This window comes from Flavobacterium sp. 90 (genome assembly GCF_004339525.1).
Lineage (GTDB): Bacteria > Bacteroidota > Bacteroidia > Flavobacteriales > Flavobacteriaceae > Flavobacterium.
In genome coordinates, this window is the sequence record NZ_SMGE01000001.1 from 2,768,232 (window position 1) to 2,883,574 (window position 115,343).

General features: G+C 33.1%; 104 protein-coding genes and 1 tRNA gene (2 of these 105 cut by a window edge). 61 read left to right on the plus strand and 44 right to left on the minus strand.

The window, feature by feature from the left end; all coding sequences use genetic code 11:
* The 10 genes from C8C83_RS11175 to C8C83_RS11220 all read left to right on the plus strand — a co-directional run.
* A protein-coding gene (locus C8C83_RS11175) for a hypothetical protein (protein WP_121328653.1) crosses the window boundary here: on the plus strand, window positions 1-566 show its 3' portion. 457 nt of this gene lie to the left of the window's left edge; 566 of the gene's 1,023 nt are visible here — the last part of the coding sequence; the start codon falls outside the window, past its left edge; it ends in the stop codon at window positions 564-566.
* Window positions 567-611: 45 nt separating this feature from the next.
* Entirely contained in the window at window positions 612-1,343 is a 732-nt protein-coding gene (gene rsmI / locus C8C83_RS11180; RefSeq protein WP_121328654.1) for a 16S rRNA (cytidine(1402)-2'-O)-methyltransferase, read from the plus strand.
* Window positions 1,344-1,350: 7 nt separating this feature from the next.
* The gene (locus C8C83_RS11185; protein WP_132011751.1) at window positions 1,351-1,764 is read left to right on the plus strand and encodes a hypothetical protein; all 414 of its coding nucleotides are present in this window, start codon (window positions 1,351-1,353) and stop codon (window positions 1,762-1,764) included.
* An 8-nt stretch (window positions 1,765-1,772) separates the two neighbouring features.
* Window positions 1,773-2,117 (plus strand): HopJ type III effector protein, encoded by a 345-nt coding sequence (locus C8C83_RS11190; RefSeq protein ID WP_121328656.1) that lies wholly within the window; start codon window positions 1,773-1,775, stop codon window positions 2,115-2,117.
* Window positions 2,118-2,318: 201 nt separating this feature from the next.
* Window positions 2,319-4,019, plus strand: a complete 1,701-nt coding sequence (gene recJ, locus C8C83_RS11195) for a single-stranded-DNA-specific exonuclease RecJ (protein WP_121328658.1) — start codon at window positions 2,319-2,321, stop codon at window positions 4,017-4,019.
* Entirely contained in the window at window positions 4,009-5,289 is a 1,281-nt protein-coding gene (locus tag C8C83_RS11200; protein ID WP_121328659.1) for an MFS transporter, read from the plus strand. Before recJ ends, C8C83_RS11200 begins: the two co-directional genes overlap by 11 nt.
* Window positions 5,290-5,871, plus strand: coding sequence for a hypothetical protein (locus C8C83_RS11205; RefSeq protein ID WP_121328660.1), 582 nt, complete (start codon window positions 5,290-5,292; stop codon window positions 5,869-5,871).
* Between the two features lie 12 nt (window positions 5,872-5,883).
* Window positions 5,884-6,804 (plus strand): alpha/beta hydrolase, encoded by a 921-nt coding sequence (locus C8C83_RS11210; protein WP_121328661.1) that lies wholly within the window; start codon window positions 5,884-5,886, stop codon window positions 6,802-6,804.
* Between the two features lie 160 nt (window positions 6,805-6,964).
* The gene (locus tag C8C83_RS11215) at window positions 6,965-7,321 is read left to right on the plus strand and encodes a hypothetical protein (protein WP_121328662.1); all 357 of its coding nucleotides are present in this window, start codon (window positions 6,965-6,967) and stop codon (window positions 7,319-7,321) included.
* A gap of 83 nt (window positions 7,322-7,404) precedes the next feature.
* Window positions 7,405-8,616: a cytochrome c3 family protein gene (locus tag C8C83_RS11220; protein WP_121328663.1), complete on the plus strand. Its 1,212-nt coding sequence runs from the start codon at window positions 7,405-7,407 to the stop codon at window positions 8,614-8,616.
* Here the strand turns inward: C8C83_RS11220 and C8C83_RS11225 are convergent, their stop codons facing one another.
* The 4 genes from C8C83_RS11225 to C8C83_RS11235 all read right to left on the minus strand — a co-directional run bounded on the left by C8C83_RS11225 (window position 8,617) and on the right by C8C83_RS11235 (window position 10,947).
* A complete protein-coding gene (locus C8C83_RS11225; protein ID WP_121328664.1) occupies window positions 8,617-9,360 on the minus strand; it encodes a UDP-2,3-diacylglucosamine diphosphatase in 744 nt (247 codons plus the stop codon).
* A 64-nt stretch (window positions 9,361-9,424) separates the two neighbouring features.
* Window positions 9,425-9,877 (minus strand): 6-carboxytetrahydropterin synthase, encoded by a 453-nt coding sequence (locus C8C83_RS11230; RefSeq protein ID WP_121328665.1) that lies wholly within the window; start codon window positions 9,875-9,877, stop codon window positions 9,425-9,427.
* Window positions 9,878-9,908: 31 nt separating this feature from the next.
* The gene (locus tag C8C83_RS27225; protein ID WP_165877235.1) at window positions 9,909-10,085 is read right to left on the minus strand and encodes a hypothetical protein; all 177 of its coding nucleotides are present in this window, start codon (window positions 10,083-10,085) and stop codon (window positions 9,909-9,911) included.
* A 97-nt stretch (window positions 10,086-10,182) separates the two neighbouring features.
* Entirely contained in the window at window positions 10,183-10,947 is a 765-nt protein-coding gene (locus C8C83_RS11235; protein ID WP_121328666.1) for an enoyl-CoA hydratase/isomerase family protein, read from the minus strand.
* Between the two features lie 185 nt (window positions 10,948-11,132).
* On the opposite strand from C8C83_RS11235, the gene C8C83_RS11240 reads away from it, so the two are divergent.
* The 3 genes from C8C83_RS11240 (at window position 11,133) to C8C83_RS11250 (ending at window position 14,450) form a co-directional block, all read left to right on the plus strand.
* Window positions 11,133-11,206: transfer RNA gene (locus C8C83_RS11240), tRNA-Ala, on the plus strand.
* 463 nt (window positions 11,207-11,669) lie between these two features.
* Complete coding sequence (locus C8C83_RS11245; protein WP_121328667.1) at window positions 11,670-12,812, plus strand: helix-turn-helix domain-containing protein; 1,143 nt, start codon at window positions 11,670-11,672, stop codon at window positions 12,810-12,812.
* A 156-nt stretch (window positions 12,813-12,968) separates the two neighbouring features.
* On the plus strand, window positions 12,969-14,450 hold the full coding sequence (locus C8C83_RS11250; RefSeq protein WP_121328668.1) for a serine hydrolase domain-containing protein: 1,482 nt from the start codon (window positions 12,969-12,971) through the stop codon (window positions 14,448-14,450).
* Between the two features lie 72 nt (window positions 14,451-14,522).
* Here the strand turns inward: C8C83_RS11250 and C8C83_RS11255 are convergent, their stop codons facing one another.
* The 3 genes from C8C83_RS11255 to pyrH form a co-directional block, all read right to left on the minus strand.
* Window positions 14,523-17,018, minus strand: coding sequence for a DUF5686 family protein (locus tag C8C83_RS11255; protein WP_121328669.1), 2,496 nt, complete (start codon window positions 17,016-17,018; stop codon window positions 14,523-14,525).
* 119 nt (window positions 17,019-17,137) lie between these two features.
* Window positions 17,138-17,701 carry a ribosome recycling factor gene (frr, locus tag C8C83_RS11260; RefSeq protein WP_121328670.1) on the minus strand — a complete coding sequence of 188 codons (564 nt, stop codon included), beginning with the start codon at window positions 17,699-17,701 and terminating at the stop codon, window positions 17,138-17,140.
* Between the two features lie 142 nt (window positions 17,702-17,843).
* On the minus strand, window positions 17,844-18,551 hold the full coding sequence (gene pyrH / locus C8C83_RS11265; RefSeq protein WP_121328671.1) for a UMP kinase: 708 nt from the start codon (window positions 18,549-18,551) through the stop codon (window positions 17,844-17,846).
* A 191-nt stretch (window positions 18,552-18,742) separates the two neighbouring features.
* Here pyrH and C8C83_RS11270 point away from each other — a divergent pair, with 191 nt between their 5' ends.
* Window positions 18,743-19,360, plus strand: a complete 618-nt coding sequence (locus tag C8C83_RS11270) for a thioredoxin family protein (RefSeq protein ID WP_121328672.1) — start codon at window positions 18,743-18,745, stop codon at window positions 19,358-19,360.
* A gap of 376 nt (window positions 19,361-19,736) precedes the next feature.
* Here the strand turns inward: C8C83_RS11270 and truB are convergent, their stop codons facing one another.
* The 8 genes from truB to C8C83_RS11310 form a co-directional block, all read right to left on the minus strand.
* Window positions 19,737-20,432 (minus strand): tRNA pseudouridine(55) synthase TruB, encoded by a 696-nt coding sequence (truB, locus tag C8C83_RS11275; protein ID WP_121328673.1) that lies wholly within the window; start codon window positions 20,430-20,432, stop codon window positions 19,737-19,739.
* Complete coding sequence (locus C8C83_RS11280; protein WP_121328674.1) at window positions 20,432-21,238, minus strand: undecaprenyl-diphosphate phosphatase; 807 nt, start codon at window positions 21,236-21,238, stop codon at window positions 20,432-20,434. The genes truB and C8C83_RS11280 overlap by 1 nt, the downstream gene beginning before the upstream one ends.
* 109 nt (window positions 21,239-21,347) lie before the next feature.
* Window positions 21,348-21,602 carry a DUF3098 domain-containing protein gene (locus tag C8C83_RS11285; protein WP_121328675.1) on the minus strand — a complete coding sequence of 85 codons (255 nt, stop codon included), beginning with the start codon at window positions 21,600-21,602 and terminating at the stop codon, window positions 21,348-21,350.
* 88 nt (window positions 21,603-21,690) lie between these two features.
* Complete coding sequence (locus C8C83_RS11290; protein ID WP_099709724.1) at window positions 21,691-22,566, minus strand: permease-like cell division protein FtsX; 876 nt, start codon at window positions 22,564-22,566, stop codon at window positions 21,691-21,693.
* Between the two features lie 368 nt (window positions 22,567-22,934).
* Complete coding sequence (locus tag C8C83_RS11295) at window positions 22,935-23,534, minus strand: molybdopterin-dependent oxidoreductase (protein WP_233566055.1); 600 nt, start codon at window positions 23,532-23,534, stop codon at window positions 22,935-22,937.
* An 18-nt stretch (window positions 23,535-23,552) separates the two neighbouring features.
* The gene (locus C8C83_RS11300; RefSeq protein WP_121328676.1) at window positions 23,553-25,553 is read right to left on the minus strand and encodes a TonB-dependent receptor; all 2,001 of its coding nucleotides are present in this window, start codon (window positions 25,551-25,553) and stop codon (window positions 23,553-23,555) included.
* A gap of 95 nt (window positions 25,554-25,648) precedes the next feature.
* Window positions 25,649-28,210: a TonB-dependent receptor gene (locus C8C83_RS11305; RefSeq protein WP_121328677.1), complete on the minus strand. Its 2,562-nt coding sequence runs from the start codon at window positions 28,208-28,210 to the stop codon at window positions 25,649-25,651.
* Window positions 28,211-28,477: 267 nt separating this feature from the next.
* Window positions 28,478-28,825: a LysR family transcriptional regulator gene (locus C8C83_RS11310; protein ID WP_121328678.1), complete on the minus strand. Its 348-nt coding sequence runs from the start codon at window positions 28,823-28,825 to the stop codon at window positions 28,478-28,480.
* Window positions 28,826-29,101: 276 nt separating this feature from the next.
* Here C8C83_RS11310 and leuS point away from each other — a divergent pair, with 276 nt between their 5' ends.
* From leuS to C8C83_RS11335, 5 genes are all read left to right on the plus strand, one after another.
* On the plus strand, window positions 29,102-31,969 hold the full coding sequence (leuS, locus tag C8C83_RS11315) for a leucine--tRNA ligase (protein WP_121328679.1): 2,868 nt from the start codon (window positions 29,102-29,104) through the stop codon (window positions 31,967-31,969).
* 386 nt (window positions 31,970-32,355) lie between these two features.
* Window positions 32,356-33,204 carry an alpha/beta hydrolase gene (locus tag C8C83_RS11320; protein ID WP_121328680.1) on the plus strand — a complete coding sequence of 283 codons (849 nt, stop codon included), beginning with the start codon at window positions 32,356-32,358 and terminating at the stop codon, window positions 33,202-33,204.
* A 2-nt stretch (window positions 33,205-33,206) separates the two neighbouring features.
* On the plus strand, window positions 33,207-33,677 hold the full coding sequence (locus C8C83_RS11325; protein ID WP_121330024.1) for an RNA polymerase sigma factor: 471 nt from the start codon (window positions 33,207-33,209) through the stop codon (window positions 33,675-33,677).
* Window positions 33,667-34,254 carry a hypothetical protein gene (locus C8C83_RS11330; protein WP_121328681.1) on the plus strand — a complete coding sequence of 196 codons (588 nt, stop codon included), beginning with the start codon at window positions 33,667-33,669 and terminating at the stop codon, window positions 34,252-34,254. The genes C8C83_RS11325 and C8C83_RS11330 overlap by 11 nt, the downstream gene beginning before the upstream one ends.
* Before the next feature lie 231 nt (window positions 34,255-34,485).
* A complete protein-coding gene (locus tag C8C83_RS11335; protein ID WP_121328682.1) occupies window positions 34,486-35,178 on the plus strand; it encodes a zinc metallopeptidase in 693 nt (230 codons plus the stop codon).
* A 216-nt stretch (window positions 35,179-35,394) separates the two neighbouring features.
* Here the strand turns inward: C8C83_RS11335 and C8C83_RS11340 are convergent, their stop codons facing one another.
* The 3 genes from C8C83_RS11340 to C8C83_RS11350 all read right to left on the minus strand — a co-directional run bounded on the left by C8C83_RS11340 (window position 35,395) and on the right by C8C83_RS11350 (window position 37,593).
* Window positions 35,395-35,865, minus strand: coding sequence for an Lrp/AsnC ligand binding domain-containing protein (locus C8C83_RS11340; protein ID WP_007811264.1), 471 nt, complete (start codon window positions 35,863-35,865; stop codon window positions 35,395-35,397).
* A gap of 271 nt (window positions 35,866-36,136) precedes the next feature.
* Window positions 36,137-36,886 (minus strand): uroporphyrinogen-III synthase, encoded by a 750-nt coding sequence (locus C8C83_RS11345; RefSeq protein ID WP_121328683.1) that lies wholly within the window; start codon window positions 36,884-36,886, stop codon window positions 36,137-36,139.
* A gap of 14 nt (window positions 36,887-36,900) precedes the next feature.
* Window positions 36,901-37,593, minus strand: a complete 693-nt coding sequence (locus C8C83_RS11350; RefSeq protein WP_121328684.1) for a DUF4271 domain-containing protein — start codon at window positions 37,591-37,593, stop codon at window positions 36,901-36,903.
* A 107-nt stretch (window positions 37,594-37,700) separates the two neighbouring features.
* On the opposite strand from C8C83_RS11350, the gene C8C83_RS11355 reads away from it, so the two are divergent.
* From C8C83_RS11355 to C8C83_RS11365, 3 genes are read left to right on the plus strand one after another with little or no spacing between them, the layout of a single operon-like run.
* Window positions 37,701-38,426, plus strand: coding sequence for a polyprenol monophosphomannose synthase (locus tag C8C83_RS11355; RefSeq protein WP_121328685.1), 726 nt, complete (start codon window positions 37,701-37,703; stop codon window positions 38,424-38,426).
* A 10-nt stretch (window positions 38,427-38,436) separates the two neighbouring features.
* Window positions 38,437-39,777: a dihydroorotase gene (locus C8C83_RS11360; protein WP_121328686.1), complete on the plus strand. Its 1,341-nt coding sequence runs from the start codon at window positions 38,437-38,439 to the stop codon at window positions 39,775-39,777.
* A gap of 9 nt (window positions 39,778-39,786) precedes the next feature.
* A complete protein-coding gene (locus C8C83_RS11365) occupies window positions 39,787-40,275 on the plus strand; it encodes a DUF4296 domain-containing protein (protein WP_121328687.1) in 489 nt (162 codons plus the stop codon).
* Between the two features lies 1 nt (window position 40,276).
* Here C8C83_RS11365 and C8C83_RS11370 read toward each other — a convergent pair whose 3' ends face one another.
* Entirely contained in the window at window positions 40,277-41,281 is a 1,005-nt protein-coding gene (locus tag C8C83_RS11370) for an NAD-dependent epimerase/dehydratase family protein (protein WP_132011752.1), read from the minus strand.
* A 176-nt stretch (window positions 41,282-41,457) separates the two neighbouring features.
* On the opposite strand from C8C83_RS11370, the gene tyrS reads away from it, so the two are divergent.
* The 3 genes from tyrS to C8C83_RS11385 all read left to right on the plus strand — a co-directional run bounded on the left by tyrS (window position 41,458) and on the right by C8C83_RS11385 (window position 43,791).
* Window positions 41,458-42,753 (plus strand): tyrosine--tRNA ligase, encoded by a 1,296-nt coding sequence (tyrS, locus tag C8C83_RS11375; RefSeq protein ID WP_121328688.1) that lies wholly within the window; start codon window positions 41,458-41,460, stop codon window positions 42,751-42,753.
* 165 nt (window positions 42,754-42,918) lie between these two features.
* Window positions 42,919-43,263: a hypothetical protein gene (locus tag C8C83_RS11380; RefSeq protein WP_121328689.1), complete on the plus strand. Its 345-nt coding sequence runs from the start codon at window positions 42,919-42,921 to the stop codon at window positions 43,261-43,263.
* 183 nt (window positions 43,264-43,446) lie between these two features.
* Complete coding sequence (locus tag C8C83_RS11385; protein ID WP_121328690.1) at window positions 43,447-43,791, plus strand: hypothetical protein; 345 nt, start codon at window positions 43,447-43,449, stop codon at window positions 43,789-43,791.
* Between the two features lie 76 nt (window positions 43,792-43,867).
* On the opposite strand, the gene C8C83_RS11390 is transcribed toward C8C83_RS11385, so the two are convergent.
* From C8C83_RS11390 to C8C83_RS11410, 5 genes are all read right to left on the minus strand, one after another.
* Window positions 43,868-44,848 (minus strand): acyl transferase, encoded by a 981-nt coding sequence (locus C8C83_RS11390; RefSeq protein WP_132011753.1) that lies wholly within the window; start codon window positions 44,846-44,848, stop codon window positions 43,868-43,870.
* Window positions 44,849-44,998: 150 nt separating this feature from the next.
* Window positions 44,999-45,337 (minus strand): T9SS type A sorting domain-containing protein, encoded by a 339-nt coding sequence (locus C8C83_RS11395; RefSeq protein ID WP_121328691.1) that lies wholly within the window; start codon window positions 45,335-45,337, stop codon window positions 44,999-45,001.
* A 117-nt stretch (window positions 45,338-45,454) separates the two neighbouring features.
* Window positions 45,455-46,657, minus strand: coding sequence for a hypothetical protein (locus C8C83_RS11400; RefSeq protein WP_121328692.1), 1,203 nt, complete (start codon window positions 46,655-46,657; stop codon window positions 45,455-45,457).
* A 197-nt stretch (window positions 46,658-46,854) separates the two neighbouring features.
* A complete protein-coding gene (locus C8C83_RS11405; RefSeq protein WP_158598150.1) occupies window positions 46,855-48,354 on the minus strand; it encodes a T9SS type A sorting domain-containing protein in 1,500 nt (499 codons plus the stop codon).
* A 216-nt stretch (window positions 48,355-48,570) separates the two neighbouring features.
* Entirely contained in the window at window positions 48,571-51,384 is a 2,814-nt protein-coding gene (locus tag C8C83_RS11410; protein WP_121328694.1) for a TonB-dependent receptor, read from the minus strand.
* 233 nt (window positions 51,385-51,617) lie between these two features.
* Between C8C83_RS11410 and C8C83_RS11415 the strand changes: the two genes are divergently transcribed.
* The 3 genes from C8C83_RS11415 (at window position 51,618) to C8C83_RS11425 (ending at window position 55,138) form a co-directional block, all read left to right on the plus strand.
* Window positions 51,618-52,301, plus strand: a complete 684-nt coding sequence (locus C8C83_RS11415) for a response regulator transcription factor (RefSeq protein ID WP_041518469.1) — start codon at window positions 51,618-51,620, stop codon at window positions 52,299-52,301.
* Between the two features lie 292 nt (window positions 52,302-52,593).
* Entirely contained in the window at window positions 52,594-53,673 is a 1,080-nt protein-coding gene (locus C8C83_RS11420; protein ID WP_099709700.1) for an ATP-binding protein, read from the plus strand.
* A 169-nt stretch (window positions 53,674-53,842) separates the two neighbouring features.
* Window positions 53,843-55,138, plus strand: a complete 1,296-nt coding sequence (locus C8C83_RS11425; RefSeq protein ID WP_121328696.1) for a porin — start codon at window positions 53,843-53,845, stop codon at window positions 55,136-55,138.
* Here the strand turns inward: C8C83_RS11425 and C8C83_RS11430 are convergent.
* From C8C83_RS11430 to C8C83_RS11450, 5 genes are all read right to left on the minus strand, one after another.
* Complete coding sequence (locus C8C83_RS11430) at window positions 55,135-56,211, minus strand: glycosyltransferase (RefSeq protein ID WP_121328697.1); 1,077 nt, start codon at window positions 56,209-56,211, stop codon at window positions 55,135-55,137. The two genes, C8C83_RS11425 and C8C83_RS11430, sit on opposite strands and share 4 nt — an antisense overlap.
* A gap of 247 nt (window positions 56,212-56,458) precedes the next feature.
* Complete coding sequence (locus C8C83_RS11435) at window positions 56,459-57,055, minus strand: hypothetical protein (protein WP_121328698.1); 597 nt, start codon at window positions 57,053-57,055, stop codon at window positions 56,459-56,461.
* 63 nt (window positions 57,056-57,118) lie between these two features.
* Window positions 57,119-60,550 carry a hypothetical protein gene (locus tag C8C83_RS11440; RefSeq protein WP_121328699.1) on the minus strand — a complete coding sequence of 1,144 codons (3,432 nt, stop codon included), beginning with the start codon at window positions 60,548-60,550 and terminating at the stop codon, window positions 57,119-57,121.
* 240 nt (window positions 60,551-60,790) lie between these two features.
* Entirely contained in the window at window positions 60,791-62,050 is a 1,260-nt protein-coding gene (locus C8C83_RS11445; protein ID WP_121328700.1) for an aspartate kinase, read from the minus strand.
* Between the two features lie 205 nt (window positions 62,051-62,255).
* The gene (locus C8C83_RS11450) at window positions 62,256-62,741 is read right to left on the minus strand and encodes a GNAT family N-acetyltransferase (protein WP_121328701.1); all 486 of its coding nucleotides are present in this window, start codon (window positions 62,739-62,741) and stop codon (window positions 62,256-62,258) included.
* 262 nt (window positions 62,742-63,003) lie between these two features.
* Between C8C83_RS11450 and fbp the strand changes: the two genes are divergently transcribed.
* Complete coding sequence (gene fbp, locus C8C83_RS11455; RefSeq protein ID WP_121328702.1) at window positions 63,004-64,008, plus strand: class 1 fructose-bisphosphatase; 1,005 nt, start codon at window positions 63,004-63,006, stop codon at window positions 64,006-64,008.
* Between the two features lie 165 nt (window positions 64,009-64,173).
* Here fbp and C8C83_RS11460 read toward each other — a convergent pair whose 3' ends face one another.
* Window positions 64,174-64,605: a TerB family tellurite resistance protein gene (locus tag C8C83_RS11460; protein ID WP_099709691.1), complete on the minus strand. Its 432-nt coding sequence runs from the start codon at window positions 64,603-64,605 to the stop codon at window positions 64,174-64,176.
* A gap of 169 nt (window positions 64,606-64,774) precedes the next feature.
* On the opposite strand from C8C83_RS11460, the gene C8C83_RS11465 reads away from it, so the two are divergent.
* The 5 genes from C8C83_RS11465 (at window position 64,775) to C8C83_RS11485 (ending at window position 68,155) form a co-directional block, all read left to right on the plus strand.
* The gene (locus tag C8C83_RS11465; RefSeq protein ID WP_121328703.1) at window positions 64,775-65,368 is read left to right on the plus strand and encodes a HupE/UreJ family protein; all 594 of its coding nucleotides are present in this window, start codon (window positions 64,775-64,777) and stop codon (window positions 65,366-65,368) included.
* 5 nt (window positions 65,369-65,373) lie between these two features.
* Window positions 65,374-65,805 carry a dCMP deaminase family protein gene (locus C8C83_RS11470; protein WP_121328704.1) on the plus strand — a complete coding sequence of 144 codons (432 nt, stop codon included), beginning with the start codon at window positions 65,374-65,376 and terminating at the stop codon, window positions 65,803-65,805.
* Window positions 65,806-67,383 carry a S41 family peptidase gene (locus C8C83_RS11475; RefSeq protein WP_121328705.1) on the plus strand — a complete coding sequence of 526 codons (1,578 nt, stop codon included), beginning with the start codon at window positions 65,806-65,808 and terminating at the stop codon, window positions 67,381-67,383.
* A 17-nt stretch (window positions 67,384-67,400) separates the two neighbouring features.
* On the plus strand, window positions 67,401-67,766 hold the full coding sequence (locus tag C8C83_RS11480; RefSeq protein ID WP_121328706.1) for a nuclear transport factor 2 family protein: 366 nt from the start codon (window positions 67,401-67,403) through the stop codon (window positions 67,764-67,766).
* 77 nt (window positions 67,767-67,843) lie between these two features.
* Complete coding sequence (locus C8C83_RS11485) at window positions 67,844-68,155, plus strand: hypothetical protein (RefSeq protein ID WP_121328707.1); 312 nt, start codon at window positions 67,844-67,846, stop codon at window positions 68,153-68,155.
* A gap of 205 nt (window positions 68,156-68,360) precedes the next feature.
* Here the strand turns inward: C8C83_RS11485 and C8C83_RS11490 are convergent, their stop codons facing one another.
* The 3 genes from C8C83_RS11490 to C8C83_RS11500 form a co-directional block, all read right to left on the minus strand.
* On the minus strand, window positions 68,361-68,966 hold the full coding sequence (locus tag C8C83_RS11490; protein ID WP_121330025.1) for an FAD-dependent oxidoreductase: 606 nt from the start codon (window positions 68,964-68,966) through the stop codon (window positions 68,361-68,363).
* A gap of 1 nt (window position 68,967) precedes the next feature.
* The gene (locus C8C83_RS11495) at window positions 68,968-69,171 is read right to left on the minus strand and encodes a hypothetical protein (protein WP_099709685.1); all 204 of its coding nucleotides are present in this window, start codon (window positions 69,169-69,171) and stop codon (window positions 68,968-68,970) included.
* 108 nt (window positions 69,172-69,279) lie between these two features.
* A complete protein-coding gene (locus tag C8C83_RS11500) occupies window positions 69,280-69,858 on the minus strand; it encodes a MarC family protein (protein ID WP_121328708.1) in 579 nt (192 codons plus the stop codon).
* Between the two features lie 305 nt (window positions 69,859-70,163).
* Here C8C83_RS11500 and C8C83_RS11505 point away from each other — a divergent pair, with 305 nt between their 5' ends.
* The 19 genes from C8C83_RS11505 (at window position 70,164) to C8C83_RS11595 (ending at window position 94,714) form a co-directional block, all read left to right on the plus strand.
* On the plus strand, window positions 70,164-70,733 hold the full coding sequence (locus C8C83_RS11505; RefSeq protein WP_121328709.1) for a DUF3109 family protein: 570 nt from the start codon (window positions 70,164-70,166) through the stop codon (window positions 70,731-70,733).
* Window positions 70,734-71,069: 336 nt separating this feature from the next.
* Window positions 71,070-72,047 (plus strand): ribonucleotide-diphosphate reductase subunit beta, encoded by a 978-nt coding sequence (locus C8C83_RS11510; protein ID WP_083692655.1) that lies wholly within the window; start codon window positions 71,070-71,072, stop codon window positions 72,045-72,047.
* Between the two features lie 262 nt (window positions 72,048-72,309).
* Complete coding sequence (locus tag C8C83_RS11515) at window positions 72,310-74,709, plus strand: ribonucleoside-diphosphate reductase subunit alpha (RefSeq protein ID WP_121328710.1); 2,400 nt, start codon at window positions 72,310-72,312, stop codon at window positions 74,707-74,709.
* Window positions 74,710-74,940: 231 nt separating this feature from the next.
* Window positions 74,941-75,600 carry a hypothetical protein gene (locus C8C83_RS11520; RefSeq protein ID WP_121328711.1) on the plus strand — a complete coding sequence of 220 codons (660 nt, stop codon included), beginning with the start codon at window positions 74,941-74,943 and terminating at the stop codon, window positions 75,598-75,600.
* Between the two features lie 63 nt (window positions 75,601-75,663).
* Window positions 75,664-76,719 (plus strand): XRE family transcriptional regulator, encoded by a 1,056-nt coding sequence (locus tag C8C83_RS11525; RefSeq protein WP_121328712.1) that lies wholly within the window; start codon window positions 75,664-75,666, stop codon window positions 76,717-76,719.
* Between the two features lie 460 nt (window positions 76,720-77,179).
* Window positions 77,180-78,019 carry a prephenate dehydratase gene (locus C8C83_RS11530; protein ID WP_121328713.1) on the plus strand — a complete coding sequence of 280 codons (840 nt, stop codon included), beginning with the start codon at window positions 77,180-77,182 and terminating at the stop codon, window positions 78,017-78,019.
* A gap of 95 nt (window positions 78,020-78,114) precedes the next feature.
* Window positions 78,115-79,260: an aminotransferase class I/II-fold pyridoxal phosphate-dependent enzyme gene (locus tag C8C83_RS11535; protein WP_121328714.1), complete on the plus strand. Its 1,146-nt coding sequence runs from the start codon at window positions 78,115-78,117 to the stop codon at window positions 79,258-79,260.
* Window positions 79,261-79,353: 93 nt separating this feature from the next.
* The gene (locus C8C83_RS11540; RefSeq protein WP_121328715.1) at window positions 79,354-80,214 is read left to right on the plus strand and encodes a prephenate dehydrogenase; all 861 of its coding nucleotides are present in this window, start codon (window positions 79,354-79,356) and stop codon (window positions 80,212-80,214) included.
* A gap of 15 nt (window positions 80,215-80,229) precedes the next feature.
* Entirely contained in the window at window positions 80,230-81,312 is a 1,083-nt protein-coding gene (locus C8C83_RS11545) for a bifunctional 3-deoxy-7-phosphoheptulonate synthase/chorismate mutase type II (protein ID WP_068842266.1), read from the plus strand.
* 305 nt (window positions 81,313-81,617) lie between these two features.
* Window positions 81,618-82,595, plus strand: a complete 978-nt coding sequence (gene rsgA, locus C8C83_RS11550) for a ribosome small subunit-dependent GTPase A (RefSeq protein ID WP_132011754.1) — start codon at window positions 81,618-81,620, stop codon at window positions 82,593-82,595.
* Window positions 82,596-82,756: 161 nt separating this feature from the next.
* On the plus strand, window positions 82,757-83,209 hold the full coding sequence (gene dtd, locus C8C83_RS11555) for a D-aminoacyl-tRNA deacylase (RefSeq protein ID WP_121328716.1): 453 nt from the start codon (window positions 82,757-82,759) through the stop codon (window positions 83,207-83,209).
* 86 nt (window positions 83,210-83,295) lie between these two features.
* A complete protein-coding gene (locus C8C83_RS11560) occupies window positions 83,296-85,203 on the plus strand; it encodes a DUF3857 domain-containing protein (RefSeq protein ID WP_121328717.1) in 1,908 nt (635 codons plus the stop codon).
* A 15-nt stretch (window positions 85,204-85,218) separates the two neighbouring features.
* Window positions 85,219-87,234, plus strand: coding sequence for a DUF3857 domain-containing protein (locus tag C8C83_RS11565; protein ID WP_121328718.1), 2,016 nt, complete (start codon window positions 85,219-85,221; stop codon window positions 87,232-87,234).
* Window position 87,235: 1 nt separating this feature from the next.
* A complete protein-coding gene (locus tag C8C83_RS11570; RefSeq protein ID WP_121328719.1) occupies window positions 87,236-89,230 on the plus strand; it encodes a DUF3857 domain-containing protein in 1,995 nt (664 codons plus the stop codon).
* Window positions 89,231-89,232: 2 nt separating this feature from the next.
* Complete coding sequence (locus tag C8C83_RS11575; protein ID WP_012022600.1) at window positions 89,233-89,559, plus strand: nucleotide pyrophosphohydrolase; 327 nt, start codon at window positions 89,233-89,235, stop codon at window positions 89,557-89,559.
* A gap of 134 nt (window positions 89,560-89,693) precedes the next feature.
* Window positions 89,694-90,917 (plus strand): 3-phosphoshikimate 1-carboxyvinyltransferase, encoded by a 1,224-nt coding sequence (locus C8C83_RS11580; RefSeq protein ID WP_121328720.1) that lies wholly within the window; start codon window positions 89,694-89,696, stop codon window positions 90,915-90,917.
* Between the two features lie 363 nt (window positions 90,918-91,280).
* Window positions 91,281-92,330 carry a tRNA preQ1(34) S-adenosylmethionine ribosyltransferase-isomerase QueA gene (gene queA / locus C8C83_RS11585; RefSeq protein ID WP_099709666.1) on the plus strand — a complete coding sequence of 350 codons (1,050 nt, stop codon included), beginning with the start codon at window positions 91,281-91,283 and terminating at the stop codon, window positions 92,328-92,330.
* 269 nt (window positions 92,331-92,599) lie between these two features.
* Entirely contained in the window at window positions 92,600-93,877 is a 1,278-nt protein-coding gene (gene kynU, locus C8C83_RS11590; RefSeq protein ID WP_121328721.1) for a kynureninase, read from the plus strand.
* A gap of 390 nt (window positions 93,878-94,267) precedes the next feature.
* Complete coding sequence (locus tag C8C83_RS11595) at window positions 94,268-94,714, plus strand: YMGG-like glycine zipper-containing protein (RefSeq protein WP_121328722.1); 447 nt, start codon at window positions 94,268-94,270, stop codon at window positions 94,712-94,714.
* A 58-nt stretch (window positions 94,715-94,772) separates the two neighbouring features.
* Here the strand turns inward: C8C83_RS11595 and C8C83_RS11600 are convergent, their stop codons facing one another.
* Together C8C83_RS11600 and C8C83_RS11605 are read right to left on the minus strand one after the other, a co-directional pair.
* Complete coding sequence (locus C8C83_RS11600) at window positions 94,773-96,584, minus strand: hypothetical protein (protein ID WP_121328723.1); 1,812 nt, start codon at window positions 96,582-96,584, stop codon at window positions 94,773-94,775.
* Window positions 96,585-96,978: 394 nt separating this feature from the next.
* Window positions 96,979-98,541: a hypothetical protein gene (locus C8C83_RS11605; protein WP_121328724.1), complete on the minus strand. Its 1,563-nt coding sequence runs from the start codon at window positions 98,539-98,541 to the stop codon at window positions 96,979-96,981.
* A gap of 117 nt (window positions 98,542-98,658) precedes the next feature.
* Between C8C83_RS11605 and C8C83_RS11610 the strand changes: the two genes are divergently transcribed.
* Window positions 98,659-101,049, plus strand: coding sequence for a penicillin acylase family protein (locus tag C8C83_RS11610; RefSeq protein ID WP_121328725.1), 2,391 nt, complete (start codon window positions 98,659-98,661; stop codon window positions 101,047-101,049).
* Window positions 101,050-101,165: 116 nt separating this feature from the next.
* Here C8C83_RS11610 and C8C83_RS11615 read toward each other — a convergent pair whose 3' ends face one another.
* From C8C83_RS11615 to C8C83_RS11650, 8 genes are all read right to left on the minus strand, one after another.
* On the minus strand, window positions 101,166-101,594 hold the full coding sequence (locus C8C83_RS11615; RefSeq protein WP_121328726.1) for a hypothetical protein: 429 nt from the start codon (window positions 101,592-101,594) through the stop codon (window positions 101,166-101,168).
* Window positions 101,595-101,723: 129 nt separating this feature from the next.
* Window positions 101,724-102,173 (minus strand): hypothetical protein, encoded by a 450-nt coding sequence (locus C8C83_RS11620; RefSeq protein ID WP_121328727.1) that lies wholly within the window; start codon window positions 102,171-102,173, stop codon window positions 101,724-101,726.
* A 205-nt stretch (window positions 102,174-102,378) separates the two neighbouring features.
* On the minus strand, window positions 102,379-103,836 hold the full coding sequence (locus tag C8C83_RS11625) for a serine hydrolase (RefSeq protein ID WP_121328728.1): 1,458 nt from the start codon (window positions 103,834-103,836) through the stop codon (window positions 102,379-102,381).
* 236 nt (window positions 103,837-104,072) lie between these two features.
* Entirely contained in the window at window positions 104,073-104,540 is a 468-nt protein-coding gene (locus C8C83_RS11630) for a nuclear transport factor 2 family protein (RefSeq protein ID WP_233566057.1), read from the minus strand.
* Window positions 104,541-104,572: 32 nt separating this feature from the next.
* Window positions 104,573-106,102: a serine hydrolase gene (locus tag C8C83_RS11635; protein WP_121330026.1), complete on the minus strand. Its 1,530-nt coding sequence runs from the start codon at window positions 106,100-106,102 to the stop codon at window positions 104,573-104,575.
* Between the two features lie 79 nt (window positions 106,103-106,181).
* A complete protein-coding gene (locus tag C8C83_RS11640; protein WP_121328730.1) occupies window positions 106,182-106,988 on the minus strand; it encodes an AraC family transcriptional regulator in 807 nt (268 codons plus the stop codon).
* Window positions 106,989-107,022: 34 nt separating this feature from the next.
* The gene (locus C8C83_RS11645; protein ID WP_121328731.1) at window positions 107,023-107,466 is read right to left on the minus strand and encodes a hypothetical protein; all 444 of its coding nucleotides are present in this window, start codon (window positions 107,464-107,466) and stop codon (window positions 107,023-107,025) included.
* A gap of 60 nt (window positions 107,467-107,526) precedes the next feature.
* Complete coding sequence (locus C8C83_RS11650) at window positions 107,527-108,120, minus strand: GNAT family protein (RefSeq protein WP_121328732.1); 594 nt, start codon at window positions 108,118-108,120, stop codon at window positions 107,527-107,529.
* 444 nt (window positions 108,121-108,564) lie between these two features.
* On the opposite strand from C8C83_RS11650, the gene C8C83_RS11655 reads away from it, so the two are divergent.
* Window positions 108,565-109,908 (plus strand): NAD(P)/FAD-dependent oxidoreductase, encoded by a 1,344-nt coding sequence (locus tag C8C83_RS11655; protein ID WP_121328733.1) that lies wholly within the window; start codon window positions 108,565-108,567, stop codon window positions 109,906-109,908.
* 136 nt (window positions 109,909-110,044) lie between these two features.
* Here C8C83_RS11655 and C8C83_RS11660 read toward each other — a convergent pair whose 3' ends face one another.
* Window positions 110,045-111,562, minus strand: coding sequence for a helicase HerA-like domain-containing protein (locus C8C83_RS11660; RefSeq protein ID WP_121328734.1), 1,518 nt, complete (start codon window positions 111,560-111,562; stop codon window positions 110,045-110,047).
* Window positions 111,563-111,941: 379 nt separating this feature from the next.
* Between C8C83_RS11660 and C8C83_RS11665 the strand changes: the two genes are divergently transcribed.
* The 6 genes in view from C8C83_RS11665 to C8C83_RS11690 are tightly spaced (at most 56 nt apart) and all read left to right on the plus strand, a layout consistent with a single transcriptional unit that may run on beyond the window.
* Window positions 111,942-112,766, plus strand: coding sequence for a MotA/TolQ/ExbB proton channel family protein (locus C8C83_RS11665; RefSeq protein ID WP_121328735.1), 825 nt, complete (start codon window positions 111,942-111,944; stop codon window positions 112,764-112,766).
* A 56-nt stretch (window positions 112,767-112,822) separates the two neighbouring features.
* Window positions 112,823-113,449 carry a biopolymer transporter ExbD gene (locus tag C8C83_RS11670; RefSeq protein ID WP_099709649.1) on the plus strand — a complete coding sequence of 209 codons (627 nt, stop codon included), beginning with the start codon at window positions 112,823-112,825 and terminating at the stop codon, window positions 113,447-113,449.
* 19 nt (window positions 113,450-113,468) lie between these two features.
* Window positions 113,469-114,026: a biopolymer transporter ExbD gene (locus C8C83_RS11675; RefSeq protein WP_121328736.1), complete on the plus strand. Its 558-nt coding sequence runs from the start codon at window positions 113,469-113,471 to the stop codon at window positions 114,024-114,026.
* A gap of 37 nt (window positions 114,027-114,063) precedes the next feature.
* Window positions 114,064-114,861 carry an energy transducer TonB gene (locus tag C8C83_RS11680; protein WP_121328737.1) on the plus strand — a complete coding sequence of 266 codons (798 nt, stop codon included), beginning with the start codon at window positions 114,064-114,066 and terminating at the stop codon, window positions 114,859-114,861.
* Window positions 114,861-115,091 (plus strand): hypothetical protein, encoded by a 231-nt coding sequence (locus C8C83_RS27400; RefSeq protein ID WP_057122313.1) that lies wholly within the window; start codon window positions 114,861-114,863, stop codon window positions 115,089-115,091. Before C8C83_RS11680 ends, C8C83_RS27400 begins: the two co-directional genes overlap by 1 nt.
* Before the next feature lie 2 nt (window positions 115,092-115,093).
* Window positions 115,094-115,343 carry the start of a substrate-binding domain-containing protein gene (locus tag C8C83_RS11690; protein ID WP_121328738.1) on the plus strand. The gene runs 680 nt beyond the window's last position, so only the first 250 of its 930 coding nucleotides appear in the window; its start codon is at window positions 115,094-115,096; the stop codon falls past the right edge of the window.

Sequence of the window (115,343 nt, forward strand, 5' to 3'; positions counted from 1 at the left end):
AGAAAGCCTCATTTGAAGAAATTTCTTTTACAACAATTAGCGATCTAAAACCAATTCCGAATTTTATTCCAGCTTTTGAATTAGATAGAGAAGCAGAGAAAATAGAAGACAAAGTAGAGGAAAAGGTAGAAGTTACAACAAAACCAGAACCTGTTTCTATTTTATTTGAAGATTTCGGAATCAATTATGCTGATGCTGAATTTGTAAAAGTAGACAGCTTTGAAGCCGTTTCTCCAACTCCCGTAATCAGCGAATTTAAAGAGAAGAAAATTGTAGAAACTGTAGTTCTAGAAACTCCGGCAGAACCAAAAGTGGTTACGTTAAACGAAAAACTTGCAAAAGGTTTTCATATTGATTTAAATGACCGTATTGCTTTTACCAAGAATCTTTTCGGAAACAGTTCTGAAGATTATAGCCGCGTTTTAAACCAATTACTAACTTTTGATTCTTATACTGAAGCCGTAGATTTCATCGAAAATATGGTGAAACCGGATTATAATAATTGGGTTGGAAAAGACGATTACGCAGAACGTTTCTTAGGAATTGTAGAGAAAAAATTCTCATAAACACGAATTTCATATCTCACATTTTACATTTCACAATAATAAAATATGTCTAAATTATATATCGTTCCAACGCCAATTGGCAATCTTGAAGACATGACTTTTCGTGCCATTCGGATTTTGAAAGAAGTCGATTTGATCTTGGCGGAAGATACCAGAACGAGTGGAAAATTGTTGAAGCATTTTGAAATTGGTACGCACATGCACAGCCATCATATGCACAACGAACACAAAACAACCGAAAACTTAATTGCGCGTTTGAAAGCCGGCGAAACCATTGCCTTGATTTCAGATGCTGGAACTCCGGCGATTTCAGATCCCGGATTTTTATTAACGCGCGCTTGTGTCGAAAATAAAATAGAAGTCGAATGTTTGCCTGGCGCAACCGCTTTTGTTCCAGCTTTAGTAAACAGCGGATTGCCAAACGATAAATTTATTTTTGAAGGTTTTCTGCCTGATAAAAAAGGACGTCAAACTCGATTTTTGGCTTTAGCCGAAGAAACACGAACAATGATTTTATACGTTTCGCCACATAAACTCGTTAAGACTTTAGCTGAGTTTATTCAGTATTTTGGCGAAGACCGACAAGTTTGTGTTTCAAGAGAATTGTCAAAACTACATGAAGAAAACGTACGCGGAACTGCAAAAGAAGTTTTAGCGCATTTTGAAAAAACAGCACCACGTGGCGAAATTGTTGTAGTCGTTGCCGGAAAAACAATAACAAAAGAACCTAAGAAAAGTAAGTTTTCGAAGGATGAACCAGAAGAAGACGAAGATTAAATTATTTATGAAAAAAATAATATTTCTCTTTCTATTGATCAGTATAATTTCTTGTAAGAATAAAGAAATTGATCATTCTAAAGATGATGACACTGAAATTCAGAAAATAGGGCATCTTTATCAGCCAGAAAAAATAAATACAGGACCTGTTAAAAGCGATATTGATCTAAATAAGAAAAGTTATGAAATAAATCTTTTCAATAGTGATGTATTAGAAAAAGACATGAAATTTTTAAAAGGCCATTCTGCGAAAATTGCAATTTTGTATAGGAATTTTTTAATACAAAATGAATATAATTATAATGACATTATAGTTAGAATTCATCAGAAAAATAACAATAGTTATGATTTTAAATATTCTGAAAAGCAATTGTTAGAAATAGAAAATAAAAGACATTTAAATCCATCTGAAAAAAAATAAAGCATAACATGAGCATACAAGCCTTTTTAGAAAAATTAAAACAAACTCCAACCGAAATAACACTTCCTGAAACTATTGCTGTAATCGAAGAAAATTACAACTTCACGCCAACAGCTTTTCAAAACGGAACTCAACATAATGCCGCCGGAGAAAATTCTGGTTCATGCAAATTGTTTTCTTTCGCGAAGTTGCAAAATCTAAGCAAAGAAGAAACTTTAGCTTGTTTTGGAGCTTTCTATTTTGAAGAAGTTTTAGGCGATCCAAGCGGAACAAATCACCAAAACATTAGAAACTTTATCAACTTAGGTTGGGACGGAGTTAAGTTCGAAGGAAATGCTTTAGAAGCAAAATAATGCTGAAAACCTTTGTCAAAATTTAAAACTTTGACAAAGGTAAAACCGAATATTTTTTGCCACAGATTTCACAGATTAACACAGATAAAAAATCCTTTTTAAATCCTTTAATCTGTGGCATTAGAAAAAAAATACCTTTCTGATTAAACGATTTTCGATTTTTACAATCTAAAATCAACACTCTAAAATCTAAAATCAACCATGCGTTGGACATTAAAAACAAAACCTTCTCAAGATAAAATCAAACATTTGGCGCAAGCCTTGAATGTAGAAGATTTTGTAGCAACACTTTTGATTCAGCGTGGCATTGAAACTTTTGACGATGCTAAGAATTTCTTTCGTCCTTCATTAGAACATCTTCATGATCCTTTCCTGATGAAAGACATGAATAAAGCCGTTTCCCGAATCGAACAGGCGATTGAAAATCAGGAAAACATCTTGGTTTTTGGCGATTATGATGTCGACGGAACAACGGCAGTTTCTTTGGTTTCTTCTTATCTAAAATCTCATTATCCTAATATTGCCACATATATTCCAGATCGTTATCTTGAAGGTTACGGAATTTCTTTTAAAGGAATCGACTTTGCCGATGATAATGGATTTACGTTAATCATCGCTTTAGACTGTGGAATAAAATCCATTGATCATATTGCTTACGCGAAAGAAAAAAACATAGACTTTATTATTTGTGATCACCACAGACCAGGAGAATTTCTTCCCGATGCGGTTGCGATTTTAGATCCAAAAAGAGAAGATTGCACGTATCCATATGATGAATTATGTGGTTGTGGCGTTGGTTTTAAATTAATTCAGGCTTTAGGAACAAATAGAAACGAAACGATAGAAGATTTAATTCCGTATCTGGATTTGGTTGCAACAGCAATTGCAGCGGATATTGTACCGATAACGGGCGAAAACAGAGTTTTGGCTTACTACGGATTGCAAGTTATTAATTCAGATCCAAGACCGGGAATTAAAGCTTTGGTACATCAGGTAAAAAAGAAAACGCTTGATATTACCGATGTTGTTTTTATTATTTCTCCCCGAATAAATGCTGCCGGAAGAATCAAACACGGTAATCATGCTGTTGAATTATTAACAGAATTTAATTTTGAGCAAGCGCAACAATTTGCTTCAGAAATAGAACAATACAATTCAGACAGAAAAGATCTGGACAAACAAATTACGAAAGAAGCTTTTCAGCAAATCCTGGCCAATAACGAACAAGACCGATTTTCGACAGTTGTGTTTCAGGAAGACTGGCATAAAGGCGTTATTGGAATTGTAGCTTCACGACTTATCGAGACTTATTATCGACCAACTTTGGTTTTTACCAAAAGCGGTGATAAATATGCGGCTTCTGCCAGATCTGTAAAAGGATTTGATGTTTACAACGCTCTTGATGCTTGTTCTGAACATTTAGAACAATTTGGAGGACATATGTATGCAGCAGGAATGACGTTGAAAGCGGAGAACTACAAAATCTTCAAAGACGCTTTTGAAAAGCAAGTGCAGGAAACCATTTTGCCGGAAATGCGAACGCCGGAAATAGAAGTTGATGCTGAAATTAACTTTAGTGATATTACTCCAAAACTAATTCGGATTTTAAAACAATTCGAACCTTTTGGACCGCTGAATATGACGCCTGTTTTTATGACCAAAGAAGTAAAAGATACAGGTTATGCCAAAACTTTAGGCGCGGAAGAAGAACATTTGAGACTTTTTGTAAAGCAATATAATTCAGATGGAATAGCTGCAATAGGTTTTGGATTGGGAAAAAAATTAGACATTACAAAAAATCAAAATACTTTTCAGCTGGCGTATTCGTTGGCTGAAAACGAGTGGAACGGAACCGTTTCGACTCAACTTATGCTAAAAGATATTAGAACAAATGACGAATAAAATAGAAAAGCGAGATCCTTATCAGGCATTGCGCTACAGAGAATTTAATGTTTTTTTATTATTGCGTTTTGCCATGGTTTTTGCCTGGGCGATGCAGTTTATTGTGATCGAATGGGAAGTTTACAGTTTAACTAAAAATCCACTTTCGCTTGGGATTATTGGTTTAATGGAAGTTATTCCCGCCGTTGGTATGGCATTATTTGCCGGACATATTGTCGATCAAAAGGAAAAGAAAGGATTATTGGTAAAATGTATTCTGGGATTTTCTGTAATTAGTTTCGGATTGTTTTTACTGACGTGGCCAAAAGTGGTTGGTGATTTAGCGCCAACGATTGTTTTATATTCAATTTATGCTTTAGTTTTTTTAGGCGGATTAGTACGAGCCTTTCTTGGTCCAACTATTTTCTCTCTTCTATCGCTGATTATTCCTAAAAAAGCATATCCAAATGCTGCAACTTGGAGTAGTTCGGTTTGGCAAATTGGTGCTGTTATGGGACCGGCGCTGGCTGGATTCTCAATTAACTGGATTGGCGTTCACTGGTCAATGTGTATCGTTTTTGGATTCTCAATACTTTCCTTAATTGCTTTATCGCAAATCAGTAAAAAACCAATCGTAAATCCTAAGATTGGAGAATCTATAAAAGACAGTCTTACAGAGGGTTTAACTTTTGTATTTAGAAACCAAATCGTTTTAGGCGCCTTATCGCTTGACATGATTGCAGTACTTTTTGGAGGTGCAGTTGCGTTATTACCTGTTTTTGCTCAGGATATTTTAAAAGTTGGCGCAGAAGGTTTTGGTGTATTGAGAGCTGCTCCGGCGGTAGGTTCTTTCATTACGATGCTCGTTTCTGCTTATGTGCCTTTGTATGAAAATGCAGGAAAGAAACTTTTAGTAGCCATATTTGTTTTCGGATTATCGATCATTTTATTCGGTCTTTCTACGTCATTCTGGCTTTCTGTTTTTGCTTTATTTTTAAGCGGACTTGCTGACGGAATTTCTGTAGTAATTCGTCAAACGATTTTACAGCTTAAAACTCCCGATCATATGCGCGGAAGAGTTGGTGCAGTAAATTCAATTTTTGTTGGATCTTCTAATGAATTGGGTGCTTTTGAAAGTGGTGCAACCGCTAAATTAATGGGAACTGTAACTTCTGTTGTTTTTGGAGGAAGTGTTACTCTATTGACTGTTATTGTAACAGCATTAAAATCGCCGACATTCAGAAATTTAGATCTGAATAAAGAGATGGAGGAACATCATAATCAGGAGTAAATGAGCAAAATTAAAAAGATACTTTTAAGGACTCATCTTATAACATTAATTATACTTTTAATCAATTTTATAATTAATGTTGTTTTCGAAATTGGTTTAATTTCCAATTTGCGTTTAGTTCTTAAAATTCTATTTTATGCTTCAGCCTGTATTTTGTTCTTTTATAATGTGAAGCCTTTTAAGAAAAGAGCTCTATATTTTTCCGTTTACATTTTTTCGCCTTTTTTTATTTTTATAGGTTGGTTAATCGATGGAATTTTTGGTGCTATTTTAGGATCTGTTTTTCTTTTTTTCTTTGTTCCGAATGATACCAGATTTGAAAATGATCAAATTCAAATCAATACAAAATTTCAAGGGTTTTTAGGTTCGTGTTGTAAATATGAAGTCATTGAAAAGAAGTATTTTTTATTCGAAAGAAAGATTGGTGAATTTCAATCTGAAGAAGATCTTTATTTTAAAAAAGAGGGTGTTAAAATTCAGGAAAATATTTTGCAAATGCATCTTGTTTTGAAAGATTACGATCAAGAAAAAGATCGTTACTTCGCAAAAGATACTATCATTTATGCCGTTTTAAAACACTAATTTTTCAAATTGATGAAATCATTTCTTCTTGCTTTCGTTTTAACAATATCCTTTTTCGCAAACGGACAAAATCTCTACATTAAAACATACGGAAATAAAAAAGATAAAAGCATTATTTTTATTCACGGAGGTCCAAGTGGTAATTCGACTTTATTTGAAGGTACAACGGCTCAAAAATTGGCTAATCTTGGGTTTTATGTAATTGTTTACGACCGAAGAGGCGAGGGAAGATCTTCAGATCCTGATGCGAAATTTACTTATGCAGAAGCTTTTCAGGATTTAAATACCATTTATAAAAAGTATAATTTAAAGAAAGCGACTCTTCTTGCACATAGTTTTGGCGGATTGGTTGCAACCCTTTATACCGAAAAATATCCTAAGAATGTGAGTAAGCTTATTTTAGCAGGAGCTTTATTTTCGCAGCAAGAAACTTATGATCACATTTTAAATTCTTTGAAGAAAAAATATTTGAAAATTAAGGATTCTAAAAACCTCAATAAAATAGCTTACGTAGAAAAACTGGATAAAAACTCGGCAGGATATAGAAAACATTGTTTTGATTTGGCAAGTGATAATGATTATTTTAAAATGCCAAAGCCAACCAAAGCATCAAAAAAGTTATATGCTGATTACGAAGCAAGTGAGTTTTTTAAAACTAATATTCGAAATAAAAATGCTCCGCTACTTTTTTACCAAAACGAAAAGCAAAATAATATCGACACAAGATCGTCTTTAAAAAAGATAAACGCGGAAGGTATTTCTATCTACGCCATTTATGGAAAAGACGATGGTGTTTTTTCACCGGCACAAATAGCTTCAATTAAAGATTTGGTTGGTAAAAATCATTTTGCCTTTTTGGATAATTGCTCTCATTATTTGTTTGTAGATCAACAACAAGAGTTCTTATCTAAAATTAAGCAGTGGTATAAGTAATGTTTTTAACAAAACCAAAATGCTATAAGTAAATTTTAGGCAAACTGCTCTTAAAGCGAATTATAGGACTCAAACGCTTAAAATTTTATCTTTTTTATGATTTTTTTATTTAGAATTAATATAAATAATATTTATATTTGTTGGAATAAAACGATTTACGATGAGAGAAATAGAGCAAATATATCATAACAACTTCGGAATAGCTTTTTATTGGAAAAAGCAAAATGAAACCATATTAGACAAAGTTCAGTTAGTGTTTAAGGAAACTGGGTTTTATTTTACAGTTCAGGAATTGAATCATTTTTGTGATTTAATTGAAGATAGTATGATTGAAAATGCTTGTTGCGAAGCTTGCGAATTAAAATATTCATGCCATAAATTCTTATTGAAAACACCTTGTTCTGCTATTGATTTGGCAGTTTCAATGACAGAGCTTAAATCGATTAAAGATTTAGTTGAAGGTTCTTTATTTCGAATTGATTTGGATGAATATGTTTATGGAGTTGGGATGAATTAAGAAACATTCTAAATATTTTAACAACAATTTTTCATTATTGAAATATATTTTGATTTTATACAAAAAAAAGTATATTTACAGCAATGAAAAAAACACGCATTCTTTTTGCTATAGTTGTTTTAGCGGTTTTCTTGTCAAATTGCACAAACAAATCTGATGAATATATTGATCCTCGCGGTACTGATTACGCAGGTTCTGAAAGTTGTATTGATTGTCATAAAACGCAATATGATATGGCTTTGCAAAGTTCTCATTTTAAAGCAACTGCTCCTGCAATTTTAGGGAATGTTTTGGGTGATTTTGATTCAAAAAATCACGTTTTTATCTACGATAAGAATACCAAATTGGTAATGGAAAAGCGCAACGACAGTCTTTATCAGGTTTTGTATAAAAACGGAAAGGAAGTTGAGGCGCATCGTTTTGAGATTGTTTTTGGTGCTAAACATGCACAGACCTCAGTTTATTGGCGTGAGAATAATACCTATGAATTACCGGTTTCGTATTATAGTTCTATAAATAATTGGGCAACAAGTCCTGGATTTCCTGCTGATAAACCTTATTTTGATCGAATGGTGATGAAGGATTGTTATTCTTGCCATGCTTCAAATATTAGCAGTCGAAATGTTGGACAGAAATCGACAGAAAAAAACTTCATGTCTATGGATGTTGAAGATATTATTGATCGAAAAACCATCGTTTACGGAATTGATTGTGAGCGTTGCCATGGACCAGCGAAAGCGCATGTTCAATTTCATATTAAAAATCCAAACGTAAAAGTTGCTAATAGCATCACAAGTTATAAAACATTAAACAGACAACAAAAGCTTGATGCGTGCGCACTTTGTCACGCCGGAAATGACGGAATGAAAATAAAATCCCGTTTTGATTTTAAACCCGGAAGTGTTTTATCTGACTTTTACAGAGAGACTCGAAGTATTACTGATACAGCAAAATTTGATGTACATGGAAATCAATTTCGTTTGATGTCACAAAGCAAATGTTTTATCAAAAGTGAAAAAATGGATTGTATTACATGTCACAATCCGCATGAAAATGCTTCTAAGAATCTGGCTTCTTATTCTAAAATATGTATGAGTTGTCATCAGGATTTCAAGCATAATGAAACGACATTAAAAACGATGTCAGGAAGCTTATTGGCATCTAATTGCGTAGAATGTCATATGCCTAAACAATCATCAGGTGCAATTAAATTCCAACTTTCGAACACGAAACAAATGTCGAATTATGTTTTGAGAACGCACAAAATTGGAATTTATCCGACGAATAAAAAATAATTATTGTTCGAATTTTTGAAGTTCAAAAGTTTCACCGTCAAAAACTCCATAGGTAAAGTAGCCAATCCAGTCGCCCAGATTTACATATTTAGATTCTTCTCCAACAGGAAGAATCATAGGTAAATGGCGATGCCCAAAAATGAAGTAATTATAATGTTTGGTTTCGAGTTTGCGTTTTGCATACAAAACAAGCCATTCGTTTTCTTCGCCTAAGAATTTTACATCTTCATCTCCTGAAATCAGTTTGTTTTTAACCGATAAATATTGTGCTAAACTCACACCAATATCGGGATGTAACCAGCGGAAAAGCCATTTTGAAAACGGATTTGTAAATACCTTTTTCATTCTTTTATAACCTTTATCGCCGGGACCTTTTCCGTCACCATGACCAATCAGGAATGTTTTTCCGTTAAAAGTAAATTCTTTGTTATCGTGATAAACAGGAATATTCAATTCGGTTTGAAAATAATCATTCATCCATAAATCATGATTTCCCACGAAAAAATAAATCGGAATTCCGCTGTCACGAATTTCTGCTAATTTTCCTAATACACGAACGAATCCTTTAGGAACAACAGTTTTGTATTCGAACCAAAAATCAAATAAATCTCCTAGTAAAAAAATAGCTTCTGCATCTTGTTTTACAACATCTAACCAAGCTACAAATTTTTGTTCGCGCGGCAAACTCAATTCAGGAGTTGGAGCTCCAAAATGCTGATCAGAAGCGAAATATACTTTTTTCATGTATTGTGAGATGTGGTTTGTGAGATGTGAAACGTTTTACCTTTTACAATTTACTTTTTTCTATTTACAAATTATCAGAAGCATACCATTCTGCAAATGAAGATTCTGTTTCTTGAAGTTTTAGTGAGAAAAGAGAAATATCTTTTGGTAAACGTGCAATGATTCTTTCAGCAAAATCTACAACCATATTTTCACTTGTAGGCTGATAATCAACTAAAATAACGTGATGTCCACGATTTTTTAATTCATTTGCCAATTCGATATGCGGAGTTGTTTCGTTAAAAACCGTTGCATGATCAAACTGATCAACGATTTCTTCTTTTACAATTTTCTTTAGATCCGAAAAATCAATTACCATTCCGAATTTTACATTTGATCGATCCATAATTGGCGAACCAATAACGGTAACCGACAATTTATAACTGTGGCCGTGAACGTTTTTGCATTTTCCATCGTAACCATATAAGGCGTGACCGGTTTCGAAACTAAATTGTTTTGTAATTCTGATATTACTCATCGATTTGAATTTTAGGTTGCAAATTTACGAATTAATAACCGTTTTTGTCTCTTTTTTTAGCACGGTTATACATCCAGTAAGCAATTCCTACTAAAACTACAAAAGGAAGAAATGATCCAATCAGTACGCCAATTTGATAACTGCTGTCCGGAGCGGTCTTAAGTTTCTCTGCAACATCGACTTTTTGGAATAATGAAATGATATACATGTTTAGTAAAATTTGATTTTTTAATAGTATACTGAACTTTGTCAAAGTTTTAAACTTTGACAAAGTTATCGTAAACTGAAAACTGAGACTGAAAACTTTACTTTTTAAATTGTGTCAAAGCATTTCTGCTGAAATCAGATAATACTAATTTTCCAGTAATTGCAGCACGTTCAAGAAGTAATGATTGCCAATGCTCTGTTCCTTCCCAGATGATTTTTTTCATTTCGAATAAAGCTTCCGGATTGTATGAACTTAGTTTTTTGGCAAATTTTTCGACTTCAATATCCAATTCCTCTGCATTATGAATCGACGCATAAAGTCCGTTTTGAAGTGCCCAGTTTGCCGATTTCCATTCGTGCGCTGCAAGTGTCATTTCGGTCATTGCTGTTTTTCCAATTTTTCGGCTTACGGCTGGTTCAATTACAAACGGACCAATTCCAATGGCTAATTCGGATAATTTTATAGCACTTTCGGGCGTAGCCAAAACATAATCACAAGCCGAAATAATCCCAACTCCGCCACCAACGGCTTTTCCTTGAACGCGACCAATAATAACTTTAGAACAAGAGCGCATTGCGTTTAGCAAATGAGCAAATCCTGAGAAGAATTCTTTTCCCTGTTCTTCATTTTCTACCGCAAGAAGTTCATCAAAAGAAGCGCCTGAACAAAAAACTTTTGAACCTTCGCTTTGCAAAACAATAACCGAAACTGTTTCCTTTTGACTTAATAAATTAATCTCTGCCGTTAAGCGATTTAATAGTTCACGAGGAAAAGAATTACTGGCGGGATGACCAAATTGAACAGTTGCAATAGCATTATTTAAAGTGGTTTGCAAAGAACCATTTTGATTTTCTGAACTCATAAAAATAGATTTGATCGTAAAGTTACGGTTTTGGAAAATATTTTAGCCCGAAGCGATTTGAAATTTGTTTTTTGAGAATTAAATGACTTTATTTGCTAACGCTTTGGGGGATTAGCTCATTTGGTTAGAGTATCCCTATGTATTCGGGAGGGTAACAGTTCGAATACAGATTCCAAACAATAAAAGGGGGATTAGCTCATTTGGCTAGAGTACTTGCCTGGCAGGCAAGGGGTGACCGGTTCGAATCCGGTATTCTCCACAAACATTTGTAAGCCTATAAATTTTAATTTATAGGCTTTTTTTATGCCTAATATTTTTTAGATAAAATAATCAAATTTAGTATCAATATAAAAACCTGTGGAGCTATAAAAAAGTAAGGATGAATTTAACCGCAAAGGGAGCAAAGGTTTTTTGTTATAGATTACGCTTATTAAACGCAAAGTTCGCAAAGCTTTATCAATATAGCTTTGCGAACTTTGCGTTTATATAAAACCTTACGAATAAAAAACCTTTGCTCCCTTTGCGTTTAAAATGATTAACCTATAAAAATATTTTTATATTTCTACAGGTTTTTGTGTTGATCCCAAATTTATTTAAACCTTCAAATACAATTGCATAACCAACAAATATTTTGTTATTTTTGAATAGACTATCGCAACTTTGTTTTGCATTTAAAAACGTAATAGTTATTTGTAAACCCTAAATAATACCAAAAGAATATAATGAACGATAAGATTGATTTATTAGTTATTGTAACAGTAGTTTCCTTGTTTATTTCATTATTTCTTGCATTTTTTTTGTTTGCAGTCAAGACACAGCATAAGTTAAGTAATGCTCTTTTTGCTACTTTTTTAATATTATGCGCAATAGATACAAGTCAAACTCTATTTAACTTAATAATTGATAAACCTTCCAATTTTGGAATGTTAAGAGGTTTGTTTGCTTTCTTGCAAATTCCTGTTTTTTATTTATACGTATTATCTGTTTGCTATTCTGATTTTAAACTTAAGCCAAAACACTTATTACATCTGCTGCCATTTATAATTGCAAATGCAATTTTGATAGCTCGTTTTTATGCTGTAGATGATGCTTCTAAAATTAATTTTATTAAAAACTATCAAAGTATGATTGAAATACAGTTTAATCATATTCTTATACACGTTCAGTTGTTTGCATATATTGTTGCTGTTTTTATGGTTTTAAGAAAAGCAAGAAAACTCTATCTCGAAAATTGTGCTGGTACAAGTATTAGTTCTTATAATTGGTTGTTTCAGTTTACAGTTGTGTTGACTATTTTATATTCGGGTGCACTTTTAAAAAATATTTTCAAATTTTCTGATTATCCATATATTTCTGAATGGATAAAAATTGGACTCTTGGTCTTTCAATTATTTATTGTTTGTTGGTACTTGTTTAAAGCATTAAATAATCCGGGTTTATTTAGGAGTATTGATTCAAAATTAAAACTGGTTTCGGATATTGTTTTAGAAGAGAAAAAGAACGAGCAATTAGCTGTAAGTGAAAAAGAATACAATGAAGAGTTGTTGAAATTGCAGCAATATATGACCGAAGAAAAACCGTTTCTGGATCCTTCTTTAACAATTCAGGATGTTTCTAAGGATATTGCAATTCCTGTTCGGGATTTATCTCTTTTAATTAATCATAAATTGCAGCAGCATTTTTATGACTTTGTGAATACATATCGCATCGAAGAAGCTATGGAAATCTTAAAAGATGCTACAAAAAGTAAGATGACCGTTTTAGAAATTTTATACGAAGTAGGTTTTAATTCGAAATCTTCTTTTAATACCGCTTTTAAAAAACATACCGGTGATACTCCAACTGTTTATCGAAAAAGTGCTTAAATTCAATGCTTTGTAATTACTCGTACTCGTAGTTTTAATTATTCATACTTATTTTTTTAAGACAAATGCGTTCGACTGAGTTTATTCGGTCGCATAGGTTTCGTTTCTCCCACATCTTTGTATCGAAATGAATTACTAACCTAAAATTACGATACAATGAAAAACGCTATTTATTTATTACTTCTTATAGTAACCGTTGCAACTGCTCAGACGAACCAAAAAACAGTATCAAAAGAAAGAGATTATAGCTTTCTTACCGATAGTTTAAATATTGATAAACAATTAGAAAAATACAAACTTGCCGGATTTAGTCTTGTTGTTTTCGAAAACTACGAAATAGTCTATTCAAATCAATTTGGTGTAAAATCAATCGATTCAAAAGAGAAAATAGACAAGAATACGGCTTTTTCTACAGCTTCGATTTCAAAACCAATTACAGCACTTCTTTGTTTTATTCTTGAAGAGAAAGGATTGATTAATTTAGACACTCCAATTGATGGATATCTAAAACGCTGGCATTTGCCAAAAAGTAAGTTTACAGAAAATAACAGTCCAACCTGGAGACAATTTCTAAATCATACGGCCGGTACATCTCAAAGTGGATTTGCAGATTACTATCAAGGCGATACAATCCCGACAATAAAAGAAAGTCTTTTAGGAAAGATTCCGCGATATGATAAAGAAATTGAATTTTTGTTCACGCCAGGAACGGGATGGGCATACAGCGGAGGAGGTTATGTGATTGTTCAAATGGCATTAGAAGATACTTTTAAGAAGTCTATTGGAGAATTGGCAAAACAGTATATTTTTTCTCCTCTCGGTTTAAATAACACCACAATGATTCAGCCTGATGAAAAAGGTTTCCCAACAAATGTAGCGCTTGTTCACGATGAGAATGAAAAGGTTATTAGAACAGGTTTACCAATCACGCCGCAAGTTGGAGCATCAGGAATGTGGTCGACGCCAACTGATTTAGCTAAACTTGCTATCGAAATGCAGAATGCATTACGCAACAAAAACAATAAAGTGATTTCTCATGATGTTGCAAAAAAAGTAACAGAAGTATCTGCCTTAAAAGATGCTGTTGGCGGATGGAGTTACGGATGGCAAAAGTCTTTTGGCTATAATAACTATGAATGGTTTATATGTAATGGTTCAAATACTGGAGTTGGAGGAAGTGTTTTTGCTACAATGACAGATGGAAACGGCTTTGCATTTCTAGCCAATGGCGAAAAACCGAATCGTTTTCCTGTGATGGGGAACACGCAAAAAAAGCTTTTGACTTTGATGGACTGGAATAATAAAACGTCTAATGAAGAAACTCAGGAAATGCCTTCAAGTATAAAAGAGAAACTAATTGGGACTTATGATGATTTTCTTTATGGACAAGGAGTGGAAACCAAAATCGTGGAAAGGAATAATCGTCTTTATGTTGAATCGATGTTATTGGATCATTTTAAAGGGAAAAATGATAATGAGTTGGTATATCTTAAAAATGGATTATTTAAAATTGTAGATTATCCAAACTTGTTGAAATTTGATTTCAGTAACGGCAAACCAACTTCTGTGATTTTGATAAGAGGTAATATGGAGACTGAAGTTCAGCTTGATGTTAAAAAGGAGGTTACGAAAAGCTAAAGGTAATTTAGAGATTCTTTAGGCAATTCACCTTTGTCAAAGTTTAAAACTTTGACAAAGGTTATGTTTATATTACAATCCTAAATCAAGAACATAAGATATTTTGACAGCAATATTATCTTCAAATTTTAACAGCTGATTTGGGCCATAGCGATAAAATCCGCCGAGACCAAAACCTTTAAAGATCTTGTTTAATTCAATTCCGGATTCAAAGAAACCTTTGTCTAATGTTTTATAAGTTGGTCCAACATGTTGTTGCGGATTTTCCATATTTCCCCAAGCCATTCTCGTTACTAAAACTAAAGATGGACGTACTTTTTTGAATATTGTAATTCGGTCAAAACCGTGTTTGATTTGGAAAAATATATATTGGCTGGAGAAAAACTCATTAAAATACATAGTTTCAAAACTGTTTCTACCTGCAAAAGTGATACGCTGAATCACGGTTTCTTTAGTAAGGTTATTTGGCATTGTGTTGTACAAATGCGTAATTGGAACATCGCCCATTGCATAACCTCCTTGCAAAAGTAAACTGGTTTTTTGACCGTTTAGATATTTCTTTTCATACTCCGTTTTGAAATCTATTTTGCCAAAGTTAAAATCGTTTTCCAGAACATTTGGTAATGATTGTGTGTATTGAAAGGTAAATCTTGGAAATCTCTTTTCAGATTCATTTCTTCCTGTTGGCGTTTGCATGAAATCGCTAAATGGCGCCCAAACTATTGACAACATTGCTGTAGTCATAATATAGTTGGAATATAATTTTCCGTTTAGATTAAAAAGATAATCAAATTCCGGCTGAACAGAGGTTCGTGATAATTCTAAAATAGCTTCAGTTTTCGGAATAATTTTAGTCTGAACATTCGCTTTCCAGCTACTATATTGGTAGAAAGTACTAATGTTGATTGGTCGCGGATCGTAAATTTTAAAAACACGTTTATCAACTGCAAAAACAGTACTCGCAATCTCCCGAACGTCGTCTGTATACGATCCGTTTATCCAGGTATTCGTGCTTTTGTCCAGTAAAACTCCGGTTCCTAAACTGTATTTAACTTCGCCGTCTTTAGTTCCGTAAGCTGAATATCCTTCGATTCTGAAATTTTTAGAAAAACGATCATTTGTGATTCCGCCTAAACCAAGACGAAAACCTTCGTAATTATTGTAACTGATTATTTTCTTTAAATCCAAATCAACAGGTCCAATTGGGAAATAACCATTGATTATTTTTCGCCCAAGACCTAAACGTTTTTCAATTCTTTTCTTAACAGAAAGACTGTCCAGTAATAAGTATGTTTTTTGGCTTTTTAAGTCCAAACTTTCTTTTCTATAGGTATTCCAGAATTCTTCCGGTTTTTTGCTCGCATCGTCCTTTATTTCGATGTAAAGCGCCGGATTTTTTATAGGATTGGTTGTGTTGTAATGAATGTCGAAATTATTACTCTCAGAAAGTAGATAGGTAAAATCAGACGCTGATTTTTTTCTCGGTTCAAAATTATCTTCAACGTCACCGTCAAACTGAATAGTTCCACCTAGAATTTTAATATCATCATCATTCTTTCCTTTTACAATTTTGAAAGTTGTGTTGCTCTGAAACCATATTTTCTCACTTGGAACATATTCAAATTCATGGATTCCGCTAATGTCCAGAACGCCTTTTATTCGCATTACGGCTTTGGCAACAGCAAAATTTTCCTGATCGATATACAAAACGCCTTCTAAACCTGATGATCTTCTTTTTTGTTTGTTTTTAAAGTAAATCATATAAGTGTCACGCCCTTTTATGTTTACAGTATCCAGTAATTTATAATTGTAATTCGAAGTTGCGCTGTTAGAAATCGGGTTTTCATACTTGGTTTCAAACAATTCATATTTAGAATCATAAATAGAAATAGATTGTAAATTGAATGCTATAATTTCATAAATAGGCTGTTTAAAACCTGCAATTTTGGTTCCCAGAACAGTTTCTTTGAGTTTGTGTTCGCCAAATTGATATTGAGAAACCTTTTCAGTCTGAAATAAATGCTGTTTGCTTATGATTTCTTTAAACTTATAATCGGATGAATCGATGTTGATTTCTTTTTTATTGAAATCTTTATAAGCCGCAGATGAATCTATTCTGCCGTCGATTGAATCAGCATTGGCAGTTACAATAAGTTTATTATAGGTTTTGTATTCAAAACTGCTTAGGCGTTTTTGTGGATTGTTATTATTTTTATTGGCAATAACCTTTTTGATAATGGTCAAAGCAGGATTTTCATTAGAAACAACAACTTCTTTTAAATCATCTGTTTTTTGAGAAAGAGATACTGCATAATATTTTTTGTTTGCCGTAATTGCAATGATTTTAGTTTGAAAACCAATGTAGGAAACGGCAAAAGTGGTCGTTTTTTCGGCTATTTTAAAATCAAACTTTCCATCGACATCTGTAATGGTGTTGATGTTGTCTGAAGTTGTAATTGTAGCAAAAGGAAGAGGCTTATTGTTTGAATCTGTTACAATTCCATTTATTTGAAATTGCGCCTGAATAGTAAGCGTAAAGAACAAAGTCAAAAAACAAAATAGTTTCATAAAGGAGATTATAGATTCAAAAACGAAAACAATGCATTTTTGGTATGCAAAAATAAGAATAAAAAAATCCGCTTGGTAGTATTTTAACCAAACGGATTTTTAATTTGTTGTTACAAAAATTATACTTTCATGATTTCAGCTTCTTTTGCTGCCAACAATTCGTCAATTTTTTTGATGTAAGTATTTGTTAAGTTCTGAACTTCTTCTTCTGCAGATTTACAGATATCTTCTGAAGTTCCTTCTTTTTCTAACTTTTTAATGTCAGTATTAGCGTCTTTACGCACGTTACGAACACCAATTTTTGCATCTTCGGCCTCAGATTTTGCTTGTTTAGCAAGGTCTTTACGACGCTCTTCTGTCAAAGGCGGAACGCTGATGATAATTACATCACCATTATTCATTGGGTTAAAACCAATGTTTGCAATCATAATTGCTTTTTCAATAACTTGTAGCATGTTTTTTTCAAACGGCTGTAAAGTAATTGTTCTTGCATCAGGAACGCTAATTTTTGACACTTGCGAAAGTGGCGTTGCAGAACCGTAGTAATCTACAAAAACACTCCCCAACATTGCCGGAGAAGCTTTTCCTGCACGAATATTAAGGAATTCTTTCTCTAAATGCGCAATCGAACCATTCATTGATTCTTCTGTACTATCTAATATAAATTCTATTTCTTCAGTCATTTTTTTAGATTTTTAAGTCCCGAAGCTTCGGGATAGACGATTCTATTGTTAAAAAAGATTCCTCTAATTTACTAACTAATATGATTTTTTGTTTTTTTTTGAATGTAATTTGATTGTCAAAAAATAGAACAATCTAAGTAGTTTATACGTTAACTACTGTACCAATGTTTTCACCTTCACAGATTTTCAAAAGGTTACCAATTTTGTTCATATCAAAAACAACGATTGGCAATTTGTTTTCCTGGCTTAAAGTGAAAGCAGTGGTGTCCATTACGTTAAGCCCTTTTTTAAGAACATCATCAAACGAAATGAAATCAAATTTTACTGCCGAAGCATTTTTCTCAGGATCAGAATCGTAAACACCATCAACACGAGTTCCTTTTAGAATTACATCAGCATTGATTTCGATTCCTCTTAAAACTGCTGCAGTATCAGTTGTGAAATATGGATTTCCGGTTCCGGCTCCAAAAATTACGATTCTTCCTTTTTCAAGGTGGCGATCTGCTCTTCTTTTAATGTATGGTTCTGCAATAGATTCCATTTTCAAAGCAGTTTGTAAACGCGTTTTCATTCCTCTGTCTTCAAGTGCGCCTTGCAAAGCCATTCCGTTAATTACGGTTGCAAGCATTCCCATATAATCGCCTTGTACTCTATCCATACCTGCGCTTGCACCGGCAACGCCTCTAAAAATATTTCCTCCTCCAATAACAATAGCAATTTCTACTCCTTTACTGTGAATTTGCTTAATTTCTTCAGCATATTCGGCTAATCTTTTAGGGTCAATTCCGTATTGTAAATCACCCATTAAGGCTTCGCCGCTAAGTTTTAGAAGAATTCTTTTATATTTCATGTTTGTGTTGCGTTAATTTGTGCAAATATAGACATATTCTGATTTTTAAAAATAATGTTTACAAAAAATTAATTGCTCTTTTATTTTTAATGAAATAAAGCTTTTATAATTTATTTCAGTTGAATGTGATAAATGTCATTCTGGCGTTTACTTAAAATTTGTAATTTTATAATACTCAAAACGAAACACGTATGAAAAGTATTGTAGCCAAAGCATTATTCCACAGTTATTCTTATGCAGAATATCGAAAATTAGTTACCGATTTATTGTCAGAAGGAAAATCAACAGGAAACGAACAATCTGAAAGCTTAACACATTATACAAGTCTGAATGAAGTCAGAATGAATCGGTTGGAAAAAACGATCAAGATTTCTGAAGACGTAATTTCAAAACTGCAAAACTTAGACAACCATTACATTTGGCTGGTAATATCTGAAGGATGGTGTGGCGACGCTGCTCAAATACTTCCAATTATTGAGAAAATGGCGCATGAATCGAATAAAAAGATTGATCTTAGAATTGTACTTCGCGATCAGAATGACGATTTGATGAATCATTACCTGACTAATGGCGGAAGAGCAATACCAAAACTTATCGTAATTTGTAAAGAAGCCGGAATTGTTCGCGCTGATTGGGGACCAAGACCAAAAGGAGCAACTGAATTAATGGCAAACTATAAAAAGGAATTTGGTATTATTGACGAGAAAATCAAAACCGATTTGCAATTGTGGTATTTGGCTGATAAAGGCGTTTCTGTTCAGCAAGAATTGGTTGAAATAATGGAAAATATCAAATATAACCGATTATAGTTTTGAGACTAAAAAATCGTTGAAACGCTATGTTTTTCGGGCAATTGACTGAAAATTAGTATTTTGACAGTAAAAAATGTATTAAAATATTTTTCTGTAGGATAAATATTTTGTAACTTGCTCATATAATCCCACTTCTACTATTTACTATCTGACTTGCTCTTTTTATTGGTGTTTATTTAATATCTAACAATTAAAAATACACTATCATGAAAAAGTTATTCGACAGGTTTTACGATTTTATCTCAGGTTTATTATTTGGAGGAAAAAATATTCCTCACTATTAATTATTCCAAAAGGGTTGCGTATGAAATAACTGTACTTAGAAGTGAGCACATTATACTATTGCCTTATTTTGTAATGTGCTATTTGTCTTTTATTTCAAATTAAGACTTTCCTCAAATAAAGTAATGTCAATTGCATTTTTTACGTCATAATCGCCAATTTTAGTTCGGCGTAAAACCGTTAAGTGCGAACCTGAATTCATTGCTTTTCCAAAATCAAAAGCCAGAGAACGAATATAAGTTCCTTTGCTGCAAACTACTCTAAAGTCAATTTCGGGTAATGCAATTCGGGTAATCTCAAATTCGTGAATGGTTGTTTTTCTACTTGCGATTTCAACTGTTTCTCCAGCACGTGCGTGTTCGTATAATCGAACGCCGTCTTTTTTAATTGCAGAAAAAATAGGTGGTTTTTGATCGATTTCGCCTAGAAATTGTTTTACCGTTTCATGAATTAAAGCTTCATCAATATGAGAAGTTGGAAAAGTCTCGTCGATTTCAGTTTCTAAATCATAAGATGGAGTAGTGGCTCCAATATAAAAAGTTCCGGTATATTCTTTGGCTTGACCTTGAAGCTCAGAAATTCTTTTGGTAAATTTTCCGGTGCAAATCAATAATAATCCAGTTGCCAAAGGATCTAAAGTTCCGGCGTGACCAATTTTGAACTTTTTTGGAAGTCCAACTTTATTAATCAAAAGATATTTTAATTTATTGACAGCTTGAAACGAACTCCATTTTAAAGGTTTGTCAATCAGTAAAACTTGTCCTTCTAAATATTCTTCGGGTGTCATTAGTTTACTGATAAAGGGTGTATGAAAAAGTGAATTATCAGTAATGCAATACCAAGAATTATACGATAATATCCGAAAAATTTAAATCCGTTTTTAGTTAGAAATCCAATGAAAAATTTTATTGACGCATAAGCTACTATAAAAGCAACAATGTTTCCGATGGCTAATATTCCTAAATTATCTGTACTTAAAACTTCTGGGGAATCTTTGTAAACATCATAAATGCTTTTTACTGTCGCAGCCATCATCGTTGGAACTGCTAGGAAAAATGAAAATTCTGCTGCTGTTTTTCGGGTTAATCCTTGTTGCATTCCACCAATTATTGTTGCTGCGCTTCGGCTTAATCCTGGAAAAATAACAGCTAGTGTTTGATAGCAACCAATTAAAAAAGCTTTTTTATTGCTTATTTCTACGTCATCATTTATAGTCGGATTTGTAAACCATTTATCTACAAAAATCAAAATGATTCCGCCTAATAAAAGTATAACAGCAATAAAAATAGGCGTTTCTAACATTGCTTCAATATGTTTTTTGAAAAGCCCGCCAATAATTAAAGCTGGAATAACAGCAATAATTAATTTGATGTAAAATTGTATTCTGCTAAAGTCAAAGAATTTTTTCCAATAGATAACGACAACAGATAAAATTGCAGCCAATTGAATCACTATTTCGAAAAGTTTTGTAAAATCGTCTTTAGCAATTCCCATAAAGGAAGACGCAATAACCATGTGACCAGTTGAAGAAACAGGTAGAAATTCTGTAATTCCCTCAATAATGGCTAGAATGATAGCTTGTAATGTATTCATCGAAAATTTAGATTGTTAGATTATTAGACTTCTTAGATGTCAGACTTTTTTAAAGAGATTAATCTAATAATCTATAGATCTAAGTTGTCTAAGCAGTCTAAAGAAAAGTCTATTTAGACTTTTTGAAAATAGAATAAATAGTGATTCCAAAACCAATCAAAACAGTTGTTGGAGCTAAACGAATACGTCTAAAACTAAAAACATCTTCATTAAAAACATTTGGATTATCACTTCCTCCGCCAGACATTAGAATAAAACCTAAGGCAATAACTCCAATTCCAATTAAAAGAATTTTGTAGTTGATACCGTCAAAAAGAAATTCTTGTTTTTGCGGTTGTTCTGTAGTATTAGTATTGTTTTTCATTTTGTCATTGTGAGGAATGAAGCAATCTTATCCTCTATTTTATATGAGTTTATATTTTAATCTAAAATCTAATATCAACAATCTAAGATTAATATAGATCGTCAGTTCTTAAATTCAAGAAACGTTGTGTTGCGAAGTGTGTACTTACCCAAGTGATCAAAACACCTAAACCAAAAACGGCTAATAATACCAATCCAATTAAGGCTTTATCTTCTAGGATTCCTAATCCAGGGAAATTTGATTCAACATAAAGTAAAAGTGCAATTAAAGCAATAATAGCTAATCCTGCACCTAACATTCCTAATTTTACGCTGCGCATTACAAAAGGTTTACGGATAAACGATTTTGTTGCGCCAACCATTTGCATGGTTTTAATGATAAAACGGTTAGAATGAATTGATAAACGTAATGAACTGTTGATTAATAAAACCGCAATTATCGCAAGGAAACCGCTGATAATCAAAATCCACATACTTACTTTTTTGATGTTGTCGTTTACCAGATTTACTAATTGTTTGTCGTAAACAATATCTTCAATCATAGTGTTTTGTCTTAGAGTACTTTCGATTTTCGAAATGCTGTCTCTTTCAACATAATCAGCTTTTAAGTGAATGTCATATGAATTCAATAATGGATTTTCTCCCAAAAAGGTTAAGAAATCTTCTCCAATGATATCTGTATGTTCTTTTGCTGCTTTTTCTTTAGAAACATAAGCGTAAGATCTTGCAAAAGGCGCCCTTTTCAATTCCGTGTTGAATGCTTTTATCACACTATCGTTGGCTTCATTTTTAAAGAAAACCGTCATTGCGATTTTTTCTTTAAAATCATTCGCCAGTTTTTTAGAATTGATAATGAATAATCCCAGTACTCCCAAAAGGAATAAAACCAAGAAAACACTTAATACAACCGAAAAATAAGAGGAAATTAACCTGCGCTTTTGAAATTTATCAAAGTTAGAACTCATAGTTTGCTTAAATTATGTGGTAAAAATAATAAAGTATTTCTTTATTTAAAGTTAATAACGAACTTTTATCCCATAAATGTACAATTAAAGATCAAAAGAATCAAGATTAAAACCCTTTGTAGCTTTGAAGTTTTGCAAATTGAAATGTGATTTTACCGCAAAGCGTGCAAAGCTTGTTGTTGAATTTTGGAATCTGATTTAACCGCAAAGCGCACAAAGTTTTTTTATGCGTGGTTTTATACAAACGCAATCCCGATAGCTATCGGGAGCAAAGCGTTGTGTTGATATAGCTTTGCGAACTTTGTGTTTACTATCCGTAACAATTAGTTAAAAACCTTAGCGAACTTTGCGGTTAAATTCTCAAACCATTACTTGACCTTATAAACCTCGATGCTTTTAAGCCAATAAACATGACGTGGACCGGTTTTAATATCGTTTTTGCAAATCAAAATCATTTCACCGCTTTTTACTGGTTTTCCGTTTTCTTCAAAAAGAACATAAGTGTTTTCTCCAGTTGGATTATTAAAAATTTCGGCCCATGAAAATGTCGCTTTATAATCGTCTGAAGCTCTTGCTACGATATAGAAATTTCGGTCTTTATGTCCGCTTTGTTTGATTTTGGCTTTTTCTAGAATATCTTTCAAAAGAACACCTTTACAAATTTTATCGTCTTTTTTTACCTCGCCGCTTTGGCAAACGACTTTAAAATTATCGATCGTAACAACTTTCATTTTCTTTAGAGAATCTACGCTTAATTGCAACGGAAATTCGACATCGCCTTTAACCGAAATTTCATGATTTACTAATTTTAAACTATCGGCGGGTGATAATACAGGATGTTTGTCATTTTCAGGAGATGCTTTTTTTTCTGTGGAAACGGTCGTGTCTTTGTTCTCTTTTTTAGGAGAATTGCACATGCTTAATGAAAATGCAAGTAAAAGAACGAGAATGTAGTTTTGAGTTTTCATATAATATTGATTTGTGATTTAGTTATTGAAAAAGCGAAGAGTGATGAAAAAATTACGGCCTTCTTCAGGATAACCTTCCACAAGCATATAGTTTTTGTCGAAGATGTTATTGATTCCCGCGTCAATGCTAAAATTTTTAGCGATTTTACCTGAACCGTAAAAGTTTAAAAGTGTATAATCAGGAACTCTGGTTCCGTAACTTGTACTGAAACGAGAAGAATTAAACTCTGAATTGGCAATGAAACGCAGAATTTTGATAGGTTTATATTCTAATGTTCCCATAACTTTTGTGTTTGGAACATCGGTAAAATGAATGATTGGATTGGTGATATTTTTTCTTTCGATATAAGTATAATTAAAGTTAAACGAAAGGTTTTCTAAAACAGCATAATTGATTTGTGCTTCAATACCACGATATTCGGCTTTTCCAAAATTTTGCATTTGAGATTTTCCAGGCTGAACGTTGCTCACACTTAAAATCGCATCGGACAATGAACTATAAAATAATGCGGTTTGAAAAGTGATCTTGTCCAAAAATGAAGCCGTATAATTTACTTCGTAATTTGTCGCTTTCTCCGGTTTTAAATCCGGATTAGGAATCGCTGTTCCCATTCTGTACGAATAACGATCTTTGATAGTTGCAAATCTTGTTTTTTGAGAAACTGTTGCGCCCAATTTTTGGTCTTGATTCAATTTATAAAAGACTCCAATTTGTGCATTATAAGCATCACTTGCATCGGCTGTAGGATAATCTGAGATTACTTTTGTTGTGGCGTTATAATCTTCGGCTTCTATGTTTTTTCTAACATTATAACTTACACCCGGAATTACGGTAAGTTTCGAATTTACGGTATAAATATCTTCAAGTCCAATCAAAACGGTATTGTCTATAAAATGACGGACTGGTTCTCCAAGATTGTTTTCGCGGTGAACATCTTCCTTAAATTGAAAAGCAACTTTTAAATCATTTTTCGGAATAAACTTCGTGTTGTATTCCAGATTTCCACCATAAGTATAATCGTTGTAAATACTTTCAAAAGCATAAGCTTTGGTTTGTGTTGAATAAGTTGCATCGTCGTAACTGTCCAAAGTATTGTTGAAACGATCAAAATACAATCTTGTTTTAAAGCTGTTTTTGTCATCGAAAGCAGAATTCGAAATAAAATAAAAACTCTCTTTATCCCAATCCGGCCATTGCCAAAAACGAGGTTTTAGCAAAAGCGAATTCAATGGATCATTTCCCGCATAAATCGGATTTCCTTTTTCGCCTTGTTGATTTATATAACCAATGGCATATTCGTTTCTTTTGTTTGGCGTCCAGCCAACTTTAAAACTAATTTTCTGATCTGTTCTATACGAATTGTCTCGTTGTCCGCCATTTTCATTCGCTGTTGGAATAAAGGTTGAAGACATTCTAAAGGAGTTTCGATCGAGATAAGAAAATCCGCCCTGAACATAAAATTTCCCCAAATTAGAACCAATATTTATGTTTCCTTTATAACCGTTTTCGTTAATCATTCCCAAAGATCCATCGTATTCCAGTTTTTGAGAAGGTTTTCTGGAAACAAGATTAATTGCTCCGCCAAGTGAATTTGGTCCATAAAGGACAGACGAAAATCCTTTTGAAACATCGACCGTTGCCAGATCAAAAGTGGTAAATCGGGCTAAATCGACATAACCGTCATAAGGAACATAAACCGGAATTCCGTCCATATAAACCGGAACTTGTCTCAAATCAAAACCACGAACAGAAACCATAGATTCATTTCTGGGACCAGAAGCTGTCAAAGTAACTCCAGGAAGCATGTTTAAAGCTCTCGAAACTTCGACTTTATTTTGAGATTCCATTGTTTTTGAAGTAACTCTATTAAGAGTGTCTTTGTTTTGATGATTGGTTACAATTACTTCTCCCAACATAAAAATGTTCGAAGTTTTTACAGAATCTACAGGTTCTGAATTATTCTGCTGACTGAATCCAAGAAGCGGAAAAAGTAATAGTGGAATGATTTTTAGTTTCATAATTTATTTGGTTTTTTCAGTATGTTTTTAAATGAATACTGATGATTGAAAATTGGTTGGGTTGCTTATAATTATTTGGTCAATATTTGTAGATTTTAAATTTTTCGAGGTTCCCAAACTAGGGACAGATAATATAATCCGCCAATTGATGGTCCGCCAAGAATAGAAGTATAAGGTTTGTTCAAAAGATTAGTTGCGCCTAGTTTTGTTGAAATCCCAGGCTTTTTGAAATTATAATTTACCTGTGCATCCATAGACCAATAAGCAGGAACGGTTCCTGAAACCAAAAAAGACACATAATCAAAATTGTTTTGATAGCGAGCCGTAACGCTTGCGCCAAGATTTTGCCAGATATTATTAGCTATTAAAGTTCCGTTTACATTAAATTCCGGAGTATTAAAACCGTCTTCCAAGCCGTCTTTATCATCTGTTCGATCAAGTTTTGTATAGGTTAAATTCGTTAGCGCCGTAAAAGTTTCATCAATTCGATATTTCAAGCCTAAACTTCCTCCGTAATTGTAAATTTTACTTTTAGAATTGGTCCATAAACGGTATCTGTTTTGGGTGTTTTTTGAATATAAAGCTGTCGGAATCTTTGTTGGATCTGTCGTATTTGGAATACTGGCTTCGACTTGAGCGATAAAATTTTTATAAGAGTTATAATAGAAATCGGCATCGATAAAAAGATTTTTATTCAATGTAATTACTTTAAAACCCAATTCGAAAGATTTTACAAATTCTGGTTGCAAATATGTGTATGGATTTTTTTGAATTGTATTTTTATTCTTTTCGATCGCTTGCGCTTGCGTTAATCCAAGAGTGTTTACATCGCTATTTACCTGAGATTGAAATTTGTCGATTGAAGCTTTGGTGTATGAATTTTCGAAAATACCATCAGACATAATTCGCAATCCGCCAACACGTTTTACGCCACCCGAATTTACATTTGAAAAACCTTCGAAAATACTCGGAAAACGATAACCGTTTTGATAAGATGCTCTAAAACTTAGGGTTTCTTTTGGCGAATAAACAGCTGTAAACTGAGGCGTAAATTTAGTATCAAAATAATCGGCTTTGTCAATTCTTAAAGTAGCGCCTAAACGTAATTTATCTTGTAATAAATCTTTAGTAAGTTGTGTAAAGCCGCCAGTTTTTTGATACGTTAGATTTTCAGAAGCATGAACTGGATTGATAAAATAATTTCCGTCAGGAACAATAATATAGGTTCTGTAATCGAAACCGCTTAAAAGTTTAGCATCGATTTTTTCGAAAAAAGAAGTAAAAGCTTTATCCCAATTTAGTAAACCTTCGGCATGAACCAAAGTCGATTTTACGCGTAAAGCGGCACCAATATCCCAATTATTAATATCGATTAATTCGTTTTTCTTTTGTTCATAAGCTTCGGTTCCGGGTTGAAATCTTCCCTGATCAGAAGTTGTTCTTGCGATTTTGTGCGCATCAGCAATAGAGGCCCCGTTTGTAATTGCCGTTTTATAAGCAGTGGAATAATCTGCAAACCATTTATCGTCAGATTTATAGGCGCGATCCATATTTTCTGCAAGCGAACGCATATTGTATGAATCTCCTGTATTCTCAGTTGTTGCGTAGGCTTTTACCTGAAAAATAGGTGTGTGATAATCGGCAGAAAATTGATTCAAAGTATAATTGTCTAATCTAAAACGATTCGAACGTTGGTAAATCGTATTGATTAATGCAGTTTTATAGGTCACGACCAATTCATGATCTTTTTTGGGACGAAAATATAAACCAACATCTGCTTTGTAGTTTTTAATATCATAATCAGAGATATCAGTTTCGCGATAACCGGTTCTGGCAACAACATAATTTTTACCGTTTAAGTTCAGGGTTTTTCTATTTGCCGATTCATTTCCGTAACCGTTTACTTCGTCATAAGCAGGATTATCTGACCCGAATAAATTGGTCGAAGCATTTGCATTTGGAGCCAAATCAGTTCTGTCATCAGCAACCCAATCTGTTCCTCCAGTTGTTGAAGCATTTATTTTGAAAGCCAGTTTTTCACTGAATGCTTTTGCAATGCGCAAATTAAATTGCGAATATAATTTTGGCGAAAAGCGATCAATATTTCCAACATGATTTACACCCGTCAATTGCTGAACACTTATGCCTTGATATTCAAAAGGATTTTTGGTCTGAATATTTGCCAGACCATTAATGGCGTTCATTCCGTATAAAGCCGCTGCAGTTCCCGGAATAATTTCTATTTTATCAATATCGAGATCATTCGCGCCAAGCGCATTGGCAATTGGAGCACCCAAATGTGGCGCCTGATTATCAATTCCGTCTACTAATTGGGCAAATCTTACATTGGTAGAATTGGCAAAACCTCTCGTATTGATAACCTTAAAACCCAAACTTGGTGTGATAATCTGAACACCTTTTACGTTTTCAAGCGCTTCGTAAATACTTGGCGATCCCATTTTTTTGGCTTCCGCCGATTTTAATTGCTCAATACTTATAGGAGATCGCATGATTCTTTCGGATCTGCGGGAAGCTGTAATTACGACTTCATTTAATTCTTCTTTTTTGATGTTATCGGGATTTTTTATAGAATCTTTTGCTTGAGAAAAGCTTTTAAAACTGACAAGAAGTAGGAATATGTAAAGTTGTAATTTCATATTTAGAATAAAATTTTTCAGTATGTTTTAAAATGAATACTGACGGTTAAAAGGTTCGCTTTTGGTTAATTTATTTTTAGAAAGAAAATCAATATGTTTTCTTAGGAATACTGCTATTTGATGTTTTTGTTTCAGAAATAAAAAACTTTATCCATTTCTATTTCACAAAACAAATACAATTTTTAAATATAAAATATGATTAAAATCATACTTCAACAGATTGAGAATTAAAGGAAATCCAAGCGATTTTGGGAGAATCAAAGTCTCTTAAAATTTCAATTTCTGAGTTTCTTTCTCTGCAAATTCTTTAATACGTTTTTCAACTTCATAGAAAATACCGATTGCTTTTTCTCCGGCTTCCGTCAGTTTTGCGCCACCGCCGCCTTTTCCGCCAAGTAATTTTTCTACCAAAGGTTTTTCTGCGCGCTGATTCATTTCTTCAACTAATTGCCAGGCTTGTCTGTAAGCCATTTTCATTTCTTTTGCAGCGTTGGTAATAGATCCTGTTTTTTGAATATTTTCCAGAAGCCATATTTTTCCAATTCCTAAAAACGGACCTTCAGCTTCTTCAATCCAAAGACGGACTTCAATAGAGTATTTTTTAGTATTCTCCATGCTTAATTCTAAATAGTTATTGCTAAGATACTTAGTTGTTATTTGTAAAGCTATTCTTTCTTAGGTTTATTTGTAATTAAATAAGGTAAACATTTATCGCTAAGTATTTAAATACAAACATAAGTATTTTTACGTAATTAAAATTAAGTATTTTGTTATTTTATTTGTTTGTCAACGAAATAGCTTTGGTACAATGTGTAATAAATGTAAATTTGCAAACTTAATTCGGTGATAAACCTTTGAACCTTTGTCACTCTGAACCTTTGAACCTTAGAAATGAAATACAATCCAAACGAAATCGAAGAAAAATGGCAAAAATATTGGGCTGAAAACCAAACTTTTGCTGCAAGTAATAATTCTGAAAAACCGAAGCATTATGTGTTAGATATGTTTCCTTATCCGTCAGGTGCGGGACTTCACGTTGGGCATCCGCTGGGTTATATTGCTTCAGATGTATATTCTCGTTTCAAAAGACATCAGGGATTCAATGTTTTGCACCCAATGGGTTATGACAGTTTTGGATTGCCTGCTGAACAATATGCGATACAAACGGGGCAACGTCCTGAAGATACAACACGCGTAAATATTGACGGTGGAGTTGATAAAGAAGGAAAACAAATTGCAGGATATAGAAAACAATTGGATAAAATTGGTTTTTCATTTGATTGGAGCCGTGAAGTACGAACTTCAAATCCTGATTATTATAAACATACACAATGGATTTTTATCCAATTGTTTAATTCGTGGTATTGCAAAAAACAAGGAAAAGCTTTTGAGATTTCAGAGCTTGTAAAAGTTTTTGAAGGAGAAGGAAACGAGTTAGTTGAAGCAGTTTGCGACGATAATGTTGCAATTTTTACTGCGGAAGAATGGAATTCATATTCTGAAGATCAGAAAGAAAAAATCCTTTTGCAATACAGAATGACCTATTTGGCAGAAACAGAAGTGAACTGGTGTCCTGGTTTAGGAACTGTTTTGGCAAATGACGAAATCGTAAACGGAGTTTCTGAGCGTGGTGGATATCCTGTTATTCGTAAAAAAATGACACAATGGAGTATGCGAATTTCTGCTTATGCCGAACGTTTACTTCAAGGTTTAAATGATATTGACTGGAGCGAATCTATTAAAGAATCGCAAAGAAACTGGATTGGGAAATCTGTTGGAGCTTTGGTGAAATTTAATGTGAAAGATCACAATGAAGTTATCGAAGTTTTCACAACTCGTCCTGATACTATTTTTGGCGTAACTTTTATGACTTTGGCGCCGGAGCATCCTTTGGTTTCTAAAATAGTTACTGAAGCGCAAAGAGGAGAAATCGAAGCTTATATCGAAAAAACAGCAAAACGTTCAGAGCGTGAACGTATGGCTGATGTGAAAACAATTTCGGGAGTATTTACCGGAGCTTATGCAGAACATCCTTTTACAAAAGAAGCAATTCCGGTTTGGATTGGAGATTACGTTTTGGCGGGTTACGGAACTGGTGCTGTAATGGCGGTTCCTTGCGGAGACGAGAGAGATTATGCTTTTGCTAATTTCTTTAAAGGTCAAAAAGGAATGCAGGAAATCAAGAATATCTTCGCAAATGTTGATATTTCTGAAGCTGCTTATGGATCAAAAGACAATGTCGAAATCGCTAATTCTGATTTCTTAAACGGATTAAATTATAAAGAAGCAACTCAGGCTGCAATTACAGCTTTAGAGAAAATTGGACAAGGAACAGGAAAAACAAATTACCGTTTGCGTGATGCCGTTTTTTCTCGTCAGCGTTATTGGGGTGAGCCTTTCCCGGTTTATTATGTAAATGGTTTGCCAAAGATGATCGACGCACAACATTTGCCAATTATCTTGCCTGAAGTAGAGAAATATTTACCAACCGAAGATGGTTTGCCTCCGTTAGGAAATGCAACTGTTTGGGCTTGGGATACAAAAAACAATAAAGTTGTCAATACAGATTTAGTAGATCATGCAACGATTTTTCCTCTTGAATTGAACACAATGCCAGGTTGGGCGGGAAGTTCATGGTATTGGATGCGTTATATGGATGCACATAACGAAAATGAATTTGCAAGCAAGGAAGCTTTGGCTTATTGGGAAAGCGTAGATTTATATATTGGAGGAAGCGAGCACGCAACCGGACACTTATTGTATTCTCGTTTTTGGAATAAATTCTTAAAAGACAAAGGTTTTGCTCCAACCGAAGAACCGTTCAAAAAACTGATTAATCAGGGAATGATTTTAGGAACGACAGCTTATGTTTACAGATTGGAAGGAACGAACACTTTTGTTTCTAAAAATAAAATTGAAGGTCAAAATGTACAGCCAATTCGAGTTGATGTTCATTTTGTAAATTCATCAGATGAATTAAATATTGAAAAGTTCAAAGCCTGGAGAGAAGATTTTAATACAGCTGAATTTGTTTTAGATGAAAACGGAAAATACATTGTAGGTCGTGAAGTCGAAAAAATGTCGAAATCATACTATAATGTAGTAACTCCGGATGATATTTGTAATGAATACGGAGCTGATACATTACGTTTGTACGAAATGTTCTTAGGTCCGTTAGAGCAAGCTAAACCTTGGAATACTGCTGGAATTTCTGGAGTATTTGGTTTCTTGAAAAAATTATGGAGATTGTATTTTGACGAAAATAACGGTTTAATCGTAAACAACGACGAACCAACAAAAGACAACTTAAAATCATTACACAAAACAATCAAAAAAGTAGCAGAAGATATTGAGAGTTTTTCTTTCAATACCTCAGTTTCTCAATTTATGATTTGTGTGAATGAATTGTCAACTCAAAATTGTCATTCAAGAGCAATCTTAGAACCTTTAGCAATTTTGGTTTCGCCTTATGCGCCACATATTGCTGAGGAATTATGGTCACAATTAGGAAACACAACTTCAATTTCTGAAGTTCCTTTCCCAGTTTTTGAAGCGAAACATTTGGTTGAAACCAATAAAGAATATCCAGTTTCTTTCAACGGAAAAATGCGTTTCACAATCGAATTGCCTTTGGATTTAACCAAAGAACAAATCGAAGAAATCATCATGAAAGACGAAAGAACACAAAAACAATTAGATGGTAAAACACCAAATAAAGTGATTATTGTTCCTGGAAAAATCATCAATTTGGTTGGTTAACCAAAAATAAATACCAATATTTAAAATTCCAAATTCCAATTTTACGATTGGGATTTGGATTTTTTTTATAATTACCTCATTTTATGTCTTTGCGAGGAACGAAGCAATCTCACTTGCTGCATCAAGTTTTGTGTCTTATTGTAGTGTGGTTGCTTCGTTCCTCGCAATGACAAGATTGCGGAAAAAACTTTGCGACTTGGCACCTTTGCGAGCAAAAAAACTCGCGTCCTTTGCGTAAATCTTCGCGCACTTTGCGGTTAAAAAACCCTCATAAACATTGGGACTTTGAATTTTTCTATTAATTTTTTCATTTTAGTTGTAACATTTTAAATGCTCTCGTATCCAAAAGGCGAATTAAATCATTTAACAACTTAAAACTATCAAAAATGAAAAAGTATATCATCTTAGTTATCGCCTTATTATTTTCAGCATTATGTTTAAATGTATTTGCACAAACAAAACAATATCCGTTTGAGGTTGTTAAAACCGGAAAAGGGAAAAAAGCTATAGTATTCATTCCGGGATTTGCTTCTTCAGGAGATGTGTGGAAAGAAACAAAAGTTAACTTCGAGAAAGATTATGCTTGTTATACACTTACAATGGCAGGTTTTGCCGGAGTAAAACCGCAAGGAAATGCAACATTCAAAAATTGGGAGAACGAGATTGCCAATTATATAAAAGATAATAAAATTGAAAAACCAATCGTAATTGGTCACAGTATGGGCGGCGGATTAGCATTGGCGATTGCAGCAGATTATCCTGATTTGATAAGTGAAATTATTGTGGTAGATGCTTTGCCTTGTTTGGGCGCATTGATGGATCCTTCTTTTAAGTCAAAAGAAAATAATGATTGTTCGCCAATGGTAACTCAGATGACGGCAATGAATGATGCTCAGTTTTATGATATGCAGAAAAAGATGGCGCCAAGACTTTTGGCAGATACCACAAAACTTGAAATGCTTGTTGATTGGAGTGTAAAATCAGACAGAAAAACATTTGCCGAAATGTATTGCGATTTCTCTAATACGGATTTAAGAGATAAAATTGCAACTATAAAATGTCCGTCATTAATTTTATTAGAATCTTATTTTATAAATTTAAAACCTGCAATTGAAACGCAATATAAAAATCTAAAAACCGCAAAATTTGAGTATGCAAATAAAGGATTACACTTTATTATGTACGACGATACAGAATGGTATTTAGAGCAATTAAACAATTTTATAAAATCTTAAGAATGGTATTTGAAGAGATCTATAAAACATATTGGGATAGAATATTCAGGCTTTGTATGGGTTTTGTGAACGATTATGATGTTGCACAGGATTTGGCTCAGGAAACCTTTGTTATTGTTTGGCAAAAGCTGGACACTTTTAGAAATGAATCGAGTATTGGAACCTGGATTTTTAGAATTGCGTCTAATAATTGTTTGCGACAGATCGAAAAAGAAAAGCGTTTTCCTAAATCAGATTTGCCAATCAATCTGACCGAAGAAAAACAACAATCAATAGAACCGCAAATTCAGTTTTTGTATAAATGTATTGCTGAATTGCCGGAAACGGAACGTATTATTATTTCGCTTGAACTTGAGGATATCAAACAAGCTGAAATCGCAAAAATCGTGGGACTTTCGGAAGCGAATACCCGAGTGAAGATTCACAGAATAAAAGAAAAATTGACTCAAAAATTTAAAGAAAATGGACAATAATATAGATTTTAAAGATTTATGGAAAAAGCAAGCCATAAATCAGTCCGATATGCAAGACGTGCTTGGGCGTTTAAAGAAATTTAAAAATGCAAGTCTTCGAAGTTTCTGGATTTTGAATATTTTACTTTTTGTAACCAGCGCTTTTAATCTTTTTGTCTGGTATTACTATCAGCCGAAATTTGTTTCTTCTAAAATTGGAATTACCTTAATGGTACTCACAATGATGATTTATTTATTTGTGCATAATAAACTATTGAGTAATTATAAGAACATCGAAACCACACAAACCAATCAAGAATATTTGCAAAAACTCATTTTAATAAAAAAGAAGCAGCAGTTTTTACAAACTAAAATGATCAGTTTTTACTTTATCGCACTTACGACAGCAATTTGTTTGTATATGTATGAATATGCGGTTAGAATGTCGCTTTTGGGTATGAGCCTGACTTATGGTATAACTTTGTCGTGGATTGCATTTAATTGGTTTTATCTGCGTCCAAAAAAAATAAAAAAACAGCAATCCAAATTAGACAGTCTGATTGAAAAGTTTGAAGATATCAATAATCAACTCTTATAAATTCCAATATTTAAACTTATATAAAAATTCCAAATTCCAATTACTGTAGGGATTTGGAATTTTTTCATTTATAGTTTTAGTGAAATTCTTAATTAATATCTAAAATTGGATGTCATTTTGGCATTTTAGAGAAATGGTTCGTAAATTGCTATTTCTCTAAAAGATGTTAAAGGCTTGTTTTTAAACACCTTTTAGACTATTTAAGTAAATAACAATTAAAAATATAAAGATATGGGAATGGGATATTTAATTATTGCTGGAGCTATAATGTTGTTTAGTTGGCTGGTAAGTTCACAGCTAAAAAGCAAATTCGAATTGTATTCTAAATTGCAATTAAGAAACGGAATGAGCGGTGCAGAAATTGCCGAAAAAATGTTAGCGGACAATGGTATTACTGATGTTCGCGTTATCTCGACTCCGGGACAATTGACGGATCATTATAATCCAAGTGATAAAACGGTGAATTTGAGCGAAGCAGTTTATAATCATCGTAATGCGGCGGCAGCAGCTGTTGCGGCTCATGAATGTGGTCACGCTGTGCAGCATTCTGTAGGTTATGAATGGCTGACGATGCGTTCGAAATTGGTTCCAATTGTAAGTGTTGCATCAAATTTTATGCAATGGATCTTGTTAGCAGGAATTCTAATGATTCAGGTATTTCCTCAATTATTGTTAATAGGAATCGTGCTTTTTGCAGTAACAACTTTGTTTTCGATTGTAACTTTGCCTGTAGAATACGATGCAAGTAATCGTGCTTTGGCTTGGTTGGAAAATAAACACATGTTAACACAAGAAGAACAAGCGGGGGCAAAAGACGCTCTTAAATGGGCTGCAAGAACTTATCTTGTTGCGGCTATCGGATCAATTGCAACGTTGTTGTACTATATTTCGATTTACGCAGGAAGTAATAATAGAAGAGATTAATTCTTTTAATGTGTTAATTAGATAATTAGTCAATTAGATAATTTATAGCAAACCCGACAGGTTTTTAAAATCTGTCGGGTTTTTGCTATTTATAGTAATTAGACAATTGTTTATATATGGATTTTTGAAAGTTATGTAATGAGAGACATTCTTACATTTAACAATTTACATATTTCAAGCAAATTATCTAATTATCAAATTGGCACATTATCTAATTTATAATTGAATTTGTCTGTCAATCTGTTGATCTAACGAAATAAACGTCTCCGTTCTGGAAACACCTTCTATTGCTTGAATTTTAGTGTTTAAAAGCTGCATTAAATGTTCGTTGTCACGACAAATGATTTTTATCAAAACTGACCAGTTTCCTGTAGTATAATGACATTCCAGAACTTCGGGGATTTTCTTTAAATCTTTTACAGCTTCAGAGTTTCGGGAAGCTTTGTCAAGGTAAACGCCAATAAACGCCATTGTGTTATAACCAAGAACTTTTGGGTTTACTGTAAATTTTGATCCTGAAATTACGCCGGATTGTTCCAGTTTTTTTAAACGCTGATGAATTGCAGCTCCGGAAATGCCTATTTTGTTGGCGATTTGTAAAATAGGTTTTCGGGCATCGTCCATTAAGTAACGAAGAATTTCTTTGTCGATACCGTCGATTTCAATTAAAAGGGAGTTGATTTTCATAAGAGTTGTAATTTGAAACTAATTTTAGTGATTTGGTTTTAGTTAGAAACCAAATATACTCAAAATGCTGTGAAAAAGAAAATTACAATTCTTGAAATTCCAAATTCCAGCTGTTAAGCAAGAATTGGAGTTTTGTGATCTTTTATTTTGTAGCCCGCGGTTTCAACCGTGGGTATGTGTGTTGTGTAGGATTTCATTTAAAAAGAAAAATTCCAAATCCCAACCGATTAAAGTTGAAATTTGGAATTTCTAAATTGTTATTTCTTAAGGCTTATTTTCCTTTGTTTGCTTCGGCGATGTATTTTTCTAAAGCCATTGTCATAGAAGGCGTTTCAGGAGTTGGAGCAAGAATATCAATTCTTAAACCATAATCCAAAGCTTCTTTTTGAGTTGTGCTTCCAAAAACAGCAATTCTGGTTTCATTTTGTTTAAAATCAGGGAAGTTTTTAAACAATGATTTTATTCCAGTTGGGCTAAAAAATGCTAAAACATCATAATAAACATCTGCAAGATCAGATAAGTCGCTCATTACAGTTTTGTAAAATACGGCTTGTGTCCAATCTACCTTTAAGTTGTTTAAGGTAACAGGCGCATCTGCATTTAATTGATCAGATGCCGGAAGTAAGAATTTTTCGTCTTTGTACTTTTTTATCAATGGAGATAAATCAGCAAAGTCTTTTGCTCCCACATAAATTTTACGCTTTCTGTACACTACATACTTTTGCAAGTAAAATGCAACTGCTTCTGATTGGCAGAAATACTTCAATCCTTCAGGGACTTTATAACGCATTTCATCAGCTACTCTAAAAAAATGATCCACCGCATTACGGCTCGTCAAAATTATCGCAGTATAATGATTAAGATCGATTTTTTGCAACCTAATCTCTTTTGCATTAACCCCTTCCACATGAATAAATGGTCTGAAATCAATTTTTATTTTGTGTTTTTGTTGGAGCTCAAAGTAAGGAGAATTCTCCACTTTAGGTTCAGGCTGTGACACCAAAATTGTTTTCACTTTCATATTATAAACATTTTCTAAGCACTCCCTTTTGTAATCCAATAATAAAGAAAATAATAAGGGGCTATTTCAAGAGCGCAAAGATATAAAATAAAATAAAATAACTTACCGATTATTGCGTTTTGATACGTTTTTATTGAAATAAAATACGAGTAGAGACTAATACACAGCGAAATACCTATGATAACGAGGGGTATAGTTTTTGGAATATTGTCATAATAGAACAAAACAGCATTAATAGGAAGGATTAAAATGCCAATATATGTTCGATATGTTACTTTTTGTAAGTTAAAAAGCTCCATAAATTCGTCGATGTTGAATGAAGCTGCAACAATTTTCTCGATTAAATACTTTGCAAGAATGAAATAAAGTAAAAAAGTGGCGATCTGAACAAATAGAATCCAATCTGTTTTTAATACACCGTAAGTTCCGGTTTTGGCATCTTGTGAAAAGATATGCATTGTAAGCTGAATGAAAAATGCATACGAAATGATTTGTACAAAAAACAAACCAACTGTAAAACTGCTTTTCAAATGATTATTGTCACGATAAATTTTTGCGTATTTATCTGAGAAAATAAGCTTACTGAATTCGCTAAATCTAGTTTCATAAGCTGATTTAGTCATAGCAACAATGGCAAAAGTCAACACAAATAAAAATGTTGCCCAGTCTTTGTTCTCTAGTATTCGGGGGTGAAGGTGTTCAATCATAACGATCACAAAATTAGTAATTTTTTGTATCAATACTTTTATTATATATTTATTATGAATCAAATGCCATAAAAAGTTTACTTTTGCGGTGAAATTACCCAAGAAAAATGAATGATTGTATTGTCATAATTCCCACTTATAACGAAATTGAAAACATTGAAAGTATAGTTAGAGCTGTACTATCGCAACATAAGTCTTTTCATCTTTTGATAATCGATGATAATTCGCCTGATCACACTGCTAATAAGGTGATTGCATTACAGGAGGAATTTCCTGAAAGATTATTTTTAGAGCAAAGAGCCAAAAAAGCTGGTTTAGGAACCGCTTATGTTCATGGATTTAAATGGGCATTAGAACGCAAATATGAATTTATTTTCGAGATGGATGCTGATTTTTCACACAACCCCAATGATCTTGAAAAATTGTTTGACGCCTGTCATTTTGGAGGCGCAGATTTAGCTATTGGATCTCGTTATGTTACCGGTGTAAATGTTGTAAACTGGCCGTTAAGCCGAGTTTTAATGTCTTATTTTGCATCAGTTTATGTGAAATTTATAACCGGAATGAAAATTCATGATGCCACAGCCGGTTTTGTTTGTTATAAAAGAGAAGTATTAGAAAAGATTAATCTCAACAAAATTAAGTTTGTTGGATATGCCTTCCAAATCGAAATGAAGTACAGGACTTATTGCGGAGGTTTTGAAATTAAAGAGGTTCCAATTATCTTTACAGATAGAACAAAAGGAGTTTCAAAAATGAGCAATGCCATTATTAAGGAAGCAATTCTCGGTGTGATTTCACTTAGATTAAAAAAATTAGTCAATACATTATAATACCACGATAATGAACAGGATTTTAATAAAGAATGCCAAAATTGTAAACGAAGGATCTATTTTTGAAGGTGATGTTTTGATTGAAAACGACTTAATCGTTGAAATTTCAGATAGCATTAGCTTAAAAACATCCGATTGTATTGTTATTGATGCCGAAGGAAATTATTTAATGCCTGGCGCAATTGATGATCAGGTACATTTTAGAGAACCGGGATTAACGCACAAAGGCGATATTGAATCAGAATCTCGTGCAGCTGTTGCCGGAGGAATTACTTCTTTTATCGAGCAGCCAAACACGGTTCCAAATGCGGTTACTCAGGAAATTCTTGAAGATAAATATCAAATTGCAGCGGTAAAATCATTTGCGAATTATTCGTTTATGATGGGCGCAACAAATGATAATCTTGAAGAAGTTTTAAAAACTAATCCTAAGAATGTTGCCGGAATAAAAATCTTTCTAGGTTCTTCGACAGGAAATATGTTGGTTGATAATGAAGCAACTTTAGAAAGAATATTTTCAAGCACGCCAATGTTAATTGCAGTTCATTGTGAAGATGAAACTACGATTCAAAATAATCTTGCAATCTATAAAGAGCAATATGGAGATGATGTTCCGGTAACGGCACACCATTTAATTCGTAGTGCCGAAGCTTGTTATATTTCGTCTTCAAAAGCAGTAGCTTTAGCTAAAAAAACCGGAGCTCGTTTGCATATTTTTCATCTTTCTACAGCGAAAGAGATGGAATTGTTTACGAATAAAATTCCATTAGAAGATAAAAAAATTACTGCTGAGGTTTGTGTTCACCATCTTTGGTTTACCGATGAAGATTATAAAACAAAAGGAAATTTCATTAAATGGAATCCTGCTGTAAAAACGGCTGATGACAGAGCTGAACTTTGGAAAGCCTTAAATGATGGTCGAATTGATGTAATTGCTACAGATCATGCGCCACATACTAAGGAAGAAAAAATGCAGTCCTATTTGAATGCTCCGTCTGGAGGTCCGCTTGTGCAACATGCTGTTGTGGCAATGTTTGAAGCGCACCATCAAGGAAAAATTACGGTAGAGAAAATAGTGGAGAAAATGTGCCACAATCCTGCTAAAATCTTTAAAATTGAAAAAAGAGGTTTTGTTAAGGAAGGTTATTTTGCTGATTTAGTGATTGTAAATCCAAGTTTGCCTTGGAGCGTGAAGCAAGAAAATATTCTGGCAAAATGCGGTTGGTCCCCATTTGAAAATTTTACCTTTAAATCAAGAATTACACATACTTTTGTAAATGGTGAATTGGTTTATAATAACTTTAAAGTAAAAGATATTCGTCCGGGAAAAAGATTATTATTTGATAGATAAAAAACTGAAATGAAAAAATGTATTCTGATAGTATTGGTTTTGTTCCTTTCTGTAAGTTGTAAAAAAGAGGTGGTAAAGCAACCTGCAAAACTTATTGATAGAGGAAAGATGATTGATATTATGTATGATTTGTCTCTTTTGGAAGCTATTAAATATCAAAATCCGATGTCTGTAGATTCAAATGAAACAAATCCGACTAAGTTTATTCTTCAAAAATATAAAGTAGATAGTTTGCAGTTTGCTCAAAACAATATGTATTACGCTGCAGATTATGAGAGCTACAAAGATATGTTTGATGAAATTAGCAAACGATTGGCAAAGAATCAAAGAGCAACAGATTCTCTGGTGAAAATTGATGAAAAGAAAGAGGCTAAAATAAAGAAAGAAGAGGCAAAAAAAGACGTAAAACAAACTCTTAAGCCTTCTGATGAAAAGTCTGCAAATAAAGTAAATACCGATTCTATCAGAAGAATGATAAATTTGAATAAGAAAAAATAATTTACAACTTCGAAACTTCTTGTATATATCGATGTATATCTGAAAAAACCGTTCCTTCTAGGGCGGTTTTTATTTTTTCATTAGAATATAAATTCTTGGAATAAGAAGCTTTTGCGGTTGCTTTGGTAATGCTTCTTTTCTGGAAAAATAGAGTCGAAAATATTCCGTCAGCAATCCAAAGGAAATTCATTAGGAATGGTTTTGCGTGAATCGTAGGTTTCTTAACTTTTAGAGTATCTGCAATTGTGTTTAAAATATCTCTGAAAACAATATTGTCAGCAATCAATGTAAAACGCTCGTTTCTAATGTCGCTTTTCATCAAGTCTCGGGCTATTTTTACAACATCATTTACTGCTATAAAGCCAGTGTTTCCTAAAGTATAAAAAGAAAGTCCGTTGGCTACTTTTGAATATAGTTCTGCACTTCCGTGGATGTCATTTTTGTCTTTAGGAATTGGTCCTAAAATTACGCCTGGATTTATAATTATAATATCTAATCCTTCCTGAACGGCGCGCCAAACTTCCATTTCAGCGCCATATTTAGAAATCGCATAATCGCTGTGAGGTTTCTCCGGATTCCAATCTGTTTCTTCGGTTATATAAGCTTCATGTGGCGCTAAATCTCCTAAAGCGGCGATCGAACTTACAAAGCAAAATTTCTTTATGCCTTTAGCCAAAGAAAAATTGACCATATTGGCTGTTCCTTCAATATTGGTTTTTCGAAGTGAATCTTCATTTTTTGGGTCAAATGAAATTAAAGCGGCACAATGATAAACATATTCGATATCAATAAAAGCAATTTCCAGAGAAGGAATGTCTAGAATATCGGCTTCAAGCCAATGGATTTTTTCGAATAGATCAGCTTTTTTGTACAATTCAAAAACTGATTTGGCCTTTTGGATCGTATTTGAATTTCGGTAAATAGCCCGAACGTTTTCTCCATTTTCAATTAAATGAAGCAATAAATGTGCGCCTACTAAACCTGTACCTCCAGTTACTAATACCATTTTGTAAATATACTATTTTGGTTCAAAGGTTCAAAGGTTTTTATAAAGGTTCAAAGGTTCAGAGTGGCAAAGGTTCAAAGTTTTTGTTTTTTGATAGTGCTTTTTGATCTTGATATTGTCATTGCTTTTTGATTTTGATATTGACATTGATTACATTTGCACAAATTATTTTAAAAATGAAGAATCTAGTTGAAGAATTAAAGTGGCGCGGGTTGTACCATGATAGCATGCCCGGAACGGAAGAACAATTGCTTAAAGAAGTGACTACGGCGTATATTGGTTTTGATCCAACGGCAGATTCTCTTCATATTGGTAGTATGGTTCAGATTATTTTATTGGTTCACTTAAACAGAACTGGCCATAAAGCGATTGCTTTGGTTGGTGGTGCTACCGGAATGATTGGTGATCCATCTGGAAAATCTGATGAGAGAAATTTGTTGAACGAAGAAACTTTGGCTAAAAACGTTGCCGGAATAAAAAGTGTTCTGTCACGTTTCTTAGACTTTAATTCAAACGAAGCAAATGCTCCGGTAATGGTAAATAACTATGACTGGATGAAAGAGTTTTCGTTTATTGATTTTGCTCGTGAAGTTGGAAAACGTATCACAGTGAATTATATGATGGCGAAAGACTCTGTAAAAAAGAGATTAAGTGGAGAAGGTGAAGGAATGTCTTTTACTGAATTTACATACCAATTAATTCAAGGATACGATTTCTATCATTTATATAAAAATAATAACTGCCTTTTGCAAATGGGAGGTTCTGACCAATGGGGAAATATTACCACAGGTACAGAACTAGTTCGCAGAATGGGAGGGGAAAATGCTAAAGCTTTTGCTCTAACAACACCTTTGATTACAAAAGCAGACGGATCTAAATTCGGGAAATCTGAAGGAGGAAATGTTTGGTTGGATGCTGATAAAACTTCAGTTTACAAATTTTACCAATTTTGGGTAAATTCAACTGATGTTGATGCTGAAAAGTATATCAAAATCTTTACTTTCTTAGATAAAGAGACCATTGATGGTTTAATCGAAGAGCACAAAGCAGCTCCACATTTAAGAGTTTTACAAAAGAAATTGGCAGAAGAAATTACCATTTTTGTTCATAGTAAAGAAGAATTGGAAAAAGCAATTCAGGCTTCAAATATTTTATTCGGAAACTCAACTTCAGAAGATTTGAAACAATTGGATGAAGCAACTTTTTTAGAAGTATTTGATGGTGTTCCTCAAGCTGAAGTTGCAAAAGCCGATTTAGAAAACGGAATTGATATTGTTGCTGTTTTAAACGAAAAAACAGGTTTCTTTAAATCAAATGGTGAAGCAAGACGTGCTTTGACTGCAAATTCAATTTCTGTAAACAGAGAAAAAATCAAAGAAGATTTTGTATTGACAGCAAATGATTTAATCAACAATCAGTTTGTATTATTACAAAGCGGAAAGAAAAATTATTTTGTGTTGAGGATTGTTTAATCGGTTAACTGTTTAATCGTTTATTCGAAATACAAGAAAAATTAATAAGTAAGATGTCCCAGTAGCTCGAAAGAGTTGTTGGGATTTTTTTGTGGAGAAATTATCTTGTTGGAAATCAAATAACCAATTTATTTTAGTAGGTTTATTACCTAAAAACTAAAAACTATGATTGGAATTTTATTTATTTATTGGATCTGGAAATCATTTACAAATTTAGCGCTCGAATACGATAAAAATAAATGGACATATTTCTTTATTGGATTAGGTTCTTATTACGGCGGTACTATTTTTGCCGGTTTTTTTGGAGGTCTTGCAATGGGACTTATAAAAGGGTTTGATGTTGCGGCTAATGAGGATTTTGAAAATCCGGGATGGAGTATACTTTTTGTCCTGATTGGAGGTTTAGCGTGCTATGGAGCCTATAAGTTTCTGGAAAATAAAGTACAGAAAGAAAGAGAATTAAATAAAATAGATGGAATAGATGATATTGGTGTAGTTGAAGAAAATTAATTTTTTGTCCTACTGTTTAATGAGTTAATTGTTTAATCGAAATTACGGTTAAACGATTCAATAAATTAACGATTAACCTTTGATAAAAATGTCCCAATAGCTCGAAAAGAGTTGTTGGGATTTTTTTTGTTTGTAAAGCGAAAGAAAATTTTTATTAAGTTTATCCTTTAAAAATTAAAAAATATGTTTGGATTTATATTTATCTACTGGATCTGGAAAGCGTTTAGCAATTTGGCACTTGGCTACAACAAAAACAAATGGACGTATTTCTTCATTGGACTGGGATCTTATTACGGAATTACTATAGCGTCGGCTTTTATTTATGTTATAATAATTGGTATTACAAATGGTTTTGATGCATTAGGTGATGATAAATATTACAGTTCCGTATTAGATATTGTTTTTGCGATTTTAGGAGGTTTGGGATGTTATGCTATTTATAAACATCTTGAAAGCAAAGGACAAAAAGAAAGAGAATTAATAGAGGAAGAAGGAATAGATAGTATTGGTTTGATAGATGAAAATTAGATTTTTGTTTAACTGTGTTTTGTCGGTTAATTGTTTAATCGAAATTACGGTTAAACAAATAAACAATTAAACTTTTTTATAAAACCATTAGGTTACAACCACGAATATCAGAATTATCAAAACGTCCCAATACCTCAAAAGAGTTGTTGGGATATTTTTTGCCTAAATCCTGCGTTGCGATAAAAGAGCATGAATTAATATTGGCCAGATCAATAACGTTGATTCCTCCCGTTTTTCCGTCTTTCACGTAAGTTAGAGCATCTTCGGGATCGCGAACTAAAATGTTCATCCATGACGGACATTCAAAAACACCTTCGCCTAAGGAATAAGCTTGTCCCAGAAGTTCGGTCATTCCGTATTCAGAATGTATTGCAGAAACGCCAAAACCTTTGCAAAGTTGTTCGTGCAGTTCTTCGCGAATCATTTCTTTACGCTTTCCTTTCATTCCGCCAGTTTCCATGATAATGGTATTCTGAAGGTTGAATTGATGTTTTTCGATCAAATCTAATAAAGCATAAGTAACGCCAATTAAAATCACGTTTTGCCCTGATTCGTCCAGAGAAGCCAGTTTTTTAATTAAGTCGTCGTGATTGTGTAAATAAAACCCGCTTTCAGGCTGATTCGATAGTTTTATAAGATCTTCGACCATATAAATAAGCGAAGATCCATCGCGTTCGAGATATGACGGCAAAAGAGCTAAAACTACATAATCTTCAATATTTCCGTAAAATTGAGAAAACCCACTGCGGTAACTTTCCTCATATAGGGAAACATCGGTCACTAAATGTCGGCTTGTAATCATTCCTGTGGTTCCGCTGCTGGTAAAAGTAACCTGAGCAGGATCGTTATTGGAAACAACATTATGACTTTTGAAAAATTGAATAGGTAAAAACGGAATTTGTTCCAATGATTTTACCTGTTGCGGATTGACTTTTAAGAAGTCACAAAAATCACGATATACCTGATTATTCTCGTGCTGAAAACGAAACACTTTTAATGCTATTTTTTCAAATTGTTTATGACTCGAAATGGTAAATATATCGTTGGCTGTGATCAAAACTTTTTTTGTACAAAGATATTGTTTTTAGTTTTCAGTCGCAGTTTTCAGTCGCAGTTTTTAAAGCACAGTGAAGTTGAAAACTGAAAACGGCGACTGAATACGATAAAAAAAAACTCCAATAAAAATTGGAGCTTTTTTGAATATGTTTTATCGAATAATTAGCTTTCGTGTTGCTGAGGCATTTTCTTCGCTTATTTTGATGATATAAACACCAGGAACAAGATCAGCAACGTTCAATTCTTTTGAAGTTAAATGCAGTTGAAGTACTTTTTTACCCAGAATATCAAAAATGATGATTTCCTTTTCTAAATCATTTTTAGACGAAATATAAACTTTTCCGTTAGTCACTGGGTTAGGGTACAAGCTTAGACCCTCAATGGTTGTAGACTCTTGAGGTTTTGGTAATTGCTTACTGTCTTGTGCCGAAACACTTAGAGTAAAGAAAAAAGCCAATAAGAATGTAATATAAAAGTAGTTTTTTGCCATCGCATTTTTTTGATTACTGTAAATATACAAAAAAAATTACAAAAATTACGCCAAAAAAAAACATCCTAAGAATTTAGGATGTTTTTAACAATTTATGTTTGAAATATGATTTTCAAATTATTTGATCAAGTTTACACCATCAACTGTTGCCCAAGCACCAGGAGTTAATGTAGCTCCAGTAGCAGTAGTACTAGTTGTCCAGTTTGTTGCAGGAAGAAAGCTAGCTGCAGATAATGTAAAAGTAGCCTGTCCTGAAATGAAAGTAATAGGAGAGTTAGTAATTTTTACGTTGTTTAATTTGATTTTTCCACCAGCAACTTGGTGATCGTAAGTAACTTTATCTAATATTTGTAATACACCACCATTGAATGCTGTAGGTGTAGTTTGACTAACATAACCATCGATTACGATATTGCTGTAGTCACCATTTCCTTCTTTTTTAAATTGAATAGCATCCAATTGAATTTCTTTTTGTTCTTCTGTAACTGTACCTGCAGCTCTTTTTAGAGTGATGTTAGTTACTTTTGGAAAAAATGCATTGTTATTATTAGAAGCTTCGATTTCCATACCATAGTTTCCTTTATCAACTTGGTAAGCATACCAGTTTGTATTTGCTTGACCTTGCCATCCATCTTGCCAGTCAAATGAATCATCATAGTTTCCGTAAGAGATAGAATTTGTTAAACTTACAGTTCCTCCGAAGAATTCGTATCCGTCATCAGCACCTTTGTAAGATACTAAGTGATCTAAAGTTGTTCCTGAACCTACAGAGTAGAAAGTAAAACCATTGTTTTCTTTTGCACCGTCAGCTAATTTTGAACCAGCGTATTCAACTCTTGTATATACTAATGAACCACCATTGTGAGCTGGATTTGGAGTTTCTGATCCGTAAGAGATGTTGTTTCCGTCTTCTGAAGTAGAAGTTGCTTTGCCACCAGCTACATTTACAGGAGCATCACCATACATTATGATTCCTCCCCAAGATCCTGGAACTTTTGATTTTTCTGTAAATACTACTGGTTTGTCAGCAGTACCTTTTGTAATTAATTTTCCGCCTTTTAAAACAACTAATGCGTTGTCTCCAGTAGCTTTATCGATAGTAATTGTTGATCCTGCTTCAAAAGTTACAGTTACACCTTCGTTGATTTTTACAATTCCTTTTAAAGTGTAGTTACCAAGAACGTAAGTTTTGTTTGCAGTGATTGGACCTGTGATTTCGCCTGTTGCAGGTGGAGTAACAGGAGTTGGATCATCACTACTTGAGCAAGAATTTAAAAATAATCCTGTAGCAAGTGCTAAAGCAAAAAGTTTAGTTTTCATAGTTGTGTTATTATGTGTTTTTATTTTTGTCAAAATTAGAACGATAATCTTTTTCGGGTGTTATCTGAATATTACTTTACGGTTACCAAAAACAAACTAAAATGTGAAGAGAATGTTAAGAGATTTTTTACAATAGTTTATAAATAAAAAAAGCCCCGAATGAAATTCGGAGCTTTGATTTTAAATGTGTTATAATTTTATTGATATGAGATTTTCCCAGATTTAACCTCTTTATTATCAGATATAATTTTATAAAAGTAGATTCCTTTTGGATAATTTGAGGGGATATTCCATTTTATAATTTGATTGGGAGTGGCAGTACCTTTAAAAACGGATTGAGCGTTTCTTAATCCTTCAGAATAAACAATGATTTCCATTTCCTGATTGCTGGAAGAACTTGTTGTGAAATTTACAGCGTCTGATGTAGGGTTTGGATAAACAGTAGATATTAACGCTTCTTCATTGTTTGAAGATTTAAAGATTAATCCAGGATTATGGGGTAGCAAAATGCCATTACTAGGTGCATATTGATTTCCTGACGTTACCATTCTTTTTAATATAAAATCCTTAGGAGAATTGAAATATCTATTAAAGGTAGCTGGAGTTAGCACCAAATTTTGTGATGTGTCTGGTAATTCGCTACCGTCTCCATCCTGATCAATTACATACCATGAGTATTGATAAGAATGAGCACCTAAACCTCCTGTAGGTACAGTACCATCAACTGTTGATCCATTCAAAGTAATTGTATTATTCCCTACGAGAGAATTATGTGGTATCGGGACACCATTACTAGGTGCATATTGATTTCCTGACGTTATCATTCTTTTTAATATAAAATTATTAGGAGAATTGAAATATCTATTAAACGTAGCTGGAGTTAGTATTAAATTTTGTGATGTATCAGGTAATTGGCTACTGTCTCCATCTTGATCAATCACATACCATGAATATTGATAAGAGCCTATTCCGCCTGTTGGCAAACTCCCGGTAACTATTACTCCATCTATAGAGATTATATTATTTTGTACAAAAGGTGGAGGAGTAACCGTGACGGTTATTTCGGCACTAGTATTAGTAAGACCTGCTGATGTAACACTTCTTTTAAATGATGTCGTTGCAGCAAGAATGCCTGGTGAATAATTTATACCAGTAGCTCCTGAAATGATAGAATATGCACCATCTCCAACCTTTTTTTTCTGCCATGAATAAGTAAAAGTTCCATTACCACCTGATGGATTGGAACCACTTATGGCATTTGCCGATTGTCCTTCAAAAACGGTTTGATTTCCTGAGATAATATTGTTAGTTATCGAAGTTGCTGGTGCAGCTTTATAGTTAACAGTAATTTTAATCATTTTAGAGTCAGCTTGAAAACAACTACCATCTGTAGAGAATTTATAAGCAATCTGAGTGTCGGCTGTTACTGTTTTCTTAAATTTGTATCTTATAGTAGTATTTTGTCCAGGTGTCAAGATGCTTCCATTTGTATAGCTTGTTGAAAGTATACCATCATTATTTGCACATGATTGCAATGCATTAAGAAATACAGGATCGCTGGTGCTTCCATAACAATTGACCAACACATCAACGGTTCCTTCTGCTCCTGAATTAACATCAATTGTTTTTGTTTGAGGACTGTAGGTGACATAATTTTGAGAAAATCCAATCTCTGCCAAAAAAAGCAGAGACATCATAAATAGTAATTTTACATTTTTCATAAGTTGTTGTTTAAAATTCAAGATAAAATTAGCAGGATAATTTTTACAACATGTTATGTAGGTATTACATTACAGTTAGCTAAAAAACATTAAATTATCAGAAAAACGCTATGAGTTTTTTTTTAAGGACGTATAAATAAAAAAAGCTCCAGATATCTGGAGCTTTCATTTTTGTATTTATTTGGATGGGTACTAAAAAGTGTATCCTAGTTTTAAAGAGAAACCAACTCCTTTTTTATAGCTGTTTGCCAGTAAAGAGGATTCATCTACTTTTATAGTTCCCTCGTTTCCAAATTCACGTTTTCTCCATGAATTTAAAATGTTATCGGCAGTGAATTTTACATCAAAGTGATCAGAAAGTTTGCTTCCCCATACAAAATCCAATTGCTGTACAGGCAACTCATAGATGTTGTCTTGTCCATTGGTTCCTACAGCATATATTCTTTTTCCAAAAACACCGTAAACAAGAGACATAGTATTTGGCATGTCTTTTCCTAAATTAAATTCATATTTTAAATCTGAATTGACTAACCAGTTTGATGCTCCTTGCAGTGATCTTGATTGATGTGTTTCAATTGAAGGTTTTACAGTAATTACTCCGTCCTCATCGATAGATTCAAAAGTTGGGCTTACAGTAACTTTTGATGACATCAAAGTAGCATTTAATCCCCATGAAAAATTATCTAAGTTTTCGCTGATTCTTTCTAAACCAACAAGTAATTCAGCTTCTACTCCAAATAAGTTGGCACTTTCCGAATTTAGAAAAGTAGTAACTGTTCCTGTAGTTGCGTTTGAGATGAAAGTTTTTTCAATTGGATTGACAAGGTGTTTTCCAAATATTCCAACAGTAATCATTTCTTTAGACGTTGGGAACAATTCATATTTTAAGTCAGCATTGTAATTGTCGCTGTTTTTCAAAATTGAATTTCCTTGAGTTGAAGTTCCGTCAGCATTAATGAAAGATATAGGGAAAGCCTCCATGATAACTGGTTTCGTGTATGTTTTGCTTGCTGCAAAACGAATGTTAGCGGTGTCAGTCAGTAAATACTTAAGATTTACCGATGGTAAAAAATAGGCATTATCATATTTTAATACTCTGAAAGGAGAATCAAAAGAACCTAATGTTCTGTAATGAGTTTCCTTAAGAGTGCTTTCAAAACGAACTCCTGCGTTTACTTCAAGTTTCTCTCCAAATTTTAAAAACAAATTAGTATAACCTGCATTAGCCATTTCGTCAAGTTTAACTTTGTAAGTAGCATTAGAGTTTTCGCTAAAAGTCATTTTATTAGCTGAAATGTCGCTGGTTATTTGAGTATCTATATTATTTATGCTTGTAGTAAAACCCTCATTACCGGTACTTGAAACAAAACGGTATGAAGATTCCATCTTAGATCCGCTGCCATTATATCCAACGGTTAATTTGTTTTGTTTGTCATTTTTCCCGAATTTCAAATTATACTCTACTAATGCTGAATAAAAAGAATTACCATCGACAGTTAAATATTGGCGCAGAAAATTATTTCCTCCATAAGAAGTGCTTATCATATCATCGCCTACTTTAAGACCAGAGAAATACTTTCTATCTGGCTGCTCATATTTTGTAGTAGCAAATGAGGCTCCAGCTTTAATAGTTTGGTTTTTGTCTTTGCTTATTGCGTATTCACCTAATAATTGGGCATTCAAATAATCACTTTTGTCTAATTGATTGGTACGGATAAATCCATTTTCAGCAGCTGTTCCTGCTGATGGCCCGTATTGATCTTTTATAGAGTTTAAGTTCGTTCTGATGTATAATGTGTTGAACGATAACTTAAGTCTGTCATTGCTGTAGTTTAAACCAACTAATGCTGAGTTTGTGGTTTTGAAACGATAATCAGTAGTGATAAAATTGTTTACATATTTAGATCCTGAAGACTGTAAATCGATAGTTCTGTCAACTCCTTCTCTTATTGAGAAATTATTGTCGTAATTTAGAGAAAGCAGGTACGAGAAAGTTTGATTATTACTCAAATCAAATTTCTCGGCATGCAAAAGGTTGAAACTTGTGTTTAAAGGACTTTTAGTTTCATTTACATTAAAACCTTTATCGTTACTTACTGAGTTTAATGCCTGGTCAGTTGTGTAAGTTTGTCTCGTTGCCTGATTGCCAAGAAAACTTGGTAATTCTCTGTCTTTACCATTAAATCCTAAAAAGCCTGTTGCTGTATCTGCATCATTTGATAATAAGAAATCTTTAAAGCTGTTTCCGGTTGTGTAACCTGCTCCAATACTTATTTTCGTAACGCTTTTTGTTGGCTTTGAAGTTTGAATGTTGAAAGTACCTCCTGCAAAATCACCATATATATTTGGATTAAATGTTTTGTACACATCAATTACTCCAACAATATTCGTTGGAAACAAATCCAAAGCAATAATTTTAGTGAATGGGCTGTTTGTAGGTGCAGCCAAATCATTAATCAATAAATTATTATAGCGGTCTTCCAGTCCACGTACAAATATTCCACGTGAATCTACTTTAGTGATTCCGGTAATTTTTGTCAAACCTTCCTCAACATCACTTACACCTTTTCTAGCCATTTCTTGTGCACCAATACTTTGTTTGATAACAACAGCATTTTTTTGGTCTAGTAATAATGCAGTTTCTTTTTCTTTGTTTGCTGTCGATTTTACAACAACATCTTTAAGAGTATAACCTCCGGACGAAAGCACCTGATTAACAGTAACAGTTTCGTTTGCTTTAACAGTCACGGGTTTTTCTACAGATTCATATCCAACGAAACTAAAGATAATAGTATAATTTCCTGGATTTACAGTCAACGAATATTTTCCGTCGATGTCAGTGTTAGCGCTAATGTTTGTACCTTTAATTAAAACATTTGCAAAAGGTAACGATTGGTTGTTCATTTCCTTGTCGGTTAATACACCAGAAATCGTACCTTTGGTTTGTGCGATCGAAATCGTACAGATGAATAATGTGATAAATAGAAATTTTAAATTGAATTTCATTTCAGTGTTGTGTTTAATTTATTTTTGTGCAAAGAAAGAAACGCTGTGTAAAGTTCATGTTAGGCACTTGTTATGTTTTTGTGTCTTGTAGATTATCAAATTGTTACCAGATTAAATTACAGTTAACTGCAATTTTTGACCGTTGTTTTATTAGTATATTTACCATCTCAAATGAAAATCATCGAATGTATAATAAAGAAAATTTGATGTAAGAATCTCAATTTTTGCTATTTATGAAAAAAACACAAACCAAGATTTTATTAGTTGACGATGAACCAGATATCTTAGAAATCGTTGGCTATAACCTTGCTCAGGAAGGCTACCAGATTGTAACAGCTTCAAATGGAAAAGAAGCTATAGCAAAAGCTCAGAAAGAATTGCCGGACTTGATTATTATGGACGTAATGATGGCTGAAATGGACGGAATGGAAGCTTGCGAACACATTAGAAAAATTCCTGAATTAAATAATGTTATCATAACATTCCTAACAGCGAGAAGCGAAGATTACTCACAAGTTGCTGGTTTTGATGCAGGTGCAGATGACTATATCACCAAGCCAATAAAACCAAAATTATTGGTCAGCAAAGTAAAGGCTTTGTTAAGAAGGTTAAAAGAACAAGAAGTAGTCAGCGACACTTTAAACGTTGGCGGAATCGAGATTAATCGAGAAGAATATAAGATCATAAAAGGCAATGTAGAAATTGCTTTACCAAGAAAAGAATTCGAATTATTTTATCTATTAGCTTCAAAACCAGGGAAAGTTTTCAAGAGAGACGAAATCCTGGATAAAGTTTGGGGTAATGAAGTAGTAGTTGGAGGAAGAACAATAGATGTTCATATTCGAAAACTACGTGAAAAAATAGGAGAAGATCTTTTTAAAACCATCAAAGGAGTTGGTTATAAATTTGAAGTCTAATTTTTTAAGATACTGAGATTCTGTGGTGCTAATACGCTAAGGCTTTATAAGTGCGGAATTTTAGATAAGATTAAACGGATTCAAATTGTTTTAAAAACATCCTATAAAAATTAGAACCATATAAGTGATATAAGTTCATTTTATTTGTTGTTCGAAATTTTTAAAAATTAGTATATTTAGCACATATAAGCATAAAGTTTATATGTGCTAAGTCATTTATAGTCAAAAGTAAAATGAACTTATATCACTTATATGGTGAAAAAAATAATCTCTTAATGGTTAAATAATTTCAATGAAAATTAATTTTAAAAAAACATACAAATTTGCTATCAAATCGGCATTATATATAAGTCTATTTGCAACAGGATTTGTACTGATGTTAATGTCATTATTCTATAAAAATCAACTAAAACATCAGGTTGCATTTGGAATAATTTTTATTATATCAATTTATATATTCGCGTTTTTAGTTTTGCAATATCGTGTAGAGCGCTTTATTTACAGAAGAGTAAAAAAAATATACGATGAGGTTTCTTTGTTAGAATCTACAACACTTATCAATCAGCCGATAACTACAGATATGGAAACGCTTTCGCGTGAAGTAAAGAAGTTTGCAACTGATAAAAAACTTGAAATCGAAATGCTTGAAATTCGCGAGCAATACCGAAGAGAGTTTTTAGGAAACGTTTCGCACGAACTTAAAACACCGTTGTTTACTGTTCAGGGTTATGTTTCGACATTGCTTGATGGTGCAATGGACGACAAGAATATCAGAAAGAAATATTTAAAACGTGCCGAAAAAGGAGTAGAGCGTCTTATATATATAGTAGAAGATTTGGATATGATAACCAAATTAGAATCAGGAGATTTAGATTTGAATTTTACTGATTTTAATATCGTGGATCTTATTCAGAATGTTTTCGATTTATTAGAAATGAAAGCTGATAAAAAGAAAATCAAATTGGCCTTTGAAAGCAAAAACGTTCAGTCAGTAATTGTTCGAGGGGATCAGGACAGAATTCAACAAGTTTTGGAAAATCTTATCGTGAACTCTATTAAATATGGAAAAGATGGCGGTCTGACCGAAGTTGGCGTTGTCAATTTAACTAAGAAAAAAGTCTTAATCAGAATTAGTGATAATGGAGAAGGAGTTGAAAAACAAAATATTCCAAGACTTTTTGAACGTTTTTACAGAGTTGACAAAAGCGGAACTCGTTCTGAAGGAGGTTCCGGTTTGGGATTGGCGATCGTAAAACATATTATTGAAGCTCATAAAGAGAAGGTTTATGTAGAAAGTGAGTTCGGAATAGGTTCTGAGTTCTCTTTTACGCTTGAAAAAGCAAATAAAACAATAAAAGCTGAAGTTAAATAATTGTAAGCTACTTTCTGCGGAGTACAGTAAAACAGGGTGTTTTAACATTAGTTAAACATTGGCTGAGAATCCGTAACAATAAATTTTTATTATAGTAACATCTTGTTAATGATTTCTTAACATAGGTGACACATCTTTGCACCTTGAAATTAAGGGAATTAGAGAAAAGATGATAAAAAGAAAATTAGTTGCCGTTTTATTGCTAATATCTGGCGTTGTAAGTGCACAGGATTTGAATAAACAGGATGTAAAAAACGAAGTAATGCGTATTTTAGATTCTATTAATAAGGCAAAACTTCCGGAGACCAAATCTGGAGGAGGAGTAGAAGAACACTGGTACGACAGAATCTCTTTGAGAGGTTATGCGCAAATAAGATACAATGGTTTGTTTTCTACAAATGATAAAGTGTCTTGTGAGCAATGTGATAAATCATGGGGAACAACTTCTACAGATCCGGATGCAAAAGCAAACAACGGATTATTTATAAGACGTGCACGTTTAGTGTTTTCAGGACAAGTTCATCCAAATGTGTTTTTCTATTTTCAGCCTGACTTTGCTAGTTCTCCAAGTACTGGAATTCAGAATTTCGTTCAGATTCGAGACTTGTATTTTGATCTTTCATTTGATAAAAAGAGAGAATATCGTGTTCGTGTTGGGCAAAGTAAAATCCCTTATGGTTTCGAAAACATGCAATCGAGTTCACAACGTTTGGCTTTAGACAGAAATGATGCTATGAATAGCGCCATATTAAATGAGCGTGATTTAGGAATTTTCTTTTATTGGGCACCAGCCGAAATCAGAGAACGTTTTGCAATGTTAGTAAAAGACGGTTACAAAGGTTCGGGCGATTTTGGTGTTTTTGCTTTTGGAGTTTACAACGGTCAAATTGCCAATAAACTAGACGGAAACAGAGATTTGAATGTTGTTGCCAGAGTAACCTATCCATTCGTAATTGGAAGTCAGATTATTGAACCTGGAATTCAGGCTTATACTGGAAAATGGGCTTTTACGGGAGAAATTTCACCAGGAGTTAAAGTAAACGATCCGCAATATGTAAAAGATCAAAGAGTAGGAGCAACATTTGTTTTGTATCCAAGACCTTTTGGAATCCAGACAGAATATAATATTGGAAGAGGACCACGTTATAATACATTGACCAACACAGTAGATGATACTGATTTAGATGGAGGTTATGTATTATTGAATTACAAATTAGACATTAAAAAACAACATATATATCCTTTTGCAAAGTTTCAATACTATGATGGAGGAAAAAAATATGAGAAAGATGCTCGTAGTTATGTAGTTAGAGACTATGAAATTGGTATAGAATGGCAACCAATCAAAGCCTTCGAACTTACAGCTGAATATGTAATTGCTGACCGTACATTCGAAGACAGTGCATTGCTAATCAACAGACAACAAGGAAATTTATTGAGACTTCAGGCTCAGTTTAATTTCTAATTTTTATCCTCGAATATAGAGAATAAATTATCCCAGTCAATATCTTCATTGAATTGGGTTAAACCTTTAAACGACTTTACTTTTGAAAGATCTTCAATGGTAAAGTCGTCTTGCATTGCATACGGTACCAAATTCTCTTCCTGAAGTTTTATCGCCAGATATTCTTGTTCATATTGTCCCGGAGTAGGAATAAAAAAGGCTTTTTTGCCCAATTTTGCCAAATCCATCACAGTTGTGTAACCTGAGCGGCATAAAACAAACTCACTTTCGTTAAAGGTTTGTTCCAATTGCTTAGAATTCATGAAATTGTAATACGTAACATTTCCGTTTTGCCATTTGTTTTGTGTTTTCTCAACAATACCTTGTACAAATACAACCTTACCTTTGTAGTTTACAATTTCTTTTTGAAGTTTCTCATCCAGAAAAGTTCGTTGCGGTTCCGGTCCTGACAAAATGATCATCAAATCATAAGTCTTCGGAATGTCTTTTTTGCGCATTCTGCTCAACGGACCAATATACTTTAGGTTCAGATCATTTGTTTTAAGATGACCAAGATCACCCGTCAAATTGACTTTCTCATTAGTATCCGGAACCCAGCATTCTGCGTATTTTTTTATAATATGTTGATGGCATTTACTCGTAAACCAAGTTGTATTTCCCGTCATCACATTCAATTGATGCGTCATAAATATAGAAGGTACTTTTTTACTAAAAACCCCTAATCTATTGTCAGAAATAATACCGTCAATCCCATGTTTTTTTATCCAACTGTTCACTACTTTTTTTTCATCAAGAATAGCGACAATCATCTTAGGTAAATTCTTAATCAGTTTCCACTTAAAATTTTTACCATTCTTTGCATATTCAATATGATAAGAAGGTAATTCCAATGTTTGTACATAAGGAAATTCTTTGCGTAACAAAGCTAGTGCAACTCCATCAGAAGCGATTATTGGGATATAATTGTTTTCTTGAAGCGCTTTGATAATTGGGATGCATCTTGCAGCATGGCCTAATCCCCAGTTTAATGGAGCAACTAAAATTGTTTTGTTCGCAGAATAGTCAATGCTCATAGTTTAACGCTTTTTAAAAACGAAGATAAAGAAATATGTTTTCTATGATATTTCAGGCGTATTACTAAATTATTAAACTCTATATTCAGGTTTAAAAGGCGTTTTCGGACAAAAAAGTCTAAAAATAGTTCAATTTCTGACGTAAGGTTATTTGTATGTTAACGACTAAATTGATGTCAGGAAGCTTTTTTGCATAAAAAAAGGAACTACATTATGTAGTTCCTTCTTATATATGGGTGTGAAATTATTATTTATCCTGAATATAAGTTTTGTTTCCATTAGAGTTAATGTAGTATCTACCACCTTTTGGTCCCGTGTACACTTTTTTTCCATTGTATTCTCCGGTAACTTTATCAGCTACTTTTGGAGCTTTTTCATTCGTTTCTTTTAATGTTTTAGAAGCACTTGTTTTAGCTGATGTTGCATCTTTTGTTGCCTTTTTACTTGCTGCGTCTGCTTTTGCTGCGGTTTTAGTTGCATCAGATTCAGCTTTTGAAGTTGCTTTTTTTGCTTTCGCAGAAGCGTCAGTAGCATCAGCACTTGCTTTTTTAGCTTTAGCTGTTTCTTTTTTAGCTGTTGCAGAAGCATCATTAGCAGCGTCGGTAGCAGCTTTTTTAGATTTAGCAGTTTCTTTTTTTGCTTTTGTTGATGCCGAAGTAGCGTCATCTGCTGCTGCTTTAGATTTTTTAGCTTCTTTTTTTGCGTCCGAAGTTGCTTTATCGGCGCTGGATTTTGCTTTTTTAGCAGAAGCTTCCGTTTTGCTCTTTGTAGTTTTAGCTGTTTCCTGAGCATAAAAATTAGATGAGAAAACAACTAGAAAACAGAGTAATAATAATTTTTTCATATGATTTAAAATTTAAATTTCAATTAAAATTAATCAATTTATTGCAATGTTTTTCGTTAACTGTTAAAAATATGCACGCAACTGAATGTTTCCCGTATGAACCGTTGAACCTGTCTCACTTTTTCGCCCCTGATAGTTTAAATTGACATCCAAAAATTGCGTTATATTCTTCTGTAATAACAGCTTCCAGACTAAATTTTGTCCAGCCTGAAGCCCTTCGAGCATTTGGAATCCAACAGATGAAAATTCGTTTCCGGTAAATTTATTTTGGTAAAAAGAAAACTCTCCATTCAGCGTTATCTTCTTTTCGCCGGCAAAAGAAAAAGAAGTTCCGAGTCTGTTTTGAACAAGCGTTTCAAAATTCCCTATTTTGTTTTCTTTGTTTTGAAATTCATAAAAGAAATCTAAACTCGTATTTTTCGAAAATAAATAACTGACTTTCGGCGCCACTTGATATCCTTTTAAGTCGTAATTTTTTTCGACAAAATCTTCCGAAACCAAATTGGTTTTAATTGTTTTGGTAAAGAAATTAAACAACCAGCTTTTTTGATACAAATGTGTGTATTGCAATTGATGCGAACTATTTTTGACAGTCTGCGAACCAATCGAAAGTAGATTTTTACCTTTATTAATAAGATAAGTATACGTTACAGAATTCTTTTGTTTCCCTCGATTGTAATATAAACTGTTTCTAAAGCTCGAATTTAATCCAAGAATATTTTCTTCGGATGAATTAAACGGATTCAATTCTAAACGTTCACCCTGGCTTTTTACTTTTCGATCCATAATAAAGGAAGTCTGATTGTAAAAATAAGAAAGTATTTTTTTGTAACCCGTTTCGTTTTGCCATTGCAATGGATTCAAAGCAACAGATTGTGAAAATTTATTCTGATTGGTTTTTATGTAAATCTGATTCGGTAAAAAGATTCTAATGTATCGCGCCTGATCTGCGAAAGCGGCAATTTCAAACTCTTCCAATTGCTGAACACCATCGCCATTATAATCATTCCAGGTATAAACTCCCTGACCGGTTGGAACTTCGATATAGGTAAATTCTTGTTGCGCAATAGTTCCGGAACTGGTTTCGTAAGTTGAACCAATTTGCATTAACTGATTAAAAAAACGATCGTTGTAAAGTATTCGTGAGTTCAAAGAAGGTTCATTTTTTCGGGCTGAATCTGTAAAATCTAAATTTCTATAACTGGCATAAACTGCTAAATCTGTTTTTTTATTCTGAATCAATTTTGACTTTAAAAAATAGGTTTGCGAATTGTTCACATGTTGCAATAAACCATTTTGCAAACTATCATTTCGGCGTTGCAAATATCCTATTTCTACAAAAACTTTAGTACTATCACCGCGACCAACAAATGCACCGTATTCTGAGAATCTTTGGCTTAAAGCCGAAAACTGATTTGTTACTTTATCTCGTTGCTGATTGTCTTCGATTTGTAAACTGGCACCAACCCAGTTTTTGCCAAAATGATATTTAGTTCTGGTTTGATTTCGAATAAATTTCGAAGTCGAAGCCGTAGCATCTGAGTTTAGAAAACTTCCCTGATTTTCGATTGTCCATTGTTTCAGTTTAAAAAGAGCAGTTGTAGTATGTCTCCCTCCCGAATAACTTTCGGAATAATCTAATTTCTCAAATTGATACGTGAATAAACCAATGTTTGTTGTTTGTTGTTTTGCAAATAAATTAAAATTTAAACCCGTAACCAATAAACTTTGATTGCCTAAAAGAGTCCCGGTTAAATTCCAATCGCGGTTAAATTCGATATTATACAAACGTTCGACTGATCTAAAATCTTCCTGCACAAATTGATAATTTGCAAAAGCGTCCAAAGTCCAGTTTCTGGTAAAAAGACGTTTTTTGATATTTGTTTTCAGAGCAAGTCCGCTATTATCACCGTCATCAATGTTCGAAAATAAGTTTTTATCATTGTTGCTTATCGCGACTTCAAAGTCAACTGAGGTTTTTTCGTCAGGATTGTATTTCCCCAAAAAAGTAGCTACTTGCAATTTTATTGGCGCAACCAATTGTACAATAGGTTCATAATTTCCTTGTAAAATGCCATTAACCGGCGCAACATATTCATAAATACGTTCGACCGAATTATTATTCTGAATGATATAATTTCCGGAATTATTGCCCACAAGACTAAACTTTACATTGTATAAAACTGCAGTCGCATCTTTAGAATATTCATAAGCTTCAACAGAATTTATGAGGATTTTTTTATACAAAATTTTATTATCGGCATAAGAATCTTCATAAGCAGAAGGCGCTTTCATTAAATTTGGATCGTCACCCGCCTGACTTAAAATCTGAACTTGTTCTGTAGAAAGATTTTGTTGTAAAGGCTGATTTTTCATGTCATTTTCCGAATATAAATAACCGCCAAAACTCCAGTTTTTGTTTTCGTGCGTGGCTCCGGCATACGTTACAATTCGGTTGTAATTTCGATCTGAATATTGGTATTCGATATTGATTCGCATTTCAGAGGTAATCGTAAAAAGTGAAGTAAAAGTAATTTCACCCGCATTATAATCGATCACATAATCGTTGTTTTCGCCACGTTTTAGCAAAACACCATTTACGTAAACACGTTCAGAACCTGAAATTACCAGAACATACAATTCGCCATTTTGACCTTTTAATTTATAAGGTCCCTGATTTCCTTCCTGACCTGTAAAAGTGCTTTTGGCATATTGACCTTTTGCAAATGCAACAGAGGCAAAGACGTTAGTTTTACTTTTGCCAGTATCAAAATCAAAACTTGCTGAGATTCCCTGAACCTTTTTATTGAAACTTAAAAACTGAGTTTTTCTGTTTTCTAAGAAAACATCTCCCGCCCGAATGTTCCAGTCGTCGCTAAAAAGTTCCATGAAAATATTGTCAAACTGATCCAGTTTCTGAGAATAACCGCCATCCTGTAACGGAATATTATTGTCCTGAAGTGAAGCTCGTAAACTAACCTTATCGGATATTTTTCCGGTAATTTGCAAATCCAGATTAGAGTTTAGAACCGTATTTTGATTGTTTCCAACCGTTACACCGCGAGTGATACTTCCGGAAGTATTCAGACCGTCAAACGGAGTTACTTTTTTAGCAGACGGATTGTCAATTTTGTACAATTTCTCAGAACCAATATCATTTGTAACAATTTGGCTTGATTTGTAAAGGCTGTATTCTTTAGTAATAAAATCAGGATATTTTAAGTAATTGACAATTAAAGTGTCAGAAGTCGAAGACAGTTTTTCGTTGAGAAGTAAAGTTCCTTTCTGGAAATTTATCTTATAAAAAGTCGAATCTAAAACTTCATTTTTAGTATTCAATATCTTAAAATAACTCGAATTAATACTGAAATCTTCCAGATGAATAGTGTCGCGGGTTGCAATTACTTTTTTGGTTTTGTACGATGATTCCGTTTCCTGAGCCTGAAGACCCGAAAACCAAATAAGCAACGTTACAAATAGTAATTTTTTCAGCATAAAGACTTTAACTCTAAAAAGCCAAAAGTAGTATTTATAATTGGGAAATGTTGTGAGGGATATTTTAGTTTTATTATTGAATTGGCACGTTCAATTACTTAAGTATTCCTTTAATGATAAAGAAATTTAGAGAAAGTACTTTAAGTATTTAGACAATGGCTTCAACTAAAAAAGGCTTTACAATCACGTAAAGCCTTTTTAGGAAATATATTGAATTAATATAATTAACTTATAAAGAAACTAGTTAAGTTCTTTAGTTACAATTTGCATCGTTTCTCTACTCACTTGTTTTAGTAAAACTTCTTTATTGTCTTCTACGGTTTCCGCCGCTTGTTCTGTAAAGTGACGAATGGTATATAAAGTTACATTCTCGCTATAATCTACTTTGAATTTTTTCGAAAGTATCGAATTCAAATCATTGAAATTTTCAAATTTATCCTCTACACAAACAGAAAAACTAATAGCAGAATTCTGAATCAGGTTTACTTTAATTTTGAATTCATGGAATAAAGCAAAAATCTCACTGATATTTTCTTCCATTATAAAAGAGAAATCAATTGATGAAAGCGAAATCAAAAGTTGGTTTCTTTTCACAATAAAACAAGGATATTGTGGCTCCAAATCAACACCTTTAGAAACACAAGTTCCTTTTAATAATGGGTTGATGAAAGATTTTACGTATAACGGAATTTCTTTTTTCTGTAATGGCTGTAATGTTTTTGGGTGAATAACCGTTGCGCCGTAAAATGCTAATTCAATCGCTTCACGATACGAAATTTGATTTAACAAACTTGCATTTTCAAAATAACGAGGATCGGCATTCATAACTCCGGGAACATCTTTCCAGATTGTTACGCTTTCTGCATTTAAGCAATAAGCAAAAATTCCTGCAGTATAATCAGAACCTTCACGGCCTAAAGTTGTGGTGAAATTGTTCTCGTCAGCACCCAAAAATCCCTGAGTAATATTTAATATTTTTCTCGGAACATTTTTACTGATCAATTGTTGGGTTGTTTCCCAATCAACTTCGGCATCTCTGTAGTTTGCATTTGTTTTAATGAAATTACGAACATCCAGCCATTGCGTTTGGATTCCCATAAAATTCATGAAGTGACTTAAGATCGTAGTCGAAATCAATTCTCCAAAACTCACAATCTGATCGTAAACAAAATTGTAATTAGGAGATTTATTATGTGCCAAAAAGTATTCTAACTCTGAAAATTGTGCAGTTACAGCAGCAAAAACAGCATGTTTTTCATCTTCGAACAAATCAAGTAAGATTTGATTGTGATATTTCTTTATATCCTGTACAGATGAATTTAACTCTTCAGATTTATCAAAATAATTCTTGATAACAACTTCAAGAGCATTTGTGGTTTTTCCCATAGCCGAAACCACCAAAATCACATCTTCGTAACCTACTTTTTGTAAAACGTCATATACGTTTTTAATTCCATCGGCATCTTTAACTGATGCTCCACCAAATTTAAATACTCTCATTTTTAATTTTAGATTTTAGATTTCAGATTCGGGGTTTGAAAAGAAATCGGGTAATTTTTTTATTTTTTAGTTACAGAATATTTTTCTGCCACTCCCGATAGCTATCGGGATAAAATGATTTTCACTGATTTTTTTTGCCACGAATTTCACTAATTAGCACGAATTAATTAGTGAAAATTCGTGAAATTCGTGGCAAAACATTTTTTTATTTTTCTAAAAACGTATTAATTCCTGCTTCGTCCATTTGTACAACTCTCCATTCTTCAAGAATCTTTGCGCCTGAATTCTCATAGAATTTAACTGCCGGAGTATTCCAATCGAGAACATTCCAATCAATTCTTCGAACATTGTCTTCTTTTCCTTGTTTCATAATCGCAGAATAAAGTGCGGATCCCAATCCTGTACCGCGCATTTTTTCCTTAACAACTAAATCTTCAAGGTGTATTGTTTTTCCTTTCCAGGTTGAATATCGGTAATAATATAATGCCATTCCAACAATTTCTTTCTGTTGTTCGTCATTTTCAATTTCTGCTACAAAAACATGAAATAATGGTTTTTCTCCAAAACCGTCACGAACCAAATCTTCCTCATTTATTACAACTGCATCAGGTTCTTTTTCGAATATTGCTAACTCCTGTATTAATCCTAAAACCGATTTCATGTCTTCGGGATTTCCTTTTCTAATATTCATATTTTGTTCCTTTTATTTTAACCCTAAATATACGATTACCACTTTTATTTTAAAAAATTGTTTGAGAAATTTCTTGTAACAGCAATTCGTATATTCTTATTATTAAGCGTTTATTGGCTAAAAAAGTATTTTTTTATTTAATAGTTCCAGCTTTTAATTAGCAAATATACAATAGTGACAAACTAACAAAATAATTTTTGAATCATTCTCACAAAAAAAGCGATATTTGTGACTTATAATCAAAAACTACAACGATATAGTAATGGAAGAACGCAATAAAACACTAGGAGAGTTTATTATTGAGAACCAAAAAGCATTTCAGTATTCGTCGGGGGAGCTTTCCCGAATTATCAACTCTATACGTTTGGCGGCAAAAGTCGTAAACTATAAAGTAAACAAAGCTGGTTTAGTGGATATTATTGGCGCTGCAGGCGAGCAAAATATTCAGGGCGAAGACCAACAAAAATTAGATGTGTATGCAAACGAAGTATTTATCCAGACGTTAATAAACCGTGAGATTGTCTGTGGTATCGCTTCAGAAGAAAACGACGATTTTATTACTGTTCAGGGGAGCGACAACAGTCATAATAATAAGTACGTGATCTTAATGGACCCGCTGGACGGATCTTCAAACATTGATGTAAATGTTTCTGTGGGAACTATTTTTTCTGTTTTTAGAAGAATTACTCCAATTGGAACTCCGGTAACAAGCGAGGATTTTTTACAACCGGGAATCAATCAAGTTGCAGCAGGTTATGTAATTTATGGAACTTCGACTATGTTGGTTTATACAACCGGACACGGCGTAAACGGATTTACTTTAAATCCGGCAATTGGTACATTTTACCTTTCACATCCAAATATGAAATTTCCTCAAAACGGAAATATTTATTCGGTGAATGAAGGAAATTATGTTCACTTTCCACAAGGCGTAAAAAACTACATTAAATATTGTCAGCGCGAAGAAGAAGACAGACCTTATACTTCAAGATATATTGGAAGTTTGGTAGCAGATTTTCATCGAAATATGATCAAAGGCGGAATTTATTTATATCCAACAAGTTCAAAAGCACCAAAAGGAAAATTACGTTTGTTATATGAATGTAATCCAATGGCATTTATTGCAGAACAAGCAGGAGGAAAAGCAACAGACGGATTTGGAAGAATTATGGAAATTCAACCAACAGAATTACATCAAAGAGTTCCGTTTTTCTGCGGAAGTCATAATATGGTAGAAAAGGCAGAGGAATTTATGGCAGCTGAGTAAGTGCTCGGTTTTTTTAGTATTCCGTCGCAGTCTCAGTTTTCAGTCTGAACTATAAATAACAAACCCGACAAGTTTAAAAAACTGTCGGGTTTATTTTTAGTGATTCAATTAAATTTCAATCTTCGGTACAACACTGTAAACTGATACTACGACTGAATACTAATATTATCTATTCATATTTTCCATTTCGAAAAGGAAAGTATCTAAATCTACTTTTTTGTCTACTAATGACAATGCTTTTCTTACGATATAATCAATATTTCCAGGAGTGAATCCTAAAGCCAATCCCATACGTCTTAGCATTATTTCTTGTTGATCCCCTAAATGATGATCTACGTGAACCATTCTTGCCAAATCATACAAACGCTCTAAACGTTGTGCATATAAGTAAGGCGGGTTTATCGCATGTTGCCACGGATCTTTAAGGATTTCCTTATATTCGTCTTCTGAAATTTCTAATCTTGAAGCTAATTTGTCTAAAAAAGCTTGCTCTTCGTCATTAATTTTTCCGTCAGCAAATGCGACACGCACAATTGCAGAGAAATGACCTCTGTTTCTTTGTTTGAATTCGTTATCAAATAATTCTGAAAATGGCATAATTAATTAGGTTTTTATCGAACAAAGATAAATCTTATTTTAATTTAACATTTTAAATTTCTCATAAAATTTAACTTATTTTTCTCTGCGGTTTTAAGAGTTGACTTTGTTGGTTTTTCAAAATAAATCGTAAGTTTACAACCCCTAATCAATTAATATTATTGCCCCTATGTCAGATTTTTGGATTTATTTTCAAATAGGATTGAAGCACGTTCTTGATATTCATGCTTACGATCATGTTCTTTTTTTAATCGCATTAACAACACCTTATTTGTTTAAAGACTGGAAACGTATCTTGCTTTTGGTTTCTGTTTTTACAATTGGTCATACACTGGCATTATTGCTTTCGGTTTACGGAATTATTGCTATAAAAGTCAATATAGTAGAGTTCTTAATTCCGATTACGATTTTAATAACGGCTGTTTTTAATCTTTTTACAGCAGGGAAAACATCTAAGAACGATGGTATAAATTTATTGTTCTTTGTAACCTTGTTTTTCGGGATTATTCACGGACTTGGTTTCTCAAATTATTTTAAGACAATTTTAGGAGGTTCACCAAGTTCAAAATTACTACCTTTAGGAGAATTTGCGCTAGGTATCGAAGCAGCACAATTAGTGGTCGTTTTTGTGGTTTTGGTTATATCATATATAGTACAAACGGTATTTCGTTTTTCAAAACGCGACTGGGCACTTGTAATGTCGGCTTTTATCATTGGTGTTGTAATCCCAATGATTATCGAAAGCCCAATTTGGAACAGATAAATTAAATGGAGATAAAAAAATTAAATAAATACGATAAAGCGTATTTGCGCATTGCAACTGAATGGGGAGCACTTTCCTACTGTAAGCGAAAACAAGTAGGCGCTATTATCGTAAAAGACCGAATGATTATTTCTGACGGATATAATGGTACACCTTCCGGATTTGAAAATTGCTGTGAAGACGAAGACGGATTAACACGTTGGGATGTTTTGCATGCCGAAGCAAATGCTATTTTGAAAGTTGCCCGATCAACTCAGTCTTGTGAAGGAGCAACATTGTACATTACATTGTCGCCATGTAAAGAATGTAGTAAATTGATTCATCAATCCGGAATAAAAAGAGTGGTTTACCACAACGGATATCGGGATGATTCCGGGATTCAGTTTTTATTAAAAGCGGGTATCGAGGTTGAACATATTCCTGATCTAGAAGAGTAAATGAAATTTAATTTAAAATATTTACCAATCGTTATCGGAGCGACTTTTGCTCTTGGAACCGTACTCGGAAGCAGAATGAATGCGCCCGTTGATGATCAGTTATTGGCTAAGAACTACTCAAAAACCAAACTGAACAAACTGATTGATTTTATCAATAACGAATATGTTGATAGCATCAATACAGATTCTATTGTGAACTTAACGGTAGATAATATTTTATCAAAATTAGATCCGCATTCTGTATATATTCCACCAACGGAACAAGCAGAAGTTGCTGAAAGCATGAAAGGAGATTTCGTAGGTATCGGAATCAATTTTTATATGTATAAGGATTCTGTTGCAATTATAAAACCTATCGAAAACGGACCTTCGGCGAAAGCTGGAATAAAATCAGGAGACCGAATTTTATTTGCCGGAAAAACCAAATTATTCGGAAGAAGTTTGCCTTCAGATAGTTTGTTTTCGAAATTAAAAGGAAAACAAGGAAGTGAAATCGAACTGACTGTTTTTAGAAAATCAGAACAAAAGAAACTTAAATTTAAAGTAAAAAGAGATATTATTCCAATCAAGAGTGTTGACGCTTCTTTGATGCTTGGAAATAATACGGGTTATATAAAAATCAATCGTTTTGCCGAAACTACTTTTGACGAGTTTAAAGCTGGTCTAAACAGATTGAAACAAAACGGAATCGAATCATTAGTAATTGATCTTCGTGATAATGGCGGCGGATATATGGAAGAAGCTATTGCTGTCGCCGATGAATTTTTGAAAGATAAGCAGTTGATTGTTTTTACTAAAAATAAAAACGGTACGACTGAAAAAACATATGCTACAAAAGCAGGAAGTTTTGAAACTGGAAAAATATATGTTTTAATCAATGAAAACAGCGCTTCTGCCAGTGAAATTTTAGCTGGAGCGCTTCAGGATAATGATCGCGGAATTATTGTTGGACGTCGTTCTTTTGGAAAAGGATTGGTGCAACGTGAAATGGATTTCAATGACGGATCTGCGGTAAGATTGACTGTGGCGAGATATTATACGCCAACCGGAAGATCAATTCAGAAACCTTATAAAAAAGGAAACGAAGAATATTTTAAAGAATCAGAATCTCGTCTAAAATCTGGAGAACTTTATGCTAAAGACAGTATAAAAGTTGCAGATTCCTTAAAATTTAAAACGCCAAAAGGCAAGATTGTTTACGGCGGTGGCGGAATCGTTCCGGATATTTTTGTGCCAATTGAAGCGGAACACGGAAACGAAAATGTTGCTTATTTGCTTCAGACAGGAATTGTTGGTCATTTTGTTTTTGAAGAATTAGACAAAAACCGAAGTGCGTTTTCAGGTCTTCATTTTAATGAGTTTTTGACTAAAATGAAAACTTCTGATGTATATTTCAAAAAGTTCAAAAACTATGTTTTATTAACTGGTTTAGATCTGAAATTAGATAAAACCAAAGCTTTGGTAAACCGTTATATTACTGCAGAATTTGCCAGACAATTGTACGGTGAATTGTATTATTATGATGTGATTTTGAAAGAAGATGCGATGATCAAAGCGATTCTAACTCCGAAAAAGTAATTTTAATTTCTTTTCATATGAAAACAGAAGATATTGTGAATGCTGAGATTGAACTTTTGACAGCGATTAAAAATGCTGATATTGCTGCTTTAGAGAAAACACTCCACGATGATTTGCTTTTTAATTTACCGGACGGTCAAACAATTACAAAAGAGTTTGATTTGAATTCGTATCGTTCCGGAAAAATGAAGATTGATGCATTAGAAGCGTCAGATCAAATTATTAATATAATTGGTGACAATGCCGTTGTTAGCGTCATGATTTCATTAAAAGGAACTTACGACAATAATGCTGTAAATGGTGCGTTTCGTTATATCAGGGTTTGGAAACAATTCGGCGAAAGCCTAAAAGTAATTGCAGGAAGTTGTATTCAATTACATTAAAATAATTAATAATAATTTAAAACAAACTTGTAGAGTCTTGCGGAAAATCCGGCGAGCTTTGCGGTTAAACTATAAATATGAAAAATCTAAAAAGAGTAAGTCTTTTATTAGTGTTAATGGCTTTTGTAATTTCTTGTGCTTGTATGAAAGATAAAAACGCGATTTCGGGAAAAGTGATCTCTATCGAAAACGGAAAAGACGGTTACACTGCAAAAATCAATACGGATAAAAACGAAGTTTATTTTGCTACAATCAGTATTGTAAATCTTGGCGGACCTGAGAAGTTCAAAAGATTTAAAGAAGGCGATGAGGTTTCGTTAAAAGGTGAAATCTGGAAAACAGACACAGAGAAACATATAAAAGTAAAAGAAATTGTTTCAGTAAAGTAAAAGCTAAAACATAAAAAAGAATAAACCATTAAAATATTAAGTTTATTAAGCTTTGCGCTAAATTTTCTTAATATCTTAATGGTTTTGTTTTTTGTGGAAGTTTATGTTTCTTGAATTTTCAGCATTAAGTTATTCAAGTGCCAAAAGCTTAATAAACTTAATCTCTTAATGGTAAAAAAATAAAAAAAAATAATGTTTTAAAGCTTTATCGGATGCTATCGTGGGCGTGAGTTTGAACGCCGTTATTCCATAAAGTTAGGATATCTGTAGCAACAGCAGCGCCACTTCCGGCAGCGATCGCTAATTGGCTCCTCCATCCTGCCAAAGTTCCGATAACATAAATGCCGTCAGCTACTTTATGATCGTCATTTTTAAGCTGAATACGTTGTTTTTCCGGAAGTGCTTTTTTATGTGGTTCAATATATTGCATTAAACCTTCAATGTCAAAAGTATTGGCAGAACCAATTCCAATAACGATATTTTTTGTTTTGTAAGTGTCTTTATTGGTCGTTACAGTAAATTCAGGATAAGAGCCTTCAATTTTAACCACTTTTTCGTTTGGTATTTGTGTAATGTGCGGATAACTTTCGGCTAAATGTTCAGTGCTTTCAGTCAGCAATTCTGAACCTAATTTACCCGGAGTAATGCCATAAGCGTTGTAGAAAATTGCTTCTTGTAAAGAAGAACTTTTTTGATGTGTAAAAACACCGATTTTTTTATCGGAAGCAAAAGCTTTGTTTTTGGCAGATCCTAAAACCAGAGCACAAGACATACTCGAAACACCACCGCCAATAAGTAAAACGTCAAACATATTATCTGTTATCATTCATTTTTTCTTCAATTCTTTTTGAAATTCTAAAAATCAAAAGAATCAAAACTGCGCAAAATGAAGCGGCGATTCCAATAAAAGCTACAACACTGTCTCCTTGAAAAGGATTCTTGAAGTCTAGCAACGTAATATTAAAAACAATTAAAGCTAATGCCAGAAGCACTAAGATTGAAGTAAAAATTTTCATAATGGTTGTTTGTTTGCCTAAAATAATAAAGTAAAACTCTCAGATGTTAAAAAATGTCCTTAAGTTGTATTTTAGAAATTTTATGGGGTAAATTTATAAAAATAATTGTTAGACAAACAAACCTTTAACATTAGCAGCAAATAATTTAACAGCAATCGCTAAAAGTATCACTCCAAATGTCTTGCGAACCACGCCAAGTCCGTTTTCTCCTAATAAATTCTCGATTTTCTTAGAAGATTTTAATACAACATAAACCAAAATGATATTCAATACAATCGCAATAATGATATTAATGGTGTGAAATTGAGATCGAAGAGATAATAAAGTAGTCATAGTTCCTGCTCCGGCAATCAAAGGAAAAGCCAAAGGAACAATTGAAGCTGATCCTGGTTCTTCGTCACGATAAATTCTGATTCCTAAAATCATTTCTAATGCCAAAAAGAATAATACAAAAGAACCCGCAACAGCAAATGAATGAACATCTATACCAATAAGATTAAGTAAGCCTTCTCCAACGAAAAGAAAAACAATCATAATAAGTGCGGCTACAATCGAAGCTTTTTCAGATTCGATATGTCCAACTTTTGCTCTTAAATTCACAATAATAGGAATAGATCCTACAATGTCAATTACAGCAAAAAGCACCATTCCTACAGTAACGATTTCTTTAAAGTCGATATCCAGCATATTACTTTGATTTTAAGGGTTTAAAATTTTGTGCAAAGGTAGATAATAAAGGTAGGTGTTTTTTTGATACGATGTATTATTGTTATAAAAACACGGTTTTACATTTAAAAAAGTGATATTTGTAACAAATGTTCTTTTTTACCGCAAAAATTCGCAAAGATTTACGCAAAGTTCGCAAGGAAAAATGTGATAAAGCTTTGCGAACTTTGCGTAAATCTTTGCGTGCTTTGCGGTTAATATTTTAGAGTGTTTATCTGCTTTCTTTACCTATCTTTGCACTTTATAAATTTCAGTACTTTATTATCATGTTTCAATTAGGTAAAACCATTATTTCAGAAGATATTCTTGAAAAAGAATTTGTGTGCAACTTGTCAGCTTGTAAAGGAGCTTGCTGTGTTGATGGAGATGCCGGCGCGCCATTAAACGAAGCTGAAACTAAAATTCTGGAAGAAATTTATCCTAAAGTAAAACCCTTTTTACGCAAAGAAGGAATTGCAGCAATCGAAGCGCAAGGAACCTGGGTAAAAGGAACTGATGGCGATCTTGAAACGCCACTAATCGATAATAAGGATTGTGCTTATGTTATTTTTGATGGCAAAACTGCACTTTGCGGAATCGAGCAAGCTTATAACCAAGGAATCGTAGATTGGAAAAAACCAGTTTCTTGTCATTTGTACCCAATTCGTGTAAAAGACTTCACGGAGTTTGCTGCAGTGAATTATGATAAATGGGATATTTGCGATGATGCCTGTTCTTTGGGTAAAGAATTAGAAGTTCCTGTTTATAAATTTGTCAAAGAAGCGCTAATTCGCCGCTTTGGTCAGGATTGGTATTTGGAGCTTGAAAAAGTAGCCGAAGAACTTAAAAAATCGTAAAAATCTACGCGCGTTAGTTACCACTTTTGAAAGCTATATTTTAACTCAAAAAATAAAGTTTTGACTCAAAAAAAAACTTTTAAAAACAATTCAAAATTTCTTGCTTTTTATTGTAAAAAGTCTATATTTTACGGGCTTCAAGGTTATTTGTTAGCTTTTAAAACATTCATTTTCAGTAAATTAATTATTGTCTGAAAAATATCTCATTTTTTAACCTTTGTTAAAAACTACGTCGAATTGTGAATAAGTTTGGCTTTCATTTTTAGCGATAATTGACAATCTTTGTAGTCTATTGAATTGGTAGAAATTCAATACAAAAATTAAACAAAAATTACCATGTCACAAGTCGAGCCAATATTACAAGAAAATAAAAATCGTTTCGTTATTTTTCCAATTAAACATCATGATATTTGGGAATGGTACAAAAAGATGGAAGCTAGTTTTTGGACTGCTGAAGAAATTGACTTGCACCAGGATTTGACAGACTGGAATAATAAGTTAAGTGACGACGAAAGATATTTCATTAAACATATATTGGCATTTTTTGCTGCTTCTGACGGAATCGTAAATGAAAACCTTGCTGAGAACTTTGTTAATGAAGTTCAATATGCTGAAGCGAAATTTTTCTATGGTTTCCAAATCATGATGGAAAACATTCATAGCGAAACTTATTCTCTATTAATTGACACTTACGTGAAAGATGAAGCAGAGAAAGCAGAATTGTTTAATGCTTTGGAAGTTTTTCCTGCAATTAAGAAAAAAGCAGATTGGGCTTTAAAATGGATCGAGTCTGATTCATTTGCTGAAAGACTAATTGCTTTTGCAGCAGTTGAAGGAATTTTCTTTTCAGGTGCTTTTTGTTCTATTTATTGGTTGAAAAAACGTGGATTAATGCCAGGTTTAACTTTCTCTAATGAGTTGATTTCTCGTGACGAAGGTGTACACTGTGACTTTGCAGTGCATTTACACAATCATCACTTAATTAATAAAGTGCCAAAAGATAGAATTAAAGAAATTATTGTTGACGCTTTAGATATCGAAAGAGAGTTTGTTACAGAATCTCTTCCGGTAAGTTTAATAGGAATGAATGCTACTTTAATGACACAATATCTGGAATTTGTTGCAGATAGATTATTAGTAGAATTAGGTTGCGAACGTGTTTATGGATCGGCGAATCCGTTTGACTTCATGGACATGATTTCTCTTCAGGGAAAAACTAATTTCTTTGAAAAACGTGTTGCAGAGTATCAAAAATCTGGTGTTATGAACACAGATAGTGATGCTCAGAAAATTTCATTTGATGCAGATTTTTAGGTAACAAAAAAATATTTTTAGCGCGATCTAAGAAGTGCTAAAAAAGAATAACAGTAGATTTTTTAAGATTGAATCTTCATCCCAAATCGTCGATTCAATAACAATTTTTAATGTATTTAAATTCATTTTTCGAATTTGAATCGGACAACTATTGAGAATCCTACAATTCTCAAAAAATAATTTAAAAACACGCAATGTTTAAGATCTGGAATTCGTTATTCCAGTGTCTTTCATTTTTTCAATAACTAAAATAGGTAAGCTTATGTATGTAGTAAAAAGAGATGGCCACAAAGAGCCCGTAATGTTTGATAAGATTACAGAAAGAATCAAAAAATTGTGTTACGGCTTGAATGAGCTTGTAGATCCTGTTAAGGTAGCGATGAGAGTTATCGAGGGATTGTATGATGGGGTTTCAACTTCTGAACTAGATAATCTTGCGGCAGAAACGGCGGCTTCTATGACAATTGCGCATCCAGATTATGCACAATTAGCAGCACGTGTGGCAATTTCGAATCTACATTCAAATACTAAGAAGTCGTTCTCAGAGACGATGAAAGATATGTACAACTACGTAAATCCAAGAAACGGACAAGACGCTCCATTACTTTCGGATGAAGTATTTAACGTAATTCAGGAAAACTCTGCTTTCCTAGATTCGCATATCATTTATACAAGAGATTTCAATTACGATTACTTTGGTTTTAAAACTTTAGAGCGTTCCTATTTGCTAAAAATAAACGGAAAAATCGTAGAAAGACCGCAACATATGTTGATGCGTGTTTCGGTTGGTATTCACCTTGACGATTTAAAATCAGTAATTGAAACTTACGATTTAATGTCTAAAAAGTTCTTTACGCACGCAACGCCAACGTTGTTTAATGCCGGAACTCCAAAACCACAAATGTCTTCTTGTTTCCTTTTGGCAATGCAAGATGATAGTATTGATGGTATTTATGACACATTAAAACAAACGGCTAAAATCTCGCAATCAGCGGGAGGAATTGGTCTTTCTATTCATAACGTTCGTGCGACTGGATCTTACATTCGTGGTACAAACGGAACTTCAAACGGAATCGTTCCGATGTTGAGAGTTTTCAACGATACAGCTCGTTACGTAGATCAAGGTGGAGGAAAACGTAAAGGAAGTTTTGCGATTTACATCGAAACTTGGCATGCTGATATCTTCGACTTTTTGGATTTAAAGAAAAACACAGGAAAAGAAGAAATGCGTGCGCGTGATTTATTCTTCGCAATGTGGACATCTGATTTATTCATGAAACGTGTTCAGGAAGATGCATCTTGGACTTTAATGTGTCCTAATGAATGTCCAGGATTATACGATGTTTACGGAGAAGAATTCGAAACAATGTACCTTGATTATGAATTTAGAGGAAAAGGTAGAAAAACAATTCGTGCACGTGAATTATGGGAGAAAATCCTTGAATCACAAATCGAAACTGGAACTCCTTATATGTTGTACAAAGATGCAGCAAACCGTAAATCGAACCACAAGAACTTAGGAACAATTCGTTCATCTAACTTGTGTACTGAGATTATGGAGTTTACTTCTAAAGATGAAATCGCGGTTTGTAACTTGGCTTCAATTTCGTTGCCAATGTTTATTGATAATGGTAAATTCGATCACGAAGCGCTTTACAATGTTACAAAACGTGTAACTCGTAACCTGAACAAAGTAATCGACAGAAACTACTATCCGGTAAAAGAAGCCGAAAACTCAAACATGCGTCACCGTCCGGTAGGATTAGGAGTGCAAGGATTAGCAGATGCTTTTATAATGTTGCGTATGCCGTTTACAAGTGATGAAGCAAAAGCATTAAATCAGGAAATTTTCGAAACATTATACTTCGCAGCCGTAACTGCTTCTATGGAAATGGCAAAAGAAGAAGGACCATATTCTACATTTGCAGGATCTCCAATGTCACAAGGAGAATTCCAATATAATATGTGGGGAATGAAAGATGAAGAATTATCTGGTCGTTGGGACTGGGCTTCATTAAGAAAAGAAGTAATGGAACACGGAGTTCGTAACTCATTATTAGTTGCGCCAATGCCAACAGCATCGACTTCTCAAATCCTTGGAAACAACGAAGCTTTCGAACCATATACATCAAACATTTACACACGTCGTGTATTGTCTGGAGAATTCATCGTGGTAAACAAACATTTACTGGAAGACTTAGTAAAACTAGGTTTATGGGACGAAACGTTGAAGCAAGAAATCATGCGTCATAACGGATCTGTTCAAAACATTGATATTATCCCGCAAGACCTTAAAGATCTTTACAAAACAGTTTGGGAAATGTCGATGAAAGACATTATCGATATGTCACGTCAAAGAGGTTATTTCATTGACCAATCACAATCATTGAACTTGTTCATGCAAGATGCAAACTATTCTAAACTGACGTCAATGCACTTCTACGCTTGGCAATCAGGATTAAAAACAGGAATGTATTACTTGAGAACGAAATCAGCAGTTGATGCGATTAAATTCACATTAAACAACGATAAAAAAGAAGAAGATGCACCGGCAGCAGTTTTAGTTCCGGAAACAGAATCTATCAGCGTTGAAGATTACAAAGCGATGTTGCTAAAAGCACAAGCCGGAGATCCTGAAGATTGTGAAATGTGTGGAAGTTAATAATGTTAAATATAGGTGTAAAAAAGGGAGTTTGTCTTCCTTTTTTTATGAGTTTTATGCAAAAATAAATTTATATTAAACTCATAATAAAATAAAATTTAATCAATTTGCGCAGTAAAAATATAAGTCGTATTTTTGGTGAAAATAAAAAAGCTCAACGTACCAGGTTGAGCTTTTTATAAGGTCGTTCTTTGAAATATTTGATGCATTACAAAAAAACGTAAATTTAAAATGTTTTACAAAACTAATTTTTTTCCGGAATATACACAAGGTGTTAAGTCCGATTTTTTAGAAGAATTTTTAGGAAAATCTTACGAAGCCATAAGAATAGGGGCTTCCCAAGCGTTACAGCAAATTGTTAAATTTCCTGATGAATATGATTTCAGAAATGCAAAACCAGTTAGAATAAGTAGTTTAGTCAAACGGGAGTTTGTTAAGATGCTTAGTCTAAATGAAGGATTGAGAAAGAAAATTAGTCGATTTAAAAGTCATGGAGTTGATTATTTTCTAATTGAAGGTAAATTTTTAGTTTGTCTCAAGAAGATAGATAAAAAAGGGAGAGTAAGTAGTTTTTATTCCAAGAGGTTTAAAGCTATATTAAATGGAGAGGAAAAAGTTCCTTATTCTAAAGAAATGTTAGAACAACTAGCAGGCCTAGGCATTCATAAGCCTTTGCCTATAGTTTTTATTGGCCCGACCTTAGATAGTACAGGTTTGGTTTGTGAGGATGTAAAGTGTGTTAATTATAAAGACGGAGCGATTAATTTTTTAATTAGTCTTAAAGATATTTTTACTCCTAATTTATTTAATCAAGGCACATCATCTTCAGAAGATAATAAAGTCGGCGATTGGAATCCTAAGTTAAAAGGAGACAAGAGTGCTGAAAAATAATAGTATTAATTAGTAATGCATCAAATATTTCAATACGATTTTTAACCAAAAAAATCTAATGATATGACTTATAACAATGAAACGCTTAAACTTTACAGAGAATATAAAGGTTTAAGCCAAAAAAAGTTTGCTGACTTTTTAGGTGTTTCTCAGACGGTTATTTCAAAAATAGAAAAAGGTTTGAGACCTCTCGATGAAGATATTATCAACGATTTATCACCATTTGTGAATAAAAAATTCTTTTTGCAAAAAATTGAAAATCTTAATCTTAAAATTTATTATAGACAAAGTTCATCTACAGCTAAAAGCACAACAGATTTATTTGAATCCAGATTGACCTTAATAGCAAATCACATTTCTCATTTTTTAGAGGAGATTGAAGCTCCTGAAAATCAAATTCCAAGTGTAGATTTAAATGATTTTGGATTGGATCCTGAAGCACTAGCTTTAGAAATCAGGCAACTTTTCGGGTTAGGGATTTCTCCTTTAAACGATATTGTTGAATTGCTTGAATCCAAAGGAGCTTTTGTTCATTTTTTCGATTATCCTTTTGTTACTCCAGAAAATAAAACTCTAGACGGAGTAAGTTTTTATATTAAAGGTTGTCCAGTTATTTTGATAAATAATAAAATACAGAATGCAAGAAAGGTGTTTACATTGGCCCATGAGTTGGGGCATCTAATTATGCATTTAAATTTTATTGTTGAAAGTAATCGTGATGAGGAAGCAGAAGCTAATAAATTTGCTTCGGAATTTATAGCACCTAAAAGAGCTCTGAATGGGGAATTTAGCAGGTTAACTTTAGAGAAACTATTTATGCTAAAAGCGTATTGGAAAATGTCAGTTGGAGCATTATTGTATAAAGCTAAACAAATTGCGTTAACTCCAGATCAATATAGAAGATGGGTTACACAGCTTTCAGCATATAGAAAAAACGAACCGCATGATATTGATTTAAGTATTCCAAGAAATTTAAAAAAATGTTTTACTTTTTTTAGGGATACCTTGCATGAAGGCGATAATGAATCTCTTTTTGATGAATTAGGAATAGATAAAAAAATATTTGATGATTTGTATTCTACTTTTACGGAAAAGAGAAAATTAAGAATTATATATTAGTAAAGGAGCAACCATATTAGGTTGCTTTTTTATTATATAAAATGTTTAGAAGTTATTTTTTTTCTATTAATAAAAACCTTTTTTTAAAGTTGGAAAGTTAAAATCTCAGCGTCTTAGCGACTAAGAACCTTAGTACCTCACTAAAAACCAATTGTCTATATCGCATTTTAAGCCCGTTTTTTTATATTATCATACAAAACATCATAAATTTGTTAAGAAATCCTTTTTTGTTTCATAAAATGCATTATTTTTTTTGGTGCAGTAAAAATAATTTATACATTCGCAGAGAATTTATTGAAAAACACAAACAAAATGTCTAATAACCGTTTTTATTTTAGCAACTCTTTTTATTTCTTCTTTAGTAGAAGTGAGGATTGTGCTATGGTTATTTGAGAAAATTTAAAAGACAAATAAAACTAATATACAATCCTGATGAAAATCAGGATTTTTTTTTGAATATATGACAACTAAAATTGCAATACAAGGTATAAAAGGTTCATTTCATCATCAGGTTGTGAAAGAGTATTTCTCTGAAAATGTGGAAATTGATGAATGTTTATCTTTTGAAGAATTGATTGACAGCTTGCTTTCCGGGAAAACTGACCAAGCAGTTATGGCGATTGAAAATTCGATTGCAGGGCCAATTATTCCGAATTATGCTTTGATTGACAAGAATAATTTACACATAATTGGAGAACATTATTTAAATATTCAGCAGAATTTAATGGCTTTAAAAGGTCAAAAAATTGAAGATATAAAAGAAGTTCATTCACATCCAATGGCACTTTTGCAATGCATGGATTTCCTGAAACAATATCCAAATATCAAATTGATTGAGGATAAAGACACAGCCGAAACAGCGAGAAGAATTCAGGAAAAGCAGCTAACCGGAATCGCTGCAATTGCAAGTGTAACGGCGTCTGAAATGTATGATTTAGATATAATAGCTTCTTCGATTCAAACGATTAAAAATAATATGACTCGTTTCGTAATCATCAAAAAGCAAAATTCATTTTTGCCGGAAAACGAAATCAACAGAGCATCAATCAAATTTGAATTAGATCACAAAAGAGGAAGCTTAGCAGCAGTTTTGAATGTAATGAGCGATTGTAAACTGAATTTGACAAAAATTCAATCGCTTCCAAAAATTGAAACACCTTGGAAATATTCATTTTTCGTAGACATAACATTTGAGAAATATGAAGATTTTGCAAAAGCCAAATCCTTACTAAATATAATGGCAGAATATTTTAAAGTGTTAGGAGAATATAAGAATACCAAACCTTTAAGTGAGTCTTAAAGTTGAAAAGTCTTAAAGCCCAGAAAACTTTAAGCAAATTAAAAAGTTTAAAAGAGCCTAAAGCCTAAAGCTTACGGCCTAAAGCAATAAAAAAAATGATTACAACAGCAAAAAGATTAGATACAGTTGAAGAATACTACTTCTCGTCAAAATTGAGAGAAGTTCGTCAACTACAATCTGAAGGAAAGTCTATCATCAATATGGGAATTGGAAGCCCTGATTTGAGTCCGTCGAAAGCAGTAATTGAAGCGGTTGCCGCAGCAATTCAAGAGGAGAATGGGCATGGTTATCAAAGCTATCAGGGATTACCGGAATTGAGAAAAGGGATGGCAGATTTTTATCAGAATCAGTTTGGTGTTGAATTAAATCCGAATAATGAGATTTTACCTTTGATGGGTTCGAAAGAAGGAATCATGCACATTTCGTTAGCTTTTTTAAATGAAGGCGATCACGTTTTAATTCCGAATCCGGGTTATCCGACTTATACATCGGTAACAAATTTGGTTGGAGCGGTTCCGGTTTATTATGATCTAAAAGAAGCAAATGCCTGGGAACCGGATTTTGAAGCTCTTGAAAAATTAGACCTCTCGAAAGTAAAAATTATGTGGCTGGGATATCCGCATATGCCAACAGGAGCGAGAGGAAGTTTAGCGTTATTTGAAAAATTGGTTGCTTTTGCTAAAAAACACAACATATTATTGATCAACGACAATCCGTATAGTTTTGTTTTGAATGATAATCCAATGAGTTTATTGCAGGTTGAAGGAGCAAAAGAAGTGGCTTTAGAATTGAATTCACTTAGTAAAACATTCAACATGGCTGGCTGGAGAGTTGGAATGGTTTTAGGAAATCCTGAAATTATCGATGCAGTTCTAAAAGTAAAAAGCAACATGGACAGCGGAATGTTCTACGGAATTCAGAAAGGTGCGGTTGCAGCGTTGAATTGCGATAAGTCTTGGTTCGAAGATCAAAACAAAATTTACAGACGTCGCAGAGAATTGACAGAAAAACTAGCAGAGAAATTAGGTTGCAAAGTTTATAAAGAAGGAGTTGGGCTTTTTGTTTGGGCAAAACTTCCAGAAGGAATTGAATCATCAGAAAAGTTCATTGACGAAATATTATACGAGAAACACATTTTTATCACACCGGGAACGATCTTCGGGAGTAATGGTGAAGGATATATTAGATTCTCGTTGTGTGTGAAAGAAGAAAAAGTACAAGAAGCGATAGACCGATTTTAGAAGTCATTGCGAGGAACGAAGCAATCTCATTTGCTGAGTCAATTGTTAGTGTGGTTGCTTCGTTCCTCGTAATGACAAAAAGAAAAAATAAATATGAAAGTATACGTAATAGGAATAGGGTTAATAGGAGGTTCGATGGTGCTGGACATCAAAGATCAACATCCAAACGCAACTATTTTTGGAATAGATAATAACGAAAAACATTTGCAGGAAGCAATTGATTTGGGTGTTATCGATCAGGCAGGAAGTTTTGAAGAATTGGCTGATGCTGATTTTGTAATTGTTTCGGTTCCGGTGGATGTAGCGCTGGTTGTTTTGCCAAAAGTGCTGGATTTAGTAGGAGATAAAACGATTGTTTTTGAAGTAGGATCGACTAAAAAACCAATTTGTGATGCTGTTGCAAGTCACCCAAAAAGAAGAAACTTTATCGCAACGCATCCAATTGCAGGAACGGAGTTTTCAGGACCTTCGGCGGCGATAAGAGGTTTGTTTAAAGGAAAGACAAACATAATTTGCGAAGTGGAAAAAACCACTTTTAAATTGCAGGAAAAGGCGTTACAGCTTTTCAGCGAAATTGGAATGAGGATTCGATATATGGACCCAACTTCGCACGATAAACACATTGCTTACGTTTCGCATTTGTCGCACATTAGTTCGTTTATGCTTGGAAAAACGGTAATGAATAAGGAAAAAGACGAGCAGGATATTTTTGATATGGCAGGAAGTGGATTTGAAAGTACCGTACGTTTAGCAAAAAGTTCTCCGGCAATGTGGACACCAATTTTTAAGCAAAACAAAGAACACGTTATCGAAACATTAGAAGAATATATTTCAAATCTGAGTCGGTTTAGGGATTTGTTGAAAGATGATAATTACAATGCCATTTTTGAAGAAATGGAAAGCACAAATAAAATTAAAGAAATATTAAACGGATTAACAACAATTAAAAAATAAAAACTAAAAATTAAGATGGAAAATAAGAAAGAAATGAGAAAGTGGTTAGAAGATTTCAATTTAAATCACCCACTTGTGATAGCTGGACCATGTAGTGCAGAAACAGAAGATCAAGTATTGAAAATTGCTCACGAATTGAAAGATTCAAAAGTTAGTGTATTCAGAGCTGGAATCTGGAAACCAAGAACGCGTCCGGGAGGATTTGAAGGTGTTGGAGAAATTGGTTTAAAATGGTTGCAAAAAGCAAAAGCTGAAACTGGTTTGTTAATGGGAACTGAAGTTGCAACTGCAGCTCACTGTAAATTGGCTTTAGAACATGATATCGACGTTTTATGGGTTGGTGCTCGTACAACTGCAAACCCTTTTGCTGTTCAGGAAATTGCTGATACTTTGAAAGGAACTGATAAAATCGTTTTGGTTAAAAACCCTGTAAACCCAGATTTAGCTTTATGGTTAGGTGGTGTTGAGCGTTTACACATGGCTGGAATCGAGAAGTTAGGAGTTATTCACAGAGGTTTCTCTACTTACGAAAAAACAAAATACAGAAACATTCCGGAATGGCAAATTGCTATCGAATTACAAAATAAATTCCCTGATTTACCATTAATCATCGATCCATCTCACATTACAGGAGATCGTAAAATGATTTTTGAAGTAACGCAAGAGGCTTTAGATTTGAACTACGATGGTATGATTATCGAAACGCACTACGATCCGGACAACGCTTGGTCTGATGCTGCTCAACAAGTTACTCCAGACGCTTTGAAACAAATCATTAAAGATTTGACGATTAGAAAAACGGATGATACTACAGATGAGTACAGTCAAAAAATGACTAAACTAAGAGCTAACATCGATGTTCTTGATGCTAACTTATTAGAGTTATTAGGAAAACGTATGAAAGTAGCTGACGAAATTGGTCAGGTGAAAAAAGATGCAAACGTAGCGATTCTTCAAAACAATCGTTGGAATGAAATCTTAGGAAAAATGATTCTTGAAGGTGAGAAAAAAGGTCTTACTGAAGAGTTTGTTTTAAGAATGTTCAAAGCAATTCACCAGGAAAGTATTGGTCACCAAGAGAAAATTTTCAACGCATAATTTTCTAAAAATATATAAGAGGTATAAGTTAATTTAAGTTTTATTAAAATTAGCTCTTAAGTTTTCTTATGTCACAATATTAAAAATAGATTGTTTTTTTTAAATCCCTATTTCTTCGAAAGAAGATTTGGGGATTTTTACATTATATAACATAGCCCAAGGTTTCAACCTTGGGAAGTGTAATGTTTGTTTTAAACCATTTCTTAAGGTTAAAACTGTGGGTTGTGGTTAAAATTATTCATTTATCTTTGCAAAGATTTAAGAGTGGAATCTAAACTCTAAAATCAGCAATCTAAAATTAAAGAATGACAGGACTCGTATATAAATCTACAGGAAGTTGGTACACGGTAAAATCTGAAAAAGGTGATTTTATAGAATGCCGTATGAAAGGGAAGTTTAGGATGAAAGGTATTAAAAGTACAAATCCTATTGCTGTGGGCGATATTGTAGATTATGAATTGGAAGAAACTTCAGATGCTGTAACGGGAACCATTTTTAATATTCACGAAAGAAAGAATTACATCGTTCGTAAATCGGTTAATTTATCGCATCAAATGCATATTATTGCGTCGAATATTGATCGCGTTTTTTTATTGATTACAATTAATAATCCACCAACAACCTTCAACTTTATTGATCGTTTTTTAGTAACTGCCGAAGCTTATAATATTGAAACTATTCTGGTATTTAATAAAATAGATACTTTTGATGAACCTACTCTTGAGGATCAATTGTATATGCAATATGTTTATCAGCAAATAGGTTATAAATGTCTTCGCGTTTCTTCGACTGAAATGAAAGGAGTTGAAGAATTAAAAGAAATGATGATTGGTAAAGTAAGCATGTTTTCAGGACATTCAGGTGTAGGGAAATCGACTTTGGTAAACGCAATGGAACCGTCTTTACATCTTAAAACCAAAAATATTTCTGAAGCCAGTAAACAAGGACAACACACGACGACTTTTGCCGAAATGTATGATTTATCTTTTAATGCAAAAATTATCGATACTCCGGGAATTAAAGGTTTTGGAATTGTTGATATGGAAAAAGAAGAAATCAGCGGTTATTTTCCTGAGTTTTTTAAATTAAAAGACCAATGTAAGTTTAACAATTGTCTACATAAAGAAGAACCGCATTGCGCTATTAAAGCTGCTTTAGAAAAAGACGAGATCGCTTGGTCACGTTACAATAGTTACTTAAAGATCTTGGAAGGCGATGACGAAAATTATCGTACGGATTCTTATGATGAAGATCGAAAAGCAAGTGACGAACTTAGAAAGTAATTGTTAATTATCAATTGTTGATTGTTAATTCCAAATCAAAAATTATCGACAAATTTTGACTGTAGAGATACATCGCATTGTATATAATGTTAGAATTTAAAATCTGTTTAATCCGTGTAATCTGTGGCCAATAAACTCCGCTGCATTAGATCAAAATAAAAATGAGAATTGTACTTCAAAGAGTTTCCGAGGCGTCTGTAACAGTAGAAGGCCAAAAAACAGCAGATATTCAAAAAGGATTATTGGTTTTAGTCGGAATTGAAGATGCCGACACTCAGGAAGATATTGATTGGCTTGTTGGGAAAATCATTAAAATGAGAATTTTTGGTGACGAAAATGATATAATGAACTGCTCAGTTCAGGATATTGATGGCGATATTATAGTTGTAAGCCAGTTTACACTTCATGCTTCTACAAAAAAAGGCAACCGTCCTTCTTATATAAAAGCTGCAAAACCTGAATTTGCGATTCCGATGTATGAAAATTTTGTAAAATCATTAGAAAAAGATTTTGATAAAAAAGTACAAACCGGAATTTTTGGTGCTGATATGAAGGTTAATCTCTTAAATGACGGGCCTGTAACAATTTTAATGGACAGCAAAAACCGAGATTAAAAAATAATTAGAGAAAGATTAAAAAATTCTTACACTAGTGTTAAAGGTTTCTAAAAATAATATATATTTGGCGAAATTACTTACTAATGAAAACTTCTGTTTTTGCGTTACTTTTCTTCTTTGTTACGCTTATTTCTTCTGCCCAAAAAGGCGAATATCCTGTTTCAAAAATCTCCGATAGTCTTAAAGAAAATGCCAATGCTGTAGTCCGTTTAGATCAAATGGATATTATTATTGCTTCACAGCGTAATATGACTTTGAAAACGCAGAGAGTTGTAACGGTTTTAAATGAAAAGGGTCTTGAGGATATCAATGCATTTCAGCATTATGATAAAACAACCGGTATCAAAAGTATCGAAGCAGTTGTTTACGATGAACTTGGTAATGAAATCAAAAAGATTAGAAAAAAAGATTTTAAAGATCAAAGTGCTGTTAGCGGAAGTACTCTTTTTTCAGATAGTAGAATAATTTATTTAGATTATACTCCAATTTCATATCCATTTACAATTATATATTCCAGCGAAGTCGAAACTTCAAACACTGCTTTTATTCCAAAATGGTATTTTTTAAGCGGTTATAATGTAAGTATAGAGAAATCCATCTTAAATGTTTCTTATCCAAATAACCTGGGATTTAAAAAGAAAGAATTTCAATTTTCTGATTTTAAAATAAATAAAACGGTAGACAGCGATACAAAACTTAGTTATAATGCTGTAAATATTTATGCCAGAAAAGGAGAAGATTACAGTCCTTCGGCAGAAGATCTTTTTCCTAAAGTTATGATGGGATTGGAGCATTTTCATCTAGAAGGTGTAGACGGAACTGCGACAACATGGGAAGCATTTGGTAAATGGTACAGCGAAAAAATTCTTGCGGGAACAACAGTCTTACCCGAAGAAACTGTAACGAAAATAAAAGCCTTGGTTGGTGATGAAAAAGATCCAATAAAAAAAGCAAAAATTATCTACGACTATGTTCAGAAAAAATCAAGATATGTAAATATTGCGATTGGTATTGGAGGCTGGAAACCTATGCTTGCTTCTGATGTAGATCGATTGGGATATGGAGATTGTAAAGCATTGTCAAATTACACAAAAGCACTTTTACAGACAGTCGACGTTCCTTCGTATAATACTATTTTATATGGAGATCGTTACAAGTCGAATATCCAATCTGATTTTGTTTCGATGCAGGGAAATCACATGATATTAGCAATTCCAAATGGAAATAATTATACATTTCTTGAATGTACAAGTCAGGATGATCCGTTTGGGTATCAAGGTACTTTTACAGACGACCGAGATGTTTTGGTTGTTAAGCCAGAAGGAGGAGTAATTGTTAGAACTACAATTTATGCTGATCCGGGTAATACACAAAAAGATAAAGGCTTTTATACTATTGATGAAAATGGAAATTTCTCCGGAGCAATTTCTGTTATTTCAGAAGGTTCACAATATAGTTCTAAAGCACAAGTTGAAACTTTACAGCCAACAGAAAAAGAAGCTCATTACAAGAAATATTGGGATAATATCAATAATTTGAAATTGGGGAAAATAACTTTTACAAACGATAAAGAAAATATTCGTTTTACAGAAGATATTCAGGTTAGTGCAATAAGTTACGCGACAATTTCTGCTAATAAGATGATTTTTGCAATTGATGCGTTCAATCAAAGTTCAGGTAATGTAAAAAGAATCCGAAATAGAAAGAATCCATTTCAAATTCAACGTGGTTATTTAGATACTGATGAAATCGAAATTAATCTGCCAACAGGTTTTTCCATTGAATTTTTGCCTGCAAATTTTGAACTAAAAGGCAAATTTGGAGAATACAAAACCGAAATCATTAAAAAAGAAAATAACAAACTGACCTACAAACGCTCTATGTTTTTAAATAAGGGAAAATATTCAAACAAAGAATACGATGAATATCGCCTTTTTATGGAACAAGTGTCAAAAAACGATAATGCCAAAATTATATTAACCAAGAATTAATTAAGAACTAATCAAATGAAATTTATTAAACTTTTTAGTCTTTCAATCCTTTTGTTGTTTATCTCAAAAGTAACAGCACAAGAATTTAAATTAGGAAAAGTATCTATTGCAGAACTGGAACAAAAAGTGCATCCTAAAGATTCGTCTGCAGTTGCCGCAATATTGTATAAAAAAGGAGAAGTAAGAATTGAATACGATCAAAATGAAGGATTTGTCACCTTCACAGATGTTGAAACCAGAATTAAAATTTACAAAAAAGAGGGTTATAATTGGGCTACTCAAGCAGTTTGGTATTATAACCAAAGTAGTTTTAAGGAACGAGTGTTTTTTACAGATGCGGTTACCTATAATTTAGTAAATGGTAAAATTGAAAAAACAAAGCTTAAAAGTGATGGTACTTTTGATGAAGTTTTAAATAAATATAGAGGGCAAAAAAAGATTACAATGCCTAATGTTAAAGAAGGATCTGTAATTGAGTTTAGATATACAATTAAATGTCCAAGTGACAGAATAATCAGAGATTGGGATTTTCAAACCTCTATTCCAGTAAATTACTCTGAATTTTCGACTTTTATTCCTGAATATTATGTTTTTAATTTAAGACAAAAAGGGTATATTTTTCCTAAAACTACTACAGTGAAAAATCCTAAATCAGTAGTGCTAACAAGCAAGGAAAGATCAGATAATGGGAATGTTTCTCATACTACTTTTTCAACAGGTAAGCTTGATTATGTAGAAACTCAAACGACATTTAAAGCAGTAGATTTTCCGGCAATGAAAGAAGAATCTTTTGTAAATAATATTGATAACTATCTTTCAAGTGTTGCACATGAATTATCGATGATAAAATATCCTAATTCAACAATGAAAGAATATTCAACAGATTGGAATTCGGTAGTTAAAACGATATACGACTATGATGATTTTGGACCTGAATTGAATAAAACAGGATATTTTGAAGATAATCTAAAAACGCTTCTGGTAGGAAAAAATACTCCTGAAGAAAAAATACAAACAATTTTAAGTTATGTACAATCCAATGTAAAATGGAATGGTTACATGGGCTATAGTTGTGATAGTGGAGTTAAAAAAGCGTATAAGGAAAAAACAGGAAATATAGCGGATATTAATTTAATGCTTACGGCTATGTTACGTTATTCCGGTTTAACAGCAAACCCGGTTTTAGTAAGTACACGTTCAAACGGAATCGCGCTATTCCCAAATAGAAATGCTTTTAATTATGTAATTGCAGCAGTTGAAACAGAGCAGGGAAATATTTTAATTGATGCAAGTGAGAAATTTTCTACTCCAAATGTCTTGCCTTTAAGAGTTTTAAACTGGTCTGGAAGATTGATTAGAAAAGATGGTACATCTCAGGAAATTGATTTAATGCCAAGTAAACCATCGAGCGACAATGTTTTCATGAATTATAGTATTGATGCTGACGGTAAAGTAACCGGAAAAACCAGAAGACAAAGTACAGATTATAATGCGATGATTACCAGAGATAATATGAGTAGTGTAAAAGAAGAAGAATATCTGGAGAAGCTTGAAAATTCAAATAATAAAATTGAGATTAGCGAATATATCAGAACAAACGAAAAAGACATTTTGTTGCCAACAATAGAAACATATTCGTTTACAGGAAATAATTTGTGTGAGGTAATTGGAGGGAAAATCTATGTAAGTCCAATGTTGTTTTTTACTAATGATGAAAATCCATTTAAACAAGAAGTTCGTGAATATCCGGTAGATTTTAGTTATCCTTTTTTAGATAAATATAATATTACAATTCAAATTCCAGAAGGATTTGCTGTTGAAACTTTGCCTGCACCGGCAATTCTTAATATGGAAGATAATTTAGGAACTTTTAAATTTAATATTGCGGCCAGTGGCAATGCATTACAGTTGAGTATCGCACATCAAATAAATGATGCTGTAGTTTCTGCTGAAAAATATGAAATGCTAAAAGAATATTACAAAGTAATGATTGCCAAAGAAACAGAAAAGATCGTTTTAAAGAGAATATAACATGAAATCTCAAAGTATAGTAATCGTTTTTTTATTTTCAATTTTAAGTGTTTCTAAAATAAATGCGCAAAATCAGGAATTAGGGAAAGTTACTATTGCTGAATTACAGGAAAAAGTACATCCAAAAGATACTACTGCTCCCGCAGCAATTTTATTCAAAAAAGGAAAAACGTTTTTGACTTACAACAAAGACAGAGGATTCTCAGTAAACAACATTTATGAATTTAAGATCAAAATTTATAAAAAAGAAGGACTGGATTGGGCAAATCAAAAAGTACGTTTCTACATTGGATATGAAAGTCTAAATGAAGACAGAGTAGACTTTTCAGATGCCGTAACTTATAATTTGGAAAACGGAAAAATTGTAAAAACGAAACTTGACAATCAAGGTAGTTTTACAAAAAATATAAATAAATACTGGAGCGAAAAAATAATAACGTTACCAAATGTAAAAGAAGGCTCAATAATAGAATACAAATATGTTCTTAGATCCGAAAACATTGTTAAGCTTCCGGATTTTCAAATTCAGTATGATGTTCCGTTAAATTATTTCGAGTATAAAACCGAAATTCCGGAAATGTATATTTATAAACCAATTTTGATTGGCAGACAACCCATTGTTACTGATTCTAAATTGATTAATGCAGGTCAGAGTTTTGAAAACGAACACAATCAAACCGCCAGACTTTCGTACAGACAAATTAATTCGACCTATTCAGGAAAAGATATTCCGGCACTTACAGAAGAACCTTATGTAAATAACCCTGTTAATTACCGAGGATCAATTCAGCATGAATTAGAAAGAATTAGATATGTTGATCAGCCGGATAAAGATTATACGGTTACCTGGGAAGGTGTAGCAACAACAATTTTTAAAGATGAAAATTTTGGAAAAGAACTTAATGAAAGAAGCTTTTTCCTTCAGGATGTAAAGCGATTATTAGCTAATGTTGAAGCGCCAGGCGAAAGGTTAGATATCATCTTCAAGTTTGTTCAGAATAAAATGAATTGGAACGAAACCAGAGGATGTTATACAGATAAAGGTGTCGTAAAAGCTTATAAAGATCAGACTGGAAATGTAGCTGAAATCAATTTTATCTTGATTGATATGCTTAAAATTGCGGGTATAGATGCAAATCCGGTTTTAGTAAGTACAATCGAAAACGGAGTTCCTGTTTATCCAACACGTACAGGATTTAATTATGTAATTGCCGCTGCCGAAATCGACGGAAAACAAATACTTCTGGACGCAACTAATAAATTTACTGCGCCTAATATTTTACCATTCAATGTTATAAACTGGAAAGGAAGATTGATTAAGAAAGATGGCACTTCGCAGGAAATTAATTTAGATCCAGTTATCCCATCTCGTGAAATATCCAGTTTGATGGTTAAGATGGATGCCAAGGGAAAAATGGAAGGGAAAGTTAGAATTCAAAGAACAGACTATGACGCTTATAATTTTAGAGTTCGAAATGCAGACAAGAACGAAGAAAGCTATCTTGAAAAATTTGAAGAAGAATTAGGAGGTTTAAAAATTTCAAATTATACCGTTGAAAATAAAAAGACAAATTTATCAGGTCCGGTTTTAGAGACTTTTGCATTTACTTCAGAGAATCAATCGGATATTATAAAAGATAAAATTTTTATCAATCCGTTATTGTTTTTTACCAGAAGTAAGAATCCTTTTAAACAGGAAAACAGGCAAATGGCTATTTATTTTGGATATATTACAATGGAAAGGTTTGCTGTAAATTTAGAAATTCCCGAAGGATATATGGTAGAGTCTTTACCGGCTCCCGTTCGTGTTACCTTAGGAGATAAAGAAATAGTATTCTCACTGAACACTTCAAGTGATGGAAATAAAATTCAAATTTTGAGCACAAAAGAAATTAACAGTAGTATTTTTGCAGCTGACGCATATCAGGGATTAAAAGATCTCTTTCAGAAAATGATTGCAAGTCAGAACGAAAAAATTATTCTTAAAAAAATTTAATCATGGATTTGAAAAATGCACAACTTGATGTTGATACCTGGATAAAAGAACACGGAGTTCGCTATTTTAACGAATTGACCAATATGGCGCAGCTTACAGAAGAAGTTGGTGAAGTTGCCAGAATTATTGCACGCAGATATGGTGAACAATCTGAGAAAGAAAGTGATAAAAATAAAGATTTAGGAGAAGAATTAGCTGATGTTGTTTTTGTGGTTTTATGTCTTGCCAACCAAACAGGAATTGATTTACAAGCTGCTTTTGATAAAAAAATGGACTTAAAATCAGTTAGAGACAAGGATCGTCATAAAAACAACGATAAATTAAAATAATTGTGAAATATCACTCATAAGCTTTGAATTATGAGTTTTGAATTTTGAATTATGAGTGTGGAGTGGTAAATTGCGTGGCGAATTACGTTTCTAATCATTCCTAATTCATAAATATACAATTTACAATTAAAAAAATGAATTTACTACTCCAGACAACTCAACATAATTTACAAGGACAAATTGCTGTAACAGGATCAAAAAGCGAGACAAATCGTTTATTGTTGTTAAAAGCATTGTTTCCAAATATTACATTGGCAAATACTTCAAATTCTGATGATAGCGAAGTAATGCAAAAAGCCTTAATAGGCAATGACGAAATTGTTGACATTCATCACGCAGGAACGGCAATGCGTTTTTTGACAGCTTATTTTGCTGTTAATGAAGGTCGCGAAGTAGTGATGACAGGTTCAAGCAGAATGCAGGAACGCCCAATAAAAATTCTAGTAGAAGCTTTAGGACAATTGGGAGTTGAAATCTCTTATGAAAAAGAAGAAGGTTATCCGCCAATTAGAATTAAAGGAAAAAAAGTAACCGCTTCAAAAGTTACTTTGGCAGCAAATGTGAGCAGCCAATATATTTCGGCACTTTTACTTGTAGCTTCAAAATTAGAAAATGGTTTAGAATTGACATTAGAAGGAGAAATTACTTCCATTCCTTATATTAAAATGACTTTGGCTTTGCTAAACGATTTAGATATTCAAACCAGTTTTGAAGGAAATGTAATTAAAGTTTTTCCAAAAGCTGCAGTTGAAACCAAAGAAATGGTTGTAGAATCAGATTGGAGTTCAGCATCTTACTTTTTTAGTTTGGTAGCTTTGGCTGATACAGCTTCAATCACTTTAAGCAGTTACAAAGAAAATAGTTTACAAGGAGATTCAGAATTAGTGTCGCTTTATGAAAATCTGGGAGTGAAAACGACTTTCCAAGACAATAAAATGACTTTGGTGAAACAAGAAAATTTTAAATTCGAAACTGTAAACTTTGAATTAAATAATACCCCAGATATTGCACAAACTATCGTGGTAACTTGTTTAGGTTTGGGAATTGGCTGTCATTTAACGGGTCTTCATACTTTAAAAATCAAAGAAACAGATAGACTGGAAGCTCTTAGAATCGAGTTGACAAAACTAGGAGCAAATATTTCTGTTACCAATGATAGTTTGACTTTAACAGCTTCAGAAAATATCAATCATAATGTAAAAATTGCCACTTACAACGATCACCGTATGGCAATGGCATTTGCACCATTAGCTTTAAAAGTACCAATTATTATTGAAAATGCTGAAGTAGTTTCTAAGTCATACCCTGATTTCTGGAACGATCTAAAAGAATTAAACTTCCAAATTTCAGAATTGTAAAAATTTTAAATCATATAAGTGATATAAGTTCATTTAATAAAATGAGCATAATTTAAATAGCCCCTAGTTTTAACTAGGGGTTTTGTTTTTTGATTCTATCTAAAATCTTTGGATTTAGCCAAATAAAAACACATACATTTTTTTTAAGAATCTGGATTAAATGAACTTATATTACTTATATGGTTAAAAAAAGGATAAAAACTCCATTTTTAATCAACGCCAAGTAGTAGCAAATCAGCGACTTTTGAAAATAAACATCAAAACACTTGACAACGCCTATCTCACAGTCGTATATTTGCACACGATTAAAAATCAGGTATTCAAATAATCCGGATTGAAATCTATAACTCATAACTTTCTCAAATGAAATTATCACATTTTCAGTTTAATTTACCGAAAGAACTTTTAGCGGAATTCCCGGCAGAAAATAGAGACGAATCTCGTTTAATGGTAATCGATCGTCAAAAACAAACTATAGAACATAAAATGTTTAAAGATGTTATCAATTATTTTGATGACGGAGACGTTTTGATTCTTAACAATACTAAAGTTTTCCCTGCACGTTTGTACGGAAACAAAGAAAAAACAGGAGCAAGAATTGAGGTTTTCTTATTAAGAGAATTAAATTCAGAGCAACGTCTTTGGGACGTTTTAGTTGATCCGGCTAGAAAAATCCGTATTGGAAACAAACTTTATTTTGGTGACGACGATTCATTAGTTGCTGAGGTAATTGACAACACGACTTCTCGTGGTAGAACTTTACGTTTTTTATATGACGGTTCTTACGAAGAATTCAGAAACAAATTGACAGAACTTGGAGAAACTCCAATTCCTAAATACATCAATAGAGAAGTAACTGCAGAAGATGCTGAAAGATACCAAACTATTTATGCAAAAGAAGAAGGAGCTGTAGCTGCACCAACTGCTGGTTTACACTTCTCGAAACACCTTTTGAAAAAATTAGAAATCAAAGGAGTTAATTTTGCAGAAGTAACATTACACGTTGGTTTAGGAACTTTTAATCCGGTTGAGGTTGAAGATTTATCAAAACACAAAATGGATTCTGAGGAATTGATTATTAATCAGGAAGCATGTGATATTGTAAATGCTGCAAAAGCAAGCAGAAAACGTATTTGTGCTGTTGGAACAACTTCAATGCGTGCAATTGAAAGTTCTGTTTCTTCTCAAAATACTTTAAATCCTTATGAAGGATGGACAAATAAATTTATTTTCCCTCCTCATGATTTTAGTATTGCAAACTGTATGATTACAAATTTCCATACACCAAAATCAACATTATTAATGATGATTTCTGCTTTCTGTGGACATGATTTAATGAAAAGAGCATACGAAGAAGCAATCAAAGAAGGATATAAATTCTATTCTTACGGAGATGCAATGTTAATTCTTTAATTAGAATTTATCTTATAAAGAGAACCCGACAAGTTTTAAAACCTGTCGGGTTTTCTGTTTTTTAATAGTTTTGTTCCAAGTTCGTTATGAAATATTAAATGCAAAGCTTCGCGAACTTAGCGTTTGTAAACGTTAAACTAGATAAAAGTCCTTTGCTCCCGATAGCTATCGGGATTGCGGTTAAATCTCCAAAGCATATCAACGCAAAACTTAAAACATGAAACAAAACAAACAAAATTTGTTATTTTAGCAGACAAAACAAAAACACGATGACTTTTCAAAATACACGCGAATTTGCACGAGAGCTTGATTCGCAAGACACATTAAATCATTATCAGGATCAATTTATTTTTCCAAAAGTAAATGACAAACGAGTTATTTATTTTACAGGGAATTCTCTTGGATTACAGCCAAAACGTACAAAAGCTTACATAGATGAAGTAATGAACGATTGGGCAGATCTTGCAGTCGAAGGGCATTTTTATGCGAATAAACCATGGTGGGATTATCAGGAAAGATTTGCAGAACCATTGAGTAAAATTGTTGGTGCCTTGCCATCAGAAGTTACGGTAATGAATACTTTGACCGTAAATCTTCACTTATTGATGGTTTCTTTTTATCAGCCAAAAGGGAAACGTTATAAAATTATCTGTGAAGAAAAAGCATTTCCTTCAGACCAATATATGTTTCAGAGTCAGGTTCATTTTCACGGTTATAAAACAGAAGATGCAATTGTAGAAATTAAACGTCGTGAAGGAGAACATAATATTCGCCTTGAAGATGTTCTGGCAAAAATTGAAGAAGTTGGTGATGAGCTGGCTTTAGTTTTAATTGGTGGAGTAAACTATTATACCGGACAAGTTTTCGATATTAAAACAATTACTGAAGCAGGACAAAAAGCCGGAGCAAAAGTAGGTTGGGATTTGGCACACGCTGCCGGAAACATCAAACTAGAACTTCATGATTGGAATGTAGATTTTGCTGCTTGGTGTAGTTATAAATATATGAATTCAGGACCAGGAAATGCTTCTGGCTGTTTCGTTCACGAAAAACACCATAATAATCCTGACTTACCAAGATTTGCAGGTTGGTGGGGACACAATAAAGAACGCCGTTTTAAAATGGAACCTAATTTTGATCCCGTTCACGGAGCAGATGGCTGGCAGATTAGTAATTTACCGGTTCTTTCTTTAGCGCCGTATTTAGCCTCAGTAGAAATGTTTGCAGAAGTTGGAATGGATGCTTTGATCAAAAAAAGAGATCATATTACTTCATACTTAGAATTCATATTACACGAAATCGATAAAGAAGTAAAAGGTAATTTCGAAATTATCACACCTTCAAATCCAATAGAAAGAGCGTCTCAATTGTCTGTTTTTTTACACGGAGAAGGAAGAAGTTTATTCGAATACTTAATGAAAAACGGAGTTATTACAGATTGGCGTGAACCAAATGTAATTCGTTTAGCACCAGTTCCTCTTTATTGCTCTTATGAAGATATGTTTGATTTTGGACAAATTCTGAAAAAAGGAATTTTAGGGAAGTAAGTTAGAGCAATTTCTCGCAAAGTCGCAGAGTCGCAAAGTGTTTTAAGGCAGTGCCTAAGTGCTGTTTGTCATTTCGACGAAGGAGAAATCACACACGAAATTCCGTACCTAGAATCGCCAATCTTTGTCGATTTTCTAGTGTGATTTCTCCTTCGTCGAAATGACATAAAATGAGGAAAAACTTTGCGACTTTGCGGCTTTGCGAGATTTTTTATGCGGATAAAAGAAAAATCTGCTTAATCTGCAAAATCTGCGAGAACAAAAAAACGTCTCATCCACGTCCCAATTCATTACAATCTTTAAATTCTGTAACCATTTGATAAAATCATGTAACTTCATCAAAAGAGATCTCCTTTACTTTGTAGTGTAATAATTTTAAAAACTACAATCATGAAAGCCTTATATATTTTATTCGCCGCTTTATCAATTGTTTCCTGTCAAAACCAAGGACAAGGAAAAGAGGATATCAATAAAGCAAAACAAGCTAGCATTGATTCAATGAAAGTCGAAATAAATAGACAGAGAGTTATTGATTCGATGCGAACAGAGATGGCCAATTTGAGAGAGGAAAGAAGTCAAGAAAAAAGAATTGAGTCTCAAAAAGTTGTAGTAGTACACCAACAAGCTGATGGAACTGCAACAACAACTACAACCAAAAAGAAAGGTTGGAGTAATACAGCCAAAGGAGCCGTAATTGGCGCCGGAGTTGGAGCTGTTACCGGAGCTGTTATCAGTAAGAAAAAAGGTGAAGGAGCTATAATTGGTGGTTTGGCCGGAGCTGCGGTTGGTACCGGAACAGGAGCAATCCTTGACGGAAGCAAAAAGAAAAAAGAATAGATTTAAGTCTACAATAATAAAAATCCCGATTCAAAACTTTGAATCGGGATTTTGTTTTTTATGCCACTTTTAAAATTGGAATATTAATTTGGGCTAATTCTGATTTATAAAATTCAAAATCTCTTTTTATTTTATTTAAGTCTTCTTTAAAGTAAATAGCAGGAGAAAGCAAAGTTTGGTAGTATTCAATTCCATCCAGAATATTTGCTTTAAAAGTGTTCCATTTTTTTAGTTGTGCATTAGTGATTTCTCCCGAAATAGAATCAATTTCATTTTTGAAGTAGTCAATGTACATTTTTAATTCTTTCACAAAAACATTAGGTCTGTTTTCAGTTCTTAGAATCGATTTATTTCCATAAATATGACCCAGCATATCAGATAAAGAAACTTCGTGGTCAAAATAAGCCATATTTGGCCCTGGACAGATAACAACGCCTTGTGCTTGCCCTTTTATTTTAATATCATTTTCTAAATAGGCAGCATTGGCTAAACCTACGCACAAACATGATTTTTCGGTAATATCAAATTTTGCTTTTTCAAAAGCTTCGTGAGAAAGCGTATTTTTTATTGTTTCTAATTCTTCCAGTTTGTGATCCTGAAATTTTTTGGAAGCTGTACAAATCCCTTGCGGATCGTATTCTTTGCTTAAAGCAAGGAATTTTTTTGGACAAGAACTTCCGGCTTTATTTTGGTCGATCCTTTTTTGCTTTAAAATTTCGTTTGTAGTTCCTCTTAAAGTATTAAACGGAACTCCTAAAGGCGAGATGTGACTCAGATATAAATCTTTTTCTTTGGCATTCATCAATAATTCGCGAGTCGTTTGATCTACAGAAGTTGCTTCCGGAACCAGTAAAAATGGAGATCCCCAACCAATAGAATCTACTTTGTAGTTTTCTAGTAAAAACTCATGTTCCTCAGCAGTTCCTACGCCGCCCTGAACTGTAATTTTAAGAGGTAAAGGATTCTCTGGCGTATAAGCTTGTTTTTGCTGTAATACTTTTGTCATCAATTCATGTGCAGATGAAATAAGTTGATGCTTTTTTTGTTTAAATTCTTCCATAATTGGACCTAGTAAAAGTCCGTCTGTAGCAAAAGCGTGTCCGCCGCAATTTAATCCTGATTCAATTCGATATTCAGAAACCCAAAGTCCTTTTTTGGCTAAAAAATTTCCCTGAATCATTGCAGATCTAAAATCACTTACTTTTAAAATGATTTTCTTCTTAAGTTCATTATTAGAATTTGGAAAGAAATCTGGGAAGTTTTCAAAATAGCTATATAATCTCGGATTCATCCCTGCCGAAAGTACTACTGAAGATTCCAGATTACTGTTTGCAAAACCTCTTAAAGCGGCATGAGCATCATTAAATTCGATAGGAAGTTGTTCATTTTTGTCGAAATTATCTTTATCCAGTTTTGTCATGATATTTACATCAATTAAACCTGGTGAAAGATGCGATTCAATATAACTCTGAATGTTTTCTTTAAAAGAAATTCCATCATCCAACAAATTTTGAAAACCTTTTTTAATGTCTGAAGTATTGGGCAACATTGCAATATAATTTTCTACAGCGGTTTTGCTTTCGATTAACTCGGTTTTAAAGCTCTCGAATTTTTGCTTGACAATTTTGTCAACCAGATTAAGATATGAAGTGATTCTTTGCGCTCTGTAGTCATGAAATTTCTGACTGATCTCTTCGTAGGGAAAATTAAATTTCGTACTATAAAAATTACGCATCTTTTCAATCAAATCATCATCGGCAATAGAAACAACAGATGAAATACCGTATTGCGCTACTTTTATTGGGCTGTCAATTGTATAAGCGAGTCCCATTACAGGAATATGAAAAGTGTGTAAAGGCTTTTTTGTCATTTGTTCTAAAATTAAAATGGAAACAAATTTTAGAAAAAGAAATTACTTAAAACCTGATAATTATCAGGTTTTTAAAATGTTATATGAGGTTTTTTTTGCCACGAATTTCACGAATTTACACGAATTAATTTTGTTGTGTCATTAACTTTGTCAAAGTTTAAAACTTTGACAAAGGTTTACGTAATGCTGTTAACCTCAATCTTGTCATTTCGAAGAATGAGAAATCACACTAGAAACTCCGCAATCTAAGTCGACAATCTTTGTTGAGCTACTTGTGTGATTTCTCATTCTTCGAAATGACAAAGATTAAAAGGAATAACAGAAAAAAGAATTCGCGTTAATTCGTGAAATTCGTGGCAAAAAAATGTTCGTGCAGAAGAAAATCAAATCAAAATCAAATCAAAATCTTCTTCAAAGACTCCGCAATGCTTCTCCATAAAAAGTTGTAAAATGATTTTTCAGGAATACGATCCAGTTCAACATCTGCTTTTTTGCTTTTGTCGCCGGAATCATTTTTCAGTAATAAATTGGCGACGGCAGTTTTTAATTTTGCCTCTTTTTCGCGATCGTTCTTCTTGAATAATTTTACTTTTAAATCTTCATAATCAAGTGTTGCATTTCCTTTGGCGTTATTATCATTTCCATAGAAATTAAAGTGATATTTATTGAATTTTCCTGTAAAAGAAGTATTTATGTATGGCTTTGTAAAACGTTCCATTGCCACAACGTTAAAATTCGAGATAGTTCCCTGAATATGAAAACTGTCTTTTTGATCGAGTACATTAAAACTCCAATTGACATTTAAAGGCGATGTTTTCATAAACTGACAATTCACTTTTATCTTAACGTCCGGTGCTTTTGTTATACCAAAACCACTTTTAAGATTCGTCACTTGCATGTTAAAATGATCGAAATTCAAAATTCCGGGACCTTTCGAGAAATCAATTTCTTCTTCATAAACCAGTTTTGATTTAAGAATTTGAATAGTATCAATTTGAAGCGGAAACTTAATTTTTCGCAGTAAAGCGTTATAAAGATATTTTTTACTCAAATCATCTTTCGGGATTTTGTTTCGATAGATATTAGCGTCAACATGATTGGCAACGATTGATTTTGCTTTAAAAAAGAAACGTTCATTTTTAAAACCCCAATCCATTTTTTCAATATCGGCGGAATCCAATTTTATCGTGTAAATGTCTTTTTCTTTGTTTAATTTCTGAACAAATTCTTTGCGATTAAATTCAGGCAAATAAGAGAAATTCCGAATTCTTAAAAAGCGATTTTCGGTGCTGATTTTACCAATATTCAAATGATAAAATGCATTTGGCTTATAATATAGACTATCACAGATTAAAACATATTTTTCAAAATGCATTGGAATTTTCTCTTTCAGTGTGGCATCAGAAATTAAAATACCTTCCAATTTCAAAATAATATTTTTGATGCTAAGAATTGGTTTGTCGTTTTTTAATGAAACCACATCGACACTTCCTTCATTTAAATAAATATTTGAAACAGCAATTATTTTGCGGAATGGCTCGATTATTTCGGTTTTAATACTTTTGCGATTATTCAAAAGCTTTTCATCTTTTTTGTACAAGATTACTCGGGCTTTATTAATTGTGATACTTTCAGCCTGAATGATATCGCGAAAAGCTAAATCCCAAATATTAAAATGTTTGATTGTAATGGATTCAATCTTCGAAAAGATTCCGGTTTTTATTTTACTGTTTTCCAATTGATTTTTTGGATGTACCAATAAAGTTTGGGCATAAATATTTCTGGACCAAAGCGACACTTCGATTTTTTCATAATTAATGTGATAAGCCGTTTTGTTTTTCTGGTCTATAATAATGGGTAATTGTTTTTTTATCCAATAATTAAGACCAATATTGACTAAAATCACAAAAAGAAACAAAGAAATTATGCAGATTGCTATTTTTTTATAGATAGACATTTATAGTATTGATTTTAAATACATAAATTTAGACTTTTAAAAGCGGTGTTTCTTACAGGATTTTAACTTTAAGTTACATCATTACGGAATTATTTATCATTATACTTTTTTATAAATATGAGAAAAATTAAAAAAATACTGCTGGTTTTATTCGTATTGATTGTTGTTTTGGGAATAGGTTTATGTGCCTATATTTTTCATTTGAAACCCAAATATGAAGGAGAAGTTCAATTGAAAAATCTCCAAAAAGAAACCACTGTTTATTTTGATGATTTTGGTGTCCCCCATATTTATGCCGATTCTGAAAAGGATGCAATGACAGCTTTGGGTTATGTTCATGCACAGGAAAGATTATGGCAAATGGAATTACTTCGAAGAATTGCACCTGGAAGATTGTCTGAAATCTTTGGTTCTGTGGCACTTAAAAATGATAAGTTTTTCTCCGGAATTGGTATCGAAGAAGCTTCGGCGAAAGCCATTGCCAAGTTAGATAAAAACAGTCAGAGTTATAAAATGACAATGGCTTATCTGGACGGAATTAATCAATATTTAGACGAAGGTCCAACACCGGTTGAGTTTACTGTTGTTGGTGTCAAAAAGGAAAAGTTTACGATAAAAGACGTTTATAATATTTTTGGATATATGTCTTTTAGTTTTGCTATGGCTCAAAAAACAGATCCTTTATTGACTTTTGTTCGTAACAAATATGGAACTGAATATTTGAAAGATTTAGGAATTAACGGCGAATTTAATACTACGAGAATTAAGATTTCAAAAGAGAATATCGAAGAATATACTTCGATTTCAAAATCTGTGGCAGCGCTATTGGATAATTCTCCAATTCCTCCATTTGTGGGAAGTAATAGTTGGGTTGCAGGACCTAATAAAACTAAAAGCGGAAAAGTGATTTTTGCCAATGATCCGCACATTGGATTTTCGCAGCCGGCAACTTGGTACGAAGCACATTTGGTTACGCCTGATTTTGAATTGTATGGTTGTTATCTGGCTGGAACTCCATATCCGTTATTGGCTCATAATCGTAATTATGCGTATGGATTGACGATGTTTGAAAATGATGATATTGATTTCTATGAAGAAAAAAACAAAGCTGGAGATGTAGATCAATATCAGACTCCAACAGGTTTTGCAAAGTACGAAACTTTAAAAAAGACTATAAAAGTAAAAGATACTTCGGATGTGGTTTTGACGGTTAAATCAAGCCGACACGGACCAATTATGAACGATTTACTGGAACGTTTAGATAAAAAAAATCCAATTGCGATGTCGTGGACTTATACACAACAACCAATTCAGATTCTTGATGCAGTTTATGGACTTTCGCACGCTAAAAGTAAAGATGATTTTAGAAAAGCAGTGCAATTGGTTGCTGCGCCGGGATTGAATGTAATGTATGGCGATGCGAAAGGAAACGTGGCTTGGTGGGCGACGGGTAAACTTTATAAACACGATAAAGGCGTTAATACATTTTTGATTTTAGATGGCGCCAGCGGCAAAGACGATATTAAGGAATATCTGGATTTTTCTAAGAATCCGTCTTCTGAAAATCCAAAATGGGGTTATGTTTATTCGGCAAACAATCAACCGGAAGCGATAGATGGTTTTTTATATCCGGGATATTATCTGCCGGAAGATCGTGCAAAAAGAATTTCGGGTTTAATGGATGCAAAATCTGATTGGGATAAAGAAGCGATCAGTAAAATGATATTTGATAATACTTCTCCAATTGCGCCGGGCGTTGTTCAGAGTTTGATTTCGAATGTAAATAGTAATTCTGCTTCAGCAAAACAAAAAGAGGCAATTAATGTTTTGAAATCATGGAAAGGAACCAATAATCTGGAAGATGTTGCGCCAACGATTTATAATAAATGGGTTTATTTGTATCTAAAAAATACTTTTGAAGATGAAATGGGCGAGGATAATTTTAATTTATTTCTGGATACATCTTTAGGTAAACAAATTATTGCCAGACAAATTGAAAACGAGAACTCGGTTTGGTGGGATAATATTAAAACCAAAAATGTAAAAGAAAATAGAAGCGATATTGTTTCGAAATCATTTCACGAAGCTATTACAGCACTTGCGAAACAATTTGGCAATCAAATTAATGATTGGAATTGGGGAAAAGCGCATACTGTAGAACACGAACATCCGCTAGGAAAAGTGGCGGCATTACGTAAACTTTTTAATGTTGGACCTTTTGCTGCTCCGGGTTCAAACGAAGTGATAAACAATCAGTTTTTTGGATTTAATAAAGAAGGGAAATATCATGTAAAAGGCGGACCTTCGACCAGAAGAATTGTCGATTTCTCAGATATTGAAAACAGCTGGAGTATTTTGCCAACCGGACAATCAGGAAATCCGTTTAGTAAACATTATGATGATCAGGCAGAAATGTACAATGCCGGAAAATTCAGAAAAATGAAATTGAATAAAGAGGAAATTATAAAAACTTCGACAAAATTAGTTCTGAAACCGAAAGGAGAGTAGGAGTTTTTGTTTTTTTGAAGTTTCATGTTTCATGTTTGAAGTTTCAAGTTCTCATCTTGTGAAATCTTTGTCAAAGTTTTAAACTTTGACAAAGATTTCAATACTTAGAAAGTATTTTACAAATTGACATCATTATAATAAGTCAGGAACCATTTGTTTTTGACTTTTTTAAATTTTCTTTCAACTAGAAAACCACTGTCTTTTATCCAATATTTTTCGACAACCAAAGTATCTGATTTTACCAGAGAATGTTCGTATTCTTTGTTTTCAGATTTATCGACAACGGGAGTTTTAAGTATTTCCCAATTTTCCGAATTCCATTCATTCCTATCAAAACCATCGATCGATTTTCCTTCAATTGGGAAATTAATTCTGGCAAGCTGGAAAATAGAATCTTTATGAAATCTGATATTGAATTCATCAAAATTTTCAACAGTGTTTGCAGTATTCTTGATGACATAATTATCTTTCTTTTCTGAATTGCGATTGCAACTAAGTAAAATAAAAACAAGTAATAAAAAAGTAAATTTGATTTGATTTTTCATAGAATTGACGTATAAATTATTTTAGTATAATCTTTGACAAAGTTTTGAATACTAAGAGCCTTAGTAACTTAGAGTCTTAGCACCTAAAAGAAAAACCTCTGTTCCTTTGAATCTTTGCAACTTTGAACCTTATTTAGAAATATATCTTCCGCGAACAATATCATTGGCAAATATTTCAAGATTATAGGCAAGAGCATCGTTAGTTGTCATTGCATTTGTAGATTGAAATGCAGTGTCTTTTTGATACGCTTTTAATAAAGTTTCAAGATCTATTTCATTATAAAATGCAAACATATTATAAACGGCATCTCTAAAGTTTTTGTAATTGATGCTTTCTGTAGTTTCAAGTGTTTTTTGATCGTTCCATTTTTCTGCAGTAGCAGCTTCGTTTATGGTTGTCAGGCAAAAATCTATAACATAATTTTTGTAATGTGCTGCTTCAACAATTTTGTCAATTATAATTTTATTTTGTTGTGTTGGCATTGCTACTTTTGGTGCAGAAGTCTGAGAAATAGCAATAACCGGAATAAACATACATACTAATAACACTAAAAGAGTTTGCTTCTTTAATTTTTTCATAGGTTATAATTTGGTATCAAATACAGCTTTTTCAGCTATAAAAATTAGATTTGTTTGGGCAGCGCTAAAGTAGTTTTTTTATAGTAAATATGGAATCGGAAAATGAAGTTTTGAATAAAAAAACTCCGAAAGTTTTGGTCATAAACCAGAACTTTCGGAGTTGGTAAGATTAGGATTACTGTTTTAGAAGGTAATCTTAGAAGTATTATTTTTTCGAAATTTCGTCAAGAACTTTTTTACCGTTTTCGTTTGTTGGATCAAGTTCTACTGATTTTTTATAGTTTACAATGGCTAACGTTTTATCGCCATCAGCAAGATAAGCTTCGCCTAAACTATCATATGCATTTCCTGATTTTGGAAAAGTTTCTACATTGATTTTAAAAACTTCGATCGCTTCTTTCTTTTTTCCGGTTTGCAATAATTGATAACCAACCTGGTTGATGTCGTTTTCTTTGATTCCGTAAGTAGGATCGCTTTTTAATTTCTTATAAGTATTTGTTCCAACTGTGGCGCCTTTTTCAGTGTAAACATCTAAAAGTTCAAAAGCCATTGATCTTTTAGGCTCATTAAAAGATTGATTGTATAGAATCGCTCTGATACTATTATTCATTTCGCTTAAAACAGTTCCGCCAGTATTATTCAATAAAACAACTAGGTTTTTGTCTGCAGGCATACGCGAAATAACGGTATTAAAACCATTGATTCCTCCACCGTGTTCTATTACTTTTACTTTATCTGTTTTCTTTCCAACAGTTTCTTCGCTTGTAAACCATCCGTAACCATAAAAATCATCTCCGCCTGTTGTGATGTAAGGTTTGAACAATAAATCCATTGATTTTGCCGAAAGTAATTTATTGGTATAAAGTGCCTGATCCCAAAGATATAAGTCTTCTACAGTAGAATATAAAGAACCCGCTGCATACGGAATACTCATATCGATAAATGAGGCATTAGTAATGTTTTTTCCGTTTTTTTCATAACCTGCAGCTCTGTTTTTTAAGATTACTTCAAAATGATCATAACCTGTATTAGCCATTTTTAGCGGAGTAAGTATAATTTCCTGTAAATATTGCTCGTATGTTTTACCAGTAACTTTTTCGATGATATACCCTAATAAAAAGTAACCTGAATTGCTGTATCTGAATTTTTCGCCTGGAGTAAACTCAAGAGGTAATTTATTGAAGGTTTTTACAAAATCTTCCGGAGTATAAGGGTTACGGCTTTTATCTCTAAGGAAATTTGGAGTAGAGGTATAATTTGGAATTCCGGATGTATGTGTCAATAAATGATGAATTGTTATCTTATCACCGGTTTCTTTCGGGTAATCCGATAAATAAGTGGTAATTGGCACGTCAAGTTTTAGTTTGCCTTCTTCTGCCAATTTAACGATTAGCAAAGCAGTAAATTGTTTACTGATCGAACCTAATCTGAATTTAGTGCTGGGCTGATTCGGAATATCCCATTCCATATTGGCTAAACCATATCCTTTTTTTAGAATGATTTTTCCATTTTCAGCAATTAATGCAGATCCGTTAAATTGTCCGTATTCCTTGTATTTGGTTAATAATTGGTCGATTTGTTTTGCTTTGTCTTGTGCTGATACTGCAAGAGAGAACAGTTGCATAAAAAGGCAAACTGCAATTAGTTTGATTGAATTTTTCATTTTGATTGATGATTAGTAATTAAGGTTAATTAAAATGTTATTTGATTTTTTTGATTTGATGATCGAAACTTTCTAAGCGTCTGTAATTTAATTTTTTAAACGAAATTACAAATTAAAGCAATGCTTTGAACTATGCTATAATCTTAATAGACGACAAAAGTTTCATTTGGTTTCACGTTTAGTCAATTTTTTTTCAAATTCCTTTAATTACAATGTATCAGAGCAAATTCTAAAAGCTATTTTTTAATAGGTCTGTGCTCGTAACTCACAATTCGTTTTAATTTCCAATCATTATCTTTTCGTTCCCAAATATGAATGAACTTGCCGGTTCCTTCTGGTTTGTTATTAATATAAAATGTATGTTCGCCTATTTGGACTGCTCCAAAATCACCTAATTTATCAATTGTGCAAGAGTTTAATTTTCGGGTCAGTTTTTCAGTTCTTTCGCATTTAGCGAGTAAAGATTTTATTTCATTAGGTTTAGAAGTGCTCAAACCGGATCGATCATCGTAGAATTCGACATCATCAGCTATTATCTTTTTAAAAAGTGCTGCATCACATTTATTAAAGGCAACATCAAAAAGTAAGCTATCCATCTTGATGATTTCGCTTTTTAGATGATCCATTTTTAGAACCTCACTATTCGTTTGCGCCGTTACTTGTCTACTTAAAAACAACATAAAGAGAACGATTATATTCGCCATAGGTATCGCGTTTGTGACTTTATTAATATTTCTCATTTCGTTTCGATATTAATTATTTTTGTACCGTTTTCACCCAAATAATGAGTAACTATTTTTTCATAAACCTTATAACCGTCGTCAACATTGGTAAAAATTACTAATCCTTGTTTTGTTTTTGGAAGCAATAAAAATATAGTTTGAACACCTTTATCCGCGCCGCCGTGAGAGAGTGCATAATCGTTGTTTCCTAAATCATAGATCTCAAATCCTAATCCAAAGTATTTGTTTTTCTTAGTCTCAATTTGATGCGTTGTCATGTCGTCAAAAACCTTTTTGCTCAATCCGTCGCTATTCATTATACTGCATAAAAACGTTCCATAATCGCCAATTGTCGTCAATAAATCATCGGCAGCATTTACTGTTTTGTTTTTAGTAGGTTCATAGGCATTTCCTTTGTTATCATATCCAATCGCATATCTTGAAACATCAGTTATATCTTTCCAGAGAAACTTGGTATCAGTCATTTTTAGAGGTTGAAAAATCAATTCATCCGCTAATTGATCCAATGTTTTATGGAATTTCTTTTCAAGTGCTTTTCTCAAATATTCCATTCCTTCGCCTGAATATTGATATTTTGTTCCGGGTTTGAATTTAAAATCCAGTTTGCCGGATTCGTTCATAAATCTCCAATTTGGGAAACCTGTTTGATGACTCAAAATAATTCTTGTCGTCAATAGTTTAGTATTTGGATCATTTGCAATATCCGGATCAGTCCAATATTTGTAAAGCGGTTCATCAAGATCCCATTTTCCGGAACTTACTAATTTTAAAGTAACAATTGCCGTTACGGGTTTAGTCAGCGAAGCAACATTCCAAATCGTGTTATAAGGTGCCGAAACTCCTTTTTTAAGTTCGCCAAACACTTTTACTTCCTGAAGTTTTCCGTTATTGATAACGCCAATTCCTAATGTTGGAATATTGTTTTGCGTCAGCCATTTTTCAATTTCCTGATCGTTATCAAAAATATCAGATTTAGTGCCAGCAGTGTTAATGCTTTGATGGTCGTAACTCAGAGATCTGGTCAATTTCCAAATGCCATTTTCAAGAATCCATAAATGTGTAAATCTTGCTGTGCTTCCAAATCTTTCTTTAGCCTTTTCAAAAGATTCATTTTTGCCAATTGATTTCTCGTAAAACTGATGAATTCCCACTTGAACAGCACCATATAAAACACCTTTGTTATATAATGGATATACTTCGGTGCTATTTGGAACTAGATATCTTCTGGCTTTATAAGTTTCGGTTGAACGGCATAGACCTTTTTTGAGATTAAATAAAAACAGAGCCTTGTCAGAAGGACCGTCTTTATCATGATAAAATTCAAACTTGTCGCTAAAAAGGTTTTCAAACTGAGAAACGTCGCAAGTATTAAAGCCAACATTAAAAAGAAGACTGTCTCTTGACATTATCGTTTTGTATATCTCCGAGTTTTTTTCTTCCTGAGAAAAGCCAATTTGGAACTGGAAGAGTAAGATTCCAATTAAGATTACTCTTAATCGGAAAATCGATTTGTTAATTTTCATTTTGTGATTGATTTGATTGATTAATGATTTTGCAATATTAGTTGAATCGGCAATCACAAAATTGTACAAATGCGAAATCTTATCTTTTTTTGGAAAGAAAATACAAACTTGAATTGAACATTTTTGGAGTTGTTTTAGTCACATCTTTAAATTTTTTTATAAAATGAGACTGATCAAAATATTTATTGTAAAGTGCTACATCCGTCAAGCTGAGTTTATCCAAACCAGCATTCACCATTTGATCGACCGACTTTCTGAATTTCAGAATCTGAATGTAATTTTTGATCGTAAGTCCGGTTGAAGTTTTAAATTTAATCTGCAATAATCGCTGCGAAACCTTTAAACTTTTCCCGATTTCCGAAACCGTAATTTCTTCATTATGAAGTTTTATAATCTCACAGATTTTTTCGATTGTATTTTTAGTTGGATTAGAAAGGTTTAATGCTTCAAAATAAGTATTGAGTATATTTAGTAATTCTAAAATATCAGTATTTAAACCCGAATCAATTTTGGTTAGAAAAGGCAATTCCGTTTTATCAATTTTGAGAATGGAATCTGCAAAATTACTTAAATCATATTTCGGAAACATCGAAAGTGTCCAGGCGTGTAATTGAATTATTGTAACCTTGGTTTTAGGCTGAATATTAACCAAAACTTTATTGGTCATTTGCGAACAAAAGTAAAAACCTTCGTTCATCGTGTATTTGTTTTTGCTTGTATGAACTTCTATTGCATTTCCGCTTACAATTGCAAGATTAAAACAACCATTTGGCAAAACGAGTTTATTTTCGATCAGGCTTTCGCCGATGCTATTATCGAGACACCAAATTTTATTGACAAACCGCTCGCAATTTTTACTTACATAATATTCTGAATATAAGTTCATGTTGAGGTATTATGTTAGATTTTGGATTGATGTGTTAAAAGTAGTTTTTTATTATTACATCAAGTATAATGTATTTTAAAATGTAACATAAAAGCAAGGGTAAAATGGTTAATGCAAATTGAATCCATTCTTCAATTGAGGTAACTTCATCTGATTCTTCATCAACCCAAACTGAATTGTACTGTTTTTTGAAATATAGATTTCGATTATTTTGTTTTAAAATATAATTATCGAAGTATTTATACATTATAAGGAATATCAAAAGATATACAGACAAGAAAGAAGTTTCTTTCCTGTTTTGTAGCATGCTATCATTATATGCAATTATTGCTAATATTGGGGTTAGGATTGAAAAAGATAAAAATAAAGTATAAGTTTTTTTATTTCGTAAAATTCTATGCGTTGGAGGATAGACAAGCGTAATATACCAAATAAATGCAAATCCTGTTGAAGAAGCAGCTACGCTTATCGTTTCCATATTTTAAAATTTGCTTTTGAGAAATTATTGATTAGGGTTTTTAGCTAAAATATAAATTTTTCAAATGAATTCAGAAAAATATTCTCTTTTAGTATTCTCCCATTCCTCCAAAATCACACTGTAATAAACGTCATCTTTGCTTTTTCCTTCAGAATCAATATAATTATTTCTAAAGATTCCTTCTTTTAAAGCGCCTAGTTTTTCAATTGCTCTTTGAGATCTTTCATTTTCAAGATCAGCGCTGAATTGTATTCTCTTGAATCGAATGTTTTCGAAACCAAAATTTAGTAATTCGTATTTACACGCTTTATTCAAACCCGTTCCTTGGAAATTTTTTCCATACCAAGTCCAGCCAATTTCACATTTTTGACTTGCTTGATTTAGGTAACCATAACGCGTGCTTCCAGCAACTTTGTTGGTTAGTTTGTCAATTATTAAAAATGGATAACAAATTCCGTCAGCTTTTTGTTTTAAGGTGTTTTTGATGTAATTCTCGAAGTCAGAATCATTTCTTACATACATTCCCATGTATTTCCAGATTTCATCATCAAAAATAATTTCTTTGAGTTCGATGTTTCTTTCATTTTCGAATGGAAGTAATAATATTCGGTCGTTTTCGAGAATGATATCAGATTGTAGTAGTTCGCTTTTCATTGTTATTTATTTGATTTGAATTTGCTAACAAATTAGGAATATTGCCCACGGATTTTACGGGTGAAACGGATCAGTGCAGATTTTTTAATCAACGCTGTATTTAGTTTTATAGTAAAACCTGTGAAAATCTGTTCGATCCGTTAAATCTGTGAGCGAATTAATTTTAGCTATAAGCGAAAGTAGGCTTTTTCGGATTTCTAATAAATCAATAAAAACCAAAATTTGTTATGAAACCAAGAGCCGCATGAGGGATAGAGGCGGTATCTCGCGATTTAGAAAAACAAGGCTTTTTAGCCGTAGTTTTTGTTAATCGGGAATATAGCCGAAAGCCCGACCCGCTTTTTCTGCGGGTCATGCCCATATAAATCATAAATATTTCCTTTATTTTTAAGCTCTTGTATAATTATTACTTATTTTTACGATCTTATATTTAGATTTTTCTTGATGCAAACTTCACTAAAAATTGCGGTTGTTGGTTCTGGATTAGTAGGATCGCTATTGGCAATTTATCTTAAAAAAGCAGGTCACACCGTTCATGTTTATGATCGAAGTCCTGATATTCGCAAAATTAATTTTTCGGGTCGTTCTATTAATCTGGCAATGTCCAATCGCGGTTGGAAAGCTCTTGATGCCGTTGGCGTTGGCGATTCGGTTCGTGAAATTGCAATTCCAATGGATAAACGTGCGATTCACTTGGTTGATAAACTCAATTTTCAGAATTACGGACAAGAAGGCGAGTCTATTTATTCGATTTCGAGAGGAACTCTGAATCGGAAAATGATTGATCTTGCTGAAGAAGCCGGAGCCGAATTTTTGTTTGACCAAAAAATCTGGGACGTAACGTTAAGCGATGCAACTTTGCATATTGGCGAAACCGAAAGAGGCGAGTGGGAAGAGAAAAAATACGATATGGTTTTTGGTGCCGATGGTGCTTTTTCAAGAATCAGACACAGAATGCAACGTCAAAGCATGTTTAATTATTCGCAGGAATTTTTGAATATGGGATATAAAGAATTGAATATTCCGGCAAATGCTGACGCGACACATAAATTAGATAAAAACTCTTTTCACATTTGGCCTCGTGGCGAATATATGTTGATTGCACTTCCTAATCTTGACGGAAGTTTTACATGTACTTTGTTCATGCCTTTTGAAGGGAAAAACTCGTTTGCATCTTTAACAGATCGTAAAATGGTGGAAGATTTCTTTACGAAAAACTTCCCGGATTCGATTGAAGTGATTCCGAAGTTAGCAGAAGATTTCTTTAAGAATCCTACGAGTACTTTGGTAACTATGAAATGTTTCCCTTGGACTTATGAAAATAAAATTGCTTTAATTGGAGATGCCTGTCATGCAATTGTTCCGTTTTACGGACAAGGAATGAATGCGGGTTTTGAAGATATCACGGTTTTAAACGAAATGATTGAGAAATACGGAAACGACTGGAAGAAGATTTTCTCTGAATATGAAATCTCTCGTAAACCAAATGCTGATGCCATTGCAGAACTTTCGTATCGAAATTTCATGGAAATGAGCACCAAAACTGCCGATGAAAAGTTCTTGTTACAAAAGAAAATCGAAAAAGCATTCTCTGATAAACATCCTGATAAATGGATTCCGCTTTATAGTCGCGTGACTTTTAGCGATCGTCCTTATACAGAAGCTTTGGCAATTGGAGATTTTCAAAACGAAATTATGGAACAAGTTTTACGAACTGATAATATCGAAAATATCTGGAGTACTCCTGAAATTGAAAACAAGATTCTAGAGTTGTTGCAAAACGCATAATTTTTTGAACCATATAAGTGATGTAAGTTCATCTAATATATAATAAACCCGACAGGTTTTAAAATCTGTCGGGTTTTATTGTATTATGCGCAAAAGCATTAAATGAACTTATATCACTTATATGGTTTATTTTTTTTTATTTCTTGAATATTTTTGTCAAAACACCAAAAACACCTCTTATAAAGGTAGCGCTTGTTACGACTTTCAAAACTGATTTTGTAACAACACTTGTTGTGCTTTCTTCAGCTTTAGATGATTTTGCTGGTGCTTGTTCTTCTTGTTCTGCAGCTGCCTGATTTGCAGTTTCTATTTTTTTATTTAGAATTTCGTAGGCGCTTTCACGATCAATTTCTTCAATATATTTTTTTACGAGCTTCGATTTGCTGTTTATGGCTTCAATTTCATCAGCAGTCAAAATATCCATTCGGCTTTGTGGCGCACGCATCATCGTCGCGACAAGTGGCGTTGGAATACCTTTTTCGTTCAAAGCCGTGACCAGAGCTTCTCCAATTCCTAAATTGGTCAGCAATTCGTCTGTTTTATAATATTGAGAAGTCGGGTAATTATCGGCAGTTTTCTTTATCGCTTGTCTATCATTTGCAGTAAAAGCTCTAAGCGCGTGCTGAATCTTTAAACCTAATTGTGCCAAAACACCACTTGGAACATCCATTGGGTTTTGGGTTACAAAATAAATACCAACACCTTTTGAACGAATCAGTTTTACAATAGTTTCAATTTGTTCTAATAATACTTTGCTGGCTTCATTAAAAATCAAATGCGCTTCGTCAATAAAAATGACTAATTCAGGTTGTTCTGCATCTCCTTTTTCGGGCATTTTTTGGTAAATCTCCGCTAATAAACTCAACATAAAAGTCGAGAATAATTTTGGTTTGTCCTGAATGTCCGTCAAGCGGATGATATTTACGTATCCTTTTCCGTTTTCGTCAATACGCATTAAATCATCAGTTTCAAAAGAAGTTTCACCAAAAAATAAATCTCCGCCTTGTTGTTCGAGTTCAATGATTTTTCTGAGAATAGTTCCGGTTGTCGCTGTGGAGATTTTACCATAGCTAGCCGCAATTTCCTCTTTTCCTTCTTCAGTAATATAATTAATGACTTTTTTAATGTCCTTTAAATCTAACAAAGGCATTTGATAGTCATCACAATATTTAAAAATAACAGAAACTACTCCGGCCTGAGTGTCGTTTAGATCTAAAATTCGGGAAAATAATACAGGCCCAAACTCAGAAACCGTGGCACGCAAGCGAACTCCATTTTGTTTAGACAGGGACATTAATTCAACCGGAAAAGAAGCTACATTATAAGGTATGTTTATTTTTGCATGTCGCTCAGTAATAAAGGCTTCCTCTTTTCCTTCTTTTGCTATTCCGCTAAAATCCCCTTTTATGTCCATCATTAAAACCGGAATTCCTGCATTTGATAATTGCTCAGAAAAAACCTGAATTGTTTTTGTTTTTCCAGTTCCCGTTGCGCCTGCGATTAACCCGTGGCGGTTTAAGGTTTTTAGGGGAATTTTGACGTGTGCCTCGGCAATAGGTTCTCCGTCTAAAATGGCGCCTCCCAAAATAATACTATCACCTTTTGATAAATACCCTTTGTTTATATCTTCAATGAAATTCTCTTTTTTATTCATGTTTTTATTTGTAATTTAGATGATTATAAGAGTATTGCTCTGTTTTTTAACATTTTTAGAGTGTTTTTTTTAGTAAGAAAAAGCTTTTTTAGTTTGAAAATAATACAAAAAATTATTTCGCAACTTTTTAAGAAGATATCAAAAGAATGTTTGAATATTTACTAAAACGTTGTAATTTTCCCATTAATCGTCCTGTTTTTTGTTTTATCTAGAAAATGATGTGAGCAATTTAATGAGATATTTTTTAAATTGACGTTAAATTTCCTTCAATAAAATTAAAAAAAGTTTTTTTATTTAAACTAAACGTATAAATTTGCTCCTCTACAAGTTAAATATAACTAAAAAATAAAATTATTTAAAACTATTAAAATTAAAAAAAATGGCAAACGTTAAAGTTAAAAAAGAAAGCACTTCAAATGGAGGAGGAATGATTACAGGAATCATTATTGTTGCGTGTGTTTTAGTTGGGGTGTTTATTTGGAAAGTAATCATGGGAGATGCGTCTAACTTCGAAGGAGGTAATCCAGAAACTGGTCATCCGATCAATACATTAGGACAAGTATATAAAGGAGGTTTCATCGTACCAGTATTATTAGGTATGTTTTTAATGGTTGTTGTTTTTTCTATTGAAAGATTTATTGTTATCGGTAAAGCTGCTGGTAAATCTAACTTGGATGCATTTATGAAAAATGTACAAGGAAGTATTAAAGAAGGAAACATCGAGGCTGCTATCGCTTCATGTGACAAACAACAAGGTTCAGTTGCAAATGCAATTAAATCTGCTTTGGTAAAATACCAAGATGTTAAAAAAGAAGGATTCAACAGTGAAGAAGCTGCAGAAGTAATCCACAAAGAAATTGAAGAGGCAACTTCATTAGAAATGCCAATGTTAGAGAAAAATATGACTATTATCTCTACTTTAGTATCATTAGGAACTTTAGGAGGATTATTAGGAACTGTATCTGGTATGATTAAAGCGTTTGGTGCGTTAGCTTCTGCTGGAACTCCTGACCAAGCTGCTCTTGCAACAGGTATCTCTGAGGCACTTATCAACACTGCAACAGGTATCTCTACTTCTATCTTAGCTATCGTTTCTTACAACTTCTTTACTGCTAAGATTGATGATTTAACTTACTCTATCGATGAGGCTGGTACTACAATCGTGAATACTTACAGAAGATTCAGAGGAAGTTTGAAACAATAATTAATTTTTGATATTAATAATTACAATTAATTATATCAAAATAAAAATAAAAGAGAATGGCTAAAATAAAAATGAAAAAAAAGTCAACATCGACAGATATGACTGCCATGTGTGATGTTGCGTTCCTTTTGCTTACGTTCTTTATTTTGACCGCTACTGCTAAGGTGCCTGAAGCACTTCCTGTAGATATGCCTGCTTCTGTTGCTGAATTTAAATTGCCTGATACAGATTTGGCAATTATTACAGTAGGAAAAGACAAAGACGGGAAAAGCAAAGTGTTTTTTGACATCAAAGGAAGAGAGATTCGTAAAAGAACTCTTGAAGGAATGGGTGCAAAATTCGGTGTGACTTTTTCAGAAGATGATAAAACTAAATTTGCTTTAATGGATGACTTCGGTGTTCCAGTAGGAGAATTGAAAAGTATCATTGCTATGAAAGCATCTGATAGAGTAAAAGCGGATCAAAGTGGAATTCCAATCGATTCTTTAGATAATCAATTAAAAGAATGGTTGTTAGTTTCAAGAAGAGCTGCAATTGACATTGATGATAAAGAATTGCAAATTGCAATTAAAGGAGATGCTAAAGAACAATATCCACAAATCAAAAAGATTATGGATATTTTACAAGATCAGAAAATCAATTCCTTTAACTTAGTTACAGGTACGAGAGGAAAAGACTTTTAATTAAAAAAGATACACTAAAATGGCTGAATTAAATACCGGCGACGGTGGTGGCGGAAAAGGTGGCAAAGTAAGAAGTAAAAAGCAAAATTCGAAAGTCGATTTAACGGCAATGGTGGATTTGGCTTTCTTATTGATCACGTTCTTTATGTTAACCACATCGTTGTCAAAACCTCAATCGATGGATTTGTCATTGCCAAATAAAGACGATGATACGACAAAGACAGTAGATACCAAAGTAGATGAAAATCGTACGATGACTGTAATATTAGGAGAAAACAATAAATTGACCTATTATATGGGATTATTAGCTACTCCTATTGCTGGGCCAAAAGATATTGCTTATGGTAAAGATGGTATTCGTAGAGAACTACTTAAAAGAAAAAAATCAGTTTTAGAATATTCTGCTGCTAAAGGGAAGCCTAAAAATGGGATCATAGTTATTATCAAACCAACTAAAAAATCGAATTATCGTAATTTGGTTGATATCTTGGATGAGATGGCTATTACTGGAGTAGAAACTTATGCTATTGTTCCTGAGTTTAGTCCAGAGGAAAATAAATTGATAGATAAAAAATAAGAGTTGTCTTGTTTTAACATCCTAATAATCAAGAAAAATGAAATTAGATATTATAAAAAATCAGTGGCTTGATATCGTATTCGAAGGACGTAATAAGATATATGGTGCATATGAGTTAAGAAAAGCGAACAATAAAACTACGGTAAAAGCTCTTATCATAGGTTCGATTATTTTTAGCTTTGCTGTTGCAGCTCCTCTTATTGCAAGTTTTTTACCGGATTCTAGTGAAGATGATGTGAATAACAATGTTAAGATCGCTACGATAAAACTACCTCCTAAAAAAGAGGAAGTAAAACCAAATCAACCGCCGCCACCGCCACCGCCACCAAAAGTGGATCAGGTGAAGTTTACAAAACCTGTGGTTGCAAAGGCTGAAGAGGTTACTGAAGATCCTCCAAAAATTGAGGAACTTAAAGATAAAAAAGTTGGTTCTGAAACTATTAAAGGAGATCCTGATGCAGTTTTAACTGTTGATGAGCCAGTAGGTACTGGAACTGCTGCAGTAGTAGAAGAAGATAACCAAGTATATAACACAGCTGGTATCGAAGTAAAACCAGATTTCCCTGGAGGAATTGAGAAATTCTACAAATTCGTAGGAAACAATTACAAGACTCCGGAAGAAGAAGGTTTAAAAGGTAAAGTTTACGTTACGTTTGTAGTTGAAAAAGACGGTTCATTAACCGACATTAAAGTTTTAAGGGATATCGGTTACGGTACAGGAGCAGAAGCAATTCGTGTTCTTAAAAAATGTCCAAAATGGACTCCCGGCGAGCAAAATGGTAAAAAAGTTAGGGTTCTTTACTCTCTTCCTATTACTATTCAATCTGCAGAATAATGTTAAAAGATATGCTTAATAATATTCAGAAGAAATCGCTCAAAGAGCGATTTCTTCTTGTTTTAGGAATACTGTTTTTTTTAATATATCTTGTGCTGGGTTTAATGATTATGTTTTGGGAAAAGCTCCCATTGGATATGGAACCAAAATACAGATATGCTTTTGGAGGTTTGCTAATCGTTTATTCAGCAATACGCTTTTTGAGATTAATTAATTCAAACACAGAGTAATTATGTTAAAATATAGTAAGGTTTTTGGTTTGGTTGTTTTTGTCTTTTTGTTTGCCATGTGTAACCAAAAAAGCAAGAATGATTCTGATAAAGAAACGATCTTAAAAGGAAAAATGGATATTACAGTTGATGAAACTGTAAAACCAATTGTAGATGATCAAATTGCTGTTTTTGAAGGAACTTATTATGGAGCTCATATTTCGGTAACGCCTAAGTCAGAAGCAGAACTTATAAATGACTTGTTAAATCAAA

What these genes read in the sequence shown, in the direction of transcription:
- rsmI (WP_121328654.1), top strand. Translation starts at nt 612, where the DNA reads ATGTCTAAATTATATATCGTTCCAACGCCAATTGGCAATCTTGAAGAC.
- C8C83_RS11185 (WP_132011751.1), top strand. Translation starts at nt 1,351, where the DNA reads ATGAAAAAAATAATATTTCTCTTTCTATTGATCAGTATAATTTCTTGT.
- C8C83_RS11190 (WP_121328656.1), top strand. Translation starts at nt 1,773, where the DNA reads ATGAGCATACAAGCCTTTTTAGAAAAATTAAAACAAACTCCAACCGAA.
- recJ (WP_121328658.1), top strand. Translation starts at nt 2,319, where the DNA reads ATGCGTTGGACATTAAAAACAAAACCTTCTCAAGATAAAATCAAACAT.
- C8C83_RS11200 (WP_121328659.1), top strand. Translation starts at nt 4,009, where the DNA reads ATGACGAATAAAATAGAAAAGCGAGATCCTTATCAGGCATTGCGCTAC.
- C8C83_RS11205 (WP_121328660.1), top strand. Translation starts at nt 5,290, where the DNA reads ATGAGCAAAATTAAAAAGATACTTTTAAGGACTCATCTTATAACATTA.
- C8C83_RS11210 (WP_121328661.1), top strand. Translation starts at nt 5,884, where the DNA reads ATGAAATCATTTCTTCTTGCTTTCGTTTTAACAATATCCTTTTTCGCA.
- C8C83_RS11215 (WP_121328662.1), top strand. Translation starts at nt 6,965, where the DNA reads ATGAGAGAAATAGAGCAAATATATCATAACAACTTCGGAATAGCTTTT.
- C8C83_RS11220 (WP_121328663.1), top strand. Translation starts at nt 7,405, where the DNA reads ATGAAAAAAACACGCATTCTTTTTGCTATAGTTGTTTTAGCGGTTTTC.
- C8C83_RS11225 (WP_121328664.1), bottom strand. Translation starts at nt 9,360, where the DNA reads ATGAAAAAAGTATATTTCGCTTCTGATCAGCATTTTGGAGCTCCAACT.
- C8C83_RS11230 (WP_121328665.1), bottom strand. Translation starts at nt 9,877, where the DNA reads ATGAGTAATATCAGAATTACAAAACAATTTAGTTTCGAAACCGGTCAC.
- C8C83_RS27225 (WP_165877235.1), bottom strand. Translation starts at nt 10,085, where the DNA reads ATGTATATCATTTCATTATTCCAAAAAGTCGATGTTGCAGAGAAACTT.
- C8C83_RS11235 (WP_121328666.1), bottom strand. Translation starts at nt 10,947, where the DNA reads ATGAGTTCAGAAAATCAAAATGGTTCTTTGCAAACCACTTTAAATAAT.
- C8C83_RS11245 (WP_121328667.1), top strand. Translation starts at nt 11,670, where the DNA reads ATGAACGATAAGATTGATTTATTAGTTATTGTAACAGTAGTTTCCTTG.
- C8C83_RS11250 (WP_121328668.1), top strand. Translation starts at nt 12,969, where the DNA reads ATGAAAAACGCTATTTATTTATTACTTCTTATAGTAACCGTTGCAACT.
- C8C83_RS11255 (WP_121328669.1), bottom strand. Translation starts at nt 17,018, where the DNA reads ATGAAACTATTTTGTTTTTTGACTTTGTTCTTTACGCTTACTATTCAG.
- frr (WP_121328670.1), bottom strand. Translation starts at nt 17,701, where the DNA reads ATGACTGAAGAAATAGAATTTATATTAGATAGTACAGAAGAATCAATG.
- pyrH (WP_121328671.1), bottom strand. Translation starts at nt 18,551, where the DNA reads ATGAAATATAAAAGAATTCTTCTAAAACTTAGCGGCGAAGCCTTAATG.
- C8C83_RS11270 (WP_121328672.1), top strand. Translation starts at nt 18,743, where the DNA reads ATGAAAAGTATTGTAGCCAAAGCATTATTCCACAGTTATTCTTATGCA.
- truB (WP_121328673.1), bottom strand. Translation starts at nt 20,432, where the DNA reads ATGACACCCGAAGAATATTTAGAAGGACAAGTTTTACTGATTGACAAA.
- C8C83_RS11280 (WP_121328674.1), bottom strand. Translation starts at nt 21,238, where the DNA reads ATGAATACATTACAAGCTATCATTCTAGCCATTATTGAGGGAATTACA.
- C8C83_RS11285 (WP_121328675.1), bottom strand. Translation starts at nt 21,602, where the DNA reads ATGAAAAACAATACTAATACTACAGAACAACCGCAAAAACAAGAATTT.
- C8C83_RS11290 (WP_099709724.1), bottom strand. Translation starts at nt 22,566, where the DNA reads ATGAGTTCTAACTTTGATAAATTTCAAAAGCGCAGGTTAATTTCCTCT.
- C8C83_RS11295 (WP_233566055.1), bottom strand. Translation starts at nt 23,534, where the DNA reads ATGAAAACTCAAAACTACATTCTCGTTCTTTTACTTGCATTTTCATTA.
- C8C83_RS11300 (WP_121328676.1), bottom strand. Translation starts at nt 25,553, where the DNA reads ATGAAACTAAAAATCATTCCACTATTACTTTTTCCGCTTCTTGGATTC.
- C8C83_RS11305 (WP_121328677.1), bottom strand. Translation starts at nt 28,210, where the DNA reads ATGAAATTACAACTTTACATATTCCTACTTCTTGTCAGTTTTAAAAGC.
- C8C83_RS11310 (WP_121328678.1), bottom strand. Translation starts at nt 28,825, where the DNA reads ATGGAGAATACTAAAAAATACTCTATTGAAGTCCGTCTTTGGATTGAA.
- leuS (WP_121328679.1), top strand. Translation starts at nt 29,102, where the DNA reads ATGAAATACAATCCAAACGAAATCGAAGAAAAATGGCAAAAATATTGG.
- C8C83_RS11320 (WP_121328680.1), top strand. Translation starts at nt 32,356, where the DNA reads ATGAAAAAGTATATCATCTTAGTTATCGCCTTATTATTTTCAGCATTA.
- C8C83_RS11325 (WP_121330024.1), top strand. Translation starts at nt 33,207, where the DNA reads ATGGTATTTGAAGAGATCTATAAAACATATTGGGATAGAATATTCAGG.
- C8C83_RS11330 (WP_121328681.1), top strand. Translation starts at nt 33,667, where the DNA reads ATGGACAATAATATAGATTTTAAAGATTTATGGAAAAAGCAAGCCATA.
- C8C83_RS11335 (WP_121328682.1), top strand. Translation starts at nt 34,486, where the DNA reads ATGGGAATGGGATATTTAATTATTGCTGGAGCTATAATGTTGTTTAGT.
- C8C83_RS11340 (WP_007811264.1), bottom strand. Translation starts at nt 35,865, where the DNA reads ATGAAAATCAACTCCCTTTTAATTGAAATCGACGGTATCGACAAAGAA.
- C8C83_RS11345 (WP_121328683.1), bottom strand. Translation starts at nt 36,886, where the DNA reads ATGAAAGTGAAAACAATTTTGGTGTCACAGCCTGAACCTAAAGTGGAG.
- C8C83_RS11350 (WP_121328684.1), bottom strand. Translation starts at nt 37,593, where the DNA reads ATGATTGAACACCTTCACCCCCGAATACTAGAGAACAAAGACTGGGCA.
- C8C83_RS11355 (WP_121328685.1), top strand. Translation starts at nt 37,701, where the DNA reads ATGAATGATTGTATTGTCATAATTCCCACTTATAACGAAATTGAAAAC.
- C8C83_RS11360 (WP_121328686.1), top strand. Translation starts at nt 38,437, where the DNA reads ATGAACAGGATTTTAATAAAGAATGCCAAAATTGTAAACGAAGGATCT.
- C8C83_RS11365 (WP_121328687.1), top strand. Translation starts at nt 39,787, where the DNA reads ATGAAAAAATGTATTCTGATAGTATTGGTTTTGTTCCTTTCTGTAAGT.
- C8C83_RS11370 (WP_132011752.1), bottom strand. Translation starts at nt 41,281, where the DNA reads ATGGTATTAGTAACTGGAGGTACAGGTTTAGTAGGCGCACATTTATTG.
- tyrS (WP_121328688.1), top strand. Translation starts at nt 41,458, where the DNA reads ATGAAGAATCTAGTTGAAGAATTAAAGTGGCGCGGGTTGTACCATGAT.
- C8C83_RS11380 (WP_121328689.1), top strand. Translation starts at nt 42,919, where the DNA reads ATGATTGGAATTTTATTTATTTATTGGATCTGGAAATCATTTACAAAT.
- C8C83_RS11385 (WP_121328690.1), top strand. Translation starts at nt 43,447, where the DNA reads ATGTTTGGATTTATATTTATCTACTGGATCTGGAAAGCGTTTAGCAAT.
- C8C83_RS11395 (WP_121328691.1), bottom strand. Translation starts at nt 45,337, where the DNA reads ATGGCAAAAAACTACTTTTATATTACATTCTTATTGGCTTTTTTCTTT.
- C8C83_RS11400 (WP_121328692.1), bottom strand. Translation starts at nt 46,657, where the DNA reads ATGAAAACTAAACTTTTTGCTTTAGCACTTGCTACAGGATTATTTTTA.
- C8C83_RS11405 (WP_158598150.1), bottom strand. Translation starts at nt 48,354, where the DNA reads ATGATGTCTCTGCTTTTTTTGGCAGAGATTGGATTTTCTCAAAATTAT.
- C8C83_RS11410 (WP_121328694.1), bottom strand. Translation starts at nt 51,384, where the DNA reads ATGAAATTCAATTTAAAATTTCTATTTATCACATTATTCATCTGTACG.
- C8C83_RS11415 (WP_041518469.1), top strand. Translation starts at nt 51,618, where the DNA reads ATGAAAAAAACACAAACCAAGATTTTATTAGTTGACGATGAACCAGAT.
- C8C83_RS11420 (WP_099709700.1), top strand. Translation starts at nt 52,594, where the DNA reads ATGAAAATTAATTTTAAAAAAACATACAAATTTGCTATCAAATCGGCA.
- C8C83_RS11425 (WP_121328696.1), top strand. Translation starts at nt 53,843, where the DNA reads ATGATAAAAAGAAAATTAGTTGCCGTTTTATTGCTAATATCTGGCGTT.
- C8C83_RS11430 (WP_121328697.1), bottom strand. Translation starts at nt 56,211, where the DNA reads ATGAGCATTGACTATTCTGCGAACAAAACAATTTTAGTTGCTCCATTA.
- C8C83_RS11435 (WP_121328698.1), bottom strand. Translation starts at nt 57,055, where the DNA reads ATGAAAAAATTATTATTACTCTGTTTTCTAGTTGTTTTCTCATCTAAT.
- C8C83_RS11440 (WP_121328699.1), bottom strand. Translation starts at nt 60,550, where the DNA reads ATGCTGAAAAAATTACTATTTGTAACGTTGCTTATTTGGTTTTCGGGT.
- C8C83_RS11445 (WP_121328700.1), bottom strand. Translation starts at nt 62,050, where the DNA reads ATGAGAGTATTTAAATTTGGTGGAGCATCAGTTAAAGATGCCGATGGA.
- C8C83_RS11450 (WP_121328701.1), bottom strand. Translation starts at nt 62,741, where the DNA reads ATGAATATTAGAAAAGGAAATCCCGAAGACATGAAATCGGTTTTAGGA.
- fbp (WP_121328702.1), top strand. Translation starts at nt 63,004, where the DNA reads ATGGAAGAACGCAATAAAACACTAGGAGAGTTTATTATTGAGAACCAA.
- C8C83_RS11460 (WP_099709691.1), bottom strand. Translation starts at nt 64,605, where the DNA reads ATGCCATTTTCAGAATTATTTGATAACGAATTCAAACAAAGAAACAGA.
- C8C83_RS11465 (WP_121328703.1), top strand. Translation starts at nt 64,775, where the DNA reads ATGTCAGATTTTTGGATTTATTTTCAAATAGGATTGAAGCACGTTCTT.
- C8C83_RS11470 (WP_121328704.1), top strand. Translation starts at nt 65,374, where the DNA reads ATGGAGATAAAAAAATTAAATAAATACGATAAAGCGTATTTGCGCATT.
- C8C83_RS11475 (WP_121328705.1), top strand. Translation starts at nt 65,806, where the DNA reads ATGAAATTTAATTTAAAATATTTACCAATCGTTATCGGAGCGACTTTT.
- C8C83_RS11480 (WP_121328706.1), top strand. Translation starts at nt 67,401, where the DNA reads ATGAAAACAGAAGATATTGTGAATGCTGAGATTGAACTTTTGACAGCG.
- C8C83_RS11485 (WP_121328707.1), top strand. Translation starts at nt 67,844, where the DNA reads ATGAAAAATCTAAAAAGAGTAAGTCTTTTATTAGTGTTAATGGCTTTT.
- C8C83_RS11490 (WP_121330025.1), bottom strand. Translation starts at nt 68,966, where the DNA reads ATGTTTGACGTTTTACTTATTGGCGGTGGTGTTTCGAGTATGTCTTGT.
- C8C83_RS11495 (WP_099709685.1), bottom strand. Translation starts at nt 69,171, where the DNA reads ATGAAAATTTTTACTTCAATCTTAGTGCTTCTGGCATTAGCTTTAATT.
- C8C83_RS11500 (WP_121328708.1), bottom strand. Translation starts at nt 69,858, where the DNA reads ATGCTGGATATCGACTTTAAAGAAATCGTTACTGTAGGAATGGTGCTT.
- C8C83_RS11505 (WP_121328709.1), top strand. Translation starts at nt 70,164, where the DNA reads ATGTTTCAATTAGGTAAAACCATTATTTCAGAAGATATTCTTGAAAAA.
- C8C83_RS11510 (WP_083692655.1), top strand. Translation starts at nt 71,070, where the DNA reads ATGTCACAAGTCGAGCCAATATTACAAGAAAATAAAAATCGTTTCGTT.
- C8C83_RS11515 (WP_121328710.1), top strand. Translation starts at nt 72,310, where the DNA reads ATGTATGTAGTAAAAAGAGATGGCCACAAAGAGCCCGTAATGTTTGAT.
- C8C83_RS11520 (WP_121328711.1), top strand. Translation starts at nt 74,941, where the DNA reads ATGTTTTACAAAACTAATTTTTTTCCGGAATATACACAAGGTGTTAAG.
- C8C83_RS11525 (WP_121328712.1), top strand. Translation starts at nt 75,664, where the DNA reads ATGACTTATAACAATGAAACGCTTAAACTTTACAGAGAATATAAAGGT.
- C8C83_RS11530 (WP_121328713.1), top strand. Translation starts at nt 77,180, where the DNA reads ATGACAACTAAAATTGCAATACAAGGTATAAAAGGTTCATTTCATCAT.
- C8C83_RS11535 (WP_121328714.1), top strand. Translation starts at nt 78,115, where the DNA reads ATGATTACAACAGCAAAAAGATTAGATACAGTTGAAGAATACTACTTC.
- C8C83_RS11540 (WP_121328715.1), top strand. Translation starts at nt 79,354, where the DNA reads ATGAAAGTATACGTAATAGGAATAGGGTTAATAGGAGGTTCGATGGTG.
- C8C83_RS11545 (WP_068842266.1), top strand. Translation starts at nt 80,230, where the DNA reads ATGGAAAATAAGAAAGAAATGAGAAAGTGGTTAGAAGATTTCAATTTA.
- rsgA (WP_132011754.1), top strand. Translation starts at nt 81,618, where the DNA reads ATGACAGGACTCGTATATAAATCTACAGGAAGTTGGTACACGGTAAAA.
- dtd (WP_121328716.1), top strand. Translation starts at nt 82,757, where the DNA reads ATGAGAATTGTACTTCAAAGAGTTTCCGAGGCGTCTGTAACAGTAGAA.
- C8C83_RS11560 (WP_121328717.1), top strand. Translation starts at nt 83,296, where the DNA reads ATGAAAACTTCTGTTTTTGCGTTACTTTTCTTCTTTGTTACGCTTATT.
- C8C83_RS11565 (WP_121328718.1), top strand. Translation starts at nt 85,219, where the DNA reads ATGAAATTTATTAAACTTTTTAGTCTTTCAATCCTTTTGTTGTTTATC.
- C8C83_RS11570 (WP_121328719.1), top strand. Translation starts at nt 87,236, where the DNA reads ATGAAATCTCAAAGTATAGTAATCGTTTTTTTATTTTCAATTTTAAGT.
- C8C83_RS11575 (WP_012022600.1), top strand. Translation starts at nt 89,233, where the DNA reads ATGGATTTGAAAAATGCACAACTTGATGTTGATACCTGGATAAAAGAA.
- C8C83_RS11580 (WP_121328720.1), top strand. Translation starts at nt 89,694, where the DNA reads ATGAATTTACTACTCCAGACAACTCAACATAATTTACAAGGACAAATT.
- queA (WP_099709666.1), top strand. Translation starts at nt 91,281, where the DNA reads ATGAAATTATCACATTTTCAGTTTAATTTACCGAAAGAACTTTTAGCG.
- kynU (WP_121328721.1), top strand. Translation starts at nt 92,600, where the DNA reads ATGACTTTTCAAAATACACGCGAATTTGCACGAGAGCTTGATTCGCAA.
- C8C83_RS11595 (WP_121328722.1), top strand. Translation starts at nt 94,268, where the DNA reads ATGAAAGCCTTATATATTTTATTCGCCGCTTTATCAATTGTTTCCTGT.
- C8C83_RS11600 (WP_121328723.1), bottom strand. Translation starts at nt 96,584, where the DNA reads ATGACAAAAAAGCCTTTACACACTTTTCATATTCCTGTAATGGGACTC.
- C8C83_RS11605 (WP_121328724.1), bottom strand. Translation starts at nt 98,541, where the DNA reads ATGTCTATCTATAAAAAAATAGCAATCTGCATAATTTCTTTGTTTCTT.
- C8C83_RS11610 (WP_121328725.1), top strand. Translation starts at nt 98,659, where the DNA reads ATGAGAAAAATTAAAAAAATACTGCTGGTTTTATTCGTATTGATTGTT.
- C8C83_RS11615 (WP_121328726.1), bottom strand. Translation starts at nt 101,594, where the DNA reads ATGAAAAATCAAATCAAATTTACTTTTTTATTACTTGTTTTTATTTTA.
- C8C83_RS11620 (WP_121328727.1), bottom strand. Translation starts at nt 102,173, where the DNA reads ATGAAAAAATTAAAGAAGCAAACTCTTTTAGTGTTATTAGTATGTATG.
- C8C83_RS11625 (WP_121328728.1), bottom strand. Translation starts at nt 103,836, where the DNA reads ATGAAAAATTCAATCAAACTAATTGCAGTTTGCCTTTTTATGCAACTG.
- C8C83_RS11630 (WP_233566057.1), bottom strand. Translation starts at nt 104,540, where the DNA reads ATGGCGAATATAATCGTTCTCTTTATGTTGTTTTTAAGTAGACAAGTA.
- C8C83_RS11635 (WP_121330026.1), bottom strand. Translation starts at nt 106,102, where the DNA reads ATGAAAATTAACAAATCGATTTTCCGATTAAGAGTAATCTTAATTGGA.
- C8C83_RS11640 (WP_121328730.1), bottom strand. Translation starts at nt 106,988, where the DNA reads ATGAACTTATATTCAGAATATTATGTAAGTAAAAATTGCGAGCGGTTT.
- C8C83_RS11645 (WP_121328731.1), bottom strand. Translation starts at nt 107,466, where the DNA reads ATGGAAACGATAAGCGTAGCTGCTTCTTCAACAGGATTTGCATTTATT.
- C8C83_RS11650 (WP_121328732.1), bottom strand. Translation starts at nt 108,120, where the DNA reads ATGAAAAGCGAACTACTACAATCTGATATCATTCTCGAAAACGACCGA.
- C8C83_RS11655 (WP_121328733.1), top strand. Translation starts at nt 108,565, where the DNA reads ATGCAAACTTCACTAAAAATTGCGGTTGTTGGTTCTGGATTAGTAGGA.
- C8C83_RS11660 (WP_121328734.1), bottom strand. Translation starts at nt 111,562, where the DNA reads ATGAATAAAAAAGAGAATTTCATTGAAGATATAAACAAAGGGTATTTA.
- C8C83_RS11665 (WP_121328735.1), top strand. Translation starts at nt 111,942, where the DNA reads ATGGCAAACGTTAAAGTTAAAAAAGAAAGCACTTCAAATGGAGGAGGA.
- C8C83_RS11670 (WP_099709649.1), top strand. Translation starts at nt 112,823, where the DNA reads ATGGCTAAAATAAAAATGAAAAAAAAGTCAACATCGACAGATATGACT.
- C8C83_RS11675 (WP_121328736.1), top strand. Translation starts at nt 113,469, where the DNA reads ATGGCTGAATTAAATACCGGCGACGGTGGTGGCGGAAAAGGTGGCAAA.
- C8C83_RS11680 (WP_121328737.1), top strand. Translation starts at nt 114,064, where the DNA reads ATGAAATTAGATATTATAAAAAATCAGTGGCTTGATATCGTATTCGAA.
- C8C83_RS27400 (WP_057122313.1), top strand. Translation starts at nt 114,861, where the DNA reads ATGTTAAAAGATATGCTTAATAATATTCAGAAGAAATCGCTCAAAGAG.